At 36.8% G+C, this 115,343-nt stretch carries 103 protein-coding genes, 1 riboswitch and 1 other annotated feature (1 of these 105 cut by a window edge); of the genes, 94 read left to right on the forward strand and 9 right to left on the reverse strand.

Annotated elements, in window-relative coordinates; translation table 11 throughout:
* Window positions 1–63: 63 nt before the first annotated feature.
* Window positions 64–135, forward strand: a riboswitch (Fluoride riboswitch).
* Between the two features lie 327 nt (window positions 136–462).
* From BMY85_RS00730 to BMY85_RS00745, 4 genes are all read left to right on the forward strand, one after another.
* On the forward strand, window positions 463–1,641 hold the full coding sequence (locus BMY85_RS00730) for a cation:proton antiporter domain-containing protein (protein WP_092475011.1): 1,179 nt from the start codon (window positions 463–465) through the stop codon (window positions 1,639–1,641).
* A 177-nt stretch (window positions 1,642–1,818) separates the two neighbouring features.
* Window positions 1,819–3,096, forward strand: a complete 1,278-nt coding sequence (locus tag BMY85_RS00735) for a zinc dependent phospholipase C family protein (RefSeq protein WP_177180561.1) — start codon at window positions 1,819–1,821, stop codon at window positions 3,094–3,096.
* A gap of 360 nt (window positions 3,097–3,456) precedes the next feature.
* Entirely contained in the window at window positions 3,457–6,099 is a 2,643-nt protein-coding gene (adhE, locus tag BMY85_RS00740) for a bifunctional acetaldehyde-CoA/alcohol dehydrogenase (RefSeq protein ID WP_092475016.1), read from the forward strand.
* 291 nt (window positions 6,100–6,390) lie between these two features.
* The gene (locus BMY85_RS00745; RefSeq protein ID WP_092475019.1) at window positions 6,391–8,577 is read left to right on the forward strand and encodes a DNA topoisomerase III; all 2,187 of its coding nucleotides are present in this window, start codon (window positions 6,391–6,393) and stop codon (window positions 8,575–8,577) included.
* 125 nt (window positions 8,578–8,702) lie between these two features.
* On the opposite strand, the gene BMY85_RS00750 is transcribed toward BMY85_RS00745, so the two are convergent.
* Both BMY85_RS00750 and carB read right to left on the reverse strand, forming a co-directional pair.
* Window positions 8,703–9,782 (reverse strand): heparan-alpha-glucosaminide N-acetyltransferase domain-containing protein, encoded by a 1,080-nt coding sequence (locus BMY85_RS00750; RefSeq protein ID WP_092475022.1) that lies wholly within the window; start codon window positions 9,780–9,782, stop codon window positions 8,703–8,705.
* Window positions 9,783–9,936: 154 nt separating this feature from the next.
* On the reverse strand, window positions 9,937–13,152 hold the full coding sequence (gene carB / locus BMY85_RS00755) for a carbamoyl-phosphate synthase large subunit (RefSeq protein ID WP_092475024.1): 3,216 nt from the start codon (window positions 13,150–13,152) through the stop codon (window positions 9,937–9,939).
* Window positions 13,153–13,353: 201 nt separating this feature from the next.
* Between carB and BMY85_RS00760 the strand changes: the two genes are divergently transcribed.
* The 15 genes from BMY85_RS00760 (at window position 13,354) to BMY85_RS00830 (ending at window position 28,322) form a co-directional block, all read left to right on the forward strand.
* The gene (locus tag BMY85_RS00760; protein ID WP_092475027.1) at window positions 13,354–13,629 is read left to right on the forward strand and encodes an acyl carrier protein; all 276 of its coding nucleotides are present in this window, start codon (window positions 13,354–13,356) and stop codon (window positions 13,627–13,629) included.
* Window positions 13,616–14,935 carry a hypothetical protein gene (locus BMY85_RS00765; RefSeq protein ID WP_092475030.1) on the forward strand — a complete coding sequence of 440 codons (1,320 nt, stop codon included), beginning with the start codon at window positions 13,616–13,618 and terminating at the stop codon, window positions 14,933–14,935. The genes BMY85_RS00760 and BMY85_RS00765 overlap by 14 nt, the downstream gene beginning before the upstream one ends.
* A gap of 8 nt (window positions 14,936–14,943) precedes the next feature.
* Entirely contained in the window at window positions 14,944–16,029 is a 1,086-nt protein-coding gene (locus BMY85_RS00770; RefSeq protein ID WP_092475033.1) for a hypothetical protein, read from the forward strand.
* A gap of 20 nt (window positions 16,030–16,049) precedes the next feature.
* Complete coding sequence (locus BMY85_RS00775; protein ID WP_092475036.1) at window positions 16,050–17,228, forward strand: radical SAM protein; 1,179 nt, start codon at window positions 16,050–16,052, stop codon at window positions 17,226–17,228.
* 8 nt (window positions 17,229–17,236) lie between these two features.
* Window positions 17,237–18,223 (forward strand): ABC transporter ATP-binding protein, encoded by a 987-nt coding sequence (locus tag BMY85_RS00780; RefSeq protein ID WP_092475259.1) that lies wholly within the window; start codon window positions 17,237–17,239, stop codon window positions 18,221–18,223.
* Window positions 18,220–19,020: an ABC transporter permease gene (locus tag BMY85_RS00785; RefSeq protein WP_092475039.1), complete on the forward strand. Its 801-nt coding sequence runs from the start codon at window positions 18,220–18,222 to the stop codon at window positions 19,018–19,020. The genes BMY85_RS00780 and BMY85_RS00785 overlap by 4 nt, the downstream gene beginning before the upstream one ends.
* A gap of 18 nt (window positions 19,021–19,038) precedes the next feature.
* Window positions 19,039–19,836 carry an ABC transporter permease gene (locus BMY85_RS00790; protein ID WP_092475042.1) on the forward strand — a complete coding sequence of 266 codons (798 nt, stop codon included), beginning with the start codon at window positions 19,039–19,041 and terminating at the stop codon, window positions 19,834–19,836.
* Window positions 19,837–19,851: 15 nt separating this feature from the next.
* Window positions 19,852–20,940, forward strand: coding sequence for a hypothetical protein (locus tag BMY85_RS00795; RefSeq protein WP_092475045.1), 1,089 nt, complete (start codon window positions 19,852–19,854; stop codon window positions 20,938–20,940).
* A 117-nt stretch (window positions 20,941–21,057) separates the two neighbouring features.
* Entirely contained in the window at window positions 21,058–22,335 is a 1,278-nt protein-coding gene (locus tag BMY85_RS00800; protein ID WP_092475048.1) for an adenylosuccinate synthase, read from the forward strand.
* 11 nt (window positions 22,336–22,346) lie between these two features.
* Entirely contained in the window at window positions 22,347–23,642 is a 1,296-nt protein-coding gene (locus tag BMY85_RS00805) for an HD domain-containing phosphohydrolase (RefSeq protein ID WP_092475051.1), read from the forward strand.
* Window positions 23,643–23,663: 21 nt separating this feature from the next.
* Window positions 23,664–24,356: a hypothetical protein gene (locus BMY85_RS00810; protein ID WP_143066296.1), complete on the forward strand. Its 693-nt coding sequence runs from the start codon at window positions 23,664–23,666 to the stop codon at window positions 24,354–24,356.
* Between the two features lie 30 nt (window positions 24,357–24,386).
* Entirely contained in the window at window positions 24,387–24,800 is a 414-nt protein-coding gene (locus BMY85_RS00815) for a hypothetical protein (RefSeq protein WP_092475058.1), read from the forward strand.
* A 250-nt stretch (window positions 24,801–25,050) separates the two neighbouring features.
* The gene (locus BMY85_RS00820; RefSeq protein WP_177180562.1) at window positions 25,051–25,905 is read left to right on the forward strand and encodes a metallophosphoesterase family protein; all 855 of its coding nucleotides are present in this window, start codon (window positions 25,051–25,053) and stop codon (window positions 25,903–25,905) included.
* A 155-nt stretch (window positions 25,906–26,060) separates the two neighbouring features.
* Entirely contained in the window at window positions 26,061–26,483 is a 423-nt protein-coding gene (locus BMY85_RS00825) for a hypothetical protein (protein ID WP_092475064.1), read from the forward strand.
* Between the two features lie 207 nt (window positions 26,484–26,690).
* On the forward strand, window positions 26,691–28,322 hold the full coding sequence (locus BMY85_RS00830; RefSeq protein WP_092475066.1) for a TM1812 family CRISPR-associated protein: 1,632 nt from the start codon (window positions 26,691–26,693) through the stop codon (window positions 28,320–28,322).
* Window positions 28,323–28,628: 306 nt separating this feature from the next.
* Here BMY85_RS00830 and cobD read toward each other — a convergent pair whose 3' ends face one another.
* Window positions 28,629–29,747 carry a threonine-phosphate decarboxylase CobD gene (gene cobD / locus BMY85_RS00835; RefSeq protein WP_092475068.1) on the reverse strand — a complete coding sequence of 373 codons (1,119 nt, stop codon included), beginning with the start codon at window positions 29,745–29,747 and terminating at the stop codon, window positions 28,629–28,631.
* 93 nt (window positions 29,748–29,840) lie between these two features.
* Here cobD and BMY85_RS00840 point away from each other — a divergent pair, with 93 nt between their 5' ends.
* From BMY85_RS00840 to BMY85_RS00855, 4 genes are read left to right on the forward strand one after another with little or no spacing between them, the layout of a single operon-like run.
* Window positions 29,841–33,398, forward strand: a complete 3,558-nt coding sequence (locus BMY85_RS00840) for a DUF5717 family protein (protein ID WP_092475070.1) — start codon at window positions 29,841–29,843, stop codon at window positions 33,396–33,398.
* Window positions 33,399–33,401: 3 nt separating this feature from the next.
* A complete protein-coding gene (locus tag BMY85_RS00845) occupies window positions 33,402–34,673 on the forward strand; it encodes a DUF5716 family protein (protein ID WP_092475072.1) in 1,272 nt (423 codons plus the stop codon).
* A 12-nt stretch (window positions 34,674–34,685) separates the two neighbouring features.
* The gene (locus BMY85_RS00850; protein ID WP_092475074.1) at window positions 34,686–35,519 is read left to right on the forward strand and encodes a hypothetical protein; all 834 of its coding nucleotides are present in this window, start codon (window positions 34,686–34,688) and stop codon (window positions 35,517–35,519) included.
* A 10-nt stretch (window positions 35,520–35,529) separates the two neighbouring features.
* Window positions 35,530–36,789, forward strand: a complete 1,260-nt coding sequence (locus tag BMY85_RS00855) for a coiled-coil domain-containing protein (RefSeq protein WP_092475076.1) — start codon at window positions 35,530–35,532, stop codon at window positions 36,787–36,789.
* 103 nt (window positions 36,790–36,892) lie between these two features.
* Here BMY85_RS00855 and BMY85_RS00860 read toward each other — a convergent pair whose 3' ends face one another.
* A complete protein-coding gene (locus tag BMY85_RS00860) occupies window positions 36,893–38,590 on the reverse strand; it encodes a methyl-accepting chemotaxis protein (RefSeq protein ID WP_092475078.1) in 1,698 nt (565 codons plus the stop codon).
* A 256-nt stretch (window positions 38,591–38,846) separates the two neighbouring features.
* Window positions 38,847–39,070, forward strand: a binding site (T-box leader).
* Between the two features lie 119 nt (window positions 39,071–39,189).
* On the opposite strand from BMY85_RS00860, the gene BMY85_RS00865 reads away from it, so the two are divergent.
* The 12 genes from BMY85_RS00865 (at window position 39,190) to BMY85_RS00910 (ending at window position 48,635) form a co-directional block, all read left to right on the forward strand.
* Window positions 39,190–41,841: a valine--tRNA ligase gene (locus BMY85_RS00865; protein WP_092475080.1), complete on the forward strand. Its 2,652-nt coding sequence runs from the start codon at window positions 39,190–39,192 to the stop codon at window positions 41,839–41,841.
* Between the two features lie 246 nt (window positions 41,842–42,087).
* Complete coding sequence (locus BMY85_RS15405) at window positions 42,088–42,225, forward strand: hypothetical protein (RefSeq protein ID WP_177180563.1); 138 nt, start codon at window positions 42,088–42,090, stop codon at window positions 42,223–42,225.
* A 27-nt stretch (window positions 42,226–42,252) separates the two neighbouring features.
* The gene (locus BMY85_RS00870; protein ID WP_092475082.1) at window positions 42,253–43,638 is read left to right on the forward strand and encodes a tetratricopeptide repeat protein; all 1,386 of its coding nucleotides are present in this window, start codon (window positions 42,253–42,255) and stop codon (window positions 43,636–43,638) included.
* Between the two features lie 142 nt (window positions 43,639–43,780).
* The gene (spoIIAA, locus tag BMY85_RS00875; RefSeq protein WP_242939645.1) at window positions 43,781–44,164 is read left to right on the forward strand and encodes an anti-sigma F factor antagonist; all 384 of its coding nucleotides are present in this window, start codon (window positions 43,781–43,783) and stop codon (window positions 44,162–44,164) included.
* 21 nt (window positions 44,165–44,185) lie between these two features.
* Window positions 44,186–44,623 carry an anti-sigma F factor gene (gene spoIIAB, locus BMY85_RS00880; protein ID WP_092475084.1) on the forward strand — a complete coding sequence of 146 codons (438 nt, stop codon included), beginning with the start codon at window positions 44,186–44,188 and terminating at the stop codon, window positions 44,621–44,623.
* 14 nt (window positions 44,624–44,637) lie between these two features.
* The gene (sigF, locus tag BMY85_RS00885) at window positions 44,638–45,351 is read left to right on the forward strand and encodes an RNA polymerase sporulation sigma factor SigF (protein WP_092475087.1); all 714 of its coding nucleotides are present in this window, start codon (window positions 44,638–44,640) and stop codon (window positions 45,349–45,351) included.
* A gap of 149 nt (window positions 45,352–45,500) precedes the next feature.
* Entirely contained in the window at window positions 45,501–45,635 is a 135-nt protein-coding gene (locus BMY85_RS15995; RefSeq protein ID WP_278280366.1) for a hypothetical protein, read from the forward strand.
* A complete protein-coding gene (locus tag BMY85_RS00890; RefSeq protein ID WP_092475089.1) occupies window positions 45,632–46,237 on the forward strand; it encodes a stage V sporulation protein AA in 606 nt (201 codons plus the stop codon). The genes BMY85_RS15995 and BMY85_RS00890 overlap by 4 nt, the downstream gene beginning before the upstream one ends.
* Before the next feature lie 79 nt (window positions 46,238–46,316).
* Window positions 46,317–46,652, forward strand: coding sequence for a stage V sporulation protein AB (locus BMY85_RS00895; protein WP_177180564.1), 336 nt, complete (start codon window positions 46,317–46,319; stop codon window positions 46,650–46,652).
* A 35-nt stretch (window positions 46,653–46,687) separates the two neighbouring features.
* A complete protein-coding gene (gene spoVAC / locus BMY85_RS00900; protein ID WP_330387166.1) occupies window positions 46,688–47,188 on the forward strand; it encodes a stage V sporulation protein AC in 501 nt (166 codons plus the stop codon).
* A gap of 13 nt (window positions 47,189–47,201) precedes the next feature.
* Entirely contained in the window at window positions 47,202–48,248 is a 1,047-nt protein-coding gene (locus BMY85_RS00905) for a stage V sporulation protein AD (RefSeq protein WP_092475093.1), read from the forward strand.
* Between the two features lie 33 nt (window positions 48,249–48,281).
* On the forward strand, window positions 48,282–48,635 hold the full coding sequence (locus BMY85_RS00910; RefSeq protein WP_092475095.1) for a SpoVA/SpoVAEb family sporulation membrane protein: 354 nt from the start codon (window positions 48,282–48,284) through the stop codon (window positions 48,633–48,635).
* Window positions 48,636–48,724: 89 nt separating this feature from the next.
* On the opposite strand, the gene BMY85_RS00915 is transcribed toward BMY85_RS00910, so the two are convergent.
* A complete protein-coding gene (locus BMY85_RS00915; protein ID WP_092475097.1) occupies window positions 48,725–51,424 on the reverse strand; it encodes a transglycosylase domain-containing protein in 2,700 nt (899 codons plus the stop codon).
* Between the two features lie 372 nt (window positions 51,425–51,796).
* Here BMY85_RS00915 and BMY85_RS00920 point away from each other — a divergent pair, with 372 nt between their 5' ends.
* Together BMY85_RS00920 and BMY85_RS00925 are read left to right on the forward strand one after the other, a co-directional pair.
* Window positions 51,797–52,090, forward strand: coding sequence for a DUF6514 family protein (locus BMY85_RS00920; RefSeq protein ID WP_143066298.1), 294 nt, complete (start codon window positions 51,797–51,799; stop codon window positions 52,088–52,090).
* Window positions 52,091–52,140: 50 nt separating this feature from the next.
* A complete protein-coding gene (locus BMY85_RS00925) occupies window positions 52,141–52,791 on the forward strand; it encodes a YigZ family protein (RefSeq protein WP_092475103.1) in 651 nt (216 codons plus the stop codon).
* Between the two features lie 70 nt (window positions 52,792–52,861).
* On the opposite strand, the gene BMY85_RS00930 is transcribed toward BMY85_RS00925, so the two are convergent.
* Together BMY85_RS00930 and BMY85_RS00935 are read right to left on the reverse strand one after the other, a co-directional pair.
* Window positions 52,862–54,370 (reverse strand): AAA family ATPase, encoded by a 1,509-nt coding sequence (locus BMY85_RS00930; protein ID WP_092475107.1) that lies wholly within the window; start codon window positions 54,368–54,370, stop codon window positions 52,862–52,864.
* Window positions 54,371–54,401: 31 nt separating this feature from the next.
* Window positions 54,402–54,605 (reverse strand): hypothetical protein, encoded by a 204-nt coding sequence (locus BMY85_RS00935; protein ID WP_092475110.1) that lies wholly within the window; start codon window positions 54,603–54,605, stop codon window positions 54,402–54,404.
* A 206-nt stretch (window positions 54,606–54,811) separates the two neighbouring features.
* Between BMY85_RS00935 and BMY85_RS00940 the strand changes: the two genes are divergently transcribed.
* The 49 genes from BMY85_RS00940 (at window position 54,812) to BMY85_RS16005 (ending at window position 103,797) form a co-directional block, all read left to right on the forward strand.
* Window positions 54,812–55,423, forward strand: coding sequence for a YczE/YyaS/YitT family protein (locus tag BMY85_RS00940; RefSeq protein ID WP_092475113.1), 612 nt, complete (start codon window positions 54,812–54,814; stop codon window positions 55,421–55,423).
* Window positions 55,424–55,707: 284 nt separating this feature from the next.
* The gene (locus tag BMY85_RS16125; protein WP_092475116.1) at window positions 55,708–58,905 is read left to right on the forward strand and encodes a flagellin N-terminal helical domain-containing protein; all 3,198 of its coding nucleotides are present in this window, start codon (window positions 55,708–55,710) and stop codon (window positions 58,903–58,905) included.
* Between the two features lie 810 nt (window positions 58,906–59,715).
* Window positions 59,716–60,519 carry a ParA family protein gene (locus BMY85_RS00950; RefSeq protein ID WP_092475119.1) on the forward strand — a complete coding sequence of 268 codons (804 nt, stop codon included), beginning with the start codon at window positions 59,716–59,718 and terminating at the stop codon, window positions 60,517–60,519.
* Entirely contained in the window at window positions 60,494–61,471 is a 978-nt protein-coding gene (locus tag BMY85_RS00955; protein ID WP_092475122.1) for a ParB N-terminal domain-containing protein, read from the forward strand. Before BMY85_RS00950 ends, BMY85_RS00955 begins: the two co-directional genes overlap by 26 nt.
* Window positions 61,472–61,513: 42 nt before the next feature.
* Entirely contained in the window at window positions 61,514–67,537 is a 6,024-nt protein-coding gene (locus BMY85_RS16405) for a helicase-related protein (protein ID WP_092475125.1), read from the forward strand.
* A gap of 12 nt (window positions 67,538–67,549) precedes the next feature.
* Window positions 67,550–69,916, forward strand: a complete 2,367-nt coding sequence (locus BMY85_RS00965) for a hypothetical protein (protein WP_092475128.1) — start codon at window positions 67,550–67,552, stop codon at window positions 69,914–69,916.
* Between the two features lie 158 nt (window positions 69,917–70,074).
* Window positions 70,075–70,941 carry a DUF3991 domain-containing protein gene (locus BMY85_RS00970; protein ID WP_143066299.1) on the forward strand — a complete coding sequence of 289 codons (867 nt, stop codon included), beginning with the start codon at window positions 70,075–70,077 and terminating at the stop codon, window positions 70,939–70,941.
* A 21-nt stretch (window positions 70,942–70,962) separates the two neighbouring features.
* A complete protein-coding gene (locus tag BMY85_RS00975; protein ID WP_092475135.1) occupies window positions 70,963–71,514 on the forward strand; it encodes a hypothetical protein in 552 nt (183 codons plus the stop codon).
* A 50-nt stretch (window positions 71,515–71,564) separates the two neighbouring features.
* Window positions 71,565–72,185 (forward strand): hypothetical protein, encoded by a 621-nt coding sequence (locus BMY85_RS00980; protein WP_092475138.1) that lies wholly within the window; start codon window positions 71,565–71,567, stop codon window positions 72,183–72,185.
* A gap of 396 nt (window positions 72,186–72,581) precedes the next feature.
* Complete coding sequence (locus tag BMY85_RS00985) at window positions 72,582–73,382, forward strand: DNA adenine methylase (protein WP_092475141.1); 801 nt, start codon at window positions 72,582–72,584, stop codon at window positions 73,380–73,382.
* A gap of 72 nt (window positions 73,383–73,454) precedes the next feature.
* A complete protein-coding gene (locus tag BMY85_RS00990; protein WP_092475144.1) occupies window positions 73,455–73,778 on the forward strand; it encodes a type II toxin-antitoxin system RelB/DinJ family antitoxin in 324 nt (107 codons plus the stop codon).
* 2 nt (window positions 73,779–73,780) lie between these two features.
* Window positions 73,781–74,161, forward strand: coding sequence for a Fic/DOC family protein (locus BMY85_RS00995; protein ID WP_092475147.1), 381 nt, complete (start codon window positions 73,781–73,783; stop codon window positions 74,159–74,161).
* Window positions 74,162–74,209: 48 nt separating this feature from the next.
* Window positions 74,210–74,377, forward strand: a complete 168-nt coding sequence (locus tag BMY85_RS15410; protein ID WP_177180565.1) for a DUF6906 family protein — start codon at window positions 74,210–74,212, stop codon at window positions 74,375–74,377.
* A 12-nt stretch (window positions 74,378–74,389) separates the two neighbouring features.
* Entirely contained in the window at window positions 74,390–74,515 is a 126-nt protein-coding gene (locus BMY85_RS16000) for a hypothetical protein (RefSeq protein ID WP_278280367.1), read from the forward strand.
* Window positions 74,496–75,002 (forward strand): MobC family plasmid mobilization relaxosome protein, encoded by a 507-nt coding sequence (locus BMY85_RS01000; protein WP_092475150.1) that lies wholly within the window; start codon window positions 74,496–74,498, stop codon window positions 75,000–75,002. Before BMY85_RS16000 ends, BMY85_RS01000 begins: the two co-directional genes overlap by 20 nt.
* A 5-nt stretch (window positions 75,003–75,007) precedes the next feature.
* Complete coding sequence (locus BMY85_RS01005; protein ID WP_092475154.1) at window positions 75,008–76,039, forward strand: relaxase/mobilization nuclease domain-containing protein; 1,032 nt, start codon at window positions 75,008–75,010, stop codon at window positions 76,037–76,039.
* 45 nt (window positions 76,040–76,084) lie between these two features.
* A complete protein-coding gene (locus tag BMY85_RS01010) occupies window positions 76,085–76,270 on the forward strand; it encodes a helix-turn-helix domain-containing protein (protein WP_092475157.1) in 186 nt (61 codons plus the stop codon).
* Window positions 76,271–76,290: 20 nt separating this feature from the next.
* Window positions 76,291–76,653, forward strand: coding sequence for a hypothetical protein (locus BMY85_RS01015; RefSeq protein WP_092475160.1), 363 nt, complete (start codon window positions 76,291–76,293; stop codon window positions 76,651–76,653).
* Window positions 76,654–76,677: 24 nt separating this feature from the next.
* Entirely contained in the window at window positions 76,678–78,681 is a 2,004-nt protein-coding gene (locus BMY85_RS01020) for a VirD4-like conjugal transfer protein, CD1115 family (RefSeq protein WP_242939646.1), read from the forward strand.
* 94 nt (window positions 78,682–78,775) lie between these two features.
* Window positions 78,776–79,120 carry a hypothetical protein gene (locus BMY85_RS01025; protein ID WP_092475163.1) on the forward strand — a complete coding sequence of 115 codons (345 nt, stop codon included), beginning with the start codon at window positions 78,776–78,778 and terminating at the stop codon, window positions 79,118–79,120.
* A gap of 38 nt (window positions 79,121–79,158) precedes the next feature.
* Complete coding sequence (locus BMY85_RS01030) at window positions 79,159–79,419, forward strand: DUF6133 family protein (RefSeq protein WP_092475166.1); 261 nt, start codon at window positions 79,159–79,161, stop codon at window positions 79,417–79,419.
* Window positions 79,420–79,431: 12 nt separating this feature from the next.
* A complete protein-coding gene (locus BMY85_RS01035; protein ID WP_092475168.1) occupies window positions 79,432–80,283 on the forward strand; it encodes a conjugal transfer protein TrbL family protein in 852 nt (283 codons plus the stop codon).
* An 8-nt stretch (window positions 80,284–80,291) separates the two neighbouring features.
* Entirely contained in the window at window positions 80,292–80,498 is a 207-nt protein-coding gene (locus BMY85_RS01040) for a hypothetical protein (protein ID WP_092475170.1), read from the forward strand.
* A 14-nt stretch (window positions 80,499–80,512) separates the two neighbouring features.
* Window positions 80,513–80,830: a hypothetical protein gene (locus BMY85_RS01045; protein ID WP_092475173.1), complete on the forward strand. Its 318-nt coding sequence runs from the start codon at window positions 80,513–80,515 to the stop codon at window positions 80,828–80,830.
* A complete protein-coding gene (locus BMY85_RS01050) occupies window positions 80,827–81,204 on the forward strand; it encodes a prepilin peptidase (protein ID WP_092475176.1) in 378 nt (125 codons plus the stop codon). The genes BMY85_RS01045 and BMY85_RS01050 overlap by 4 nt, the downstream gene beginning before the upstream one ends.
* 15 nt (window positions 81,205–81,219) lie before the next feature.
* Window positions 81,220–81,990: a Flp pilus assembly protein CpaB gene (gene cpaB, locus BMY85_RS01055; protein WP_092475179.1), complete on the forward strand. Its 771-nt coding sequence runs from the start codon at window positions 81,220–81,222 to the stop codon at window positions 81,988–81,990.
* Window positions 81,980–82,717: an AAA family ATPase gene (locus tag BMY85_RS01060; protein WP_092475182.1), complete on the forward strand. Its 738-nt coding sequence runs from the start codon at window positions 81,980–81,982 to the stop codon at window positions 82,715–82,717. Before cpaB ends, BMY85_RS01060 begins: the two co-directional genes overlap by 11 nt.
* Entirely contained in the window at window positions 82,718–84,082 is a 1,365-nt protein-coding gene (locus tag BMY85_RS01065) for a CpaF/VirB11 family protein (RefSeq protein WP_092475186.1), read from the forward strand. It abuts the gene before it with no gap.
* Between the two features lie 3 nt (window positions 84,083–84,085).
* A complete protein-coding gene (locus tag BMY85_RS01070) occupies window positions 84,086–85,021 on the forward strand; it encodes a type II secretion system F family protein (protein WP_092475189.1) in 936 nt (311 codons plus the stop codon).
* 17 nt (window positions 85,022–85,038) lie between these two features.
* Window positions 85,039–85,908 carry a hypothetical protein gene (locus BMY85_RS01075; protein WP_092475192.1) on the forward strand — a complete coding sequence of 290 codons (870 nt, stop codon included), beginning with the start codon at window positions 85,039–85,041 and terminating at the stop codon, window positions 85,906–85,908.
* A gap of 13 nt (window positions 85,909–85,921) precedes the next feature.
* The gene (locus BMY85_RS01080) at window positions 85,922–86,344 is read left to right on the forward strand and encodes a DUF4320 family protein (RefSeq protein ID WP_092475194.1); all 423 of its coding nucleotides are present in this window, start codon (window positions 85,922–85,924) and stop codon (window positions 86,342–86,344) included.
* Window positions 86,335–86,880 (forward strand): hypothetical protein, encoded by a 546-nt coding sequence (locus BMY85_RS01085; RefSeq protein ID WP_092475195.1) that lies wholly within the window; start codon window positions 86,335–86,337, stop codon window positions 86,878–86,880. Before BMY85_RS01080 ends, BMY85_RS01085 begins: the two co-directional genes overlap by 10 nt.
* A 154-nt stretch (window positions 86,881–87,034) precedes the next feature.
* Window positions 87,035–87,559, forward strand: coding sequence for a hypothetical protein (locus BMY85_RS01090; protein ID WP_092475196.1), 525 nt, complete (start codon window positions 87,035–87,037; stop codon window positions 87,557–87,559).
* A 15-nt stretch (window positions 87,560–87,574) separates the two neighbouring features.
* On the forward strand, window positions 87,575–88,258 hold the full coding sequence (locus BMY85_RS01095; RefSeq protein ID WP_092475197.1) for an immunoglobulin-like domain-containing protein: 684 nt from the start codon (window positions 87,575–87,577) through the stop codon (window positions 88,256–88,258).
* A 62-nt stretch (window positions 88,259–88,320) separates the two neighbouring features.
* The gene (locus BMY85_RS01100; protein WP_092475198.1) at window positions 88,321–90,147 is read left to right on the forward strand and encodes a hypothetical protein; all 1,827 of its coding nucleotides are present in this window, start codon (window positions 88,321–88,323) and stop codon (window positions 90,145–90,147) included.
* A gap of 26 nt (window positions 90,148–90,173) precedes the next feature.
* Window positions 90,174–90,668, forward strand: coding sequence for a hypothetical protein (locus BMY85_RS01105; RefSeq protein WP_092475199.1), 495 nt, complete (start codon window positions 90,174–90,176; stop codon window positions 90,666–90,668).
* Complete coding sequence (locus BMY85_RS01110; RefSeq protein WP_143066300.1) at window positions 90,640–91,437, forward strand: hypothetical protein; 798 nt, start codon at window positions 90,640–90,642, stop codon at window positions 91,435–91,437. Before BMY85_RS01105 ends, BMY85_RS01110 begins: the two co-directional genes overlap by 29 nt.
* Before the next feature lie 71 nt (window positions 91,438–91,508).
* Window positions 91,509–91,889 carry a single-stranded DNA-binding protein gene (locus BMY85_RS01115; protein ID WP_092475201.1) on the forward strand — a complete coding sequence of 127 codons (381 nt, stop codon included), beginning with the start codon at window positions 91,509–91,511 and terminating at the stop codon, window positions 91,887–91,889.
* 25 nt (window positions 91,890–91,914) lie between these two features.
* Window positions 91,915–92,613: a hypothetical protein gene (locus BMY85_RS01120; RefSeq protein WP_092475203.1), complete on the forward strand. Its 699-nt coding sequence runs from the start codon at window positions 91,915–91,917 to the stop codon at window positions 92,611–92,613.
* Between the two features lie 17 nt (window positions 92,614–92,630).
* Window positions 92,631–94,472 (forward strand): VirB4 family type IV secretion system protein, encoded by a 1,842-nt coding sequence (locus BMY85_RS01125; protein WP_092475204.1) that lies wholly within the window; start codon window positions 92,631–92,633, stop codon window positions 94,470–94,472.
* Window positions 94,472–95,143 carry a phage tail tip lysozyme gene (locus BMY85_RS01130; protein WP_092475205.1) on the forward strand — a complete coding sequence of 224 codons (672 nt, stop codon included), beginning with the start codon at window positions 94,472–94,474 and terminating at the stop codon, window positions 95,141–95,143. Before BMY85_RS01125 ends, BMY85_RS01130 begins: the two co-directional genes overlap by 1 nt.
* A gap of 1 nt (window position 95,144) precedes the next feature.
* Entirely contained in the window at window positions 95,145–96,329 is a 1,185-nt protein-coding gene (locus BMY85_RS01135; protein WP_092475207.1) for a hypothetical protein, read from the forward strand.
* 168 nt (window positions 96,330–96,497) lie between these two features.
* Window positions 96,498–97,199: a helix-turn-helix domain-containing protein gene (locus BMY85_RS01140; protein ID WP_092475209.1), complete on the forward strand. Its 702-nt coding sequence runs from the start codon at window positions 96,498–96,500 to the stop codon at window positions 97,197–97,199.
* A gap of 177 nt (window positions 97,200–97,376) precedes the next feature.
* Complete coding sequence (locus BMY85_RS01145; RefSeq protein WP_092475212.1) at window positions 97,377–97,637, forward strand: type II toxin-antitoxin system prevent-host-death family antitoxin; 261 nt, start codon at window positions 97,377–97,379, stop codon at window positions 97,635–97,637.
* Window positions 97,627–97,944, forward strand: a complete 318-nt coding sequence (locus BMY85_RS01150; RefSeq protein WP_092475215.1) for a type II toxin-antitoxin system RelE/ParE family toxin — start codon at window positions 97,627–97,629, stop codon at window positions 97,942–97,944. The genes BMY85_RS01145 and BMY85_RS01150 overlap by 11 nt, the downstream gene beginning before the upstream one ends.
* A 49-nt stretch (window positions 97,945–97,993) precedes the next feature.
* On the forward strand, window positions 97,994–101,623 hold the full coding sequence (locus BMY85_RS01155; protein WP_092475218.1) for a DEAD/DEAH box helicase: 3,630 nt from the start codon (window positions 97,994–97,996) through the stop codon (window positions 101,621–101,623).
* Window positions 101,613–102,953 carry a sensor histidine kinase gene (locus BMY85_RS01160; RefSeq protein WP_092475220.1) on the forward strand — a complete coding sequence of 447 codons (1,341 nt, stop codon included), beginning with the start codon at window positions 101,613–101,615 and terminating at the stop codon, window positions 102,951–102,953. The genes BMY85_RS01155 and BMY85_RS01160 overlap by 11 nt, the downstream gene beginning before the upstream one ends.
* Complete coding sequence (locus BMY85_RS01165; protein WP_092475223.1) at window positions 102,931–103,647, forward strand: LytR/AlgR family response regulator transcription factor; 717 nt, start codon at window positions 102,931–102,933, stop codon at window positions 103,645–103,647. Before BMY85_RS01160 ends, BMY85_RS01165 begins: the two co-directional genes overlap by 23 nt.
* A gap of 18 nt (window positions 103,648–103,665) precedes the next feature.
* Window positions 103,666–103,797, forward strand: coding sequence for a hypothetical protein (locus BMY85_RS16005; RefSeq protein WP_278280368.1), 132 nt, complete (start codon window positions 103,666–103,668; stop codon window positions 103,795–103,797).
* Window positions 103,798–103,925: 128 nt separating this feature from the next.
* On the opposite strand, the gene BMY85_RS01170 is transcribed toward BMY85_RS16005, so the two are convergent.
* Entirely contained in the window at window positions 103,926–104,246 is a 321-nt protein-coding gene (locus BMY85_RS01170) for a helix-turn-helix domain-containing protein (protein WP_092475224.1), read from the reverse strand.
* A 153-nt stretch (window positions 104,247–104,399) separates the two neighbouring features.
* On the opposite strand from BMY85_RS01170, the gene BMY85_RS01175 reads away from it, so the two are divergent.
* The 4 genes from BMY85_RS01175 (at window position 104,400) to BMY85_RS01190 (ending at window position 107,985) form a co-directional block, all read left to right on the forward strand.
* On the forward strand, window positions 104,400–104,651 hold the full coding sequence (locus BMY85_RS01175) for a helix-turn-helix domain-containing protein (protein ID WP_092475225.1): 252 nt from the start codon (window positions 104,400–104,402) through the stop codon (window positions 104,649–104,651).
* Between the two features lie 605 nt (window positions 104,652–105,256).
* The gene (locus BMY85_RS01180; RefSeq protein ID WP_092475226.1) at window positions 105,257–105,481 is read left to right on the forward strand and encodes a hypothetical protein; all 225 of its coding nucleotides are present in this window, start codon (window positions 105,257–105,259) and stop codon (window positions 105,479–105,481) included.
* A gap of 69 nt (window positions 105,482–105,550) precedes the next feature.
* Entirely contained in the window at window positions 105,551–107,176 is a 1,626-nt protein-coding gene (locus BMY85_RS01185; protein ID WP_092475228.1) for a tyrosine-type recombinase/integrase, read from the forward strand.
* 308 nt (window positions 107,177–107,484) lie between these two features.
* On the forward strand, window positions 107,485–107,985 hold the full coding sequence (locus BMY85_RS01190) for an SEC-C metal-binding domain-containing protein (protein WP_092475230.1): 501 nt from the start codon (window positions 107,485–107,487) through the stop codon (window positions 107,983–107,985).
* 327 nt (window positions 107,986–108,312) lie between these two features.
* On the opposite strand, the gene glmS is transcribed toward BMY85_RS01190, so the two are convergent.
* On the reverse strand, window positions 108,313–110,133 hold the full coding sequence (gene glmS / locus BMY85_RS01195) for a glutamine--fructose-6-phosphate transaminase (isomerizing) (protein ID WP_092475231.1): 1,821 nt from the start codon (window positions 110,131–110,133) through the stop codon (window positions 108,313–108,315).
* A 507-nt stretch (window positions 110,134–110,640) separates the two neighbouring features.
* On the opposite strand from glmS, the gene BMY85_RS01200 reads away from it, so the two are divergent.
* From BMY85_RS01200 to BMY85_RS01215, 4 genes are all read left to right on the forward strand, one after another.
* On the forward strand, window positions 110,641–111,117 hold the full coding sequence (locus tag BMY85_RS01200; RefSeq protein ID WP_092475232.1) for a MarR family winged helix-turn-helix transcriptional regulator: 477 nt from the start codon (window positions 110,641–110,643) through the stop codon (window positions 111,115–111,117).
* Window positions 111,114–113,303, forward strand: a complete 2,190-nt coding sequence (locus BMY85_RS01205) for an ABC transporter ATP-binding protein (RefSeq protein ID WP_092475234.1) — start codon at window positions 111,114–111,116, stop codon at window positions 113,301–113,303. Before BMY85_RS01200 ends, BMY85_RS01205 begins: the two co-directional genes overlap by 4 nt.
* Window positions 113,304–113,321: 18 nt before the next feature.
* Entirely contained in the window at window positions 113,322–115,148 is a 1,827-nt protein-coding gene (locus BMY85_RS01210; protein ID WP_092475236.1) for an ABC transporter ATP-binding protein, read from the forward strand.
* 133 nt (window positions 115,149–115,281) lie between these two features.
* Window positions 115,282–115,343 carry the 5' portion of a hypothetical protein gene (locus tag BMY85_RS01215; RefSeq protein WP_092475241.1) on the forward strand. It continues 811 nt past the right edge of the window, so only the first 62 of its 873 coding nucleotides appear in the window; its start codon is at window positions 115,282–115,284; the stop codon falls past the right edge of the window.

The following is a 115,343-nucleotide window of genomic DNA, read 5'->3' on the forward strand; positions in this document are numbered from 1 at the left end:
TTTTTTACTACTAGCATATATATAGTGCCTATTGACATCATCCTGGCTATCTGCTACAATAAAACCGAATTAGGGAATGAAGTTCTCCCTTGGGAAACCAGAACCGCATATTAAGCTGATGACTTCTGTGAACATTCACAGGATCGTCGGCTTTTTTTATTTGATAAGAAAGTCCTCTGTGAGTCTTTCCCTATCAAATAAAAAGTGCCCTGAAAAAGAAGGGCACAGGATGCACACAGATGGGTAAGGAAGATAGTCGCTAAAAGACAGCGACAGCTAAAAGACAGCGACAGCTAAAAGACAGCGACAGCTAAAAGACAGCGACACCCATCTGGCATGGCAAAGTCTGAGTCCCTTCGAGTACATTCCAGTCACGAGAGTCTGAGGAACTCAGGATTTGTTCCGTTATAAGAAATTCCGTTACGCTTCATTTCCAACAGCCACCAAAAAGGAGGAACCAAAATGCTTACAAGTTTCGCATTCATATTTATTGCTGGACTTTTCTTTAGCCGCATATTTCAAAAACTAAAATTGCCAGGCCTAATTGGCATGATACTGGCAGGAATCCTAATAGGACCAAATTTAGGGAATCTGCTAGACAAAACCATACTAGATATTGCTCCAGTGCTTAGACAATTTGCATTGGTCATTATCCTGACCAGAGCAGGCTTGTCCCTTGATGTTACATCCCTGAAAAAAGTAGGCAGACCCGCACTTCTTATGTGCTTTTTGCCAGCCAGCTTTGAAATTGCAGGAACCATACTGTTAGCACCAATGCTGTTAGGAGTAACCCGCAAAGAAGCTGCCATTATCGGTGCTGTTATTGCCGCCGTTTCCCCAGCCGTTATCGTTCCAAGAATGATTCAGCTTATAGAAGATGGATACGGAACCAAAAAAAGCATTCCTCAGCTCATCTTAGCAGGAGCTTCCGTAGATGATGTATTTGTCATTGTAGTATTTACTGCGTTTATTGCATTAGAACAAAAATCATCGGTCAGTGCCACTCAGTTCAGTGCCATACCAGTTTCCATACTTCTAGGCATAGCAGGAGGAATTATGGTGGCAATCCTGTTAGGCATTTTATTTGACCAATGCAGCCTTACGTCTATACAAAAGCTGTTAGTGGTGTTAAGTGCCTCCTTTCTTATGATCGAGTTAGAAAATCAGTTAAAAGGAAGGGTTCCTGTATCAGGGCTCATTGCTATAATGAGTATTGGACTTGCCTTTTATCAGAAGAAACCAGAGCTGGCAAAGGAACTTTCTGAGAAATACAATGGACTGTGGACTGCTGGAGAAATCCTTTTATTTGTATTAGTGGGAGCAGCAGTGGATTTACAATATGTAAAAACGGCAGGTGTTATGGCAATTATTTTAGTGATAGGGGCACTGGTATTTCGCATGGCAGGAGTATTTTGCTGTATGGCAGGAACGGAACTGGATAAAAAAGAAAGACTGTTCTGTATGATGGCATACACACCAAAAGCTACCGTTCAGGCAGCAATCGGAACGGTACCATTATCCTTAGGGTTAAAATGCGGGAATACTGTTTTGACTGCAGCAATTCTGGCAATTTTAATTACCGCACCGTTTGGTGCTATCTGCATTGACAGAAGCTGCAAAAAGTTATTAGAAAAGGCATAGAATAAAAGTATGAAATAATAAGCATGATTTTTAGAAAAATTTAAGTTTTTTGAAAATCATGTTTTTATATTGCAAAGAATCGACACAATATGGAAAATAAGGTATAATAAAGACAGGCTTTCTTTTAAGACATGCATATTGAAGAAAATATAAATGGGATTTAAAGGAGGAAATTATATGAAGTTAAGAAAAAAGGGATTTTGTATTATGTTAGGATGTGCCATTTTAGGGACTATTTGCGGAAACGGAGGTACCGTCAATGCATTTAAGCCAGCTTCCCATTATGCGCTGGTAGATCGGGTGGCTGATGAACTGCCAGCAAAAAGCCTTATTAAAAAAGCAATAGAAACCTATCCACATGTAGCAGCCTGGGGAGCTGTGGGACCGGACTTAGGATATGGGCAGATTCGTGGAATTGCAGGATATGCACCATGGGCTGACCGTTACCATTATTACAAAGTAGGTACATTTGCAAAAGAACTGATGAAAGAAGCATTAGCTTCTAATGACCTTGTGAATATTGCATTTGCGGCAGGCTGGATATCCCATATCAGTGGAGACTTGGCATGCCACGGTATATTTGTAAATCCAGAATGTGGTGTATATCTGGATAATGAAAAAACAAGAGATTTGCATGGTGAATTAGAAAGCAAAGCAGAACCTTATGTCTGGGCAGTTTTAGGCGGTTATGGAAACAGTACCTATACAGAATCTTATCTTTCTAAGGCTTATGCAGACAAAGATAAGATTCCTTTTGACCTGTTAAACCGTATTTGTGAAAAAGTATATCATACTTCGGAATCGGTAAATACGGAAAAGCTTTGGGCTGATGCTATATCTGTAGGGTTAAGCACAGGTGTAGGCTATACTTATGAAAATGCCAGTGAGTCGTTACAGTTTCTTAATCAAAACGGAAGAAAGAAACGGTTAGAACAGGCATTTTCTTTGGCAAAAGTCCAGTGTGCTTCTTTATTAAAGCAGGCAGAAAAAGGTGATTACAGCAGTTTTACAGACAGATGGAATCTGGATGTGGGAGAAAGCCAGTCACCTATCAGCAGTTTAACCGTTACGGTAAAAACAGGCACTAAATCAGGAGCAGGCACCGATGACGATGTGTATTTTAAGATGGAAACCAGATCCGGTGACCAGAAAAGCTGGTTATTGGACAAAGCAGGATACGATGATTTTGAAAATGGAGACAAGGACGAATATTATCTTTATCTGAATGATGCCCGTTTTACGCCAGATAATGTGAAAAAAGTATGGATAGAAAAAAAGAAAGTAAAGTTTTCTATAGGAGAGGCGTGGTATCTAAGCAGTGTAGACATTAATGTAAATGGAACAGCCATGCCTTCTAAAAAAATTGAGAAATGGCTAAATGGAAATGATTCCATTTCCTATGCAGTGGACTGGTCTTCTGTAGAGAATACATCTGACCCAGTGATAAAAGAATAGAAAAAGATGCTATGGATAAGGACGTTGCTGTAACTGTTAAAAAAATAACGGAACAAAAAATTAGAAATGTATGGAATTAACACGAAATGCAGAATAAAGTACATATAACAAGACAATAATGGGAATGTAAGAAGTTGTTCAGGAAATAAACTAGGGGATTGTACTTGTTTTTGTACAAAATGACGAAGAATAAGTGTTGAACCATGTCGATATTTGTACGAAGGGTTTGTTGACTTTTTAACAAACATTTAATATACTATACCCGTAAAAAACAGACAGTCAGCTGGCTGTTAGTGAATAAACAAAACAAATCGTATATTAGGACATAATATAACAACATCAGAGTAGGAGAATATTACGATGGCAAGGAAAGAAAAAGCAGTAGAAAAAGCAGCAGTGAAAGTACAGGAAACAGACTTAGTTGATAACGTAGAAGCTTTACAACTGAGAATAAATGAAATCAGGGAAGCACAAAGAATTTTTGCTTCCTATACACAAGAACAAGTAGATGAAATTTTCAAAGCTGCAGCTTTAGAAGCAAACAAACACAGAATTGCATTAGCAAAAATGGCAGTTGAAGAAACGGGCATGGGTATCGTTGAAGATAAGGTGATCAAAAACCACTATGCAGCAGAATACATTTATAACACATATAAAACAGTAAAAACTTGTGGTGTTGTAGAAGAAGATAAATCTTTCGGGATTAAGAAAATTGCAGAACCAATTGGAGTTGTGGCAGCAGTTATCCCAACAACAAACCCAACATCAACAGCAATCTTCAAATCTTTATTAGCATTAAAAACACGTAATGCAATCATCATCAGCCCACATCCACGTGCGAAAAAATCTACAATTGCAGCAGCAAAAATCGTATTAGACGCAGCAGTTGCAGCAGGAGCACCAAAGGGAATTATCGGCTGGATTGATGTTCCGTCTATTGAATTAACAAATGAAGTTATGAGAAGTGCAGACATCATTCTTGCAACAGGTGGTCCTGGAATGGTGAAAGCTGCTTATTCTTCAGGAAAACCAGCTTTAGGCGTAGGTGCAGGTAATACACCAGCTATTATTGATAAAAGTGCAGACATTTTATTGGCAGTAAACTCTATTATCCACTCTAAAACATTTGATAATGGCATGATTTGTGCTTCTGAACAGTCCGTAATCGTTCACGAAAGCATTTACGAAGCAGTAAAGAAAGAGTTCATGGAAAGAGGCTGTCACGTATGCAGTAAAGAAGAGACAGACAAATTAAGAAAAACAATTTTAATTGACGGTGCTCTTAATGCAAAAATCGTTGGCCAGAAACCAGTGACAATTGCAAAATTAGCTGGATTTGATGTACCGGAACATACAAAAGTTTTAATTGGTGAAGCAGAAAGTGTTCAGATGGAAGAACCACTTGCACACGAAAAGCTTTCTCCAGTATTGGCAATGTATAAAGCAGCAAGCTTTCAAGAACAGATTGAAAAAGCAGAACAGTTAGTAAAAGATGGTGGATTTGGACATACTTCTTCCTTATACATCAACTTAGGAACTGGACAGGATAAAATCAAAGTATTTGAAGAAGCAATGAAAACTTGCCGTATTCTTATTAATACTCCTGCAGCACAAGGTGGCATCGGTGATATTTACAACTTCGCTTTAGCTCCATCCTTAACATTAGGCTGTGGTTCTTGGGGTGGAAACTCTGTTTCCGAAAACGTAGGTGTAAAACACTTAATGAACATCAAGACAGTAGCTGAGAGGAGAGAAAATATGCTTTGGTTCAGAGCTCCAGAAAAAGTTTATTTCAAGAAAGGCTGCTTGCCAGTTGCACTTGCTGAATTAAAAGAAGAAATGAATAAGAAGAAAGTATTTATCGTAACAGACTCCTTCTTATACAAAAACGGATATACAAAAGTAGTAACCGATCAATTAGATGAAATGGGCATCCAGCACACAACCTTCTATGAAGTGGCTCCAGACCCAACATTAAAATGTGCAAAAGAAGGCACAAAAGCTATGAGAGCATTTGAACCAGATGCAATCATTGCGATCGGTGGTGGTTCTGCAATGGACGCCGCTAAGATTATGTGGGTAATGTACGAACATCCAGAAGCAGATTTCTTAGATATGGCTATGCGTTTCATGGATATCAGAAAACGTATTTACAAATTCCCTAAGATGGGACAGAAAGCATACTTCATTGCTGTTCCAACATCTTCAGGTACAGGTTCTGAGGTAACGCCATTTGCCGTTATCACAGATGAAAAAACAGGCGTAAAATATCCATTAGCTGACTATGAATTACTGCCAAAAATGGCTGTTATTGATGCTGACATGATGATGAACCAGCCAAAAGGCTTGACAAGTGCTTCTGGTATTGATGCTTTAACCCATGCTCTTGAAGCTTACGCTTCCATCATGGCAACAGATTACACAGATGGTTTAGCATTAAAAGCGATGAAAAACATTTTTGCATACTTGCCAAGTGCTTACGAGAATGGTGCGAACGATCCAGCAGCTCGTGAAAAAATGGCGGATGCTTCTACAATGGCTGGTATGGCATTTGCCAATGCATTCTTAGGAGTCTGCCACTCTATGGCTCACAAACTAGGTGCATTCCATCACTTGCCACACGGTATTGCCAATGCATTATTAATTACAGACGTTATGAGATTTAATGCAGCAAGCGTTCCTGCAAAGATGGGTACTTTCTCTCAATATCAATATCCACATTGCAAGGACAGATATGTGGAATGTGCGGATTTCTTAGGAATTCAGGGGAAAGATGCAGATGAAAAATTTGAAAATTTAATTGCTGCAATTGAAGCATTAAAAGAAAAAGTTGGAATTAAGAAAACCATTGCTGAGTATGGTGTAGAGGAAAAAGACTTTTTAGAAACATTAGATGAAATGGTGGAACAGGCATTTGATGATCAATGTACTGGTGCAAACCCAAGATATCCATTAATGAGCGAAATTAAGGAAATGTTCTTAAAGGCTTATTATGGGAAATAAGATTTACTAAGTCTGGATGGATATTAGCTGGAGGCTGTTGCTTTATTTTGTGTAGAGCAACAGTCTCTTTTGGTTATCAGCAGAATTACGGTGAAAAATCGGAGGCGAATCGTAATTCTTTATTACTGGAAAGAGATGCACACCAATGAGTAAGGAAGTCAGCCCCTAGAAAATAACATTTTACAATAAGGGGAGTATTCGAAATGTGTTTTCCTGCCTAAGTTGCCATGAAAGTATGGATATGGTATTATAGAATCCATAATATTGTAAGCAGCAAGGAGATTAAAATAGATGAAGACATTAGTGATTGCAGAAAAACCTTCTGTTGGCCGTGATATTGCCAGAGTTCTGAAATGCAGTAAAAATAGGAATGGTGCAATAGAAGGAAATCAATATATCGTAACTTGGGGACTTGGCCATCTGGTAACCTTATCGGATCCAGAGCAGTATGATCCTAAGTATAAAGAATGGAATATGCAGGATCTTCCCATGATTCCAAAATACCTTCGTTTAGAAGTAATCAGACAGACAGGCAAGCAGTTCCATGCAGTAAAATTCCAGATAAACCGGAAGGATGTAAAGGAAATTGTCATTGCCACAGATGCAGGCCGTGAAGGAGAGTTAGTGGCACGCTGGATTTTAGAAAAGGCAGGAAACCAGAAGCCAGTCAAACGTTTATGGATATCTTCCGTAACAGATAAGGCAATTCGCCAAGGATTTGCCAATCTAAAGCCGGGCAAGGACTATGACAATTTATACCGTGCCGCAGTATCTCGTGCAGAGGCAGACTGGCTTGTTGGGATTAATGCTACTCGTGCATTGACCTGCAAATACAATGCCCAGTTATCCTGCGGGCGTGTGCAGACGCCAACTCTTGCTATGATTGCCAAGAGGGAAGAAGAAATCCGTAACTTTAAGCCTGTACCATACTATGGACTTACTGCATCTGTTACTAGAAAAAATGGATTCAAACAATCTATGAAAATGCAATGGATAGAGAAAAAATCCAGAAGTAACCGCAGTTTTGACAAAGATAAAGTAGAATCTCTTCTCAAGGAGTTAAAAGGGCAGGAAGCGAAAGTTGTACAGGTATCCCGTAGCGAAAAGAAAAAACCAGCACCACAGCTATATGATTTAACGGAACTGCAGAGGGAAGCCAACAAAAAATACGACTTTTCAGCCAAAGAGACATTAAACATTATGCAGCGTTTATATGAAAATCATAAAGTGCTGACTTATCCAAGAACCGATTCCAGATATCTGACTACCGATATTGTGGATACCATAAAAGAACGGTTACAGGCTATTAGCGTAGGTCCTTACAGAAAACTGGCAGCACAGGTAAAGACAGTGAAGCCCACGAAAGCCTTTGTAGATAATAGTAAAGTTTCCGATCATCACGCAATTATTCCGACGGAACAGTATCCACAGCTAGAGCATATGTCATTGGAAGAACGAAAGATTTATGATTTAGTTGTAAAACGTTTCTTAGCGGTATTGTATCCTGCTTACGAATATGAGCAGACATCTGTGGAAATCGAGATTGGTGGACAGACCTTTACAGCCAAAGGAAATCTTGTGAAAAAGGCTGGATGGAAAGAGGTGTATGACAACTGTTATGAAGAGGGAGAAGAAGAAAATACAGATGTCATTGCAGTGAATCAAGGGGAATGGCTTGAAGTATCGAACTTAGTTATGACAGAAGGAAAAACAAAACCGCCAGCCCCATTTAACGAAGCCACTTTATTATCTGCTATGGAAAATCCAGTGAAATACATGGAGAGCAGGGACAAGGAAGATATTAAGACATTAGGTGAGACAGGTGGTTTAGGAACAGTTGCTACAAGAGCCGATATTATCGAAAAATTATTTCACTCCTATCTGTTAGAAAAGAAGGGCAAGGATATTCATATTACAGCAAAAGCAAAACAGCTTTTGGAACTTGTGCCAGCAGACTTGAAAAAGCCGGAATTAACAGCAGACTGGGAGCGGAAATTATCCAGAATCGCCAAAGGATCCTTGCGCCGGGATGCATTTATGGCCGATATTAAAGCCTATACCAATGAGTTAATAGAAGAAATCAAATCAGGAGAGGGAAAATTCCGTCACGACAATCTTACAAATCATAAATGTCCTAATTGCGGAAAATACCTGCTTCTTGTAAAAGGAAAAAACAGTACGAAACGTGTGTGTCAGGATAGAGAATGCGGGTATAAGGAAACCGTTTCCAGAACATCCAATGCAAGATGTCCGAAGTGCCATAAGAGAATGGAATTGTTTGGAACAGGAGATAAGCAGATGTTTACTTGTGTATGTGGACATAAAGAAAAACTGGCTGCCTTTCAGGAGAGACGTAAGAAAGAGGGGGCAGGCGTTTCGAAAAAGGATGTTGCCAAGTATATGAATAAAATGAAGAAAGAGGATGCACCATTGAATACAGGACTGGCAGCTGCGTTAGCGAAGCTGGAACTGGATTAGTTTTTAATCCGTATAAGCGAGAAAACAGCAGAAGAGCAGACAGGTGCAGATACAGCATAAAACAGCATTAGGTATATAATATATCCCTTGTTACTGCCATAGAGGGCATGACAAGGGATATATTTTTATCGACGGACTGAACCAGCTGGCTTAGAAAGTGGCAGGTTTCGTCTTTTAATAAAACAGGCAGTAATCCAGTCACTGGCTGCCAGTGTAAATACAAACAGCAAAAGCACTTCTATTACAGAATGTTTAAAATATCCAAATACAAGATTGCCATAGCCAATGAAAATCCAATGAATAATATAAAATACGTTAAGTTCTTTGCTCCAGCGGACAAGAGTATTTTTTAAGAGAGAAGGGAGGGTTTCGGAAGCAAAATGCCAAAAGCCAGTCCAGAGAAGAATCAGTTCCAAGGTCATAAAGTTTCCAAACCAGTTCATATGAAAATATTCCATATCAAAGTATCCATCAAGAGCACCACAGTCAATGTGCAGTTCATACATGAGGGTAATCAGCGGAAAGAACAAAAGCCCTGTAAAAGTCAGGATTTTTCGGTAGAACTGATCGGTGTCTTTGTATGTAATCAGCTGTTTTCCAAATAAATATCCCGAAATTGGGAAGAAAATCCATGATAGGAAAGGAAACCATGTACAGTCCCAGGTGCCCCATATAAGTCCGGTTATGCTAGCTAAGGTACGGGTTTCAAACTTGAATGGAAGCAGTATTACATTTAAAATGGCACAGAATGCATAGAATACGATAAGCCAGTAATCCTTTAATCTGGTTGATTTAAATACTCCTATAAAAAGGTAAGAAAGTCCGGCAAATGGAAGAATGTCTGTACAGAGCAGATAGTCTTTGGCCGTTTCAAATAAGGAAGTATCGTGCTGTATATAGCTTTGGATTGTGTAAGGAATAAAGTCACGAATGAAATTTAAAACATAACCAAGAAAGAAAAGAAAAATGCCACGTTTTATAAATTGACGACTGGACTGCTTGTGGGTATAGACCATGCCAACTCCCATACAAAACATAAAGACAGGAGGGGTCAAGGGACCGCCTAAAAAAAATACAAGATGGGAAAAGAAGCCTTTTGTTTGTATTGCAGCAGAACCATAATCCTCATAACAATGCACTAGAACCATAAAAAGGATGGCATAGCCTTTTACAATATCAATTTCTAATTGACGTTTTTGGTTCATATAAAACCTCCTAGAATAGTATTGTTAATATTGTTATAGCACAATATTAGAAAAAGTACAAATGTAAATATTATGTGTTTTTTAGAAGAAATATAGCGTGAACGAAAAAATGTCGGGTATATTAAGCTACCCGACATTTTTTGTATCGTTTACATTATTTAATTTCCCTATGGAATTCCTGTAAGGATTTCAGTACCGGTTCATGGTGTTTTCTGGCTTTAATGCCTTCTACAGCGGCTTTTGCAGCAGCCATAGTAGTCATATAACTGATACGTGCCTTAATAGCAGCTTTCCGTACATAACTGTCATCCCATTCATTTTTTGAGCCAGCAGGAGTGTTGATTACGATATTTACTTCACCATTGGTAATGGCATCCAATACATTAGGTCTGCCTTGCTGTAATTTGTAGATGGATTTGCATGCAATGTCATTTTCCTGTAACGAGTCATAGGTACCGCCAGTTGCTAAAATCTTGAATCCAAGATCTGCAAATCCTTTGGCAACTTCAATGGCTTCCGTTTTATCTTTGTCATTTACACTGATAAGAACCGTTCCTTCTAATGGAAGGCTAGTCTTAGTAGCTTCCTGTGCTTTAAAGAATGCCTCTCCAAAGTTGGAAGCCATGCCAAGAACCTCACCAGTAGAACGCATTTCCGGTCCTAATAATGGGTCAACTTCTGGGAACATGTTAAATGGGAATACTGCTTCTTTGACACCATAGTGAGAGAATTCTTTCTCTTTTAAGGTGTTTAAAGAAGATGGTTTCTTTGTAAATTCTTCCGTCATGATTTCCGTAGCAATCTGTACCATCCGGATATCGCAGACTTTGGATACCAAAGGCACAGTACGGGAAGCACGAGGGTTTGCCTCAATAACATAAACTTTTCCATTTTCAATTGCATACTGCATATTCATAAGACCACGGACATTCATTTCTTTCGCAATCTTCATGGTGTATTCTTTAATGGTTTCCAGATTTTCTTTGGAAATGTTCTTGGATGGCAGGATGCAGGCAGAGTCTCCAGAGTGGATGCCTGCAAGCTCAATATGTTCCATAACAGCAGGAACAAATGCTGTTTTGCCATCGCTGATAGCGTCCGCTTCACATTCGGTTGCATGATTTAAGAAACGGTCAATCAGGATTGGCCTGTCAGGTGTTACGCCAACAGCAGCATTCATGTAAACACGAAGTGCTTCGTCATCATGAACCACTTCCATGCCACGTCCGCCAAGTACATAAGAAGGACGAACCATGACCGGATAGCCGATTTTATGTGCGATAGCAAGTGCTTCGTCAACATTTACAGCCATGCCTGCTTCTGGCATTGGGATTCCTAATTTATCCATCATAGCACGGAACAGGTCACGATCTTCTGCTAAGTCAATTGTTTCCGGAGTAGTTCCTAAAATGTTGACACCATGTTTTTTTAACTGGGAAGCTAAGTTAAGCGGAGTCTGGCCGCCGAACTGGGCAATAACCCCAAGCGGTTTTTCTTTTTCATAGATGCTTAATACATCTTCCAGTGTTAAAGGCTCAAAATACAATTTATCAGAAGTATCGTAGTCCGTAGATACTGTTTCAGGGTTACAGTTAATAATAATGGTTTCAAAGCCTAACTTCTTTAATGCTTTTGCGGCATGGACGCAGCAGTAGTCAAATTCGATACCCTGGCCGATTCTGTTAGGACCGCCGCCAAGAATCATGATCTTAGGTTTGTCTTCGTTTGCTTTGCTTAAGTCAGGAGCGTTGTAAGTAGAGTAGTAGTAAGCAGAATCTTTTGTACCGCTTACATGTACCCCTTCCCAGGACTGGCTAAGACCAGCATCTAAACGGGCTTTTCGGATTTCGTCTTCCGGTACTTCTAATAACTGGCTTAAGTATTTATCAGAGAAACCATTTTTCTTAGCAGCGACTAAGACATCAGCAGCAGGAACGGAACCTTTGCTTTGTAATAAAGCTTCTTCTTCCTCTACTAATTCTTTCATCTGCTCTAAGAAATAAGGTTTGATTTTGGTTAAATCATAAAGTTCTTCAACAGTAGCACCTTTACGAAGTGCTTCATATAAAATAAACTGGCGTTCACTTGTTGGAATGTGAAGCATATTGATTAATTCTTCTTTTGATTTGTCGTGGAAGTCTTTTGCAAAACCTAATCCGTAACGTCCTGTTTCAAGGCTTCGGATGGCTTTCTGGAATGCTTCTTTATAAGTTTTGCCGATACTCATCACTTCGCCAACAGCACGCATCTGGGTACCCAGTTTATCTTCTACTCCTTTGAATTTTTCAAAGGCCCAGCGGGCAAATTTGATTACAATGTAATCGCCGTCTGGTTTGTATTTATCAAGAGTTCCATATTTGCCACATGGAATATCGCATAAATCAAGGCCTGCAGCAAGCAGGGAGGAAACAAAAGCAATAGGGAATCCGGTTGCTTTGGATGCAAGTGCGGAAGAACGGGAAGTTCTTGGGTTGATTTCGATAACGATAATACGTCCTGTTTCCGTATTTCTTGCGAACTGGACATTAGTACCACCGATTACTTCAATTGCATCTACGATTTTATATGCCTGGCGCTGTAATTCTGCCTGTACATCTTCAGAAATGGTAAGCATTGGAGCGGAACAGAAGGAATCCCCTGTATGAACTCCAAGTGGGTCGATATTTTCAATGAAGCATACGGTGATTAAATTTCCTTTTGCATCACGTACCACTTCCAATTCTAATTCTTCCCATCCGAGTACGGATTCTTCTACAAGAACCTGGCCAACTAAGCTGGCTTGAAGACCACGGGAACAAACGGTTTTTAATTCTTCTTTATTATATACAAGGCCGCCGCCGGCTCCACCCATTGTATAAGCTGGACGAAGAACAACTGGATAACCTAATTCATCTGCGATTTTCAGAGCTTCTTCAACAGAATATGCCACTTCGCTTCTTGCCATCTCGATTCCTAAAGAATCCATGGTTTTCTTAAATTCGATACGGTCTTCACCACGTTCGATAGCATCTACTTGAACACCAATGACTTTTACGCCGTATTCGTCTAGAACGCCTGCTTTTGCTAATTCAGAACAAAGATTTAATCCGGATTGGCCACCTAAATTAGGAAGTAAACCGTCTGGACGTTCTTTTGCAATAATCCTGGTTAAGGATTCTACGTTGAGAGGCTCAATGTAAGTAACGTCTGCCGTTTCCGGATCTGTCATGATCGTTGCCGGGTTTGAGTTTACTAATACGATTTCATAGCCAAGTGACTTTAAGGCTTTGCAAGCCTGGGTTCCGGAATAGTCAAATTCACAAGCCTGACCAATGATAATAGGACCAGAACCGATTATTAATACCTTATGTATGTCTTCTCTTTTCTTCATGATACCCTCCAATTAATCGTCAACATAAATTGGCATACTGTAATTAAATTTATAAAGACTGATTTTATTCTTATCTATTTTCTTATGAAATGGGAGATTTGTCAAGAAGTGTTGGGGAAAAGTATGGAAATTATAGAATCTGCAGATAAGATGGAATTGAATTCCATTCCACATAATGGTAAAATAAAACGAGAAATTTAATTGAAAGGAAAGGTATTTTGTACTATGATGATGAAAAAAATTATGGAAAGCATTCAGAATGTATTAGGGGAAGAAGGAATTGAGAAAGAGCTGAAAGCGGATATGGATCTAATCAATGAGGTAGGATTGGATTCTTTACAGCTGGTTAACGTGATTCTGGATTTAGAAGAAGAATTTGGTTTATGCATTGATTTTGATGAGTTTGACTTTGACGAAGTAAAGACCATCCAGCTGCTTGCAGATTATCTGGAGGCGTTACAAGATGGAACAAAATAAAACAGGGAACAGGATTTATGCAGCCAAGTTTGATTCGGAGAGATATTGGCAGCCGGAACATATTGTGATGCTGCCAGCTATCCGGAACAATAGCTTGGATAATATTGTGTGTGCAATGGATGAATTAATGTTTGCGTTATGCCAGAATCAAGAAGATGTTGTTTTAACGGGGCTTCCAATGAATCCAGTACATCTTGCCTATTTGCATAAGCTTGGATTTCAATTTACCAATCAGTATTTGGAAGAAGAAATGGAGGGAAAATCCTGTGAGTATCATGCAGAAAATTATAAACTGCATGATGTTTCCCAGAATGCGGTTCTGGAAACCTATGCAATTCTGCCAGAGTATGAAGTACTGGCCAAACAGAACCACATTTGTTATCCACATCCAGAACAGGATGCAGTAGCAAACGTAAATTCTAAAGTTTACTCTACGGAGTTGTCAAAAAAGCTTGGATTTAGCCAATATGCTAAGATTGTAAGGGACGAGGCATCGTTTCTCCGGGAAGGAAAACGCATTCTGCAGGAAAATGGCGGGCTTATCATCAAGGAAGAATATGGGGTTTCTGGAAAGGGGAATCTAAAGATTACCGAAGAAAAAGCATTTCAGACTGTCTGCCGGAATATTGCCATGCAGTGCAAAAAAGGCAAGGAAATCAGGTTTATTTTGGAACCGGCTTTTCAGGTGGCAAAAGACTTTTCTGTTCAGTATTATATCCATAAAGATACTGGAAAGGCAGAAAGGATTTCTGTCCAGCAGATTCTGAATCAGGAAAGAGCCTATCATGGTTCCGTCACAGCAGATGAGGAACTGCTTCTCTTATTAGAACAGAGAGGCTATTTTAAAATCATGGAGCAGGTAATGGAACAGCTTTATAAAGACGGCTATTTTGGTGATGTCTGCGTGGATAGCATGATTGTGGAACCGGATATGCTGGTTCCAGTTGTAGAGATTAATGCAAGAAAATCCATGAGCCTGATAAAAAAGAACCTGGAAAGCAGGCTGGTTCAATTAGGTTATGACAATGAGGAAATATGTACATTTTATATAGATGCCATTGTTCATCCAAAGCTTTGCATGGAAGAAGTTTTGAGACGGATGCAGGAGGCAAAGATTCTTTTTACTGTGGATTCGGGAAAAGGGGTTATTCCACTTACTTCCAATACTCTGTTTATTAATTTAAGAAAAAAAACAGAAAAAAATCAAAAAGGAAGGATGTATTTTCTGCTGGCAGGGACCAGAACAGAAGTAGCACAGTACAGGGAAAAAGTTACAGATCTATGTAAAACATTTGCAGAGGGATAGGAGAAAGCATGAATATTAAATTATTAACTTCCGCTATGGGATTAGGAACCTATGTGCCTGCCCTGCATTTAAGGGAATATTTCAGGCAGCAGGGGTATACGGTAACTATGGATGTGTTTGAAAATTATTTTAGTGAAGAAGTTCTTGCCAAGTATTTAAAGAACAAAAGGGAGTATCATAAAAGCTTTAAGGTGGCAAAGCTTGGACATAAACTTGCACAGAAGAAGCTTGGAACTGCATTAGAGGAAGAAATGATAGATGCAATTTCAAAAAAATGGGAAAAGGAAAAAGTGCAGAAGCTGGTTATTTTATCAGGAAACTGGATACCAGTAGTAGAACAGTATAGAATGCAGATTCATGATGACAGCAGTCTGTGTGCCGTTATTGTACATATGGATATTGGAACTGCTCCATCCTGGAGCAATTTTAGCAATCCAGATCTGTTTTATAAAGAAATTCTTCCTATTGATGAAACGGGAGTCCAGTATATATTTGAAGTACCCGTACCAAAAGAGGACACTAGTGTACCAAAAGAAAAGCCGGTATTTAATATCCACGGCGGGGGTTGGGGAATGGGTGACTATCGTGAGAGAAAACAGGAGATACAAGCTGCAATGGATTGTCACATGTTCGTTTTGGCTCATGAACAGGAGGAAATGATACAGGAGAAGGATGTACAATATATTCTTATGGATACCAGATGGAAACCGTGGATAGCAGATGAATCTGGGGAATATGAGTTTCCTGTTATGCTAGATGGAGAAACGGGAAAGAAACTGGAAAATCAGAGCATGCATGATCTGTACCAGATTTATAAACAATGTGATGCGGTGATAAGTAAGCCTGGAGGTGGTACCATGCTGGATGGAATTGCATGCGAAGTGCCTATTGTATTTCTGGAACCGGTAGCGGAACATGAAAGAAAGAATCAGGAAGCATATGAAAAACTGGGACTGGGCATTTCTTTTTCAAAATGGAAAGAAAGCGGTTATTCACTGGAGATATTATCGGAGCTGAGAGAAAAAATCCGGAAAAACAAGAAAGGAAAACTGGGACTAGGTGCTTATATTGAGACATTATGGATGGAAAAATAGCATAGTGAGGAGGAATCGGCATGAAACAGCCAAAAACAACGAGAAAGCTATCAAAAGAGGAAGCGGTTATTTTAGCGAAGGCTGCTAAAAACATGTCCATTGTATCAAAAGGACTTAGAGAGAGTGCAGAGTTTTCAACAGATATGCCGCTTATATTAGGATTTAAGCTGACCAATAAATGCAATCTCCGGTGTAAGACCTGTTATGAATGGAATGAGCAGGGGTATCATCATAACATGAGTGCAGAGATGAAGAATCAGGAGCTGGATCCAGAATTATTTGACAAAGTAATGAAAGAAACTAGCAGTGTTAAGTCAAATGTTTATCTTTGGGGAGGAGAACCGCTTTTTCATAGTGAGTTTTCAAAATTGTCCTATGTATTGGAACGGGAAAAGAGGATTACTGCTATGTGTACCAATGGAATCCTGATCGATAAGCGTATGGACGATATTTTAAGATTTGACCATAATCTGGAACTGCTAATAGCAGTAGATGGATTTGAAGAAGAAAATGATGAAATCCGGGGAAAGGGAAATTACCAAAAAGTAATGCATCACATAAAAACCTTATTGGATATGCGTAAAAAAGGCCAATTCAAAGGAAAAATATCCGTTCATTGTGTCCTAAGCGGAAATATGGTGGATAAAATGTATGACTTTTTGGAATACATGGAAGAAATAGGGGTAGACTATGTGATTGTCTGTTATCCGTGGTACATAGCACCAGAGACATCTGTCAGGATGGATCATTATTATGAAGAACATTTTGGAACCTGTACCAGTTCAGTAGCAAGCTGGCATGCGTTTAAATTTAAATATCCAGAAGAGGAATATGAGAAAATCTTTGCCATTCATAAACGGATTTCAGAACGTACCTGGAAGAATCAGGTGAAATTCCAGCCAAATCTGGAACTTGACCAGATAGTACCATTTCTGGAAGACCGAAATGTAGTTGAGAACGCATATTGCTGTTATTCTGTGGCAGATCGTATGGAAATATTACCAGATGGAACCGTTACGACCTGCAAGCATTTTCCGGAATTTATTGTTGGTGATTTAAAGAAGAATACGGTAAAGGAAATCTGGAAGAATGAAAAATACAACCAGATCCGGAAAATGGTTCAGACAGGAAATATGCCGGTTTGCACAAAATGCAATAATCTATATCTTCATGGAAGAAAAAAAGAGAAAGGGTGTTAGCTGGTAATATGTCGGGAATACAGGTAAAAGGATTGACAAAGCAGTTTGTTTATACCAAAAAAGAAGTTGGTATGAAAAACTCAATTAAGAAACTGTTTCATTCAGAAAAAATCACGAAGGAGGCTGTAAAAAACCTTTCTTTTGAAGTGGAACAAGGTGAGATTGTGGGCTTCTTGGGACCAAATGGTGCAGGGAAAACAACAACGTTAAAAATGCTTTCTGGAATTTTATTTCCAACTAGTGGAGAAGCATCTGTGCTAGGCTATACTCCATGGGACAGGAAAAATGAATTTAAAAGACAGATATCCATTGTGTTAGGGCAGAAAAACCAGTTGTGGTGGGACTTGCCTGCCAATGAGTCTTTCTATCTGAATAAGTGTATTTATAAAATTGATGACAGAGAGTATCATAAAGTGATTGATGAACTATGTGAAATACTGGATGTAAAGGAATTGTTAAAGGTACAGGTTCGAGATCTTTCCCTTGGGGAACGTATGAAAATGGAATTGATTGCAGCACTGATTCATCAGCCAAAAGTCCTTTTTTTAGATGAACCTACCATTGGACTGGACTTGATTGCACAGAAAAAGATTCGTGAATTTTTAAAACTATATAACGAAAAACAGAAAACAACGGTTTTATTGACGAGCCATTACATGGATGACATAGAGGATTTATGCAGCAGGACGATTATTATTAATCATGGAGTGCTGGTATATGATGCAGACATACATGACATTAATAAGGAATTGAATAACCGGAAGGTGTTATCGTTTCAATTCAGTGAAAAATCAGACTGGACAAGCATGGAAAAATATGGGATTGTCAAGAAAGCGGATGAATTTGAAGTACATCTGGAAGTAGGGAGGGAAGAACTGCAGGAGGTTGCGGCGGAAATCCTGAAAGAGTATAGAGTGAGGGACTTTAATGTAATGGACATTCCACTGGAAGAAAGCATTGAAAAGATTTACCGAATGGAGGGAACAGGTTCATGATGGTATATAAACAGGCGTTTTCTTTGGGAATGCAAAAAGCAATGCGGTACCGGGCAAATTTCTGGATGGATTTGTTAAGCTTTGTTTTTCCGCTTTGCATCCAGTATTTTATGTGGACTGGTATATACGGTTCATCAAGGAATCAGGTGATTTACGGATATACATTAGGACAGATGCTAGTGTATGCGGTATATGCTGCTATTACCTCCAGACTTGTCTCGGTCAGTTTTGTAGGAGAAGTCAATAATGATATAAAGCAGGGAGGATTTGCGAAATATTTAGTCCGTCCAGTGAATTACCTGCCATATCAAGGAGCCTGTTTCTTAGGCGAGAAGATTATGAATCTTATTTTTGCTACCTTGCTGATGATTGGGATTTCCATATTTTTTATTCTGCACTATGGTGTGCAGTTTACACTGGCAACGTTTCTTTTTTACTATTTTTCTTTGATTCTGGCTATGATACTGAATTATTTTATATACATCTGTTTTTGCAGTGCTGGATTCTGGATGAAAGATGGTTCTGGAGCCATCTTTATTATGACATTAGTTGGAAATATTGTCAGTGGAGGAATATTCCCAATTGATATTTTCAGTAAGAATATACAGACTGTACTGAGAATGCTTCCTTTTACTTATACAACGTATTTTCCAGTTTCTATTATTGATGGAAATCTGGACCAGTCAGGAATTATAAGAGGATTTGCTTTGCAGGCAGTCTGGATTGTGGCAATGTGTGTTGTGACGGATGTGGTCTGGAAAAAAGGAGTAAAAAGCTATACCGCAGTCGGAGGCTGAGCAAGAAGGAGATTTGAAATGAATATAAAAGATTATATCCGTCTGTATTTTCATATGGTGAAATACAATATTATGGCACAGATGGAGTACAAAGTGAATTTTCTGCTTTCGGTTTTTACGGAAGTAGGGTTTTTATTAGCAAAAAGCCTTTACATCATTGTTGTGTTTTCTATTGGACTTTCCATTAATGGGGCAACCCCAGACCAGATTTTAATGTTTATTGGTTCCTATACTATAATAACAGGAATTATGGATTCGGTGTATTACCCTAATATTGCGTCCATACCGTCCTATGTCCAAAATGGGGAACTGGATATCTACCTTACAAAACCGGTATCTTGCCAGTTTTTATGTTCGTTCCGGAAATTTGATATTGGATTAGGAATTCCCAATGTTCTTGCTGGTGTCATTATGGTAGTGATTTCATGGGGAAGAACAGGAACCGATGTAAGCATAATCAATATAGTAGGATACATATGCTTTACCCTGGTTGGGTGCATAGTAACGTATCCACTGCTTATAATTCCAACCATATTGGCATTTAGACTGATCCGGGTAGATGCTTTGCAGAATATAATTTTTGCCCTTTGGGATTTTAACAATATGCCGATGGCTATTTATCATAAAAACATGCAGAGAATAGGTGTTTTTCTCATTCCGATTTTTCTGATTACCAATTTTGCACCAATGTTTGTATTTGGAATTCTTCCGAAGGCGTACATGCTATATTCCATTGTGGCAATCCCGCTTTTTGTATGGATTTCCATTCTTTTATGGAATAAGGCGATCAAAAATTATTCAAGTGCAAGCAGTTAAGAAATGGAGAAAACGATGGAAAAGAAATTACCACTTGCCAAACCAGTCATTGATTCCTTTGCTGGTTATGCAGCCATAAATAATATTGTGCTAAACTATGAAAAAGGGCGGGACTGGTTTGTCCAGAATTTTTTTAAGCTGGTTATCCAGTATGAGGAGACATATCATCAGGTATGTTTTGACTACTTGAACATAGATACGCTTTACATGGCTTCTTATAGCTGTTTTCAGCCAGAAAGTTACGTAAAATGGCCAATTGAGAATTATTCTATTCCGGCCAGTCAGGTAAAAGCAGGAAAATTTGTGGAATTCATTAGAAACCAGATAGAAAACGGCTTTTATATTATGGTGTTTTTGAACTGGAGGTATTTAAGAAAATACGGTTATGATAGGAATGGATTCCATGAAATTTTTGTGTATGGCTTTGACGATGAAAAGGAGGAAATATATGCAACTGGGTATCTTGCAGGGAAGCCATATGGGAAGCTTGTTCATTCCTACTGTGATATGGAAGAAGCATATGCCCATATGGATATATTCTGGAATCAGGAGATTGCAGATCATGTAAACCGGAATATTAAGAAAATCAGTTTATTAAAGTATAAACAGGATTTCCAGTTTGCTTTTTCCCTCCGTCAGTTTACGAAGGACTTAAAACGCTATCTTCATCTGGAAGAAACGGACTGGAATGTAGATCTGGCAATTACGTTTGCAAAAGATACAAAGAAACTGGCGTATGGAAACCAGCTTTATGAAGTGTTAGGCAAAATGCTTCGGAAAAATTGTGAGGCTGGTGAGAACGTGGATCTGACGGTGCCGTATGCCATCTACAATCATCTGGAAGGCATGCAGTATAAGATTGAATATCTGCTGGAAAAAGAATACATACGTAATGCTGGTGAAGCACAACAGTATAAAAATGTTGTAAAAGCAGGAAAAGCATTTCTGTTTACTGCAATCAAATATATCCAGCAGGTGACATGGGGCAAAAAAGCAGACAGAAGCTTAGGAGAAAAAATGCAATGCCAGTTATTAGATCTGAAAGAAAAAGAAGCGGTGCTATTGTATCAGATTTATGAGAAACTCAAATGGAATGAACTATAAATAGAAATTATAGTGTTTATAACAAATATTGATTTTACTTATAGTAAAAACTGTTGTATGATAATACTGTTAAATTTGAAAATATATTGATGATAATGAAACATAGGAGGAATTAATATGGTAACAGCTATTGTAGGTGCTAACTGGGGTGACGAAGGAAAAGGCAAAATTACGGACATGTTAGGCGAAAAATCCGACATCATTGTACGTTTCCAGGGAGGAAGCAATGCAGGACATACTATTATTAATGACTATGGCAAATTTGCGTTACACCTGCTTCCATCAGGCGTATTTTACAATCATACAACAAGTGTAATCGGGAATGGTGTTGCATTAAATATTCCATACTTATTCCGTGAAGTAAAAGAGATTGAAGAAAAAGGCGTTCCAGCTCCAAAGATTAAAGTTTCTGAAAGAGCCCAGATTTTGATGCCATATCATATATTATTTGACCAGTATGAAGAAGAAAGATTAGGAAAAGCATCTTTCGGTTCTACAAAATCCGGCATTGCACCATTTTATTCTGATAAATATGCAAAAATCGGTTTTCAGGTTTCGGAGCTATTTGCAGAGGAAGAAACATTACGTGAAAAAATTCATAGAGTAGCAGAACAGAAAAATGTTATTTTGGAACATTTATATCACAAGCCGGCTCTTGATGAAAAGGAATTATACAATACTTTAATGGAATACAAAGAGATGGTTGCACCATATGTCTGTGATGTGGCTGCATTTTTACAGAATGCCATTAAAGAAGGAAAAAATATCCTGCTAGAAGGACAGCTAGGTACATTAAAAGATCCTGATTTCGGCATTTATCCAATGGTAACTTCTTCCTCCACTTTAGCGTCTTATGGTGCTATCGGTGCGGGCATTCCTCCTTATGAAATTAAGAACATTGTATGTGTAGTAAAAGCTTACTCAAGTGCCGTAGGTGCTGGAGAATTCGTAAGTGAGATATTCGGAGATGAGGCGGAAGAATTAAGGAAACGTGGTGGAGATGCAGGAGAATATGGTGCTACAACAGGCCGTCCAAGACGTATGGGATGGTTCGATTGTGTTGCTTCTAAGTATGGCTGCCGTATGCAAGGTGCAACAGAGGTTGCATTTACAGTACTAGATGTGTTAGGATATTTAGATGAAATACCTGTCTGTGTTGGTTACGATATTGACGGAAAGGTAACAAAGGATTTCCCAACTACCGTACAGCTTGCAAAAGCAAAACCAGTATATGAAGTACTTCCAGGCTGGAAGCAGGATATCCGTGGAATTAAAAACTACGAAGACCTTCCAGAAAACTGTAAGAAATACATTGAATTTGTTGAGAAAGAAATTGAAACCCCAATCACAATGGTATCCAATGGTCCAGGCAGAAATGAAATTATAAGAAGATAATAGGATAGCGTATGGGCGTAATAAAAAATCAAGATATTTATCTTGTTATGCACCGTTCTTTAAGCATGGTGGATAAGGAGATAACGGAACATGGCAAGGAAGTAGGTTATATTTTATATAAAATGCTTGTTAGCCAGAATAAATATTTTCTACAGGAGTTAATTGACTATACGACGATCGGTGTCTTACATGACATCGGTCTGTATAAGTCACCTGATCAAGAGACAATTCATAGGGAAGAGACAAAAAATGTATGGAAACATTCCATTTATGGTTTCCTTTTTTTGAAATACTTTTCACCATTAGGGAATAAGGCAGAAATTGTTTTATACCATCACTTAGACTACTCTAAATACCAGTTAATCAATTCAGCACATATAGAGGTTGCCGAGTATTTGGCATTTGCAGACAAGCTGGATACTTTTATGCGTTCCAGTAATGAAGACCGAGATGCAGAGTTTTTTGCAAAGCAGTCAGGAGTGCGGTTTTCCGAGAGGGCAAAGCAGGTTTTTTTAAATGCAGAGAAGAAATATCAGATATTTGAGAATATCCGTACTGGAGCATATGAAGAAGAATTAGCAGCATTACTAAGAAAAAAATTAACGAGCGAAGAACAGAAAAGAAATTTTCTGGAAATGCTTATATATACGATTGATTTCCGCAGTGAACATACGGTAGTACATTCGCTGGCTACTACGACATTTGCAGTGGAAATTGCCAAGTTAATGCATTTGCCGGCAGCAGATATTTATAATATTTATTATGGAGCGTTACTGCATGATATTGGCAAGCTTGTTACGCCAGTTGAAATTCTGGAATCGCCAAGAAGATTAAATGAGGATGAAATGCGCATTATGCAGGAACATGTAGTGAATTCTGAGAAGATTTTAAGAGGTACGATTGATGATACGGTACTGGAAATTGCCATCAGGCATCATGAAAAGTTAGATGGTTCCGGTTATCATCGTGGATTAAAAGGGGAAGATCTGACGATTCCACAACGTATTGTTGCAGTAGCAGATATTATCAGTGCATTATATGGAAAAAGAAGCTATAAAGATTCCTTTGATATAGAACGTATCAAAGAAATCTTAATGGCAGACAGTGATGCAGGGAAACTTTGTCCAGAGGTTGTAGGGTATGCAGTCCGCAATATGAAATGGCTGGTCCGTAATTTTGAGAAGAAGAAAGAGAAAACCATAGGAAATTATATTCTGATAAAAGAGCAGTATGAGGAAATCTATAATAAATTTAAGCAGTTTGAACTGGAAGAGGAAGGCCAGAATGAGGTGCCGATTAAATATTAAATGAAAGGAAGTTACAGGAAGATGAAGAGCAAGATTTTTATGAAAAGAATGATATCCCTTTTTTTGGTGGTAATTATTAGCATTGTATTAATTCCAACGGGTAGAGTTGAAGCAAGTATAAAGAATGAGAGTTATTACAATTCATCAGACATCGGAAAAGATGTATTTGATTACGTGAATTATATATCATCTGAATTAATAAACAATGTAGTTGGAAATGAGCAGATGTATGGGGTCGTTATAAATAATTATGCGAATCTGCATCTAGGAGAGCCGTTCACAATATTTGATTTAGAAAAAATGCAAAAACTAGATGAGGTGTATTATTTTCCAATTATGGAAGGTAAAGAAGTGCGGTTGATAATAAGTGTTTATAAAGTTGGTGAAAATTGGAACGCCACAATAGCAAAAGGTTTTTCAGATGAATTGAATTCATTAGAGTGCGCTAATTTTTTGATGTTTAGAAAAAAGGGAATGATTTATGCTGAATTGGAGACAGGGAGAAAAGTTATTTTTGAGGACAAGTGGTTAAATGAAGAGTCAAGCGAAATGGTTACATTATACGGTTATTCGGATGGTGATAAAAGTAAAACAATTACTTATTGGAATTCAGCAAATGAACAGGTTCAAACGGCAACCTATAATCAAGGACCAGTATTTGCAACAATTTCATACGGAGGATATCCATTTTCTTGGGTAGAAAGTGTATATTAAATGTGAAATTAAGTGGAAGGTCTGTTTAAGATGAATAAAAGAATTGTGGAAATTGTTTGTACTATTTTAGGGCTGGCAATCGTGTTAGCAGGATGTAGCTCGAAGCACGAAGTCATTAGAAATGATAAAATAAGTTATAAAAATAATATTTTTACAGAAGAATTATTAAAGCAAATTAAGGAAATAGATTTTGGTTTTGAGAATGAAATGGTTAAAATTCAAGACGCAGAAAAAATGAGACAGTTTTATGGGGAATTAGCATCCCTTACTTTGACTGAAGTTGATGAAGATATACAGCCGTTATATGGACATTTGATGATAGAATTTATCACCAATGACAGTAAAATATCTGTTGGGATTTTAGCAAAGGAGTTAAATGTTGAACAAAAAAGGTATGAAGTGGATAAAGATATTATTAAAAAATTGAGAAAAATAGCAGATTAGGTGTATTACAATGATAGGAGTACCTTTTAGGCTTTATGTCAAGTGGCGGGGTGTGATTCTTTGAATCATGTTTCATTACAGGATATAAAGCCTTTTTTCAACAGGTGCTTCCCTTGCGTGAGAGCCTATGTTTTGTTAAACTAAAGAGTAAGAATATTAGCAAATGGATAATTTAATAAGTATAATCAGTAAGTCTGGAATACAATTTCAGATGTTATATTTTTATAAAAGGAAGGGCAGGAGTTCGTTTATGAGGATTGCCGTGTTTAGTGATATTCATAGTAATTACATTGCATTGGATGCATGTATGGATTATATACAGCAACATAAAGTAGAAAAGATAATATTTCTGGGAGATAATATAAGTGACTGTCCGGCACCAAGGCTGACATTAGAGCGGATTGCTGCATTAAATAAGGAATATGATACCGTTCATATTCGTGGAAATAGAGAAGAGTATTTTATTGACCATGAGGATGGAAAGAGCAATGACTGGGAGTATTCTTCATACAAAGGGAGCCTTTTGTATACGTTTGAACATATTACAACAGAAGACATTCGGGAATTTCGCCATATGGATCACCAAAAGGTGGTACAGTTTGAAGGAATGGATGGAATCCAGCTGGTTCACGGTTCTCCTAATTCATCCAGAGAACTCCTTCATGCCCATGGAGATAACACGAAACACTATCTTCAGCAGATGTCAGTGGGGCTGATGTTAGGTGGCCATACTCACAGGCAGTTTGCTTATCCATATAAAGATAAATTTCTTGTCAATCCAGGTTCTATTGGGGTAGCCATTGGAAAGCCCAGGACAGCAAATTTCGCTATTCTGGAATGGAAAAAAGATGGATGGGAAGCAGAACTGATTACAGTTCCTTTTGACTATGAGAAATTAAGAACTCATTTTATGAGAAGTTCCCTTATGGAAAAGGCAAAATGGTGGCCTAAGTGCATTTTAAAGTCCATGGAAACGGGAGTGAATGTAGGCCCGCTTTGTGCTAAAAAAGCGTTTGATCTGGCTAGCCAAGACAAGATTGAAATTGTAAATGGAACCATACCAGAGAAGTATTGGGACAGGGCAGCCAAGATTATTGGGGTGTAGAGGTGCTTGCTGTGGGAAAAAATCTAACGGAGGTGATTAAAAAGATTAAGCAAAAAATGAAATAGAGGCAAAAGGATTACCGTTGTCTTATACAATGATTATAGAAGCAGCCCTGATTTATATTATGTAAAAAACAGTAAGAAGGGAGAGTTATTATGCCATTAATTCATCAATTTATGATGATAGAGAAAGAGAGTAATATAGATTTTATAGAGGATTGGATGGATAAAATTGATGTATCAGATAATTTAATATTGTATATAAAGGATTCATTGAAATGGATGAAAGTAAGCTGTAATGATGAAATGTCAAGTAACAATGGATTAAATTATTATGGTTATTCGATTATAAAAGGAGAAAATATAAGGAAATTCAAAACAATTATAAATTGCTGGATAAGATTATTTCAAGAGGCACCAGAAGAATTTACATTAACAGGTGATTTTCTTTCAATTGAAGATCGGTATGAATTTAATTCATATATTAAGCAGGAAGTTCTTAATCAATTAGAGGCTTTAGAAACAATGTGCAAGGGAGCATTGGAAAGAGGAAGTTATATTTTACATAATGGGATATAAGCGAAGATTTTAATTGTATAATAGGTTTAGCAAAGTGAAAAGAGACTGTTTCAGATTAAATAATAATAAGAGATGTATTTGAAAGTTAAGCAAAAGATAAGACAATTAATTGATGAATACAATACGACAGTTAAGTGATTCATGTATATGAAAATACATATATTAAAGAATGAGAGTTTTTTATTGATAAAATGGAGGTTTAGAATATTGAATCATTACATTGTGATTAGTTATTTAAGCAGATTTACAAAGATAAAAGTTCAAGAGTATTGGAATAGAATAAATAACGATAAAAAGATATATGCAATTCTTACTAACGAAGCAGGGATTCAAGGAATATTAGATTCTATTGCTGAGAAACAAGAAAACGAAAAATATACGGTTGATGTGCTTTATTTTTGCTCTAATGAAGTCCGAAGGACTGAGGGAAAAAGGGAAAAACTAGAAAGTTTTTTTAAGGAATATCAACAAGGTGTGGTTAATTTGGATTCTTATGTAAAGGCTTTAGAACAGGAGCTGTATCCGAAGGAAAAAGACGGCAGTGAATCCGCAGAACGGAAAGAAATAAATGAATCTATTTATTATGAATCAAGGGTGAAACATTTTGCAGAAATGAGAAAATTATGTAAAGTTAACGTTAAAAAAATAGACGTAAATGAAGATCTGGGCATGGCTGATGCATACAAAGAACAGCTTCAAAAATTTATTGAAGAATTGGAAAGATTGAAGCAACAGGATAGTGATAAGGAAGAGCATACGTTTTATGTTTATATAGATTCGTCGGGAGGACCAAGAGATTTTAGTTTTTTAAGTCTTATACTAACGAAATTACTAGAGCTTAAGGAGCATAACAAATTTAAAGTTGAGAACATTATTTATAGTAATATAAATAGCAAAAATGGAAATGAAATTGGCTCTATAAAAGATTCATATGGAATGCTTGGTGTAATTAATGGCGTTAATGAATTTGTAAAGTATGGACGAGTAAATACTTTAAAGGAAAGCTTACATAAGGAAAGCGGTCTAATGGAAGGTAAGGACTTAGTGGATGAACTTTTATGTAGTATGCAAAAGTATTCAAATATGATCTCTATTTGTGATTTTAAGAAACTACCTGAAATATATGATGAAATCTATAAGAAGATGAAAGATTTGGAAAATGTAAATTATGATGTCATAGACAGCAGAGTAGAAATATTAAAAGCACTGCTTTCGACTGTTAGAGTGAAAATGGGCATTGGTAAAACAATTCCGCAGTTTGTGAAACTATTTAAGCATTATTGTGATAATGATATGATTCAGCAGGCAGTTACTTTTTATAATGAAAAAATGCCAGAGTATATCATGGAAGAATTAAAATTATTAGAAATAAATAATTTAGTCATTAAGTCTAATAAGAAAAATGCAAGAAGTAAAGTTGAAGCAGTATTGCATGGATTAGAAGGAGGTTATAAAGCTTTTCTTAGTGATTATGAGAAATATGCTAAGGAATATGGTAGTGAGAAATATGCTAAGGCAGTTTGCATTTTATCTAATGTAGATGAGTTTTCAAACATTAAATTAAAAAAAGGCAATAAGGATCAGGTAATAACTGTATTAAAGGATTACCTTGTAATCAGAGAAATACGTAATCACATGAACCATGCCAGCGATGAACCACTAATGAAAAATGAAAAAGCTAGAGATTATTTTGATTTTAGGAAGAAGTCAGAGCAATCCTTATTATGTGAATATGACTCGATAAAAGAATTCTTAGAAAATGCATACGAACATTTGTGCATGTTTGAGTCACAATCCGCACCATCAGACAAGAGCAAATTTCAGGAGGTGACAAATTAAACGAGTTAATTCTGTGTTCCTTTCTGATAGACTTTTAGATATTATATAGAATCTATGAAAGTTTTTATACTGTGGAACTGGGCACAAGTATACGGTGAACTTTGCATTATATGTGAAGGACGGATGCCTGATTAATTGAAAAATGCATGTCATGACAGGTGCCGATTAAGTCACCTGCTCTTGACATACATTTCTTTAGGTATTATATATAATAGCAAGATCTAGATTGAAAAAATATAAATGGAATTCGTTCTAGCTCTTACAATTATCATAAAAGATTTAATTACAGACTTTTATTTGAAATACTTACCTCATCATCCCTAAAATCACATCCATCAGCTCATCATTTTTCTCAGGCTTCATAAAACAGAACCGGAAGAAATTCTCTCCAAGCTCTTCAAAAGTACTGCAGTCCCGGATCATAAGCCCTTTACGAATAGCCGCTTCAAATAAATCAAATGCCGTAATGCCTTTCTTTAAAATCTCCACTAACACAAAATTAGCAGTAGAAGGATATGCTTTTAAGCCTGGACACTGGTTTAATTTTGCACAAAGCCGTTGGCGTTCATTGGAAATCAGTGTTCTGGATGCATTGATATAGGCATCATCCGTAAACATAATCTCACCTGCAATAGAAGCCAAACTGTTAATTGTCCAAGGATTCTTCTTTTCCTTAATCTCATCTAGAATGTGCTGGTTGGAACATACCGCATATCCAAGCCGAAGCCCTGGTGCTGCAAAAAATTTCGAAATGCCACGTAGCACCGTTAAGTTATCAAATTCCCTTACCAGCCCAATAGCTGTAATCTGAGAAATATTTTCTGTAAATTCTATATAGGTTTCATCCACAATGACATAAATATTTTTTTTCTTGCATGCAGTTAGAATTTGCCTTATTTCCTCTCTTGTAAGAGTAGTGGAAGTAGGATTATTAGGATTGCAAAGAATCAGAAGATCCAGATCCTCTGATAACTGTTCTGTAAATTCCTTCACTGGTAATCTGAAATCCAGTTCCTTCTTTAATGCATAGTAGGAAAAATTTCCACCACACAATGTAATCTCACGCTCATATTCTGAATAAGTAGGAGCCAGTAAAAGCGCTTTCTTAGGTGCTGTAACGCTGATAAAACTGGAAATCAGTTCCGTTGAACCGTTTCCAACCATAATATGTTCTTTGCTGGCTTTTATATAAGCAGCAATGCTTTCACGAAGAGAAGCATATTCCCTATCAGGATAAGAAGTAATCGCATCTATGTGATTTGCCAGAGTTTCACGTAATTTTAAGGATACGCCAAGTGGATTTATGTTAGCAGAAAAACTTGTGATTTCTTCTTTTTTGATATGGTAAATGCGTTCTATTTTTTCTAAATCACTGCCATGAAAATGTTCTTTCTGCTGGATAGCCTGTTTTTCCTGTTTTTCCATCGTTCTCGCCCTTTTCCTTTTCTTTTTTTCGCTAAAGTGTTATAATCTATAATAATTATAGCCTTTTTTTATGAAAAAGCAAGGAGACATGCAATGAAAGAAAAATTAACGAAGTTTTCAAGAGGTGTGTTTCAATACGAGAAATACTCCCTTTTCTTTTCTCAGAAAACCATTGAAATAGGGGCAGAGGCGGGAAAAATATACGAGGGAAGCTTCCAGATCTGGACGGATGGCCCTATACCAATGAAAGGGATTCTTACGAAGACAGATCATTTTCTAAAACTTTCAGAGACATCATTTTCTGGGATAAAAGTGACGATACAGTACCAATATGATGCCACAGAACAGGCAGCAGGCGAAACCCGTACTGGTGCCATTGAAATTATCAGCAATTACGGAGAATATAAGATACCAGTTGTGGTAAAAGCAGAAGCTCCTTATTTTCAGACAGAACTAGGAAAGATACGAGATCTGTTTCAGTTTGCCAATCTGGCAAAACAGGACTGGCTTAGTGCGTTAAAAATATTTAAGTCTGGCCAGTTTGCCAGAAAACTGCTTATCCATGACAGAAAAAATGAAGTCTTATATCAGAGCTTACGAAAGAGCATTTCCAAAAGCCATGCAATGGAAGAATTTTTAATATCCATACATAAGAAAGTAAGAATCAGTCTTACAGTAGACAAAACAGCAATTGCCTATACCAATGTAGCGGAAACCTTAGAAGACCGAGTGGTGATTTACAAAGATAACTGGGGATATATAGAGATTCATGGAGAAACAGATGCAGATTTTATTGAATTGGAGCGTAAAATCGTCTGGCCTGAACATTTTATCGGAAACAGCTGTAATCTGAAATTCTTAGTAAAGCCTGAAAAACTTAAGCCAGGCATGAATGTGGGTGTCATTTCCTTAAAGACTCCTTATCAGGTGTTTCGTATTGAAGTTACTGCACGGGGAGAAGAAGCAGAGGGAAAAGAGGGACGGACAAGGAATGTGCAGGCATATGTGAAACAGCAGGCGAATCTGGTAACTTTGGCACAGAATTATTTAAATTTCCGTATGAATCATATTGCTGTAGAAGAATATGTGTCAGAGATGCGTCTTATCGCCAATGAGATCTATGAAACAGGAGACAAAGAAGCGTATTATTTATTAAAAACCCATCTGGCAGTGGCAGCAGGAGACAGTATGGAGATTGAGGAATGCTTTCAGTTTCTGGAATCCTGCAAAGACAAATGGAAGCAGGAAAATGTGGAACGTTATGCAGGGTATCTGTATCTTCTGGCTATGAAAGACCGGGAGCCTGAGAAAATACAGGAAGCCAGTAGCCTTATTGAAGCTTTGTATGAGGAACAGAAGGAAAACTGGAAACTGTTCTGGTTTTTAATGAATGTAAAAACAGAATATATGGAAGAACCAAGAAAACGGTTTGAAGCTTTACAGGAGCTTCTAAGATGTGGTGTAAGGAGCAGCATCATATACTATGAAGCCAGTGTATTATACAGGGATTATAAAGTATTTTTAATGGATGTATCAGAAGAAGCAATTCCTGTCATGACCTGGATGGTTCGGGAAAACTTCATGACAGAGGAGGTAAAGCGGCAGTATCTGATGATGGTGTCTAAACGGAAGCATTTTTATCCTGCCCTTTATCATAGTCTGGAAATGCTATATCAGCAGAAAGAGGATATGGAAGTGCTTCAGGTTATCCTTAGCATGCTGGTAAGGGCACAAAAAGCAGGAAAACAGTATTTTAAGTGGTATGAACTGGGCGTGGAAAAACAGGTAAGGATTCTAAAGCTTTATGAGTACTATATGTATTCTATGGAGGAAGATCTCCATAAAATACTGCCAGAAAGTTTATTAACCTATTTTTCCTTAGAGTGTACGTTGCATGAGAAGAAAAAAGCCTTTTTATATGCCAATGTGATTCAGAACTGGGAGCAGTATGACAAAGCAGTGCTGGAAGGATATGAAGAAGCCATTCATGCGTTTGCTAAGAAGGAACTGGAGAAACACGTAATCAATTCCAATCTGGCGATTTTGTATGAGGATCTCTGTACCTGTGATGCGTTTGATGAGACCGTAAAAGCAAACTTGCCATATGTGATGTTCCTGCAGGAACTGCGGTGTGATATGCCAGACATAACGGGAGCCGTAGTAGTACATGGGGAAACAGAACAGGAAGTTTATACGCCTATTGAGGATGGAATTGCCCAGGTGGCCATCTATACAGACAGTGCCCAGGTCTTTCTTGTAGACAGGAAGAATAACCGTTATGCTGCTACAATGGAATATTATTTATCCAAATATATATCTTTAGATGAATTAGCAAGTGAATGCTTTCCATATGCCCAGGAAAATGGCATGCTTTTGTTATATTTATATGAGCAGCTTGAGACTTATCAGAATCATGCAAGTACAGCGTTAGCGTTAAGAAAGCGTATTTTATTATTAGAAGAATTAAGACCTTCATTTTATTGGAAATGTTTTGGAAAAGTGGCGAAGCAGTATTATGACAATGTACAGTTAGCGGCATTGGATGAACTGTTACAGACTGTGGACTTTACAAAAGTGTGCAGGGAAGAACGGCCACGGCTGATGGAATTATGCATTATAAGGGGACTTCCTATAAATTTTGAAGAACAGTTTGAAAAATATGGTTACGACAATCTGCCACCTAAGAGACTTCTTGCTTACTACAGCAGAAGATTTCACAACAAGGAACAAAAGATTACACCAGTATTTTTAAATATTGCCATGAATGCCTTGAAAAAAGGAAGAGCAGACAAACTGATTACCAAAATGCTTTGTAACCATTATGTAGGAACTTTGGAAGATCTGATCCGCATCTGGAAATCCTGCCGGGAATTTGAAATTCCTTGTGAGGAATTAGAGGAACAGATTGTTTCCCAAAGTCTTTTCAGTGAGACCAAAAGGCCGGAAATTATGGCTGTGTTTATGGATTATCTTACAAGAGAGCAGAAAGATAAAATGGTTGTGCGGGCCTTTTTATCATATCATTCTTATTTGTATCTTTTAAAAGAGGAAGAGTTAGAAAAAACGCTATTGGATATCATGAAAGAGTTTATCCTGCAAAATAGCTGTGACATAGTAAATCTTGCTTATTTAAAGAGATTAAGCAGGAAAGAAATTTTAACAGAAAAAGAGAAAGAATATGCAGAAATTCAAGTACAGCAGTATGTAAAAAAAGGAATTGCTTTATCTTGTTTCATGGGATTTCAAAACCGGATTTCCATGCCGTATGAGATTGCACATAAATATTTTGTCGAGTACCATTGTGAGGAGAATAGAAAAGTTGTGCTGCACTATGCGTTAAACGGCGGACCTATAAGAGAAGAAGTTTTAAAAAACTGCTATCAAGGCATATTTGTGAAGAAATTCGTGCTTTTTCATGGGGATAAACTGTCTTATTATCTGACGGAAGAATATGCAGGAGAGAAAAAGCAGACAGCTAGAGAAGAAATTCAATATGAGGATGACATGTCAGATACCGATAGTGAATATGGACTGTTAAATTCACTGCTTGTAGCCAAACAGATGCAGGACAGCAAAACAGCACTGGATCTGGTAAAACAATATGTTACAAGCAAGACCATTGTAAGTGAACAGTTTAAAATGTTGGAGTAGGAGGTGTTTGTCATAGAAAGACAGAAATTATTTGTTGGGCTAGATTTGGATAATGAGTTTTCGCAGATTACTTACTATGATGAAGCACTATTTGAACCTTGTTCCATTTCTCAGAAAGAGGGGGAAGAAGCTTATCTGATTCCTACCGTTCTGGCAGTAACAAAGGAGAATGGACAGTGGTATTTTGGTGAAGATGCTGTGCGGCTTGCGAAAGAGCAGAAGGCACCTTTGCTTATGGACTTTATTGAATCTATAAAGAAAGAAAGTCCTATTTGGTATTATGAAAAGGAATGGGAGCCTGTTGAGATTTTAAAACGTTTTTTAAGAAAATGTTTAAATCTGCTAATGGTAAGATTTCCAGAAGGAACCATTCAAATGCTTGCTGTGACATTGGAAAATAAGGAAAAAGTTCTTGTAAATATGCTGTTAGAAGCATTACAGCAGCTGGGGTTTGAAAAAGAGAGGGTTGCTGTCTTAAGCCATCAGGAAAGCTATTTGTATTATACCCTTCGTCAGAAGAAAGAACTCTGGCTAAATGATGTTGGCCTGTTTGATTTTTCATCTAAAGGGCTTTTCTTTTACAGGATTTTTATGAACCGGAGGACAAGTCCGGTTACCGTTGGAATAGAGAAAAAGGAATTTACAAAGCTGTTATCTTATGGCATGCTAGAATCCAAAGAAGAAGGAGAGCTTGCATATATGTTTGACAGCGTTACAAAAAATGCACTTCACAAAAAGATCGTTTCCACTATTTATGTGACAGGACAAGGATTCAGGGGAAACTGGTGTCAGTCTGTTTTAGAAGGATTATGTGTTGGAAGAAGAGTATTTTTGGGACAGAATCTATATGCCATTGGTGCGTGTTATGGGGCAAAAGAAGTAGGCGGAGAAAGTAAGCTGTCTAATTATCTGCTATTGAATGATGAAATGGTTCTGGTTGATATTTCTGTAAAAGTATTTTCCAGCAGCCGATTTGAACCGTACCACCTTGTGAGAGCAGGAGCTGCGTGGTTTGATGTAAATCACAAACTGGAAGTGATTCCAGATGAAGAAAATGAATTGGAATTGGAAATTTTTGATGTTATGACACAGCAGAAGAAAACTTTTTTCCTGCACATTGATTTTATAGAAGGGCGGCCAAGAAGAACCACAATATTAGAAATAGGGGTAAAATTCCTAGATCCAAAGACCTGTGTACTGCAGGTGAAAGACAAAGGGTTTGGTAATATGTACCCTTCGACAAACCGGATTTGGGAAAAAGAGATACATCTCTAAGGAGGAGTGCTCATGGGAAAATTTATTTTATGCAGCGGAACAAGAGCCAAAGAACCATTGCGGATAGAAATAACGGATACCATTCTTTATACAATCGAAGAACTGTGCTTTTATCTGTATCAGCATATTTATCTGATTACAGACGAGTTCTTTTCGGAATCTGTTATTGGCTGGATTGAAAAAGAAGTGGAACTGCCAGAACTTGCAAAGAAACTAAGAGAATTAAACCGTTCTGGCAGAACTTTAAAAGATAAGGTTATCTCTATACTATGCAGTACCGATTATTATACAGAGAAAGAAATGAAAGAACTGATTGTGGTAATGGACAAAATAGATGGCCTGCCACTGATTAAGCGCAGAAAAATGAAAGCGGATATTTATGTTCAGTACCAGCGGTACCTGTTTGCTGCAAAAGAATATGAGGCCATATTAGAAAGCAGAGAAGCGTCCATACTGACAGCAGGTGAATATGGAAACCTGCTTCACAATTATGCATTCGTGCTTCTTAATATTGGATCTTTAAAAGATGCGGCACAAAAGATGAAAGAAGCATACCGGTCCAATCAGAATCCCGAATCCTTAAAATCCTATCTGCTGATTTTACGGATGTTAGGCAATGAAAATGCACAGGAACAGCAAAAAGATCTGGCTGTTCCAAGTGAAATGCTGGAAATGATAGAGGCTATTATGAAGGATGCAGAATCTATGGAATCCGCTCATTCCTGTTATCAGGCTTACCAGAAGCTGCTGGATTCAAAAGAAAAGCATGATGCCATTAAGTTTTACAGGGATCTGGAAACTATGCTGGAAAAGTGGATTCGTGAGTATAGAAATAAAGTAAGTTAAGGGAGATATCATGAAGATTTTTAAGAAGAAAAAGGAACTCCATTCAGAACCTGAGTTTGATAAAGAACTGGAAAGAAAACAAAATGAAACAGAACAGCTGGATATTTCCTTAGATAATATGGAACTAGAACTAAAGGATCTGGCCGATTCCAAGAAATCTGCGTATCAGGAGAAAGAAGAAACGTTGAATCAGACAAAGGATTCCATCGCGGATACCTGCAATCAGATTGCAGATGCGAAAAAACAGATTCAGGAAGCTAAGTTAGAATACAAAGCCGTGACGGACTATCTTGCCGATATACAAAAAATAGACGCCATTGAGGGGAAAGAACGTGAGGAGCTAGAAGATGCCGCCCGTAATATCATTACTCTGACCAGAGAGCGTTCCAAATACCAGACAGCAGACATAAAACTTTCCGATGTCCAGTTCCGCAATATAAGCCGTTACGAGAAAAATATGGTTCGGGAAATCAGGCAGATGAGGGAAAATGAGGACTACCAGCGCATGGTAAAAGGCGATCTAAGGCAATTAGCGGCTGAAAAGGCTAAGCTGGAGTTTGAAAGAGACGAAATCATTGGTGGACAGGAAATGTTAAGGAAGCTGTCAATTGCTGCAGGAATATTAGTGGTTCTGATGGATATTATTTTTGTAGTTCTTTCTGAAAAAAAAGAATTGGACCTGAATGTGCCATTTATTCTTTCGATTATATTTGCAGCAGGAATCGCATTCTATATTTTCCATGAATCAAGAAGAAACCGCATGGAGATTTTAAAGAATAATCAGAAAAGAAGCAGATTAGTTGGACTAACCAACACAGTAAAGATTAAGTATGTAAATACTCAGAATGCTTTGGATTATGCTTATGGAAAATTTATGGTAGTCAATTCTATGGAGTTAAGTTCTGTTTATGATAAGTATATGAAGGCAAAAAAAGAAGCGGAACAGTATCGTTCCAATACAGGAATGCTGAATTTCTATAACAATGCTCTTATAAAAGAATTAAGACAACGGAATATAAAAGATTGTGATATATGGATTTACCAGGCCGCAGCACTGATTGACAATAGGGAAATGGTAGAAATCCGGCACCGGCTAAATGAACGCAGGCAAAAATTAAGAGAACGAATTGATTTTAATTACAAAGTGCAGAATAATGGACTTTCCATGTTAAAGAATTCTATGGAGAAAAAACCTGAGTGGAAACAGAAGGTGGAAGAAGAGATGGAAAAGGCCGGCATTGATTTTCAACAGATGGAACTGTCTGAGTAGCTGTTATATGATGAAAATGGAACAAAGGAAATGCTGTTTCGCAATTTTAGAAAAATGCGAAATGGCATTTCCTTTTGGATTTTATAGAAAATGGCGTTGCATTTTAGAATTTGAAGTTATTCATTTGTGATTTCAGGGAATCTGCTAAATGAATCATTTGCTCTGTCTGCTCTTGGCAATTACCAATAATATTATATAATGTAATAGATGCTGCAGATGTTTTCTCTGTATGTGCAGCGTTTTCTTGTGCTATTGTGCTTAGATTCTGGGTGTTTTCATTTAAGGTAGTAGTCAGATTGGAGATAATGGCGGTTTCGGACTGGATTGAGGCAATATCAGCTGTAACATAGGAAACTTCATGGAGCAGGTTTTTAAAGTAGCCAGATGTTTCTTTTAGTTTAGAACTCTGTGAATGTACTTCTTTGGTTACGTTTTCTATGACATGGACACTTTTCGACGAATTATTGGTTAATTGTACGGTAATTTCTTCAATTTGCCTTACCATATTAGCAGACTGTTCTGCAAGATTGCGGATTTCACTTGCTACAACGGCAAACCCTTTTCCAGATTCTCCAGCATGTACTGCTTCTATGCTTGCATTTAGGGAAAGAAGATTTGTCTGGGAGGCAATGCTCGTAATAATTTTTAAAGCTTTTTCAATCTGTTCCACAGAAGAATTGCTGGCATCCGATATTTCTTTTACAGTATCAAAGGAAGAGGTTGTCTTATCGTTTATGGCAATTAGTTCATCCATGGTGTTTTGTGCAGAGGTACTGCAGTTTTTCATAATAGCAGAACGCTTTTCAAGGGAAGAAATATTCTGAGATGCCTGCTGGATGGAATGGTAAAGATTTTCAATACCCTGATTGGATTTCTGGGTTTCTTCAGCCTGCAAAGAAGCACCTTTTGCGATAGAGTCTACAGAAGTTGTACAGTATTCAATGTTTTCTCCAATGTTATGGAAAGAATCTGAAAAATGAGTAGAAAATAAGCTGATTTCATCTGCCGTCTGATTAATGCTTTCTAACATTTTCCGGTAGGAATCTCTTACTTGAATAACGGAACGGCTAATAGCACCGATTTCGTTATTCATTTTCTGTTTTTTTGCGTCAAGGGATATATTCAAATTGCCACTTGCCAGTTCTAAAAGTACTTCCGTTACGGCTGTCAAGGATTTTCCTAATTTATTGATTATAAAATAGGTTCCAAGAAAAATGAGGATTATGGACACTGTTGAGATATATATTGTCTGATGCCGGCTTTTATCGTTGAGTTTCTGTATGTTTTTTTTAGAGGTATTCACACAGACAGCACCAATGATTTCGCCAGTACTAGGCTGTTTTAAAGGCGTATAGTAACAAGTATAATTTTCACCGTTAATTGGCATGTTTTTTTTGTATATAGCCTCAGTACTATTTAATTCTTCTAAGATTGTTTCGTCTATGTATGCGGTTTTAGAAGAGGAACTTGCCATAATCGCATCACCATAAAACAAACTGATATTGACAGTGGATTTCTGGCTGATTGCGAGAATCTCGTTTTGAAAAGAAGATAAGGAAATATCCCCTTTGTAATAGGTATATCCAGTTTTCTGATAGTCGGATGAGCTGATGCTGTTTAACAGGCTTTGCATTAAAGAAGATGTTGCAATCATTTCTTCCTTGTATAGCTGCTCTACTAAAATTTCATGTCTGCTGATGCTTGAACAGTTAATTCCAGCTGACATAAAGATAAGGGATACAAGGATTAAAATAGAGAGTTTTAATGAAATTTTAAATGTTTTTCCTTTTTTCGTTTTCATACATAAATACCACCTTTATTTATAAATTTTTTTGGGGGCAGCATAAAGGATTAGCAGTTTTAAATGCGTCTAAATATGTATGCAAAGAAATGTCCTAAGAAATGTCTGTTATAGTGTAAAAAACGACTGTGAATATTTTACTACAAATCAGTACAAAAAGCAATTATAAATCCAGTTTCGACGTTAAAAAATATAAAGGTTATTTGAAAAAATCTTGACATTTTAATGTAACTTGTCTACTATATTAGATAAACATGAAAATGTAATGAAAGAGAAGAGTAGATTTGTAACCTTTTAAGAGAATTCTGTTCTAGGCTGGGAGACGGAGTAAGAAGTGCAGATTGAAGGTAGCTCTGGAACAGTGTTTCTGAACCGTACTTTTTAATAAGGCTAGTAGGAAATAACGAATTGCCCCGTTATCGGCACGAAAGGTGAACAGATTCACGAATAAAGGTGGTACCACGATTCTTCGTCCTTTGGCGATGGATCTTTTTTTTTGGCTAAAAGCAGCATTTGTAAAGAATTTGTCTGCTTTATAAGGATTTTAATAATAGCTTGTAAAGCAGATAGAATACGGATAAAGAAAGAAGGAGATAGATATGAGGAAAGAATTAGGAAAAACATATAATCCCCATGAGATAGAGGGCAGATTATATGAAAAATGGATTGGGAAGAAATATTTTCATGCACAAGCAGATAGAAGCAGGAAACCATTTACCATTGTGATGCCGCCTCCAAATGTTACTGGCAAGCTTCATATGGGACATGCACTTGATAATGCCTTACAGGATACCCTGATCCGTTATAAGAGAATGCAGGGGTACAATGCATTATGGATTCCAGGTACTGACCATGCAAGTATTTCAACTGAAGTTAAGGTTACGAACAAATTAAAAGATGAAGGAATCGACAAATACGAACTTGGCAGAGAAGGTTTTTTAAAAGCTGCCTGGAAATGGAAAGAAGAATACGGTGGAACAATCACAAGCCAGCTTAGAAAAATCGGTTCTTCCTGTGACTGGGACAGAGAACACTTTACCATGGATGAAGAATGCTCTGCAGCAGTAGAAGAAGTATTTATTAAATTGTATGAAAAAGGATATATTTACAAAGGTTCCCGTATTATCAACTGGTGTCCGGTATGTGGGACTTCCATCTCCGACGCAGAGGTAGAACATGAAGAACAGGCAGGACATTTCTGGCATATTAAGTACCCAATCGCTGGAACAGATGAGTTTGTAGAAATTGCTACAACTAGGCCGGAAACCATGTTAGGTGATACAGCAGTAGCGGTTCATCCAGAGGACGAACGTTACCAGCATCTAATTGGTAAGAAAGTACTTCTTCCTATTGTAAATAAAGAAATTCCAGTAGTAGCAGACAGCTATGTTGACAAAGAGTTTGGAACTGGCGTAGTTAAGATTACACCTGCTCATGACCCTAACGACTTTGAAGTTGGAAAACGTCATAATTTAGAAGAAATCAATGTTATGAATGATGATGCTACAATCAATGAAAAAGGTGGCAAATATGCAGGGCTTGACCGTTATGAAGCAAGAAAACAGATTGTTGCAGAATTAGACCACATGGGTCTTCTGGTAAAGGTTGAACCTCATTCACACAATGTAGGAACCCATGACCGCTGTGGTACTACAGTAGAACCGTTAATCAAACAGCAGTGGTTTGTAAAAATGGAAGAAATGGCGAAACCGGCGATTGCTGCTTTAAAAGAAGGAAGATTAAAATTCGTCCCAGAACGTTTCAACAAAACGTATCTTCACTGGTTAGAAAACATTCGTGACTGGTGTATTTCCAGACAGTTATGGTGGGGACACAGAATACCTGTTTACTACTGTAAAGAATGTGGAGAAGTGATGGCTGCAAAATCTGATAACAAGCCATGCACTTGTGCGAAATGTGGATCTTCCAATATTGTTCAGGATGAAGATGTATTAGATACATGGTTCAGTTCCGCATTATGGCCATTTTCTACACTTGGCTGGCCGGCAAAGAGCGAAGATCTGGATTATTTCTATCCAACAGATGTACTGGTGACTGGTTACGATATCATTTTCTTCTGGGTAATCCGTATGGTATTCAGTGCGTTAGAACAGACTGGAAAAGAACCATTCCATACCGTATTAATCCACGGTTTAGTACGTGACAGCCAGGGACGTAAGATGAGCAAATCCCTTGGAAATGGAATTGATCCATTAGAAGTAATTGATCAGTACGGTGCGGATGCATTACGTTTAACCTTAATGACAGGCAATGCACCAGGAAATGATATGAGATTCTACTTTGAGAGAGTGGAAGCAAGCCGTAACTTTGCAAACAAAGTATGGAATGCATCCCGTTTCATCATGATGAACTTAGACAAAGCCCAGATTCCAGAAGAAATGGATCTTTCAAGACTTACGCAGTCTGATAAATGGATTTTATCAAAAGCAAATTCTCTAGCAAAAGAAGTTACCGATAATATGGACAGCTTTGAATTAGGCATTGCTGTTCAGAAGATATATGACTTTATCTGGGAAGAGTTCTGTGACTGGTATATTGAAATGGTAAAACCTCGTCTATACAATGACGAAGATGAAACAAAGACAGCTGCATTATGGACATTACAGAAAGTACTAATCAGTTCCTTAAAACTTTTACATCCATACATGCCATTCATTACAGAAGAAATTTTCTGTACATTACAGTCGAAAGAAGAATCCATTATGGTTTCCCAGTGGCCTGTATTTGAGGAACAGTATCATTTTGAAGCAGATGAGAATGCAGTAGAAATGATGAAAGCAGCAGTTAAGGGAATCCGTAATGTGCGTGCAGAAATGAATGTTCCGCCAAGCAGGAAAGCAAAAGTAATCGTTGTTTCGGAATCAGAAGAAATCCGCAATGTATTTGAAACAAGCCGCGTATTCTTTGCTACACTTGGTTATGCTAATGAGGTACTTGTTCAGGCAGATAAAGATGGTATTGCGGACGATGCAGTATCTGCCGTTATTCATGGTGCAACTATTTACATTCCATTTGATGAATTAGTTGACCGTGAAAAAGAAAAGGAACGTCTGACAAAAGAAAAACAGAAGCTGGAGGGCGAAATCAAACGTGCAGCTGGCATGTTAAGCAATGAAAAATTCATCAGTAAAGCTCCAGCTGCAAAAGTAGAAGAAGAAAAAGCAAAGCTTCAGAAATATACCGATATGTTAGCACAGGTTGAAGAAAGACTTGCTAACTTAAGCAAATAGACTCTATTGCAGCTGCATTTATAAGACAATGGGCTGGAAGGGAACTGGTTTCGTTCTGGTTCATTGTCTTGAAAAAACGTGGTACAATTTCGTGTAAGCTGTTGATTTCTAAGAGTTTATAGCAATGAAATTTCTAAAAAAAGTATTGATTTTTTAAATAAGAATCGTTATTATGATATTTAGGTATTTCTGACAATTATAAAATATACTGTGAACAGGATTCTGTTCATGTATCTGGAGGTTCCAATGATTAATTTTGACGATGAATTGGCGAAATTTCAGCCAAGCCTAGACGTAGATCAGGCAGAAGAAGCAATTAATAGAAATGATTTAACCGATGTGACTGACATTTTGAAAGAAATTATGAAAGAAATGAAAAAATAGTTTGCATTAGGGTTCAAGGAGGGTATTATGCATTGTCCAAAGTGCAATAGTGATCTATCCTTTAAGCAGAAAAAGTGCGATAGATGTGGTGAAGATTTAACAACATATAGGAAAATCGTAAGCGGCTCTAACCGTTTTTATAATGACGGATTAATGCGGGCCAGAGTCAGGGATTTGTCAGGAGCAGCAGTTTCCTTAAAAAAGAGTCTGGAGCTTGACAAGACGAATACCAATGCGAGAAACTTATTAGGGTTAGTGTATTATGAGATGGGAGAAACCGTTGATGCATTAAGCCAATGGGTCATAAGCAAACATTTTCAGCCGGTGAAAAATGAGGCTGATGTTTATGTGAAGGATTTACAGCAGAATCCAGCTGCGTTGGAGGCTGCCAACCAGATGATAAAGAAATATAATCAGGCCTTAAATGCAGCAAGACAAGGTAATGAGGATTTAGCAATTATTCAGTTAAAGAAAGTAACTAGTTTAAATAGCAAATTTTTACGTGCCCAGCAGCTTCTGGCGTTGCTTTATTTAAAGCAGGGGGATAATGAAAAAGCGTATAAATGTTTGAAGAAGGTTTTGAAGATTGATATCAATAACACTACAAGCATTCGTTACATGAATGAAGTAAAGAGGCTAAAACCAGAAAGAGAAGTAAAGGAATTAAAGGAGGAGCGCACCGTAGAGCGTGTGAATCCAAAATCAGTTGGTTCCTTTAGCTCGGTAGACAAGTTTCAGGATGATAAACCGAATATCTGGCTTTTTATAAATTTAATACTTGGTGCAGTTGTGGGAGTTGCATTTGCATATTTCCTGATTGTGCCGACTGTGAAAAAGAGTGTTGCATCAGAGTACAAGAATCAGATACAGAAGCAGGAGGATTTTGCATCTTCCAAAGATACTGCAATTGATTCTTTAAAGAAAGAAATTGAAGCTCTGAATGGCAAATTAGGTGATAAGGATCAGGACATTCAGAAATTAAAGGATCAGATGGTAGATGAGACAGTGTACGATAACCTGTTTGAAGCAATTACACTATATCAGCAGGGAAAGAGAACAGATGCAGCGGAAGTTCTAGTAACTGTTAATGAGAAGAATCTTACTAGTACAAAAGCCAAAGAGTATTATAATACCATTAAGGAAGCAACATTTGTGAATGCTTCAAGGCAGATATATAACCAGGCCAAAATTAAATACAATTATGGCAATTATACAGAGGCAAAACCTTTATTTGAAAAAGCAATTAAGCTGGACAATGAAAATATTGATGCTTATTATTTTCTGGCACGTGCTTATGAGAAGAGTCAGGATGTTAAGAACGCCAAGAAATATTATAATAAAGTAATCAGCGATTTTGCAGGGTCTAGCCGTGCAAGAGAAGCTCAGGAAAAATTAAAATACATGGGAGAATAATCATACCATACCAAAGAAAATACCTTATTGGCATAATATGCCATAAGGTATTTTTCCGTTTTACAGAACGTTTTTTCTGGTCCTTCCTATAAAGAAACATACGTTCTGAAAGTGAAATTGAGAAAGAAGAAGGGAAATAATTTTGAAAACTGAGAATAAGCTTGAAATGATTTCACCGATGGTTAAAAATAGCGGAGCTACTTACCGCGTAAAGGAACATTGTCTGATTGTAGAACTAAAAAGCGATCTGGATCATCATGTATCCATTCAAGTGAAAGAACATTCAGACAGGATTATCCAGACAGAAAATATACGCCATGTAATTTTTGATTTTTCTAATACCAGTTTTATGGACAGTTCTGGTATAGGGGTAATCATGGGGCGGTACAAGCAAGTAAAATTTACAGGGGGCTCTCTTGCTGTTACAGGAATTACACCGCCAGTTGACCGTATTTTGAAAATATCAGGACTTTATAAAATTATTCAGAAATATGAAACAATAAAAGAAGCACTAAATGCATTTTAAGAAAAGGGGAGGATAGGGAATATGAATACCAACGAAATGAAAATTGAATTTGACAGCAAATCGGAAAACGAAAGTTTTGCTAGAGTTGCCGTTGCGGTGTTTGCTGCACAGCTTGATCCGAATATGGAGGAACTTTCGGATATCAAGACAGCTGTTTCAGAAGCTGTAACCAATTGCATTATTCATGGGTATGAAGGGCGAGAAGGAAAAGTGAAATTATCCTGCAGGCTGGAAGATAAGACCATTACCATCGTCATAACAGACGATGGATGTGGTATTGAAGATGTAGAGAAGGCAATGGAGCCTTTATATACGACCAAACCGGATTTAGAACGCTCAGGCATGGGATTTGCTTTTATGGAAGCGTTTATGGATGATTTATCTGTGGAATCAGAGTTAGGAAAGGGAACTAAAATTACGATGGTACGGACTATTAAAGGCAGTAAGGTGCAGTCGTAAGAAGGAGGGTGGTTATGGAGACGCTCGAGTTAATAAAACGGTGTCAGGACGGAGATAAGGCTGCCAGAGAACAGCTGGTTACTGATAACATTGGATTGGTCTGGTCTATCGTCCGGAGATTTGCAAATCGTGGATATGAAATGGAGGATCTGTTTCAAGTAGGCAGCATCGGTCTGATTAAAGCTATTGATAAGTTTGATACAAGCTTTGAAGTAAAGTTTTCGACCTATGCTGTGCCAATGATTACTGGTGAAATAAAAAGGTTTTTAAGGGACGATGGAATGATAAAAGTCAGCCGTACCTTAAAGGAGGCAGCCTATAAGACCAGAGTTGCAAAAGAAGCGTTAAGTATTGAATTAGGGCGCGAACCAACAATAGAAGAAGTTAGTGAAAGAACAGATATTTCAGTTGAAAATATAGTTATGTCTATGGAAGCAGGGGCAGAAGTAGAATCATTGTATAAGACCATTTACCAAGGAGATGGAAATGCAATTTATTTGATTGATAAATTAGAAGAATCCAGGGATGAAAATCAAAATATGGTGGACAGGCTTGCGTTATATGATATTTTGAATTCTCTGGATGAGAAGGATCGTAATATAATACGGCTTCGTTATTTTCTGAACAGAACACAGACAGATATTGCAAAAGAGTTAGGAATTTCACAAGTACAGGTTTCACGTATTGAAAAGAAAATTTTAAAGGCAATGCGGGAAAAATTAGCCTGATACATGTAAAAGTTTTTTATATGAAAAATGCATAAGAAACTGAAAGTTAATCCAAAATAGTAATAGAAAAGCATTCGTTAAATAACTGATTAGTTAGATAGCTAATTCGTTAGATAACTAATGCTTTTTTCTTTACAGGAGGAATGCATATGAAAAACAAAGTAATAGTGGCAGTACTTTCTATGGCGCTTATTGCATTGGTTTTGGCCTGCTATTTTAATTATGATGGTCCAAGGAATGTTATGTCAGGAGGGACGTTAGTATCGGCACAGATAGATCTATGAGACAGCTCTACATCTCTATTCCTCAAAGAATACAGTTAAATTCAGATGAGGTACGCATAGGGGATATTGCACAGGTAATTACTGGCGATAAAGTATTTACAGAGAAAGTTAATCAAATTGTCCTGCTTCGGTTTCAGGAAAAAACGATGGAGATTAGAGGAATTACAGAGGTTATAGAACTGCTCTCAAAAAAATTTGGGAATCTTAACATAGTAAATCTGGGAGAAACAGAATTTATCATTGAGAAAGTGTCCAATAAAAGACCAAACAAGATATATGAAATAATTAGGGTTTCAGTTGTTTGTGGCATTGTATATCTTGGGTCCGCATTTTCCGTTATGACGTTTAATGAGGATGGCTGTGTCCGGGATTTACTGGATATGCTCTATAAGTCAGTAATGGGAAAATCACATGAAAAGGGTTCCGTTTTGGAAATTGCGTATAGTTTAGGTATTACATTTGGTATTCTGATCTTTTATAACCATGTATTCCGAAAGAAAAAGGAGTCCGACCCAACGCCTATTCAAGTGGAAATGCGTCATTATGAAATGGATGTGAATGAAACTATTATTATCAACAAAGACAGGGAAGGTGGCTCATAATATGTGACTAAAATATATAATTTTAATTATAATCTGTTTTTCATCAGGCTTAACAATTGCTACTGGCATATTTGCTTTTTTGGCAAAATTAGGTGTTATTCCAAGGCTGCTGGCAAGAACCAATACGGCAAAATATACGCCATTATATGAAAAGGGAATTATTATTGGAGGCAGTCTTGGAAATCTCTACTCTCTGTTTCAGTTTAGGATGCCAATTGGAATTGCAGCAATAACGATCATTTGCCTGTTTTTTGGCATTTACATTGGTTGTCTTGCCATGGCTATTGCAGAGACTCTTAATGTAATTCCGTATTTCATAAGTAAATCCAAATTAAAACTGGGAATCAGTGGGATCATAATTGCTTTAGCACTAGGAAAAGGATGTGGAACTTTGCTGCAATTATTTTTTCATTAGAAATAGAATCCGTTTTTTCGAAAGGAGAGAAAAGAATGAGTGGGAAAAATGTAACAGCTCACGATGTCATGCAGGAAAAGAATGACAAGCTTAGAGACCAGAAATACAACGATTATGTTTCGGCAGTAACGCCTAAGCATAGCTGGTTTGCTAATTTGTGCAAGGCATTTTTAGTAGGAGGAATTATATGTGTCATAGGACAGGCTTTGGTTAATTTTTATCAGTCATGTGGATTTGATAAAGAAACAGCTGGACTTTATGAAGTTATTACACTGGTATTGCTTAGTGTACTGCTTACTGGATTTAATATTTATTCACCTCTTGCCAAATGGGCGGGTGCTGGAACTGTTGTACCGATTACAGGCTTTGCGAATTCCGTTGCCTCAGCAGCAATTGAATTTAAAACAGAAGGTCAGGTATTTGGTATTGGATGTAAAATCTTTACCATCTGTGGTCCTGTTATTCTGTATGGCATTACCTTTACATGGTTTCTTGGATTAATATACTGGATTCTAAAAGTTATGGGTGTAGTTTAGAGGAGGTGCCATTATGAGTGATAAGAAAATCGTTGGGAAACAAAGCATAGCCTTTCAAAATCCTCCAGTCATTACGGGATATGCTTCCATAGTCGGAAAAAAAGAAGGAGAAGGTCCTTTAGGTTCCTATTTTGACAGAATAGACGAAGATGCGTTATTTGGTGGTGATAACTGGGAAGATGCAGAAAGCCGTCTGCAGAAAATGACAGCAGAACTGGCTATTCAGAAAGCCATGCTGAAACCAGATGATATCCGTTATATTTTTGCAGGAGATTTACTTGGACAGCTGATTGCCACTTCTTTTGGAATTGTGGACTTGAAAATCCCTTTGTTTGGTGTATATGGAGCCTGTTCCACTATGGGAGAATCTATGTCACTAGGTTCTGTTTTAGTAGACGGAGGTTATGCGGATCACGTTGTAGCAATGACATCAAGTCATAATGCCAGTGCAGAAAAACAGTTCCGTTTTCCTTTGGAATATGGTGCTCAAAGACCTTTAGCTGCTACATGGACAGTTACAGGAAGTGGTGCTGTGGTGATTTCAAGTTGCGATAAAGCAGATGCTGTAAAAAATGATGATGCGATTATTGAAATCAAAGGAATTACAACAGGGAAGATTATGGATTATGGCGTGAAGGACTCTATGAATATGGGGGCTTGCATGGCACCGGCGGCCTGTGAGGTTATTGCACAGAATCTGACAGATTTTAAACTCTCTCCAGCCTATTACGACAAGATTATAACTGGTGACTTGGGGGTTGTAGGGCAGAAAATTTTAATTGATCTGCTTATGGAAAAAGGATTTGATATTTCACATAATCATATGGATTGTGGAATTGAAATCTATAATGCGGATACGCAGGATACTCATGCTGGTGGAAGTGGATGTGGCTGTAGTGCATCGACTTTATGTAGTTACATTATGAAGAAAATGCAGTCTAAAGAGTGGAAGAAAGTACTTTTCGTGCCAACAGGTGCATTGCTTTCTACCGTAAGTTTTAATGAAGGAAATTCTGTTCCAGGCATTGCACATGGGGTTATGTTAGAAGTTCGCAGTTAATACTTTTGATATGCGGTAAAATGGAGGTAAATGATGGATTATGTAAAAGCATTTGTAATCGGTGGTTTAATCTGTGCACTGGTTCAGATTGTAATGGACAATACAAAGTTAATGCCAGGACGTATTATGGTCTTGCTTGTATGTTTCGGTGCACTCTTAGGAGCAATTGGGGTTTATGAACCATTTGCCAAGTGGGCAGGGGCTGGTGCCACAGTACCACTTAGTGGATTTGGAAGTACGTTATTTAAAGGAGTAAAGGAAGCGGTAGATGCCAATGGATTTATTGGTATTTTCAAAGGTGGATTTACCAAAAGTGCAGTGGGGATATCATCAGCACTGGTATTTAGTTATATTGCATCATGGGTATTTAAATCTAAGATGCAGTAAAATGGAAAAAGAAAAACGCATCTGCATTTAAAAGCAGATGTGTTTTTCTTTTTAAATCCTAAAAATCTATGGAAAAATGAGGATTTTTCCTAATCATTTCTAGGTGAAGCATGTTTCTTTCTAGTATTCTCAGGTTTATCTGATGGCTTATTGTCTGGAATCGCAGTGTCAGGTTTGGAAGGTTTTCCATTAGGAGTTACGTTTGGGAGAATTTTTTCTGGATTTTCAGGTGATTTTCCAGAGTTCGTATGAATCGGACATAAATTCGATTCAAAATTGTTTGGTAAAATATATGGTGTATCAGCTGTCTGGGCTTTTTCACCAGATTTTATCAAATAGACTCGGTTGATGATATCAATACTTGGACAGTAAGCACTTGGAGTGTGTCTGGATGCTTCACATATTGGGACTTTCACATGAACGTCACAAGTTTCTGTTGGAACAGTACCTTTGGCAAAAAATTCCGTACGCACGGTGGAACCATTTGGAGCATGGTCACAAACACCATCAATGGCCAGTTTTCCAGACTTTGTACATATTTTTGCTGTGGTGATAGACTCTGGTCTGGTAAATTCTTTGCGTGCTAAAGGTTTATGGATTTTTTCCATAACCGTACGCCATAAATTTTTGTGGTAAGCTGTGTCTTCCTGCTTGCCATTATTGTCGTAGCCGCCCCAGATGCCTGCCGTATAGTAAGGGGTATAGCCAACAAACCATAAATCGTTATCATTGCTTGTAGTACCAGTCTTACCAGCGACAGGCATATTGACGCTGGCCAGTGAAAGCTTTTTGCCAGTACCTGCTTTTACCACATCCTCCATTGCGCTAGTTAGCAGATAAGAAGTAGAGTCTTTCATGACTTGTGTAGAAACAGAGTCTGTATGGTCTAGCATAATTTTTCCAGTCTGATCAAGAATCTTAGTATACAGCTTTGGCTTGGTATAATTGCCTCCATTTGCAATAGTAGCAAAAGCATTTGTTAATTCCAGATTGGTAACACCGTCGGTAATACCGCCAAGTGCAAGGGATAAGTTTAAATCACTTACCGTAGCACCTGTTTTTTCATTAACACGGTTTTCTACAAGTGTAGTAAATCCAAGTTTCTGTAAGTAGGAAAAACCAGTCTGGGTTGTAACCTGCTCTAATGTTTTAACAGCCATTACATTCATGGAATTATAAATGGCCTGACGGATCGTGGTAAAACCGTTATAAGCTTCTCCATTCCAGTTATTAACCTTTTTAGTGGAACCTGGATAATAATATAAATCATCATCAAATACAGTAGCAAGTGTCATGCCTTTCGTATCCAGTGCAGGAAGGTAGGTTGATAAAATTTTAAATGTAGAACCAGGCTGTCTGGCTGTTGCAGTTGCCCTGTTTAAGGAACGGCTGTAATTTTTCAGTCCACGGCCGCCAATTAGTGCTTTTACCTGTCCAGTATACTGGTCCATTAGTACAAAGGATACTTGAGGCTGAGGTACAAAATTAATTACTTCACCGTCAATTCTGTCATTTTTTCCTACAACATGTTTTTTGTATTCCTCAATATATGGATCTGCCTTTTTCCTGTTTTTAAAATACAGATTGAAAGCTGTATTTTTTTTCTGGAAATATTTCTTTAAATTCATTTCACTGTAATTGTGGGCTTCCCCTTTTTCATCAATGACAGTAAGCCTGTAAGTTAATTCAAAGGTTGAGTTGCCAGGATACATGGACTCGTCTGCAAACACATCGTCACATAGTTTCTGCATTTTTGGATCTTGTGTGGCATAAATACTAAGTCCGCTCCGGTAAATTAAATTATAAGCCTGTGTGGAGGTGTATCCTAGTTCTTCCACTAAATCATTGGTTACTTCGTCTACTAATGCATCAACAAAGTAAGAATTTACATTAGATTTGGAAGCATACTGTTCTGTGTTAACCAGCTCAATGCGGGAATATACATCATCAGTCAGTGCTTTCTGGTACTGTTCTTCGGTGATATAATTCTGTTCTTTCATTTTATCTAAAATAATGGTTCGCCGTTTTGCATTGTCTTCTGGATAGGTGATTGGATTGTAAGCGGAAGGATTCTTTGTGATTCCAGCAATAACTGTACATTCAGATAAAGTCAAATCTTTTACATTCTTATTAAAATAACGTTGAGAGGCAGCTTCAACACCTAATGTATTCTGGCCTAAATTGATGATATTCAGATAGTATTCCAAGATGGTCTTCTTGTCCATTTTATTCTCTAATTGGAGAGCTAAATATTGTTCCTGTATTTTACGTTCAAATTTGTCTGAAAAATTAGTTTCCATACCACCTTCAAAAACAGTATTTTTTAGAAGCTGCTGTGTTAAAGTACTGGCGCCTTGATCAAAACCGCCTCCAGTAATGCCTAAAAAGAACGCACGAAAAATGCCACGGACATCAATCCCTTTGTGGCTCCAAAAACGCTCATCCTCAACTGCAATAAAAGCATTAATTAAATCCTTTGGGATATCTTCAATATTTACATAAACACGATTGGCATTGGAACCAACGAGCTGCTGCATTTTATTTCCTTTGGAATCATAAATAGTAGTCGCAAAAGTAGTAGGAGCTACGTTAATGCTGTCAATGTGCGGAGCATTGTCAATGATTCCTCTGACAATTCCAATTCCAGCAAATGTGCCAATGCAGGCACACAAAACTATACAGATTAAAAAAGTTCGAAAAAAGAGGACAGATGCTTTTTTCTTTCTTTTTTTGTTTGGTGAAACGGTTTCTTTATACTTGTCCTTAATCCCGTTGTTACTAAAATTCATATGAGCCTCCTGTTAATATTAACCATATTATACCCGTTTTATGGCAGTATAATCTGGAACAGGTATAATTAGTATTGGCAGTATTTATTATTATAACAAATCTATGTAAGTAAATAAAGTTTTTCTCATGACATTTTATTAAGAAGAATTATAAGAGAGAGGGAACTATTAAAATTTCTTATAAATGTATAGAATGCTGAACTTTTTTTTGCGTGTTCAGGTAAATGCATTCGAAAATAGGCAGGATATGTCACAATAAGTAATAAAATGCGTACGATTTTAGTTGCCTAAACAGATAGAAAACTGTTATTATATAGTAGCAATCCCAATTAATTGTTTCATTAGGGAAAAATAAAGAAAGGACCAATTGTGATGACAGAATCTAAACTAATAGGAAAGCGTATCATTTTAGCTGTTCCAGAGAGGGAGATGTGTTTAGAGTATTTTATTCTAAAAGAACAAAATGAACATGATAATACTGTTACATATGGAGCAAAGATATGCAAGACGGAAAATGGAATTGATGAAGTAGAAGAAGTAAAGGGGATTACGGATTCTAGTAAAGTGATTATCAGCTTAGCTGATATGTTGCTTGAAAATACTGTGACACCTATATCTATGGTAGACGTAATAGATGATTACGTGACAGATAAACTATGTAGCTAAATTTCCTTTAACATGTTATAATGGCTTCAGTAAATAAAGGAGTCGTAAACATGAAAGAACAGGTTAATGTAGTTTACCGAGGTGGACAAGGTGAAATAGCTGAAAAAAAATCAAGATTCATTTGTAGTGTACATGCGGTCAATACAGAAGATGAGGCAATTGCATTTATAGAAAAAATGCGTAAACAGTATTGGGATGCAAAGCATAACTGTTTTGCATACGTAATTGGCGAGAGACAGCAGATTCAAAGGTTTAGTGACGATGGGGAACCATCCGGAACTGCTGGAAAACCAATGCTTGATGTGTTGTTAGGAAAGCAGCTGTGTAATGCGGTTGCGGTTGTAACAAGATATTTTGGAGGCACGTTGCTTGGCACTGGGGGGCTAGTGCGTGCATATTCAAAAAGCGTACAAGCAGGATTAAAAGAAAGTATCATTTTTGAAAAATGTTGCGGAAAACAGGTTTCCATATCCACAGATTATAATGGGATAGGAAAATTACAATATATAGCGGCAACAATGGAACTTCATACTCTTGATACGGAATATACAGATAAAGTAGTCGTAAAATTACTGGTTCCTGACGATAAGTTAAATGAGATGGACAAAAAAGTAACAGAAGCTACTTCAGGAAAAGCGAAAATAGAAATAGAAGCTACTGTCTCTTATGGGATCCATAATGGAGAGATCATATTATTATAACAAGTTATTTATAACAAGTTATTTGTAACAAGGGAAAAGGACATAACGGGGGGTTATGTCCTTTTCTCTGTTATACAAACTGATTGCGTTTTTCATCATACTCATAATTTATTGCTTTTAAAGAATTTATAATTTCTGCCGGATCAGCATCTAAGCTTTTACATAAGTCTTCTAAGGAAGAAAAATTATCCCGTAGCTGGGTATTAATATAGCTTAAACGCATGGCAGGATCTTTTGGAATGTTCATAACAACTGCCTCCTGCTGTTTTTTTATATGTTTAAAATATTCCTTGATTCTGGCTTCATATCCGTTATCGGATAGATGGTAAAATGTGGTGTCTTTATGTTCATCTGGAAGATACTGCTGTTCTACATAATGATTTTCGTAGTCGTGGGCATATTTATAGCCAAGTCCATGTCCAAGTTTTGCGGCACCAGGATAATGGGCATCTTTTAGATAGGATGGTATTGCTGCATGTTTTTCGCGCTTAACAGTTTCCAGTGCTTTATCAATTGCCATATAAGAAGAATTGCTTTTGGGTGCACATGCCACATAAGAAGCTGCCTGTGCCAGTACAATTCTAGCTTCGGGCATTCCAAGACGCTCTGCTGCCTGTGCACAAGCTGTGGCAACTACAATGGCATTCGGATCTGCATTGGATACATCTTCAGAAGCACAGATCATAATACGTCTTGCAATAAATGTAATATCCTCACCAGCATAGAGCATTTTGGCGAGATAATAAATAGCAGCATCGGGGTCAGAACCTCTCATGCTTTTAATAAATGCAGAAATCGTATCATAATGATTATCTCCGGTTTTATCATAGCGTACCACTCGTTTCTGAATGCATTCCTGTGCAACATCCAGAGTAATATGGATTTTTTCATCTTCACTTCGAGGAGTAGTTAAAATGCCAAGTTCAATAGCATTTAGTGCTGAGCGGGCATCTCCGTTAGAGACACTGGAAAGAAATTCTAAAGCATCATTGTCGATTACTGCATGGTACGCACCAAGTCCTTTTTGTTCATCTGTAATGGCTCGTTTGATCAGTGCTTTTATATTGTCCTGACTCAATGGGTGAAGTTCGAATACAATGGAACGGGAAATAAGAGCAGAATTTACTTCGAAGTACGGATTCTCGGTAGTAGCACCAATTAAAATAACGGTGCCATCCTCTACAAAAGGAAGCAGATAGTCCTGCTGGCTCTTATTAAAACGGTGGATTTCGTCTACAAACAATATGGTCTTTTTTCCGTACATGCCATTGTTATTTTTTGCTTCATTAATAATCTGCTCCATATCCTTTTTGCCACTGGCAGTTGCATTGATTTGTGTAAATAAGGCACTAGTGGTGTTGGCGATTACTTTGGCAAGAGTGGTTTTTCCAGTTCCTGGAGGCCCGTAAAAAATAACGGAACTTAATTTATCGGCTTTAATGGCACGGTAAAGCAGTTTATCTTTGCCAAGGATATGTTCCTGTCCAACGATTTCGTCTAAGGCAGCAGGACGAAGTCTCGAAGCGAGAGGGGATTCCGTCTCTTGGTTTTTGCTTCGCATATAGTCAAATAAATCCATTGAGTTCCTCCTTTTTTCTAAGAGTTGGGCATTACTGTTCATCTTGGTTGTTATTTCTGGACTTTAGTATAAGCTGATAGCCATACAATAGAAATGGGAATGCGACGGTAGCAAACAGGCATCCCATAAATAATCCGCCAGATTTTTTATCTGTAAAGCAGGCAACAATAAGTGTTGCTATATAAAGTGCCAGCAGTAATAGGACTAATACTAGGCTGAAAATTCTTTTTTTCATTGTTATCCTCCGTATTGAAGTAATTCTTATCCAATTTCCTTTACGAAAAGTAGATCTCAATTATTATAACGAATTCCATCAGGTATTGCAATGTACAAAGTAACACAATGACAGGGAAACAAAATGCTGAGAAAAAATACATATTTACATTTTTGGCAATTCATATTATGATAGCTAAGTATTTCGGTGAAAGAAAGGAATTATAAATGACAAAAAGCAGATTTGGTAAAATTATGTGGGCATTATTTGGAATTATGTTAGTAAGCTTTGGGGTGGCATTTAATGCGGGAACTTTGTTTGGAAATGATCCGATTGGAATTGTTTATGATGGGGTACGTCATGTGGCTAATCTAAACCCGGAAAAATTAGGATATGTTTCTAATTTTGTAAACTATGGGCTGATTCTTTTTCTTTTAATTGCAGGGCGTAAATATATTCATATCGGAACAATGGTGTATATTCTTCCTTATGGTTTTTTTGTAAGTCTTGGAACGAAGATTTATGAAAACTGTTTTGTACAGGAGGTGTTTGCCTCTCGTCTGTTAGCAGCAGTATTGGGATGTTCCTTTGTTTACATTGGAGTTGGAATCTACATTGCCATGGATATTGGACTGGATCCATTTACAGGTGTTGTAATGGTAATTGCCGATGCAGTCAAATGGGATTTTCAAAAAACAAAAATCTGTTTTGACCTGGCAATGATAGTACTGGGAACAGTATTAGGTGGAAAATTAGGTGTGATTACTATTGTAACTGCATTAACAGCAGGACCTTGTATTCAGGCAGTTTCTAAATTTGTGAAAAATAAGGTAAAATAGAAAAATGTTAAAAAATGGATACCACTGATATCAAAACACATATACAGATTGCGTTCTATATGCTTGGCTTGAAAGCGTCTCCTTAGAGGCGCTTTTGCTGGCGTTTTAAGGAAGTATCTTGATTTTAGTGTGGCAGCCTCTATTTCATTCATAAGAAAATGCCGATATCATATAGATGAGTATATGCTTTCATATAATTATGGGACATTAGACTCAGCATGAAAAGTAATAAGGGTGACTATCTGGCAATTTATCATTTGTATTGTAGCATGGAAGGAGGAAAAATGAGGATTCAACATAATATGACTGCGGCAGCAGCATCTAGGAATTTGAGTATTCTCTTTAACAGACAAGGTGCTTTGGCAGAAAAGCTCTCATCTGGTTATTGTATTAACCGAGCAGCGGATAATGCAGCAGGATTAAAAATCAGTGAAAAAATGCGGGGCCAGATTCGTGGACTTAATCAGGCATCAAGAAATGCACAGGACGGAATATCGTTTTTACAGACAGCGGACGGTGCATTAAACGAAGTACATAGTATTCTTAACAGGGTAAGAGAACTGACAGTTCAGGCCTCCAATGATACCAATGTAGATGCAGATAGAGAAGCTATTCAGCAAGAAGTGGATCAGCTTTTGAAAGAAGTCAATCGTATTTCAGGCCAGACAGAATTCAATACCAGAAAGATTTTTGATGGCTCATTAAGTGGGACAACAACATCTCCATATCTGAAGATGGATGACACCAATCTGGGATTCTTGGAGGTGACTCATGATTTCGCAGCCACACAAACTGCAGCAGGTACCAAGCAGGTTCCAGAAGGGTATGCTGTTCTGGCCAATATATTAGACCAGGAAATTGTGCCACAGGCAGTTAATACGATATTAAGCACATTCTCCAGTGCATTTCACTACTTAAAGGACAGTTCAACAGGAATTGGTCTTACGATTATAAATGATGGAAGTAAAAATGCATTGGCTTCCGTTTCAGTAGGAACTTCTTCCCGTCTTGATTCTGCCACTGGAGAGAAAGAGTATTTGTATTTAACATATAATCTGACCGTAAATGCGTTTTATCTACAGTTTAAAGCGGATGGCACTTTAGAAGATTCTGTAAGATCACAATTGGAAGGTACCATTGCCCATGAAATGATCCATGGATTTATGGATGAACTGTTAACGAAAGGGATGGTTGGAGATGATAGTACAAGATATCCATTGTGGTTTATGGAAGGAATGGCACAGTCAGCAGTTGGAGGATATGCCAACTATAATGACTGGGTAAATGGCGGGCTTAGAATTAATGAAACGAAGTCGGTAGATCAAATCAGCAATATTGTTATGTCTTCTTCTAATAAGCTGTCTGCGAATAGTGGAAACGCAAGTTATGGAACAGGATATTTAGCCTGTATGTATCTAGGACAGCTTGCCAGTGGAAAAGGCCTGTCCTCTTCTGCCATAACGGCAACCAATATAAGTGCAGGGCTTGATACGATACTGAAAAAGCTGGGGGAAGGGAATTCTCTTGATTCTGTCATTAATGAGGTTTCAGAGGGGAAATACACAAGTACTGCACAGTTTGAACAGAAGTTTGGTGATACGGACTCTGCAACATTTGTGAAAGACTTGACTGTCAAAGTAGGCAGTACTGGAAATGGCAGTGTGCTTACTGGTGATTTTACGTCAGTAGATTTAGTGCCAGATGGAGCTGCCCATTCTACAGTATTTGATCTGAATCCAGATGCTTCGAAGGTAAAAAATACATACCCAGAGGGGGTGTATGTGGGTAGTGGTGGCGGAAAGACCACAGCAGGAAAGAAACCGACAGAAGATTATGGAACAAGTGGACCAGAAGAGGTTGACCCGCCATACATAGGGGACAAAAATATGGATATCTCTACCCTGACGGCAGGAAAAGGAGATGGTTATACCTTTGATGGAACTACGTTGCGTATTACAGATGGCGGGGAATATACGATAACTGGCACCAGGACAGGGATACAGATAGAAGTCGATAGCAGCAAAGATGTGGCACTTAAGATGAAAGATTTCACCATCAGTGCAGCATCGGCTTCTGGTATTACAATTGGTGGCAGTTCAAAAGTTACGATAGATGTATCTGGCAAGAATACCATAACAAGTGGCAGTGGAGCTGCGATTAAAGTAGGACCGTCAGCAACCCTTACGATTACTGGAGATGGCCAGCTAACAGCCAATGCAAAGAGTGGCAGTGGTGCAGCAGCAATTGGCGGCAATGCTGGTCAAGGAACGGGAACCATTACTATTAATGGAACTGCTGGAAAGGAACTTGTTGTATATGCCAATGGTGATAATGGCGAAGCTGCGATTGGGGCTGGAAAAAATGGTTCGGGTGGAAGCGTGAACAAAACAAATGGCATTCTATTCGATCAGCCGGATAGAAATGGAACCGTATATGGAAGGGTGACAGTTTCTGGCAAAGTGGATACCAAAGGAGGCAGCCTAACGGTAGATGGTGGTGCAGTTCTTATGGTTTCTTCTAGTGGAAGCATTGTAAATGGAAGCGGTTCGGCCAATATTATCAATAAGGGTGAGATTGGTAACCGTGGTTCCATTGGCTCTAAGGTTACTTCCAGTGGCGGTTCCCTAAAAAATTATGTCACCACTATCAAAATGCAAAAACCAAAAGAAGTTGCAGTCGGAGCTAAATTATTATCCAGGCAAGGTGCAGCGGCAACAATTTTTTATAATGGTTCCAATAAGGAAGAACTTTCTGGAAACTGGACGGTTAAAGATTCTGCTGGAAATATAGTAGATGCCTTAAATACGGTTGCTGAAGAAGGACAAAAGTACCAGTATACAGTCAGTTATACACTGTCACAAAGCCAAATTGATAAGGGGATTACATTTGCAGACGATTCTGTGTTTCAGAATAGTATATCTGCTCAAAGCATGCTTGCATTATATGGGGATGAGGAAGCAGAAGGAAGCTCTTATAGCAGTATTGCGTTAAAAGATAAAAGTGTCAGTGCAGACGGCAGAACCTTAACGGTTACCTATGAGATGGATCCAGTATCTGGTTCTTCTAGTGGAAGTGGTGATATAACAGCAGAAGGATTTATGCTGCAGGTTGGTGCGAATAAAGGACAGGGATTATCCATTACCATAGACAAAATGGATACAGCAGAACTTGGACTGGATGGCTTGTCTGTTATGTCTCACAAGGACGCTTCTGATTCCATAGAAAAGGTGGATGATGCAGTTAGTAAGGTGTCTAGTATTCGTTCCAAGATTGGTGCTTATCAGAACCGGCTGGAATATACTATTGAGAATCTGGATAATACAGCAGAGAACCTGCAGTCAGCCGAATCCAGAATACGAGATCTGGATATTGCCAGTGCAATGGTAGAATATGCAAAGAACTCTATTATTATGCAGGCAGCGCAAGCGGTACTTGCACAAGCCAATCAAAGCCGGGGCGGTATCTTAAAATTGCTTCAATAAGACCTGAAAGCAATACAATCGTAAAACAAAAGCTGATGAATAAAGGTGGAATGGCAAAATGGGAGTTATTATTGAATAATGATGTAATGTGCAAAGAAGTTATTGTAGAGTATTGTGTTAAGTATAAAAGAATGAAAAGTACAGACTAAAACACCAGAAAATGCAAAAACCCCCTGATGCAGTAGGGAGCTACACCAGGGGGCATAAAAGGGGAGGTTATATACACAAATATTTATCTTAGTTTAACTGAGAGCAAAACAGCGTATTTGCTATGATAACGATTTTATGAAATTCGTCTTGAATTGTGTTCAAATAAAAAAGTACAGACTAAAGTACAGACTTAAATATGGAACAATGCAAGTATTAATCTCAAGTAAAGACAATCATGGCAAAATTATTACGTTTATCAGAATACACCTTATGAGTGGTAGGAATAACCGTGTAATATACAGTATTTGCTGAATTGAGCAGTGTAACATGAGAACATGTCCTTAATATAAATTAATATATTTTAGTACTTTTTGTTACCAAGATGGGGACAGAAAGGAGACAAAAAAATTAGTTTTATGGGGACAGATATAATAAACAATTTAATATGAGAAAGACGATAATATAGCTGATATATTGCGGATCTAAGCAACGAAAAAAGGATAATCAAAAAAGACTGGTTATCCTTTTTTTGTTGCTTATTTTAGTAACAGAGCTGACCTATCGGCTACGGGGGTGCACAGATTCCTCATTTGGGGCAGTGTTGCAACGCTGCTCCAAGATATTGAAAAGAGGAATCATAAATGAATAGGAGGAATCATTATGAATGGTAAAGTTATTGCAATTGTAAACCAAAAAGGTGGAGTAGGTAAGACAACAACAACATTAAATCTTGGCTATGCTTTAGCAGAAAAGGGACATAAAGTTTTACTTATTGATCTGGATCCACAGGGAAGTTTAACTATTTCATTAGGCGTAGATGACAATGATAACTTGCAGCATACAATTGCAAGTTTAATGGGAATGGAGATTGAAGAAGAACAGCTTCCAAGTAAAAATGAGTATATTATTACTGTTGAAAAATTGGACTTGATACCATGTAATATTGAATTGTCAGGTATCGAGGTTTCATTAGTGAATGCAATGAGCAGAGAATATGTATTAAAGTGCGTTATTCAGGAAATTAGAAATGACTATGAATATATAATTATAGATTGCTCGCCATCGCTAGGCATGCTTACAATTAATGCATTAGCAGCCTGCGATGGTGTCATTATTCCTGTGACGCCAGAGTATTTGAGTGCAAAAGGCTTAGAAATGTTACTAAAAAATATTGGAAGGACAAAGAAGAAGATTAATCCAGCAATTGATATTGAAGGTATACTACTCACAATGTATGTAGAGCGTATGAATCTATCAAGAGCTGTTAAGCAAATGATAGAGGATGCTTATGGTAAGCAAATACATATTTATAGTAGCTGCATTCCTAAATCTGTACGAGTGGGTGAATCAAGTTTAAATAGTGTACCAATTATTCAATATGATAGGAAAAATCCAGTATCGATTGCATATGAAAATTTTGCAAAGGAAGTGGTGAGGTATGGGAAATCTATTACAGACAAGTAAAAAACTTACAAGTTTAAATGATATATTTGGTGGAACTAACGATGAACAAAATGTTAAATCTGTAACGAAAGTTGATATTAACAAATTAATTGCATTTAGCAAACATCCTTTTAAATTATATGAAGGTGCTAGACTGGATGATATGGTTCGCAGTGTTAAAGAGCTTGGAGTATTGACTCCAATATTAGTTAGAAAATTAGATAATGGAAATTATGAAATACTATCTGGGCATAATAGGTGGAATGCTGCTAAGATGGTAGGATTATCAGAAGTTCCAATCTATCTGTTAGAAGATATTAATGATGAAGAAGCAATGCTAATCGTAACGGAAACGAATCTTATTCAACGTTCGTTCAATGATTTGCTTCCATCAGAGCGAGCGTGCGTAATAGCACAACACCATGAAGCACTAAAATGCCAGGGCAAGAGATTTGATTTATTAGAAGATATAAAAAGGCTGCTAAATGCCGATGAAATAAACAATTCTGATACTTTTGATCTAATAGATCAGAAGCAAAATTCAAGAGAGAAAGTTGGTAGTGTATACGACTTATCATCTGGAGCAGTCGCTAGATATTTAAGAGTAAATGTACTATCTGATAAACTGAAAAATTTTTTGGATGATGCTGTTATTGGTTTATATGTTGCAGTAAGTATTTCTTATCTTAGTAATGATAATCAGGAGTATTTAGCAGGATTCATTGATTCTGGTAAGAAAGTCGACATTGAAAAGGCTAATAAGCTCAAGGAACTTCAGAAAGCTGGAAAATTGAATGAAATTAACATGGCGAAGGTGCTAGACGGAACATACAAGCCTCATAAAAAGAAGTCTATCTTGAAAGGATATAAAATAAAATCAAAAGTAATGAAGAAGTATTTTCAAGAGGAGCAGTCAGAGGATGAGGTGGAGTCAATAATTGAAAAGGCACTAGAACTGTACTTCAAACAATAAGAACACAAAGCTTTATACTGACGTATAAGGAGGTACAAAAAGATGAAGTTGAATGAATTGAAACAGATTTATAGACAGGCAGCTGAAAAAATGCTTCACGAACAGTCATACTGGAAGGAATTTCTGCAATATGCAGGAAAGATGTATATGTATAATTTCCCGACTTTGGTTAGTATGTTTGCACAGAATACAGAGTATACGCAATTAGCAACGTACGAAGCATGGAATAAATTAAATCTGCAAATCAAGCGAGGAGAAAAGAGCATTCCAGCTTTAATGAATAATTATTATGGAATGGTACACATGTTTGATATAACTCAACTCAGTACAACACCCAAAATAGAAAATTGGACAATTGCTCAAAATGAAAGAGAAGAGTTTGAAAAACGTTTTGTTAAAGCAAATTACAAGTATGTCGAACAGGGAATGTTGGAGAAATCTTCGGATATCATATATGCCATGATAATAGATCAAATGAATTCTATCCATATGGAAAATAAGGAACTCGAAGATGTATTAATTAGCAATGGAAAAAGTATTTTTGAAGATGTATATTATATGGTAAGGTACAGATGTAATACAAGCGAAGCAGAAGATTCAGTAAGCAAATTGAATAATAGTTTGAATTTAGACAAGTTTACAGCTTATGGGCAGTACATAATGACTATAGGAAAACCAATATTGTTGAATTGTAAGAATATTGTGTACGAAATGAGGAAGGAGCAGAGTAATGAGAGAGAAAGTAGAAATGGATTATATCGAGAAGGACGGAATCCAGTTCGCAGACGTGAAGGGGGAACTGGACGAGAAGTACACAGCGAAACTCGGCAAATACGGAATTTTGGCAATGAACTATTGGAAAGAGAACAAGGCGATACAGCTTCAAATTCTGGTGACAAAAGGGATAATGATGAAGACCATGCACGAGATCGAGGACAGAGCCAATCTGATGATGGACGAGCTGCAGAAAAAAATGCTGAAACAGGATCCGGTGAAGAATCAACAGAACACAATGGAGAGCTACAGGCACAGACAGAGGATACACGACCAGGCAGAGGAAATCGTGTTGAGAGAAGTAGTGTACAAATAGAACTGAACTTTGAAAGCGATAAGGGAGTTGATTATATTTCAGCTCCTTTTTTCGTAGAAAAAGGACAATATCTTTCGGAAGAATCCAATAATGATGTTTCAAGTGAGAAAGTTGAGCAAGAAACGAAATCAGTAGAAAAGCATAACTACCATTATTTAGAATCTCATAACCTATATACTGGAGGGATTAAGACAAAGTTCAATAATAACATTGCAGCCATTAAACTGCTAAAGGATATTGAAAAAGAAAACAGGGTTGCAACCTTGGATGAACAGATTGTCCTGGCAAGATACGTTGGCTGGGGAGGCATGGCAAGTGCATTTGATGAAAAGTCAAATGCTTGGTCAAAAGAATACATTGAATTAAAAGAGCTGTTTAATGAAGATGAATACAGAAGTGCTAGAGCCTCTACAAACACCGCATTCTATACAGAACCAGGAATCATCAAAGGCATTTATCAAGCATTAGAGAACTTTGGCTTCAAAGGTGGAAACATCCTGGAACCTTCTATGGGAATCGGCAATTTCTTTTCAGTAATACCAGAAGAAATGCAAAAAGCTTCTAAGCTATATGGTGTAGAGATAGACGATTTATCGGGAAGAATAGCTAAACAACTCTATCAGACAGCAGATATTCAAATTAGTGGGTATGAGAAATCAAACTTGCCGTACAATTTCTTCGATGTAGCAATCGGAAACATTCCGTTTGGAGACTACAAAGTATTCGATGAACATTATAAGAAACAGAATTTTAAAATACATGATTATTTCCTAGCAAAAACTGTTGATAAGCTTCGACCATATGGAATTATGGCAATCATTACAAGCACAGGAACATTAGATAAGGCGAATCCAGTGGCAAGAAAGTATCTGGCAGAACGAGCAGAGCTGCTTGGAGCAATAAGACTTCCAAATATAGCGTTCAAACAGATTGCAAATACTGATGTAAGCAGCGACATTCTCTTCTTTCAAAAAAGGGAGCGTATGCAGGTTGTAGAACCAGAATGGGTATTTACAGGGGTGACAGAAGATGGAATTACAGTGAATCAGTATTTCATAAAGAATCCAGATATGATTCTTGGGAAGATGACTTATGACACTAGGATGTTTGGTGGGAACAGCAAATATACTACGGTAGTGAATGAGAATCCAGAAAACTTTCAAGCAGATTATCAGAAGGCAATTGAAAGTCTGACAGGACAGATTGGCATCCAGATAGAAGATTCAAATGAACAAGCAGTAGACAGTATTCCTGCTGATCCATCGATTAAGAATTTTACTTATGCTCTTGTGAATGACAAGGTTTACTATCGAATGAATTCTGTTATGACATTGGCAGGATTTTCAGCAAAAAATGAAGTCAAGGCAAAGAAACTAATTGAAATACGTTCCAGTGCAAGAAAAGTAATTGATGCGCAGATGGCTAATTGTTCCGACCAGGAACTTATTGATTTACAGGAGAATTTATCAAAAACTTATGATGATTACGTTAAGCAATATGGTCATTTAAGTGCAAAAGGAACTAGGTTCTTTAGAAATGATGCAGATTATCCACTGCTAATCTCATTGGAAAATATCAATTCAGACATGTCAGTTGAAAAAGTAGACTTATTTACGAAGAGGACAATTCGACCATACAGTGAGATTAACCATGTGGAGAGCCCACAGGAAGGATTGATTGTATCACTGAATGAGAAGGGTGAAGTAGATATTCCGTATATTGCGCAGTTGGCAGGTATGACCAAGGAACAAGTTGTAACGGAACTGAATGAACAGATATACTTAAATCCTGAAAAATATGATGAAGCTAATCCATATACAGGATACGAAAGCTCAGAAGAATACCTTTGTGGGAATGTAAGAGCTAAGTTGAAGGTTGCAAAGTTATATGCTGAAAAGAATCCAGTCTTTAAAAAAAATGTTCTAGAGCTGCAGAAAGTACAACCAAGGGATCTTGATGCAAGTGAAATAACGGTTCGTTTGGGAACTACCTGGATTGATGAAACAGATTATAACCAGTTTATGTATGAACTTCTAGATACACCACGCTATAGCAGAGCTTACGGAAATGGGGGAGATGATGGAACAGAGGTTGCTGTACATTATAACAAAATGGATGCTTCTTTTTCCGTATCAAATAAAGTTTATTCAGTTACCAGTACTGCTCGTGCCAGCCAGACATATGGTACGGAAAGAAAAAATGCGTATCAGATTATTGAAGATACGCTTAATATGAAAACTGTTGTGGTTAAGGATAAAGTGGAGAATGAAAACGGTGGATATTCATACGTAGTAAATAAACAACAGACAATCCTGGCAAGAGAGAAGCAAACACTAATTAAGGAGAAGTTTCAGGAATGGTTCTGGGGTGATATTGAGAGACGTGAAAAGTATGAGAGAAGATACAACGAGCGTTTCAATAATACTCGTTTAAGGGAATATAACGGTTCATACCTTACTTTTCCAGGCATGAATCCGGACATTGAGTTAAGACCTCACCAGAAAAATGCAATTGCCAGAGTAATTTATGGAGGAAATGCGTTGCTGGCACATTGTGTTGGTGCCGGAAAAACGTATGAAATGATAGCAAGTGCGATGGAGTTAAAACGAATCGGGCTTGCAAACAAAGTAATGATATGTGTTCCAAATCATTTGACGGAACAGGTAGGAAGTGATTTTTTAAAGCTTTATCCTGGAGCCAACATCTTAGTGTCAACTAAGAAAGACTTTGAGCCAGGCAACAGAAAAGCATTTGTAAGCCGTATTGCTACAGGCGAATATGATGCTGTAATAATTGGGAACACACAATTTGAAAAAATTCCAATATCAAAAGAACGAGAAGAAAGGATGATAAAAGAGCAAATTGACCAGGCTGAAAGTGCTATAGCGTCAATAAAAAATGAAAATGGTGAACAGTGGTCAGTTAAACAGATGGAAAGATTTAAGAAAGGGCTAGAAGCTGAATTGAGTAAACTTAGGGACAGTAAGAGAGATAACGTCATTGAGTTTGAACAATTGGGTGTCGATGCCCTTTTTGTTGATGAAGCACATTATTATAAAAATTGCGCTGTTTTTTCTAAAATGAGAAATGTCGCTGGGGTATCAACAAGTAAGGCAAAGAAATCAACTGATATGCTGATGAAGTGTCAGTATATTCAAGAAATAAACAATGGAAGGGGCGTTGTTTTTGCAACAGGGACACCAGTTTCCAATAGCATGACAGAACTGTTTGTTATGCAAAGGTATCTACAGAACGACGAGTTAAAGCAAAAGGGTGTTGAAAATTTTGATGCTTGGGCAGCAAACTTTGGAGAAGTTGTTTCCTCCCTAGAACTTGCACCAGAGGGGACAGGTTATAGATTCAAAAATCGTTTTGCAAAGTTTAACAATCTCCCTGAACTAATGACAATGTTTAGGAAAATAGCAGATGTTCAAACGCCGGACATGCTTAACCTTCCAGTACCTAAACTGAAAGGTAATCAATACCAAATTGTTGTGTCAGAGCCGTGTGAGTTTACTAAATTGGTTATGGCAGAGTTTGCTGATAGAGCTGAGAGAATACGAAATGGTTCGGTCGATCCACGTATTGATAACATGCTAAAAATTACGAATGAAGCTAGGCTACTTGGAACGGACCCAAGACTCTTAGATGAATTTGCTCCAAATGAGCCGAATAGCAAGGCGAATAAATGCGTTGAGAATGTGTACCAAGAATATGTAAACAGTAGTGAATTTAAAGGTACGCAGATTATATTTTGTGATGTTGGAACACCGAACGGAACAAGATGGTCCATATATGACTATCTAAAAGAAGAACTAATCCGTTACGGTATTCCAGAGGAAGAGATTTGTTATATCCATGATGCCAAGACAGAGATACAAAGAGAGAAACTGTTTGAGGACTTGAGGAATGGAACAAAAAGAATAATTATAGGAAGTACATCAAAAATGGGAACTGGAGTGAATATCCAAGACCGTCTGATAGCAATGCACGAATTAGATTGTCCTTGGCGTCCGGCGGATATAGAGCAGCGTGAAGGACGCATTTTGCGTCAAGGTAATATGAACAATGAGGTTTCCATTTATAGATATGTTACAAAGGATACATTTGACTCGTATAATTGGCAGCTTGTAGAACAGAAACAGAAGTTTATAGCTCAGATTATGACAAGTAAGGATATACAGCGAAACTGTGAAGACATTGATGATACAGTGTTGAGTTTCGCAGAGGTCAAAGCTCTTGCAACAGGGAATCCACTTATCAAAGAAAAGATGGATATTGATACAGAAGTGACAAGGCTAAAACTTCTGAAAAGCAATTTTCTTAATCAGAAGTACAAAAGTGAAAATGCATACAAGAGAGTGTATCCAAATAAGATTGCTGACCTGGAAAGAAAAATAAATGATTTACAGAACGACATCGTGAATAGAAACAAAAATAAGAGTGATGTATTTTCTATGCAAATCATGGGAGTGCATTTTACGGAACGTTCTGATGCAGGAGAAGCTTTAGCAGGAGTACTTGCTATGAACTATTCGTCAGAGGCAGTTGGTGAATATGCTGGATTGCAACTGTTTAGAAAGGAAGGCAATGCAAAGTGCCTATTATTAATGGGAACAGGTTCAGCGTATAGTGTAGAAATTGGAGACAGTCAAATTGGTAACATAGCTAGAATAGAAAATACAGTTTCCAACCTGGACAAGTATTTAGTTGATTGCAACATGCGCTTAGAGAGGTATCGCAATGATATGGAGGAATCTAGGATAAACAGTGAAAAGATATTTGAGCATGAAAATGAGTTGCAAGAGAAAATGAAACGTCAAGCAGAATTAAATGAGCTTCTGGAGGTAGATAAGAACGAGGAAGTGCTAATGGACGAGGAGGGGGGAATTAGTAAAGAAGAAGCAGTGAAAATGGTGAAAGAAGTAATGAACATGCAGGAACTTGAAAATGAAGAATATGAATTGGAAATGTAGGAAGTATTTTAGATGAAAATAAAGGAATTAACAAAATATAAACAAGGAATTCTAAATTATTGCGTGGTACAAAGTAAATTGTACGATTTGAATCGTGAGATGTCTCTTTTGAGTGAAAGGGAACCGTTTGTCCAGTATTTAGAAACAGAGGATAATTGGGAATCGTACAAACAAGATGTTGCTTTTTTACAAAAGGAACAAGAAGAAATACATAAAGAAGAAATTGCCATAGAAGATATTTTTCATAAATCGTTTGAAGACAAGGAGGAAGAAAAACAGATTCTTTATGCTTTTTTAACGAGTATTGCAAAAGTATATGATGTAAGTCATCAGTTTAATATGTTTAATTCGGACTTTATAGAAATTTTGTGTAATGATAAATTGTATGAAGATTTAGAAATAGCACAAGAAACTCTTATTTTATTTCGAAAAAATAACTTTAAATACATTAAGGAAGAGGCTGAAAAAAATGAGAAACTAGCAAACATAGAGGAATACATAGTAGATCCAGAAATAGAATTCTTAGCAGAAAAGGAAGCTCAAGTATGGTGGGAGAAGATGAAAGAGGAAGGCATTGTCAATCAGGAAGAAGAGACAATGCTGAAAGATGAAGGAGGTAATGCTATGGCAGAAATAAGTAGGGAGGATGTTTCATTAGAGGAATATCAGGCATGGGAAGAAAGTAAAGACAAGTATCTAACAAGTGATGCTTACAACAAACAATATGCCGAAGCACAAAGCAATGCAAAAGAACCAAAGCAAATAGAAGCGGATGAGAAAAGAGAGAAGCATCCAGAGACACTGCTGGCGAATCAAGTCAGCATCATGGATTTTGCAAAGAAGAATCACTTTGTGATTCGTTATGAAGATGAAAAGATTGCAAAAGTACAGGATATAATTTCAGAAGGAGAAATAACAGTATTTAAAGAAAACAACACATGGTCGATTCCAGAGAATGGGACAACCACTGGCGGGCGAACGATACGCTTCGTTGCCAGAATGCTAGAAATGAATAACTATGCTGCAAGTGATATGTTAGTCGAGAATAGGGCAAAGTACAGTTCATCAAAGGAATACAACGAAGAATATGCAAAACAGCATAGCAAACAGAAGGAATCAAAAGCCCAATTAACGGTACAGGAAGAAGAAACAATGCCGAAAGAGGAAGGAGGTAATGCATATGTTGAAACACAAAGCAATGTAAAAGAACCAGAAAAACAGGAAATTCCCCAAGCAGAAGTGCAGGAGCAGAAAGAAATCCCATTGTCGTCTGTTTTTTCCAAAATCCAGATAGCAGAAATTCTTGCAGGTGCAAAGAGGGGACTGGATATAAAGGTTTACAACAAAATAGAACTTTCAGCAGAGCAGATGCACGAGCTTAGACTGGGACTTGAAAAGGACATCAATTTAAGTGAGTTTGCATACAAACAAGTACCAGCTAATTACTTAAAAGAAGTACGATTGGCAAAACAGGATGGACTGGATATAAAAGTGTTTGCATTGAAGGATGGAAAATGTACCTATACTGCAGAGCAGGCAAGAGAGATCCGTCTAGGTCTTAAAGCAGGACTTAGCCAAGAACAAATGAATGTGTTTTCCAAAAAAGATTTAAAACCAGATGTAATGAAAGAACTTAGATTAGGGTTACAGAATAGCTTAAATGTCATGGCAGATTTTAATAATGGCTTGTATACAGCAAAAGATATCCATACAGTTCGTATGCACTTAATGGTTAAACAATTCTTAGAGTCGCTGAAGCAGAAAATGGCCATGTTATTTGAGCAGGTGAAAGAAGCTATTAGAACTAGTATTGAGAAGCAAAAACCAGAGTCGACAGCACAGGAAGTCATGGAAGAAACGGATTTGCAGGTGAAAGATACCGTAAAGGCTTTGTATGAAGCAATTGAGGAATCTATTTCCGAAAAGGATATAGAAACCAAAAAAGAGATTCTTGCAGGAGTTTTTGAAAAAGTTGTAGCAATTGGAAATGCAATCGAAGAATTGTATCCAGATAAGGAAAAGGGAGAAGTTTTCCAAGAAGTAGCTTCCCGGGTAGAAGAAACAATCTATGAAAATACATTGAAAGACAAAGCCCTAAATGCTTTGAAAATTGATTATGCGGAAAAGTTTGCAGAGAGCGAACAGCAGCATAATATGAAAATTGTTGAAATTACGGAACAGTTGATGAAAGAGCCAATTACAAAGGAACAGAAGAAAGAAGTGCTATTAGATAACTTAAACTATGAAATAAGCGAATCGGCAATTGAAAGTTTGATGGAGTATATGCCGCAAACAGCAGATACAAATATGATGAATCAGTTATTACAGAATCAACAGAATATAATAGAACATTCGGAAGAATTTGAATTAGAGCAGTAGTCAGCAGGCTATTGCTTTTTTAGTTGAAGGGAGGTGATTATATAGAAAAGCAATCTTATAAGAGATTCTCGGAAGAACAAGTTAATCGAGCTAATTCAATAGATATTGTGCAGTTGGCAAAACAGCATGGCTATAAAGTTATTAAAAAAAGAAATGAGATGCGCATACCGGATATGGGAGGTCTGATTATTGATACAAGAAGAAATAGATGGTACCAGTTTAGTGCTAGTACAGGCGGAGGACCAATACAGTTTCTCATGGAACTAGAGAATATGAGCTGGAAAGATGCGGTAGAAACACTTCTTAATGAAGAAGGTGAGGTTAATATTGTTTTTAAACCTTCCAATAGCATTAAAGAGGAAAAGAAAGACTTTAGATTGCCAGAGAAAAACGATACATATAAACATCTATTTGCTTACCTGGTTAAGACTAGAATGATTCATCCCAAAGTAGTTCAGCAATTTGTTGCAAAAAAGCTTTTATACGAGAATAAGCAGCACAGTTGTGTTTTTGTGGGATGTGATTTGGAAGGGACACCACGATATGCAAGTATTCGAGGAACATTTACCATGCAAGGCAAGGAGGCATTTAAAGGAGAAGCTGCTGGCTCTGATAAGAGGTTTGGGTTTTGTCGTGTTGGTAAGGGTGATACCTTATTTGTTTGTGAGGCTCCGATCGATGTCTTAAGCTATATGTCTATATATAAGTATCGTGGACTTGATAGTCTTATTGAGCAGGAGCACTTATTGAGCTTGGGATGCACAGCAGATAATGCATTAGAAAATTATCTGCAGGAGCATCAGAAAGTTACTAAGATTAAACTTGGTCTTGATAATGATAAAGCGGGTAATGAGGGATGCAAGGCTATCTTTAAGAAGTATTCCGGTCAGTATCAGATTCAGAGAATTCACATGAGAGAAAAAGATATGAATGAAGTTCTTGTTACTGATATGAAAAGGATTGCAGCTAGACAGAAAGAATTAGTTATGGAAAAAGCTTCATATGAACTGGAGCAAGAGCTTTAAAAGCAGAAAGAGGTGATTTATATGGAATTGAAAGAATTGGTAGAATCATATAGTGCAGAGCAAAAAGATGAAATTAAAGATAAACTGCAAAATCGTTTTCCATACAACTATTCAAGATTTCTCCAAAGAAAAGAGGATGAAATTCAGGGTTTTAAAGATTTTGCAAATTATATAATTAGAAAAACGAGCACATCAGGTGAATTAGAGTCACATGATGTGATTGCGATTGAAGACGTATTAAAAGATCTGGATCATTATCTACGTGAAATGGGAAATCAACAGTATAAAATTAGTGATTACATGTGGCATAAAAAACTTTACAATGATATGGCACAGATTTTAAATGAGCCTTCGGATGAGCAGAAGGATAGCTTAGACTTCTTCATGAAAAATAAAATTGAAGAAGAACAAAAAATGAATGAATTGAAAAACGAAATTCAGAATTTTGATTGGAGCAAAGAGGAAGAATGCTATTCTTCCTGGTTAAAAGATTATAGCAAATGCTTAGAAAGGATAAGAGAAAAGCAGATGCAGAAGCTGCATGAGCATGATACCTTAGAACTTGAGATTTAGCGAAGGCCATGCAAAGAGCTGTGAGGTGAAAATGAGAAGGGAGAGACAATATGTGTGGACATAGTGAAAAATGTATTTACAAAGGAAAAAATATGTTATATGCATTATTGGAGATAGAAGACAACCATATTCTTTTAGCAGCATCAGAAATGCCATTATTTTATACATACCTCAAGTATGCTTCAGAGGACAAATCTTTAAAGATTAATTATGATGAAGCGGATAACGAACAATATCAACTTGTATATGGTTCCGTTTTGGTAAATCCTCTCTATGAGTTTGATTATAAAGAGCTTGTTGAAGTGGTAGACAAAATGAAAGGAAATGCATTGCTAGAACTTATAGATGAAAATGAGATAAGAGTATCAGCGTATGATGATATCTTCATGCTGCAAAATGGAAAAACAGAAGGAAATTATCCTTTCGTTGCTTTGATGAAAACCAAAAGTACATTTGTACCAAATTATTCATGCACAATGTTTCCCTCCATAAAAGGTTATCAGGTTTGGGAATCACTTGTAAATAGAAAGTTCTTGCTGGCATGTCGTTATGCTACAAAACCAGTAGGATTGACAATAGAGAAATGGAAAAATTATATTTCTCAAGAAACGATGCTCTCAATTAATGAGATTGCAGATATATATACTGGAGAGGTATTGGGAGATACTTAATTTCTTTTTCCGTATCCACTCAGACATAACTCAGTAACCTATATTTATACTGGCAAGCTTCCCCCGTGTGCGACTAATGTCGGACACGGAGCTTGTCGGGAGACCCGAACCCCTCAGATGTGGGAAGTATCCCACGCCCTCTTTAAATTGAGGAAGCAATTGAAAAATATGAAATGAAAGAATGGTGAATATGAATTGTGAAAGATGTACTGAAATATTTGGAGCAAAGGAGGAAAATACTTTTTGTGGATTTGAGCCAGTCAGGTTTGTTGAAAAAATGAAATGAATGTAACAGGAGGTAGTTTTTACAAATAAGGACTAATTAAGAAAAGAGTATACATATGGCTAAGAAAAGAGCAGTACGCAAGGAACAAAGGGGAACGAAGAGGTGATGAAGTGAAAGCTATTATGAAGTATCCAGGCAGCAAATGGTCATTAGCAAACTGGATTATTGGAATGTTTCCTGAACACCATAGTTATTTAGAGCCGTTCTTTGGTTCTGGAGCTGTATTATTCAATAAAACTAGATCTCGGATAGAAACAGTTAATGACTTAGACGGTAATGTCATTAATTTATTTTACTGGATTAGACATGATCCTGAGAGATTAGCAAGAGAATTATATTATACTCCATATTCCAGAAAGGTATATGAAGAAGCATACAGTAAAGTACCAGATAATGATTTTGATAGAGCAGTTCAATTTTATGTAAAACTTAATATGGGACATGGATTTCGCACAAATGGAGGAAAAGTAGGATGGAAAAATGATGTGCAAGGAAGAGAAAAAGCATATGCAGCACAGGATTGGGTTAATCTTCCAGATAAGATAATACAAGCAGCGGAGAGACTCCGAGGTGTTCAAATAGAGAATAAACCTGCTATAGAGCTTATTAAGAGATTTAACTTTAAGAATGTACTTATTTATGCCGATCCACCATATGAGTTATCTACACGACATGGAAAACAATATCGTTTCGAAATGGAGTATGATGAGCAAGAGGAATTGCTTGATATATTGATTCAACACAAGGGATCCGTAATGATTAGTGGATATGAATCTGAGTTGTACAATAAAAAATTAAAAGACTGGTACCGCGAAGAAACAACATGTTACACACAAGTTTGCAGTAAGAAAAGAGAAATAGTGTGGATGAATTATGAATGTCCAGTACATCAAATGACTTTATTTGATTAGACTAAGATTTATTGACAGTGTAATGACAATGTAATATAATTGCATTAATAAGAAGAAAAGAAGGGTTAATGCATGGAAAAAATGACATTAGTTCAGGCACGCACACCAGAGAAAGTAAAAGCGGATGCAGCGGATATATTAAGCAGACTGGGACTTAATTTATCTACTTATATCAATATGTCCCTAAACCAGCTGGTTATACAGGAAGGAATTCCGTTTGAAGTAAAATTAAAGCATTCTCCATATACAGCAAAAGAGGCAGTCAGTGAGGTAGAAGCTACAATGAAAATGGAAGGAATGCAGCTGACCCCAGATGACATTAAGCTTTTAGAGGAATACAGGAGCGGCATGATATCAGGAGAAGTTGCCAGAAAGCAGATTTTAAGAGAGGTTTGAGTATGGCAGATACAATTTACTGTTATCCCGGAACAGATATACTGGTGAATAAACTTGGAATACAGGAGTATGAAAAACTGCAGGCAATCGAAAGAAAACTGACAATGCTTAGGATATTGGAACTGATTGATAAGCCGATCAGGGGGGATTTTGATTTTAAGCATCTTTGTTCCATTTCTGAAATCAACGCCCTGCATCCATTTCGGGAAGGAAATGGAAGATGCCAGAGGGAGTTTATCCGTTCCCTTGCCCTGAAAAATGGATATGTACTTAGCTTTTCCAATGTACCAGCAGGAGAAATGTTAAAAGCAAGCCAGGAGTCGTTTTTATGCGATTACAAGGCAATGGAAAAAATATTTGAACAATGTATCAGAAAGCAGTAAGTCTTAGGATTTGCTGCTTTTTCTGTAATAAGAAAAAGGAGTGTGAATATGGCGAAGAAAAGAGCAATACGGCCAACACGAAAGCAGAAAGAACTGTTAAAATTAAACCGGCTAGTGCCAGAAAACTGGCTGGTAGTAAATGAACAAGACGGTATGCTAAACATTATAAATAAGACAACACAAAAGGTACGGAGCGTAAAAACCATGCTAAAGTAAGGAGGCGAACGGATGGATGAAAGCAGTAGACAGCTGATGAACAGAATCATTCTTTCAGAAGAAGTTGTAATAGAAGTGGAATCATTAAAACTATTTAGCTGGCTTAAAGCAAGGAGGAATGCAAATAGAAAAGAATAAAAGAGTAACGTTTAGAACATCTGAAGAACAGAAAGAATTACTAGCGTCATGTGCAGAGTCAGAAGGGTTTGAAAATGTAAGTGAATTCCTGACTGCTAAATTATTTGCATCAGATGGGATATGCAACAAAAATAATGTACAACATAAAAGACTGAGTATAAATGAAAACGACAGTTTTGATGAAAGGCTATATGTGAAAGTTACCAGGGCTGAGAAAGAACATATATTAGAGATGGCAGAAAAGACAGGAATGAAGCTTACCAGATATGCTAGAAACTGCTGTTTAAGTGAAAAAATATATGTGATCGAAGATTTGAAAAGATTTGCCCAGGAACTTAACAGGGTGGGCGTAAATCTAAATCAGATTGCCCGTCTTTGCAATGAAGGACTTATACAGTGTCCTGATATAGAAGAGACAAAAGATGAATTGCAGAAGATTTATAAGGAACTAACAAAATTGAATAAGAGAGTAAGGACGTACAGGTAGTATGTATGGCTATTATAGAATTTATAAATGGAAAACCAAACAAGAATGGCAGAAAGATTACATATAAGTCTCTTGCAAGCGTTAAGAGACTTATTAACTATATTTATAGAGAGGATAAAACATTAGAACATCTGAAAGGAGGAGTATATTGTAATCCTTACACTGCTTATGATGAATTTGTACTTACTAAATCTATTTTCAATAAATGTCCTGCCAGCGAAGGAGAAATAACAGAAAACAGACAGGCAATACACCTTACACAAAGTTTTGCTCCAGGGGAAGGAACACCTGAACTTGCAAAGCAGATAGCAGATGAATTTGTCAAACATGCTGAGTTTGCAGGTTTTCAGATTGCATATGCAGTACATATTGACAAGGCACATTTACATACACATTTTGTTGTAAATACCGTTAATTATGAAGATGGTTACATGTGGCATAAACCAGATGATATTATTCCTGCTCTACAAAGATGGAATGATGAGTTGTGCAAAAAGTATGGATTATCCATTACGCAGAAAAAGAACAAAGAACGTGTTAAGTCTGGAGAATACAGGGCAAGGAAGGAGGGACGTAGTTGGAAAGCGGAAACGCTGCACTGTGGGATGGAGTGTGCTAAGGTGGCAAAAAGCAAAGAAGAATACATTGGACTTATGGAGAAGTTCGGTTATAAAGTACGCTGGGTAGATACTCGAAAAGATATTACCTACACTACTCCTCAAGGCAAGAAAATTAATTCTGACAAACTTGGTATTAAGGAAAAGAACTTTTACCCTCTTACAAAGGAGGCATTGGAAAAGCAGTTTTCTCTAAATAGGCAAGTAAAAAGAAATAAGTATATAAGTACTGTACAGAATCAGGAACAATTAAAACAGAATTTGCTAAAGTTCGCTGAAAAGGTAGCAAAAGACCAGGCTTACAAAAACTATCCGTTCCAGCAACAGTGGCATTCGGGGAAACTCGAAGGAGAGGCACTAAAGGAACGAATAAATGAACTTAAAAAAGGGCAGGGACTTGACTGGGAGCAGGACAGATAAACGTTAGATTGGTAACAGGAGTAAAGAAAGAAGGAGGTTATTGATATGGGGAGAAAACGAGAATTAACACCATATGGAAAAGAAGTAAAACATAGATTGATTGAGCTGAACATGACCCAGGTAGAACTTGCTGAACAGGTAGGGACAAGCAAACAGTATCTAGGAAAAATATTGTTTGGAGAACGTTCAGGTGAAACATATCTGGAAAAGATAAACCAGATAATTGGATGAAAAGAAGGAGATTGTCCTGCATGCAAAAAAAGAGAAATAAGATAATAGACGGAATGTCATACCCTATATTCTGTTTAGAAACAATGGGCCTTGGAACTTATTTTTTAATAAGAATTTTACAGGAATTTGGGGATTATACAATAGGAGCTAAAATAGGTTCCAGTTACGTTCTTGGAATCCTGTTTAGCTTTAGCAAAATGGCAGATAGAGATCCAGTTGCAGGTCAAATGTCCGTTTGTGCTATATGGGTAATTGTAATAGGAACATGTCTATTTGCTTTTTGGGTATTAGGCTGGATTCTTTTTGGGATTACAAGTGTTTTGGAAGGGATTATAAGTTACGTAAAAAAAACAATGATAAGGAGGCAAAGTGATGAGATGTAAAAAGTGTCAAGAGGTATTAATTGTATGATAAGAAAGAAAATACCACTTGCAATTTTAGTATTTATTATATCTGAAATTGTCTTAACATATTATTTTGCTCAGATGGATAGTATGCTTAGACAGGAGCATTTATCCTCAATAAATTTAATAACCATAATAAAATGCATAAGTAAGAGTCCAAAAAGTTTACAGCTGTTTGGGCTTATTTTTATGTTAAGCATAGTTGCAAGTCTGATCGCCTTGACATGGAACAATGAGACTTATAAGAGCAAACAGTATAAAGTAACAGACAATATAAGCATTCCGATCCCAGCAGGCCAGGGGCAGTGTGGTACAGCATGGTGGCTGCAAAAAGCAGATTTTAACACTGCATTTGACCACTTTGAACTTGATATCAATCATTTTAAAGAGTGGTTCAATCACAACCTGGATGATATTAAAAGAAAAGATTCGGGACAGTCTTATTTAGATTTAGACAAAATTTCAATTAGCAATGGGGGAATTGTGCTTGGTAAGTTAGATGGGAAAAAAGGCAAAGAGACAATATTTTTTAATGGACAGGATTCTCACGTGCTGACCATAGGTGCAACACGTTGTGGTAAAGGAAGGACCGTTGTATTGGAGTCCATCTGCACGATCGGCTTGGCAGGCAAAAGCATGATTTTAACAGATCCAAAAGCAGAGTTATTCTGCTATACAAGCTATTTTTTGAAGAAGTTAGGATATAAGATTTACACGTTTGATTTCAAAAATCCCAAAAAAAGTAGTCATTACAACTATCTACAATTAATAATTGACAGTGTAGACCAGGCTGATATTGCAGCTGCAATTGATTATACCTGGGATCTGACATCACAACTCGTCGGGGAAGCAAAAGGCGAGAAAATCTGGAGCAATGGAGAAGCATCCATTATTGCAGCATCCATTATGGCGGTTGTATATGATAACAGAGATCCAGAAAATAAAAAATACCAGAACTTAACAAACGTGTTCTATTTTATTTCCTACATGTGTACTCCCATTACTGTTGGAAAGAATCAGGTCGTTCCATTAAATCATTATATGAAAGATCTTCCCGAAGATCATCCGTCAAAGGGTCTGCTTGCAGTAAGTGAAATTGCCCCATCCCGGACAAGAGGCAGTTTTTACACGTCAGCTTTGATGACTTTGAGATTATTCACTAGCCCCTATATTGCAGAAATGACATCAATGTCAGATTATGCAATTAAAGATATTGGACGAGATAAAACAGCAGTGTTCATTATATTACCAGATGATAAGGAAACATACTATGAGTTAGCAGCATTGTATGTTTCGCAAATATATTCACTTTTAAGCAAAGAAGCAGATGAAAGGGGTGGACGGTTAAAACGAGATATAGAATTTGTCCTGGACGAATTTGGAAATTATGCTAAAATACAAAATTTCATGAGTATGATGACTGTAGGAGCTGGTAAGGGTATGAAAATCAATCCATTTTTGCAGGACAATGCTCAGTTAGATGCAAAGTATGAGAAAGATCATGCAAAAACAATAAGAGGAAATTGTGACACATGGCTGTATCTTAAAGCAAACGATACAGACACAAATGAGTTAATTTCCAAAAAACTAGGTCCATATACTATATCAACTTACTCGCTTGGACAGTCCAATCAGAAATATACAAATACATCTGTAAGCAGCAATGTAAGTCTGATGTCTAGAAATCTGCTTACAGCAGAAGAGGTTGGAAGGATAAGAAGACCATATACATTAGTGCTGAGTAATAATGCACCAGCAATTCATTATGCACCAGATTTATGTTCTTGGAATTTTAACAGAATACTTGGAATGGGAAGCAAGAAACATAACCGCAAGATTATGGAAGCCAGGCAAAAACTCAGGCCAGAAAGGGAGGTAAGTGAAAAACTGGAACTTTGGGGCATCTGGAATGTATACAAGTCAGCAATCGTAAAGAGAGGAAGGGAGGAGGAAGAAAAGCAGGAGCAGGAGTTGTTTAAAAATATAATGGCTAATATGAATTTTTAGAAATGTATGATGTGAAAGGAATGGGAATGCATATGAAAGGTGTACGGGCTCCGCCACAGCACTTTTTAAATATCAATGAAAAAAGGAGAATTAAATGAAAAGGAATGTAAAGAGAATCGTAAAGAGAACAGCAGTAAGCATATATAGCGCTGTTCTTTTCTTTATGATAAATACGAAACAGATAGATGCATCTTCGTTTGCAAGCAGTAAACTGGCAACAGGAACAACGAAACTGATTGCAGATGTAACAACATGGGCAATGGGGACTTCAATAGCAGCAATTATACTGATTGCCATCTATTTCTGGCTCAGAAAAAGTGGAGCAAATGATCAGGAACAGGCAAGATGGGATAAGGCATTGAAGCGTATTTTAATCTGCGTGGTCGGAATAGGCACAACTTCAGCAGTCATCAATTTACTATTGTCATATTATAAATAAAAATTATATTATAAATAGAAATTTTGGAGGAAAAAGAAATGAGAGAAAATTTAAGAAAAGCAAATCTGGTAACAATGGAAATGGGACAGAGAGCAAGAAACTTTGCATGGAACACAGCAGAAAGAGTAGCAGCAAAACTGAAAGAGGACGAAGGAAACTGGGTGGAAGAAGGACTGAAATATGTAGTGGCTATTGTCGTTGGTGCTCTTATGCTTCAGGGACTTTGCAGCATATTCAAAGTGGATCTGCTTGCCAATATTAAAAAAGGCATTGACGATTTATTTAATTATAAGTTTTAAAGGATAACGAAAATGCCTAATTTTAAAGATATCTTTTTAGAAGGGTTAGAAGGGGTATTGTCATCTCTGATAAATCAGGCTCTTGGAGCATATGACAAGTTTCTTTGCAATATTGTACAGGTCGCATTACATGCAGACCGGTATATGAAAAGCAGCATTGGAATGAACTTCGATAAATTTTATGCCGTTATTTATTCTTATGCTATATGTTTAATTGTACTGAAATACCTGAAAAAAGGATTCAGTACGTACATTTTATGGACAGATGGAGATCCGGATTTAGATCCAGTTACGATGTGCATTGGATTTATCAAAGCACTTATTATTGCAATATCTTACTCTACTATATACAATACCTGTGCAGACATAACCAATGACATGATTAATGAGTCATTATCCAGTCTGAATACTGCCAATATCTCGTTAGATACTGCCAATGTCATAAAACTTGCCGTTGCAGGACTGCTAAACAGAGGGCTCTTATGGGTAATGATTGCATTGGTGTATATGATTCTGTTTATTGTATTATGGATTCAGTTTATAAAAAGAGGAATGGAGCTGTTTATTCTGAAAGCTGGAATCCCTCTGGCGTGTGTAGGGCTTATAGACACAGACCAGGGAGTATTTAAAGTCTTTAGCAAAAAAATAATACAGGAACTGCTAACCGTATTAGTGCAAATAGTAATGCTGAAATTATCACTAGTACTTATGATAAACAGTCATTACATGTTCGGAATAGCAGTCATTCATTTTGCAATCAAAACACCGCAATTTTTAAGCGAATTCATAATGATGTCCAGTGGCGGAAGCGCATTAACGAAAGTATCGCAGACATCCATGCTCATTAGGAATATTTCAAAATAGGAGGAAGAGTGGAAACATTAAAAACTGTTATTATTGTAATAATTGGATTTATAAATGCAGCTTCCATCACAAGAATGATATACTGCATTGTGAAATGTACAAATGAAAATGAAGCAAATGTACAGATAAAAAGAATAAAACATATAGTAATATTTCTTGTACTAGCCAATTGTGCCTGGATAATTAAATCAGTAGTGGAACATTATTACAAATAAAGAAGGTGATTTTTTTGGAAAAGCAAAAGGATACATTATATATTCCACAGGGAATAAAAAAGGAACGGGAGTATTTTAACGGAATTGGTCTTAAGGAGATTAAAATAATAGCGGTATCTTTTGTAATTGCAGCGGGAATTGCAGCGGTTATGTATGTACTGACGAAAATACAGGTCATTGCTTTTTTTATAGCCTTATTTATCCCATCTGGCACTTACATGGGGGTAATAAAAGACGATTCCAATGTTTCCGCAATCGATCTGATACGTTTTTATGTTAAAGATTCCAGGACACAGAAACATTACCCATACGTTGCAAAGGCTGAATTATGAAACGGTTATACATAATGGTTCTTATTTACGCCGCTTACAAGGATATAAAGACACTGCAGGTTAAGAATTGGGTTCATGTTTCTATTGTTATCTTGGCATTAATGGGAAGGTTCCATATACTAGAAGCATTTCTGATTACGTTGCCTTTCTTGGTTCTTGCAGTAAAGACAAATTCCATAGGAGGAGGTGATATCAAATTTATATTTGCAAATACATGCTTATTAGGAATCGAAAAGATGTACGAAGCACTATTGATTGGCTTTGGCATGCTTTCTTTTCAATATCTGATCATGAAAAGGAATAAAAAGAAAATGAATAAGAAAGTCCCGTTGCTTCCATATCTGGTAACGGGACTTTTATATGAAATATTTTAGAAAGGTGGAACAGGAATGAAGTTAAAAGGTGAAAAATCACTTAGCTGGTTAAAAAATAAAACGGTTATTGGAGTTGCCTGCATTGTCCTGGCACTTCTTGTATGCTTTCTCATAACTCCGTTGTATAACCGCAGATTAGACAGCAAGACAGATGTAGTTGTTCTGGCTGAAGATGTCAGGAAAGGAGAACAGATTACCAATAAGATGGTAAAGGAAATAGAAGCCGGAAGTTATCATCTAAAAGATGGATATGTTACAACAGTATCCGAAGCAGTAGGGAAGTACGCAAATACAGACCTGTACAAAGATGAGTATATCCTGAAAAACAGGATTCAGGATATACCGCTTTCAAAGGATACCTATCTGGATAATTTAAATGGAGAAAAAGGAGCAATCAGTATTACCATGCAGTCCCTTGCTGCAGGCCTGTCTGGAAAACTGGTAGAGGGAGACATTATATCTGTAATCACAACGAATGATGAAAATACAAGCATTCCGGATGAATTGAAGTATGTAAAGGTATTAGCCTGTACGCTTTCTGATGGAGAAGATGTGGATGTGAATGCAAAAGATGAAAAAGAAAAGGAAGATAAGGAAAGTACCACAGCAGAAACCATTACGCTTCTTGCAGACAAGTACCAGGCTAAGAAATTAGCAAGCCTGGAGGCAAACGAGAAAATACACGTTGAGCTTGTGTACCGGGGGGATCAGAAGAACAGTGATAAGTTCCTGAAACAGCAGGATAAAATTATAAAAGAAATGAAGGAGGATACAGATGAGCAGTAAAAATGGAAAACTGGTAGCTGTGTGGGGAAGTTCAGGTGCAGGAAAAACTACGTTTGCGATTAATCTGGCACTTGCACTTGCTAAGAAACAGCTGGAATCGCTCGTAATCTTAACAGATATCAATGCTCCTGATTTGAAAGTGCTCTTGCCATTTGAAAAAGATTTGAAGTCCATGGGGTATCTATGGACAAGACAGGATGCAGATAAAACAGACATTTACAATGCCTGCGTGGTAACAAAATCGGAATATATCTGCTTAATGGGATATACAAAAGGGGAGAATGCGTTTTCTTATTCTGACTATACAAAAGACAATGTATTTCGTATATATGAGGAGATGAGGACAATGGCAGATTATGTGATAGTGGATTGTGTGCCGAATCTGGCATACAACATGCTGACAACCGTTGCACTTGAAACAGCAGACTGTGTTGTGAGAATGGGCGAAGCAAAGAAGAAGTCTTTCAGCTTTTTTGATTCCAGTCTGCCATTATTAGCAGATAGCAGATATGAAAGGGAGAAACATATTCGTCTTTTATCCAAAGTAAAAAGTGATATGCCTATAGAAATAGCAAAAAAATACCTTGGGTGTGACTTGGAACTGCCATATATAGAAGAAGCCCAAAAACAGATGATGGAAGGAATGCTTTTATCAGGAATAAAAGACCCTTGTTATGTTGCAGTGATTAAAGAGATTGCAGAACGGATTGAAAAGGAGGAATCATAATTGGCAGATGAGATTAAAGTTAAGGCTCCCATAAGCAGTTCGGAATATAAACAGATGGATTTTCAGAAGCTTTTTACAAGAGTACAGAAACACATGTCAAAAAAGTGTGCGTATCTGATTGATACATTAGAAAAAGATAAACATAATTTAAATGCTACAGAACAGATGGAAAACTATATCAGAAATTATCTTTTGGATAGAAAGATCATTGCAAAAGGCCTTTCACTGGATGAAACAGTCAGGAAGCTCATTGCAGAGCTGACACAGTTTTCCATTCTAAATGAATATCTGGACCCGAAACGTAATGATATTGAAGAAATCAATATTAATTCATGGCAGGATGTAAAAGTGCATTTCAGCGATGGCACGATAAAAAGCGTGCAGCATTTTAATTCTCCAAAACACTGTGATGATATCATCCGAAGGCTGCTTAGACAGGAATCTCATGTTACGTTTGACAATGCCAGGCCTATTGTAAGAAGCCACCTTAATGAAAGGATTAGGATAACAGTAATTGGAGGAGCTTGCGTAGATAAAAGTTCTGGACTGGCAGCATCAATCAGAATAGTAAATCCCAAAAACCTGAAAAGGGAAGACTTTATTGAAAAGGGGACTTTGAGTGGGGAAATGCTGGATCTCCTTATTGCGCTGTTCCAAAATGGAATAAGCATGTGCATCACTGGGGAAACAGGCTCCGGAAAAACAACATTAATGAGCTATCTGCTTTCACAAGTGCAATATCATAAGCGGCTGTTTACCATCGAAGAAGACGTAAGGGAGTTTAATCTTATTGTACAAAATGAGGAAGGAAAAACACTTAACAATGTAATCCATACGGTTACAAAGAAATCAGAAGATCCATCACAGGCAGTGGACCAGGAGAAGCTCCTGGAAACGGCAATGACTATGGATCCGGATTATATTTGCGTTGCGGAAATGAAAGGGGAGGAAGCACTTGCAGCACAGGAAGCTGCAAACACCGGGCATACGGTTATCACAACAACACATGCCCGGTCCTGTCGGATGACGTATGACAGAATGGCGTCCCTTTGCAAGAACGCCAATGACAGCAATGAAGCTCTGATTAAGAATGCGAAAAAGGCGTTTCCCATAGTCGTTTATATCAAAAAATATGAAGACAATGTGAGAAGGATTGAAGAGATTACAGAATGCGTAATAGATGAGGATGGAAAGAGCCAGATAAATACTCTCTATGAGTTTTCTGTTACTAAGAAGTATATCGAAAATGGAAAAGTAAGGATTCAGGGAGAGTTTAAAAAAGGCAATAAAATTAGCAGGTATCTGTTAAAGCTTTTACAGGAAGGAACCGCATCGGAAGCTTTTTTAAAGGAATTGGAGGAATAGAAGATGAAAGTGTTTTTGGAACTTTTGGCATTCATTCTTTTGTCAGCAGGATTTATTCTGCTTCTAAAATTGAATTTGAAGGAATTTCTTCACGATGTTTCTAAAGCATTTCTCTGGAACCCCCAAAAAACATTGAAGACAAGGGTTCTTGAAGTTACTGGAAAGAAAAAGGGAAGCCGCTTCTTGAAGCTGATTCAGGAAGCGGTCACAACACTGGAAGTGAATAAAAAGGAATCATTATTTCCACTGATTTGTGGTGCAGCTCTTGTAATGTCGCTTTTGGGAATTTTATTAGGCTTCCTGATGCAGAATTATTTTATTGCTCCTGTACTTGGTGCTGGATTCCTGATATGTCCATTCTTATATGTTAAGTTACTAGGATTTAGGCTTAAAAAGCTATTAAATCAGGAACTGGAGAGTACATTGTCTATTGTCACAACTAGTTACTGTAGAAGTGAGAATATTGTAGAAGCTGTAGAAGAGAACATTAGTTACATTAATGCTCCAATAAAAGAAGTGTTTCAGCAGTTTCTCTTTGAAGCAAAAATGGTTAATCCGGATATCAAGAAGCTTATCCGCAGGATGAGGGATAAGATAAATAATAATGTTTTTAAAGAGTGGTGTGATGCTCTTGCATCTTGCCAGGACAACAGTAAGCTAAAAAGTACGTTGTTGCCAATTACAAAAAAGCTATCTACAGTAAGGACTGTATCGGCCAGACTGGATGCAATGTTATATGAACCTGTGAAGGAGTTTATATCACTGATAGTAATGGTGGTACTGAATATTCCTCTTATGTATTTTATAAACAAGGAGTGGTACAGGATTCTTGTTTATTCACAATACGGGAAAATTACACTTAGTGTATGTGCAGCAATAATTTTTGTGTCTGTTTTTGCTGTTATCAAGATTACGCGGCCGATCGAATATAAAAGATAAGAAAGGGGGAACAGAATATGTTATTTTTGCTTGAAATAATTACATTTGCAGGGGTGGCATATGGAAGCTATACAGCACTTGCAGGTATTTTGAAATTGCCTACTTTTGCAGCCGAAAAGGCAGCGCAGGCATATGGGAAAGAAGATACGTTGTCTATGCAGTTTGAGCTGTTTGTACAGAGGCTGGCTATTAGACTTGCCCGGCACATCAAAATGGATGAATACAAGTATGGTAAACTGGAACAGGAGTTGAAAAACCTGGGGATGGAACAGACACCAGAAATGTACAAGGCAACTGCACTTGTAAAATCGTTTTTAACGCTGCTTTTGGTAATTCCGTGTTTGTTTATCTGGCCGATTATTTCAATTGGAATAGTAATAATGGCATTTCTGGTATACTTTCAAGCTGAAAATAAGCTTCAGGAAGAAATAAAGAAAAAACGGGAAGCAATTGAACTGGAGCTTCCCCGTTTCTGCTGTACGATAAAACAAGAACTTGCAGAAACAAGGGATGTGCTTGCAATCTTGGAAAACTACAGAAGGAATGCGACAGGAGCAATAAGGAAGGAACTTGATATAACATGTGCAGACATGAGGAGCGGCAATTATGAAGCTGCCCTAACAAGATTTGAAGCACGAATTACATCCGCACCATTAAGTGACATTATAAGAGGCCTTCTTGGTACGCTGCGTGGAGATGATAATACAGCGTACTTCGAGATCCTGGCACATGATATGGATGAAATGGAAATACGCCGTCTGGAGGCGGAAGCAGCAAAACAGCCAGGAAAAATTAAAAAGTACCTGGCTGCGTTATTAGGATGCATGCTGCTTATGTATGCAGTAATCTTAATTGTATATGCACTTGGCAATATGAATTTCAGGTAGGGCAGGTGAGTTCATGAAAGAAATAATAAGGAAATTAAAAGAGAAGGATGGATCTGCTTTTATTGAAATATGCATCGGAGTATTGGTTTTTGCAATGATTCTGACTATAATTTTACAGACCATTTCGGTTCTTGTTTATAAATACCGGCTAGGTACCGTTGCAGACAAAATTTCAGAAGTCGTTGCAGCAGAGGGGGCTTATGATTCCACTGTCCAAAGTGTCATTGGCAAGTACATGGAAGCAAATAATGTAAAAGATGCTTCCGTTTCCCTTGCTGGTACAGAATTTATGCCAGGAAAGAATAGAATCCAGCTGAATGACAAGATTGTTGTGACAGTCACAACAAAATACAGCATTGGATTCAGTGCAAATGTAAAAGTAACGATAAACCTGAAAAATGTGTCCCAGACAAGGAGTGGTGTCTATTGGAAGTAGTAAAAATGAGACAGATACTGAAAAAGAATGATGGAAGTACCGTGATTGACGTTGCGGTATGGGTGCTTGTCATGCTTATTATCTTTTCCGTAGCGTTTGAATATATAAGGGTTCAGATAATCTGTTATAACCTGAAGGATACATTTGAAAATGAAATCCAGACAGTCCTTTCCGAGAATTACGATGAGGTATATGCAGGTTTTCGGGAAAGCAGGGCAGTTGGAGGACAGTTTGAGGGCGGACCGGAAGGAGCAGCGGAGGACAATGAAGAGCCAGAATGGATCGATCTGAATGATTCCGGGGATGTAGAGCAGGAGATAGAAGATTTACTTGCAATGGATTCTCTGGAAGATCCGAATGGATCTTTTGAAATTAGAGATATAAAAGTAAAGGTACGGAATGGAAGTGATACTGATACTGGCAAATATGAAGTAAATGGAAGCATGAAGGTTCTGGTTCCTATAAAAATCGTTGGTATTACTGTAAAAACATCTGTACCAGTAAAAACTAAAATAGTATACAATGAAATGTATTAAAAACTGAATAAGAAAATAAAAGCGAAAAAAGCTAGAAACATTGAAAGAACGGTGGTTTTGAGCTTTTCTGAGTTGAAAAAACAGATGGAATATGGTATAATATGTTTATGAATAACTTGTAATTATACTTTCCATTTGGGAAAGAGAGGTTACATTGAAGAAAAACAAAATTATAATTGTAGCATTTATTATAACAGTGGGCTTTATTTGGGTATTCCTTTTTAACAGTAACAGTGTAAGAACTGGAAAAGACCATTCTGGAAATGGAATACAGGTTGAGGTTGCAAAAAATGAGAGCATTAATGCAGATATCAAAGAACAAGATAAACAAGAACAGCATGATGGCTCATCCTCTAAGAGCGATTTACACATTGATACATATGAAGAACTGAAGAAAGAAAAAGATGTGGTAAATCAGAAAAGCAGGAAAGTAAGTGGAAAAAGCGGTTCAGATACAATTGAAAAAGCAAAAACAAAAGTCAATAAAACGAAAAAAATAGTGATAGATGAGTCAAGTACGACTATGAAAGATGAAACAATAGGTACTGAAAAAGAATATACAGCTGGAGAAGAGCCACAGAAAAAAATTGAATTGCATGAACCAATTGTAACCGAAGGTAAAGAGGTGACAATTGATACAAAACCTGGAGGCAAAAGAAATATTGGTACATGGGGATAGATAGGAGGTATTAGGATGAAAAGGAGAGATTTAGTTTTTAGTGTAGCAGTTGCTTTTAGCGTAGCAATGAATCCAGTTGCTTTAAAAGCTGAGACGGATGAAGTCGTTATAGAGCAGGAATTAGATGTGATCGATACGACAAAGCCTGTTTTAGAAGGGATAAAAAATCAGTCTGTATTCGTGGGTGATAAGATTAATTATCTAAAAGGAGTAACAGCATGGGATGATAAAGATGGCAATTTAACGAAAGAGATAAAAGTGGACAGTGCTAAGGTAAATTTGAAGAAGGCAGGAAAATATGTAGTTACTTATACGGTAAAGGACAGTGAAGGAAATACAGCTATAAAAAAAGCTGCTATACAAGTTAAGAAAGACAAAGCTCCGGTTATAAAGGGAGCAAGAAACCAAACCATTTATTTGAATAATCCGATTTCCTATAGAAAAGGAGTAACGGCAAAAGATGATAAAGATGGTAACTTGACAAAGAAAATTAAGATTGATAGTTCGAGAGTTAAGAAAGCCAAGGTGGGAAAATATCCAGTTACTTATACGGTAAAAGACAGCGCAGGGCACAAGACGATTAAAAAGGTATTTGTAACAGTAAAGAAGTTTAAGTTGTTTACTCCAACAGTGACAGAAGGTAAAGAGGTGACGGTTGATACAAAACCTGGAGGTAAAAAAAATATTGGTACATGGTGATAAAAAGCTGGAAAGTGTAGTCAAATAGGGACTGCACTTTTTTTATGTCAGGAGGCAATATTGTGAAGAAAATTTATAGAATAACATTAATGTTAGTTTGTTGTATGTTGTTGCGAAGTTATGCTATTAATGCTGATCCTAACATGGATGGTGGAGGTTCAGGGGGTGGCACACAAGCAGGTACGAGTCAAAACTATTATTCATCAGGGGATGATGGTGTCAGGATTACAATAATTGATGTAAAAACTAAATGTAGGGCAGAAGGAACTCATACAATTGATTATTATAGAAAAGAAGGTAAAAATGAAAAAAAAATTTTGCATTTTGGAAAGGTATGCAAAATTGAATACATGGGTACAGGGGGATATACGATAGGGCGGAATTTGGTGCAATCTGATGAAAAATATTTGACTAATACTTTTCATACCTTGGATTTACCAACTATAGTTAGTAATTCGAACAGTACATCAAACATAGAGACAATAAAAGACTATTTCAATAATGAAAAACAATTAAGAGGTATTGCATCGAGAACAGGTTTATCCTATGGAGAACTGATTAGTGGTAAATACAAAGTAATGATTGAACCAATGCTCTACTTGACTTTCCAGGGAAATTACATGGCAATGACAGCCCATGAAGCGGCAAAACTGGACATGGCATTAGGAGGAACACTGACATCTGGAGGGGGATTGAGGGCAAAGTTTGTATCCTTTACACATAAGAACTTGCCACTTTCGATTTTCTTGAAGAAAAAAGATCTGGGGATAAGACCTTGGACTGGTTCTAAGAATAGCCGTGTGCAGAATGGAAGTATTCTCTCGTATCTTGGAGTTGGAATACTTAATTTTGCTCCAGAAGGCAATGAGGTAGACTTGGATACATCCAAATATGTTTACAGGCCAGATACCGATGTAATAACAGCTATTGATGTCAGTGTCACAGGGGGCAATGAGGATGGGGCAACCTGCGATAATCCACTGACGGTGCAATTTTCTAATCCATACTTTGGCACAAGAGTAGTGACTGGCATTACAGTACCACAGGGAGGGAGCAGACCTGTCTGGATAAAATGGCATACACCAAATGTTACTAATAAGGTTGTTACATCCATTGAGGTAACTATGATGGGGGGAGCTGCTTCATCAACACATGCTTCTATCCCAGTAACCATTAGCCCGCTGGTTAGAAAGGAGCCTATAAATCCGGCAGCGGATGATACGAAACCGAAGAGTTTTGTTCAAAACAGTAGTCCGTCATTTCCTACAACATCGGTATTAAGTAAATTTAGTAGTCATGTGACAAGTACATCCTGGCATACATACACATGCACAAAGAGGAGGGTTATTGATTACTATGATACGTATTATGTAGAGGATGAATGGTTTGAAGTGCCAGTGTATAAAACGGTTTATGAGTATTCCGTCAATACATATAGTAGCAGACTGATTAGCACAACTGTAAAAGTTAAGCCGGATAGCAGTACAAAAGGAGCACGTCAAAAGAGTAACAGCATAAAAAGTGGCTATGGAATCGAAGTTGAAATAACATCAAACGTATCAGGAAGCAGTGCAAATTGTACGGGAGTGCAGAGTGCATGTGTGTATTTTCCGGAATTTAATTATAAAAGATATCGTAGAGATGCAAAACTGTCAAGTGCATCTCTGTTATCTACTCTGACGTTGCCAGTGAATCAGTATTCTCTAAATGGGAGCAGAGTGCATTTTACACCGATCTGGTATCCAGACGGAAACTATAAGGTCTATGCAGAAGTGTTTGATGCATGGACACCAGGAGGGATGCTTTGCAGTTCTGGAACAGGAAACATAAATATAGCAGGAAATATGTGGGATGACTGGTACATAAGGAAAATGATTGAGATGAAGTAAATAAATCGTAATAAGAGGTGAGTGTATTGCATGAATCGGATTATATTTTTTTAATAGCTAGTGTTTTGATTTTTATAGATGGTGTTAGGTTTGTTTTGAAGATAGCAGGCAAAACAGTTAATGAAAATGTATTTTTAGGAATCATGTTGTCAGTGAATCCCATTATTACATTTGTATTATTTCTGCTAAGTCAGTATACAAATTTTTCTCCTGGCAATTGGTTTGTGTTTGATGAATCAAAATCAATAGAGACATTTGTCATTATTTTTGAAATAAAGATTTTGTATCAAAGGATGGATGATCTTTTTTATGAAGAACTTATCACAAGGCTTTTGGAACCATGCATCATTCTTGTTTTTATTCCTATATTTATTTATAAATCCATATGTCGATTAAATGCTGGAATATATGCAGCATTTGCTGGTATAAACATTGTCTATATCATTCTGATATGCTATTATATGAATAAAAAAAGGCAGGATGATATAAGGAATGTCAAAAATGAGAAAATGGATATGTGAAATAGAAGAATTACAGCGTAAAACCTATGATGGAACAAATCACATAACGGTAAAAAGTGTTGAATTTTATGAGCGTTGGATCGTGTTAATCATGGCAATTTATATAATTGTTTATTTGGGGAAATATGCAATTGGAATAGGCATTTGCATTGATTGGGCTGTTTATATGGTAACAAAACAAACAGAGTCATGGTGCACTTCATTAATAAGATGTATTATAATGCTATTAAGTTTATTCTTGGGATATTCTTTATGCGTTATCGGTTTTGTTTTAAACAGAAAGCATATGAATATATTTGTTCTTGTAGTTGTAATTATTTATTTAACAAAAAAATTTTTGGCAGATTGGTATAAGATTTCTATAATATCGCAATCAACCGTAGCCAAAATGGCGAATGAATTGATATCAGTATTTGTTACAATAATGTTTACTGCTGGAACGTATGTAGAGAGTCTAGTTTTCAATGATGTTCCATCTTTAAGCATGATAAAGAAATCATATCATAGTATCGAGCAATTGAAAATAGTATTAGCTTCAAGTACAGTGTTACAAAAGAAAATATTCCTAGCATATGGCAAGCTATCTATGGAAGTCATTTTTTTAATGCTTTTGCCAACGCTATGTATTTCTTTGTTCATTACAGGGATTATTGATTTGAAAGAATACTGGATGAAAAAATATGGACAGGAAGATTTTTGGACGAGAGTAGAAATGAAACGGAAACAAAGGAGTTTAGCTAAAAGTAAAGATATAAAAACAGCTGAATAAAGTACATACAGAAACACCTTGGCATCAGGGTGTTTTTTGTATGGGAAAAATTTTAGGAGGAAGTGGTTGGAATGAATAAAGTAATAGTAATGGGACGTCTAACAAGAAATCCAGAAGTTAGATATTCGCAAGACCTTGCCATTGCCAGATATACACTGGCAGTAAACAGAAAATACAAGAATAACGGACAAGAAGAAGCTGACTTTATCAGTTGTGTTTCTTTTGGAAAGACAGCTGAATTTGCAGAAAAATACTTGCATCAGGGAACAAAAGTTGTTGTGTGTGGAAGAATCCAGACAGGCAGCTATAAAAACAAGGATGGCAAAAAAGTCTATACAACAGATGTTGTTGTAGAAGAAATTGAATTTGCCGAGAGCAAGAATAGCCAAGGAAAATCTGATGAATTTGTAACTGTTCCGGATGATGTAAATGAGGACTTGCCATTTAATTAGTTAGAAGGAAGGAGAACGGAATGAAATGAATGGAATAGTTTTGCCTGTGGCTGTTTTGGTGTTATCGATAGGCAGCATTATTGGAGCATTTTTTATGCAGAATAGGATACAGAAAAAGAATGTAAGGATAACAGATGAGCAGCGAAAAGAGCAGGAAAAAAGAACAGCACAGGACTTTGTCAATGTAAAAGAGATTAAAGACATTTTTCTCTATACAAATGATAATTTTATTTGCACCTACATAAAAGTACAGCCGTTTTCCTATGATTTATTGACTTTGAGGGAAAAGAAGGTAGTAACAAAAAATTTGACTGCTGAACTCTCCCAAGTAAATCGGCCGTTTAAATTTATTGCGGTAAGCCGTCCGGTCGATATTAGTGCAATCGTAAATCAGTATAATGAATTATTAATGGAAACAACAGATCAGGTGCAGAAGCAGCTTTTAAGAAATGGCATATATCAGTTAAATGAATTTGCTATGTCCGGAGAGGTTATGCAGCGTGAGTTTTATTACATGCTGTGGGACCATGCAGAGGATCCTTATGACATAAGAAAAGTTACAAAAGAATTTTTAGAACATTTAGAAAATGCAGGATTAAAGGGGGAGATTTTACGAGGAAATGAGATAGTAAAACTATGCAATCTCGTTAATAATCCTGCATATGCAGATAAAGATACATGGAATACAAATTGTGTGCCATATATGGATTTAGCGGAAGAATAGTAATGGGAGAATAAGATATGAGAAAAAAGAAAGAAGAAATTAAACCAAACAATGCATTGATTAATCTGATTGCCCCGATGGGGCTGGATAAAACACGTAATGAACTATCGGTTGGAGAGAATATAGGGAAAGTATTCGGGGTAATACGTTATCCCGGGTCCCCAGACTATGGATGGCTATCTAAATTGACTACACTTTCCGGAACAATTTGCAGTTACATGTTTACTCCAATTGACAATAGTGAATTTATAATGGCACTAAACAAAAACATAACACATCAGAAGAGCATTATGGCGAATGCACAAGATGAGCTGACACATCAGAGAGCAGACAAAAGTGCAAGGGATGGGGCTGATTTGCTTATGCAAATCGATCAGCACCATGAAGCAATTGGAACAATCAGTACACTGATAATGCCCATGTCTAATGTGGATGATTCCGAGCTGTTAAATAGAACATGCAGGGAAGTAAGCAGTAAATGCATTTCAGCAGGACTGCAGGTTAGGCTGTTATCGAATAACCAGTTGAATGCATTTCAGCAGATAAGTCCTTTTTATGTAAGTGATAAGGACATACGGCAGATAACAGAAAGAATTGCACCTTTGTCAGCAGTTTGCGGCGGGTTTGCGAATGCAAATGCAGGATTAAATGATGGAGCCGGCTTTTATTTTGCGAAGGATGATACAGGTGGAATGTTAATGCTGGACATGTGGCTGCGTAGCGGGGACAGAACCAATTCCGATATTGTAATTAAAGGAATAAAGGGACAAGGGAAAAGTACAGCATGTAAACACATCATCTTAAATGAGTACGCTCTTGGAACCAAAATAATTATTATAGATCCGCAGGGCGAATATAAAGAGATGACACAAAAACTTGGCGGCACATGGATAAATGCTGCCGGAACTGATGGCAGACTGAATCCGTTACAGATTATGCCAGTACCTAGATCCCTTAGCAGTAAACAGGAAGAAATGCTATATAAGGATGAGGGGAATGGCATGGGAGACATGGCGTTGTACATTCAGCATCTGGAATTCTTTTTTTCGCTATATATGAAAGGAATAACAAAGGTGCAAATATCTCTTTTGAAAAAATGCGTTATTGAACTATATAATAATTTTGGAATTACCTGGTCCACAGATATCACAAGGCTGGGTCCAGAAGATTTTCCAATCATAAAAGATTTACATGAACTAATTGGCCAAAAGGCAAAAGAGGCAAAAGAAAATGAAGAAAGTGAAAACTATAGCTATTATAATGACTTGTATATTCTGTTAGAAGATGCTGCTAAAGGAGCGGATTCGATTTTGTGGAATGGTTATTCCACTCTCAGTGCAGATGCAAAATGTGTCTGTATTGATACTAGCATCTTGAAAGATGCCAGTCCGGATGTGAAAAGAGCACAGTATTTCCTTATTAACAGCTGGACCTGGCAACAGATGACTAGAGATAGAAATGAAAAGATAAGAGTGTTTTATGATGAAGCAGAAACCATGATAGATCCAGATGTTCCACAATCACTGGCATTCTTAAAGAACTGTATGGATCAGGACAGGAAATATGAGGCATCCATGGTAATTATTGCACATCGAATAGCGGATTTTCTATCCAATCAGGTTAAAATGTTTGGCCAGGCATTATTGGATGATCCATGTTATAAGATAATATTTGGATGTGATGGACAGGATTTGCTGGATACAAAAGAATTGTACAAACTTACAGATGCGGAAGAAGAACTTCTGACCAGCAAAAAAAGGAGCCATGCACTTATGTTAATTGGAAATAAGAGAATGCATGTGAAGTTTGAAATTCCTGATTATGAGTTTTCGTACTTTGGAACAGGTGGTGGCCGTTAATGGATCCAGTTACAGTAGCAAAAGTAGCTATGCTTGTAAAAGAACAGCTTAAATCAGAAGAAAAGCGCAGAAGACTACTGATTGCAGTGATTTCAATTGTAATGTCAGTAGTTTTTGTCTTTTCTGCTGTCACTTATATAATTACACATCCTGTTGATATCATTTTTGGTGATGGTGATGGTATCAAGATAGGTGAAAACATTAAGATTGATGCATCCCATGTAGAAAAATCCGTATGGGATTCTCTGAAGAAGAAGGGGTTTTCTGATGCAGGAGCAGCCGGGACCATGGGAAATATGTGTGCAGAAAGCCATTTCAACCCGTCAGCAGGCTACTGTGGACATTATGGCATCTGTCAATGGGGCGGCGGACGTTATACAGGTCTGGTTAATTATGCAGGTGAAGCACCATGGAACAACCTGGAAACGCAACTTGATTATTTTTTTATGGAATGCCAAAAAAACTATAATGGTGTCTGGAATGAGATGATAAATGCGACAGATGTAATCCGGGCAACGGATTATTTCTGTGCTTATTATGAAATTTGCCCAGGAACTTTAGGCAACTGGGCATACAGTACAATAGATGGAAAAGCGTATCAGGGACTGGCAGACAGGAGGGCATACGCAAAAGCATATATGCAAAAATTCGCACAAGGAGGAAAAGAATGAAATGATATTTTACATGGCGACAGAACAGAACAAAGAACGGTTGGAATTCCTTGCAGAAACGTACATTTTAAACGTAAATACATATGCATATTTAGGGGCAGATGACATGCTGTCCTTAGTAAAAAATGAACTGCGAAATACAGAAATGGAAGCTTTGATAATGGATGCAGGAATTCTTGAAGATAGTACTTTGGTAAACAGCGAAGAATTGTTAGAAGTATTTAAGGCATTTAAGCTGTTGTATCCGGAAAGCAAGATTGTTGTTCTTACAGAAAAAGATATGGAAAGAGAAACAAACGAGATTTTCTTTTCCATATCTTTTTCATCTGTTTCTAAAGAACTAGTGGATATCTTAAGTGCAAATGCTGAAGAAGATTCTGAAAAGGAAACATTAGATATGGAACAAGAGATAGAAAAAGAAAGGGAGGCGGAGCAAGAATCAGTCGGAACTGATAGAGAAATAATTACTAAAGATAGAATAAAGGTATCTGGAGGAACACCGTTATTAAAAATGCGTGTTCAGCAGAATAATCAGGAACACAAGCCGAAGAACATTGTTAAGTTGTCGTCTGCATGTGGAGATAGGAATGAGCTGAACATATTGAAACAGCAGTGGTCTTGTAACAATCTAATGGTTGCAGTCATAGGCAGTGAAAGAAGAACTGGTACTACAACAGTGGCCTTTAAGCTTTCCGAGTGGCTTAGCCAGTCTGGGGCGAAGGTTTCCTATACAGAGGCAAATGCTCATTTCCATTTAAAGCTGATTGCACAAAAATTTAGATTTAGAAAAGAAAATCAGTATTATGTAAGAAAAAATATTAATTATTACGAAAACACAGAATTTGACAAGTATAATGGAAGAAATTTCATTCTGCTTGATTTGGGAAGCATTCAGGAAAATACAGATTGGGTAATCCGCATTTTAAAAGAAGTTGCAGACATGATAATCTTGACAGCAGGAGGAAAGATATATGAGCAGAATGCATTGGATAAGGCAGTGGATATATTGCTTTTCATGGAAAAGCCTTGTGCAGTAATTTTTAATTTCCTTTCAGAGCAGGATTTTCTTGAACAGGAGGAAAGATTTCATGGAAATGATATCATAATGTTAAATGGGGAATACGAGCCGGATTTGCTAAAACCAATTGATGTAAGTGAAATATTTGAGTGTTATAAAAGTAGTTAAATAGGAGAACACAAATTGTAAATAATATAGCAGACAAGCTAATGGAAAATGCAGATGGCTTCTTTTCGGAAACTGGGAAAAAGTGCATATCCATTGAGAAAGCGGTAGAAGTCTTAAAAATTTATGTAGAAAAGAACAAATAACTGATAAAACAGGGGAGAATGTTAAATGAGAAAATTTGAGATGTTAAATGTTATCTGTAAGGATTGCGAGCTTACAGCAAAAGAAAAACTTGTTGCACAGTATTTTGTGTACAAGTCTAATAAGTCTGGAGCATGTTATCCTTGTGTAAATAAGATCGCAGAAGACTGTAGTGTGAGCAGAAGAACTGTACAGAGAGCTACCAAGAAGTTGGCCGAGAAAGAGTATATTATAAAAGAAGAACGTTTCAAATTTGGAAAACAGACATCTAATCTTTACACATTTAATACTCTCCTGTTTGAGAATATTATGCAGCGTGAGAAGGAAATTGAACTGGAGAGCAGACAAGAAAAAGCAAATTCTACTGTTGTGGCCATGGAAGTAATAGAACTTGAGGAACTGCTTAACATTGAGAATACAGATACAATTATAGAAGCAGACCAGGAAAGTATAGACTTAGATGATTTAATTATGTCTGGAACCCAGGAAGAGGATTCTATAGAATGTGCACAGGAAGAAGTACCATTTAAGGAACCGAATCAAGAGCAGATAAACAAAGAAGAAATTTTCTTTTCCGTATCTTTGTTGGCTTGGTTTATATGCATTTTAGACGGACGAGACATACAGCCAGGGAAAGGGGGGCAGGACAATTTAATAACAATTGGAAATCATAATAGCATTAGTAGCATAGCATCAAGAAAGATCATGGGTGCTTTTTTTCCGCCTTAATTTCTGTTAGGGGCGTCACTATGACACCCAAATTATACGATGAGTATAGATATTGAAAAAGAAAATATAAATATAATATATATACTAAAATAACAGATAAGGTGCGAAATTTAACATTGAATTTCACGTCTTTTTTGCATATACTAAAAGTAAGTAAACAGAAAGGAAAGGTGAATTATGCCAAATATTAAACCAATATCGGATCTAAGAAATTATAGTGAAGTGCTTCGCGATGTGAGTGTTGGAGCACCAGTATTCCTTACCAAGAATGGCCGTGGAAAGTATGCGATTGTTGCTATACAGGATTACGAAAAGAGCCAGGCAACACTTGCACTTATGGATGAGCTTGCAAAAGGGAAAAAAACAGGAGAGGAAAAGGGATGGCTTTCATCCAGTGATGTGAGAGCACATTTTATGGAAAGACGAAATGAAGAATAAGATTTGTTACTCACCTAGAGCATTAGAGGATCTGGATGAAATTTGGAACTATATTGTTTTGGAACTGTGTAATCAGGATGCAGCGGAGCAGACGGTAGGAAGAATTATGGATGCTGCAGATAACCTGAAAGAGTTTCCACATATGGGGACTTGCTTATCTGCTTTGATAGAAGTAAACAATGATTATAGATTTTTGGTATGCGGAAATTATTTGATTTTCTATAGGGTGGATCAACAAAAAGTATATATTGACCGAATTTTGTATGGGAAGAGAGACTTTATTCATATTCTCTTTCCAGATATGTAATAGATTGACGTATTAATAACATTATTTCATTACATAGGGGAGAACATTAATGGATAAGACACAACTTGCAAGTAAAATAATATCATTCTGGAATATGGTTGAATTTTTGGATCAGAAAGAATTTCCAAAGGAAAAACCAGAAAATAAGAAAATTGTACGGGATGAACAGAAGTTTTCACGAGGGGAAATACAAGTAAAACGGAGACGTGTAATAAATCTGTTTCATGAGATAACACCTAATACGGATTTAGAACAGATATTTAAGGAAGATAAGAGAGTATTTTTAAGAAATCAGTGGTTAAGCCAAAAGAAGCATGTATGTATTGCCAGAATCAAAAGAAACATGTGTGAAAGTAAAATTGACGAGCTATTACATATTCAAGAATATGAAGGAAATAAGGATCAAAGTGATATTGCACTGATTGGATTTAGAGTGAGTTCCCAAGGGCAGTATGAAGAAAAAACATTTAGCTTATCTCCACTTATATGGGGAATCATGATGATTTATAAGTATGGGAGTGAGGCAAGAAGTAAGATAACTCAAGAAGAATATGTTAAGTGTATAGAAATCTATGAGCAGTATTTAATGAGCAAAGGGATTGTATCAGCTGAGGTAATGAATGAGTTAGTTGATAAAATTAATCAGGATTATATGTTGCCATTATTTAACCAAAAAGCAGAATGTAAAGGGGTACTGATTTATCATCTATATGCGACAAAAGAGGATATGGAAAAGAGAGATGGTAATAGCGATGATTATAGTGCATTGGCAAGAAGCTATTATACCAATGACTTATTGCTTGTTAAAGGGAAAATAGAGTCAGGAGCATTTGGAAACTACAACAAAATGCAGAAAAATGTGATAGACTATATAGTTTCACAAGTAGAGGGAATTCCAGATCGTGAAGATAAAGTAGATATAAGGATGGAAAGGAAAGTATTGGAGCAAGTGTTGGCACCAGATAAAATGCCAATAGGAAAATGGCCATCAGAGTATACAGCATCATTCATGCAACAAGTGGCAATTAATCTTGCACTATCATCAAGGAATTCCACATATCCTATATTTTCAGTAAATGGACCTCCAGGGACAGGGAAAACGACATTATTGAAAGAAATTATTGTGAGTAATATTATTGAACGTGCGAAGCTTTTAGCTGAATATAAGAATCCTGATGATGCCTTTTATGAATGTTATTTTCATTGTGGTACATTAAAGAATCATGGCTATGATAATAATGACTGTTGTTACTATAGGTTTAAGAATGAGAAAATAAATGATTATGGAATGCTTGTGGCATCTAATAATAATGCTGCAGTAGAGAATATAACAAGGGAATTACCTAACGGCGAAAACTTATGCAAGGGACTAAGAAATTCTAAAGATAATCCAGGACTAGAAGAAATTGAAAAAATGTTTGATCTATCAAAAGTTACAAATACAGAGATATATAGCGTTAAGGTGGATCAGAAAAAGAGTGAGAAGATTTCAATAGAAAAACCAGATATTTATTTTTCCTGGCTTGCACATCGGTTATTGACGAAGAGTGAAGTAGATACAGAAGTATTTCGTGAATGGGGAATGCTCTCTGCACCTTTGGGAAAGGCATTAAATATTGAATGGTTTGGCTATTATGTTCTGAATCCACTGATAAATGAGTTTATGAATGGCAGGGAGAGAGCAAAGCACCAGATGAAATATAAAGCTGCGGTGGATGAGTTTAGGAAACAATTGCATTTGGTTCAGGGTTTGCAAGAGCAGATGGAGCAGGACTCTTGTTTGGAGGAAAGATATAATCATGAGATAAAGCAGTTGAATGAACAAATAAATCTTTTAACACATAAGATTAGTATTGCTGAACAGAACATTGATGCGTATAGACATGAGACTCTACTAAATGTACAGCAATTAGAGCAGGTAGATACGGAAATTGCAAGGATAAGGGCCGTTTATAATGAGTATACAGAGAAAGAAAACGTTGAGAAACAGCATCTTGATTCTTATAATGTAAGGATTCAGAGCATTGAACAGTGTGTAATAGATTTGGAAAAGAAGATGAATTTGAAAGATAATTTCCTGCATTTGATTGGAAAAAAGACAGAAAGAGTAAAAAATCTTGAGGCAGCTAAAAGTTATCGAGAGCAGCAACAACTAGAGATGTTACCGATTCAAAAAAGGCTTGCTGAAATCGAAGTTATAAAGAATAGGCTTAATTCTGAATGGCAAAATCAACGTGAAAAGCGCAATTGGATTACAAACAATCAATCTGTGATTGAACAAAAGGTACGTAACAGTAAAGTTTCTATAGTAAGATTTTGGGAAGAACTTGAAGAATGCAGAAGGAAGGTTGCTTTGAAGAATCAGAAATATGAGAAAGATAAACAAAGCATAAAGGAAAAGTGGAATGCACCAGATGAAGAATTTTGGGACGATTATTACAGTGATGATAATAAGCGAAATATCCGGGCACAGATTAAGAATATTTGGCACAGTAATGAATTGGATCGTGCTAGGGAAAAATTATTTTACTATGCGTTACAGGTACATAAAGAATTTATATTAGCATCCAAAGCTGTTCGCTCTAATTTTGTAAATTTAGCTTATATGTGGAATCAGCGATGTAATTCAAAAGGGGATAGTGTAAGAATTATAGGAAAAGACAGAAACGATGCGTTTTCACATCTGTTTAATACACTATTTCTATTTGTTCCAGTTATTTCTACAACATTTGCTTCTGTACAGACTTTTTTTAGGGATATTATTGAACCAGGGAAGCTTGGAATGCTTATTGTGGATGAAGCAGGCCAGGCATTACCACATATTGCATTAGGTGCTTTGTATCGATGCCGTCAGGCTGTCATTGTTGGAGATCCAAAGCAAGTTGAGCCAGTTGTTACAACAAGTATTAAACATATGAGAAAAATATTCGAGGATGAAATTTTACATCCTTATATTGTTTCTGATATGCTTTCAGTACAGAATTTTGCAGATAAAATTAATCCTTTCGGTTCGTATATTGTTGATGATGAAGATACAGGAAAGAAAGAGTGGGTTGGGTGTCCGTTAGTAGTGCATAGACGCTGCATTGAGCCGATGTTCTCTATTTCAAATCAGCTATCTTATGGAAATACAATGAAAAATCAAACAAAAAAACCAGATGAGAATAGTGAAATATCCAAGTGCTTTATACTGCAGTATTCGTACTGGAGTTCTGTAACTGGAAACGAAATAAGTACCTCTAGTAAAAATCATTATGTTCCGGAGCAGGGAGAAAAAGCTTTAAAGATTATTAGTGCTGGTTTTGAAAAGTATAATGGGATTCCAGACCTCTATGTGATATCGCCGTTTACTTCTGTAGTGAATGAATTGAAGTCATTAGTTATGGATAGGATGGAAAATACAAAGTATAAGCAGGAAGCAGAGAAATGGTGCAGGGATAATTGTGGTACTGTACATAAATTTCAAGGAAAAGAGGCAGCGGAGGTTATCTTTCTTCTTGGATGTGACAAAAATTCTAAAGGGGCTGTTGATTGGGTTAAGAGTAATATTGTAAATGTGGCGGTAACAAGGGCGAAGTATCGTCTGTATGTCATAGGGGATTATGAAGTATGGGAAAAGAATAAATGCTTAAAGTTGGTTTATGAGAGGGTATTAGAATGCAAGAAAGATGAAAGGTGATGCGATGAACTGTGTAACGTTTTTGCTATTATGTGCAGTATTTGTTGAAGCGTTTATTTGGCTAAATGCTTTTGACAGATTTCTTGTGAGAAAGTTTAACAAACTATATATGTACTGTTTATACATATTCGGTGATTGGCTGATTGCTTTTATAAGGGCAATTGCAGTAAGAAAAATGTCTGAATTAGATACTGTATTTACAGTTGTCTTGCTTTTGTATGTGTTTATATTTGTTTATAAATTTTATGTAGATTCGTTAATGAGGAAACTTTTCTTGGTTGGCACGATGTTTATTTTGTCCTTATGTTCTGATTTTATCGTTGTTGGAGTCCTTATGTTGTGTAAACAAAGTGTTGAAGCAATATCTTCAGAAGGAATGTTGAATTCAGTGGCAACATTATTCTCCAAACTAGTTTTGTATTTATTAGTGATATTATTCTTCAGAAAAAGGCATAAAATTGAGACAGGAGAATTTATACCAATAATATTTGGGACAATACTCTATGAGCTGCCAAGTGTCATTCTCTTTAATAAAATTTATCTGTTAGGTGATAATGAATTTTTGCTACTATTGTTTGTATTTGGGCAAATTGTAGTTTTGTGTTTGATTACATATGCTATAATTATAATTAATGGACGAAAGAAAGCAGAGCAGGAGCTTAGGGGCAGGATACATGACATTGAAATAGAAATGAACTCAAATAGCATATGGGAAGCTACAATGGCAGAATTGCAACATTTTAGGCATGATGTAGTTTCACATCTGAGGTTGATGAAAGTTTTGTTGGATGAGCAAAAAACAGAAAATGCAAAACAGTATTTAAATGAAATTTTATCTGAAAGAATTAATGTAGCTGCTTTAGAGAATTTTCCAGGCTTACATAATCGAAATGTTGCAATAGTACTAAGTCAGAGAAAAAGTTATGCGAAAGACAAAGGGGTTGCTTTTTGGCCTGAAATAATGATAGATGACTTTATACTTAAAGACAAAGATATATGCACTATTTTATGTAACATATTAGATAATGCCGTTGAAGCAGCCAGCAAATGTGAAGATGGATATGTTAATATAATTATAAAACCAGATCTGGATACGAAAGGTTATTTTATTATTTGTAACAATAACTATAAGGAGATTAAGTTAAGAAAAGGAAAATACGTTACGACAAAAGTGGATAAGGAGAAGCATGGCTTAGGAATTGACATTGTTAAAAAAGTTGTGAGATGCTATTCGGGTAAATGCTTTTTTAGCTCAAAGAACGATGAATTTTCTGTTGAAATTTATATTCCTGGGAGGGATGTAATAGATGATAAGGATAATAGTTTGTGATGATGAGCAGTCGGTGTTACAAAGCAATCAAAATAAATTAAATACATTGTTGAGTAAGTTAGGGATTAAGAGGAACATACAGTGTTATACAAACGTAAAAAATATTAGCTACGGTGCAATTAAAACTGCTGATATTGCAATTTTAGATATAGATTTTAACGATAACGATGTAACGGGAATACAATTGGCAAAGAGGTTTCAAAGTATTAATAAGTGGATTGCTATTATTTTTATTACAGGACATAGTGAATATGCATTAGATGCATTTCGTCTGCAAGTGTTTGGATATTTGGAGAAACCAGTTAATGAATTGCACTTAGAACGTATAATTAAAAAAGTGCTTGTCTATTTAAAGGGAATCAAATATGAAACATCAACATTTGAATTCTTATATGAACGAAAGAAAGTGACGCTTAGACAAAATAACATTATTTACGTTGAAAGAGTAAATAGAAAAATTCGTATAGTTACGAAACAGTGCGATTATTCCATTAATGGGAAAGTAAGTGATGTAGAAAATAGCTTGATGGAAAATTTTTTAAAAATCAATTCAGGTACATTAGTTAATTTGCATTATGTAACAAAGATTGAGGATTGTAATATGTATTTAACAGATGAACTTAGTTTTCGCATAGCAAGAAGTCGTTTAAATGATGTGAAGGAGAAGTATTTTTCGTTTCTTGATACTATATAGGAAAGGAGGTGCAGGAATATGGATATTGAAAAGAAAGTGGCGGATTTAGGAAGAAAGTGGGCGGAGTTAGGAGTCAATAACTTTTGTCCCTGGGTGCTATTTGTTCAGAAGGATCCTAAAAACGCAGAGAAGTTAAAGAAAAAGTTATAAGGAAGTGTTCGAGCTTACATTACATTGTGTAGTGCAAGCTCTTTTTTTTACAAAAAAGACAAGTAACTCAACAAAAAAGACAAGATTTATTGAAGAAAATTATATTTAAAAATATAATCAGGTTATGTCTAGTGTTTGTTTTGGATATCAAGAAGTTGATCAATCTGGTTTTCAACTAATTTTTTGTAGTTGCTATTAAGTTTGTTGTATTTTTCATTGATTTGATGAGGTCTTGGAGTAACTTCTCCAAAAGCTTCATAAACATTTGTAACATCGTATAATTTGAGTAATTTTAGAAGTGTATATCCATCAGGTTCGGATTTACCAACTTCCCAGGAGCTAACTGTACTTTTATTTTTTAATCCTAATAATTCAGCTACATTTTTTTGAGTATATCCTTTTTTTAGTCTTAATTCTTGTAATGTTTCGCCGAATTTTTTATTTGCCATGTATGGTTTCACCTCCTAAGAAAATAATACAGAAAAGCATAAAACTAGTCAATAGAATAAGTGCGAATAATTCTGACTATAAATAGTTGACATACGAATAAATCGTATATATAATATAGATAGATACGAATTATTCGCTTTTAAGGAGAAAAAATGAGTAACAGGAATAAAGATATGAATAGTAAAATTATTGAATTAATAAAAGGTGTTATTGATTCAAAAGGAATTAAATATACATATGTATCTAATTGTACAGACATAAATTATCAAAGATTAATGAGATTATTTAATCAAAATGCAATTATTAGTGGAAGTGAATTAATATGTATATGTAAAAACTTGCCTGTTGAATTGGATGAATTAATGGATATTGTAGAAGGGTTTAGCGACAAGCAAAAAAACTAAATGCTGTATGATAGATTAATATTATGAGAAATGCATGGGTTTAGTAGCAAATAAAAAAGCTATATGCTACATGTTTCAAGCTTTCCCGTTCGTTTTATCCCTATTTTGAGCAATACCGAGACTCCCCAAAATATTTTGGTATTGCTCTTTTTATCAGATATTCCAAGCACATAAATGTTGTGTGTTTGGCACAGTTGATAACGAAGTAAATTAAGAAATAATCAACAATCAACACATAGAACCTTGAAAAGTTAATACCCGATGAGGCAGGAAGTTTGGAGCATTGTTTTATTGTTGTAGTTTGTCATGTTTTTCTTCCTGGCAGAGTTGACATTCTAGCGAATATTGAATGTCTATGTAGAAGAGAATGTTATAACTTTGTAAAAATAAAAAGATGGTGCTGCTCATAGAGAGACACCGCCAATAACTTGCAAGGTTAATTCCATTTCCTAAATGGAATAAAATATTGAAAAAGAAAAGATAAAGTGTTTGTAAGCATTTTATCTTTTTAATTTAATTGGATTAATGCTACTTAGGTAAGCTAACCTGTCACAAGTCAGGATAAAAGCAGAGTGAACAATTATTCAAGTGAAGGATGGTGAAAGATGAATAAAACAAATACAGTTAAGATAAATGAAAACAGGTTGTGTGTAACTAGAACAGAATTAGCAGAAATGTTAGGCTGTGGATTAGCAACAGCTGACATAGTAGCTAAAAATTCTGGAGCAAGAATACAGATCGGAAAAAGGGTACTTATATCAGTAGAAAAGGTAAGAAGCTACATAGACGAAGAATGTAATAAGAACGAATGTAATGCAAACGACTATTAATCTCTTAACTATTTAGTTATAATATTTAAGAGATTAATATTATGCATTGTTCTTCTTGGAGGAATATGCATGGCTGTAGATTTAAACGGTAAGAAATTACCACAAGGAATTACACAGAAGAAGAATGGGGTTTATGAAGGAGCATTTAAGTATAATGGAGAAAGATATACTGTGTCTAGTAAGAAATTGTCTATCTGTAAGAAGAAGCTAGAGGATAAGAAGTATGAAGTTAAGCATGGTAAGAATTCAGACAATTCAAGTATGAAGGTGAATGATTGGTTTGAGTTCTGGTTTGAGCATTATAAAAAACCACAAGTAAAACTAGGTTCTGCAACTTTATACTTAAATACGTATAACACACATATTAAAAAGGAAATAGGAAAACTATCAATTAGTAAAGTAAAAGGTACTACAATTCAGTCAATTTACAATAAAATGGATAAAGCTGGATATGCTAGAAATACTTTAGAAGTTGTAAGAGCAATTCTGAACGGAATGTTTGAACAAGCATTTAAGGATGATTTGATATCTTCTAATCCATTGGCTAAAACAATAATGCCCAAGGCGAAAAAGACGAAGAAGAAAAAAGTCCCAACAAGAGAGCAACAACAAGTATTTATAACGTGTGCACAGAAAAGTGAACTATATAATTTAATAGTTGTTGCACTTTATACAGGAATGCGTTCCGGAGAAATCAGAGCATTGAGATGGTCAGATATAGACTTTAATAACAAAATGATATGCGTGAATCATACTTTATGTTATAAGAAAGGCGGAGAATATTATCTAGGAGAGCCAAAAACAGAGACATCTGAAAGAATGATACCGCTTCTTGATGGTGCAGCAGAAGCTTTTGAAAATGCTCGAAAAAAACAGCTGGAGCAAAAAGAGTTATTAGGATCATACTGGAAGCCTTATCCTGGATTGGAAGACTTAATTTTTACATCACCTTCAGGGTATCCAATTAATAATTCCATGGTCTGCAATAAGATGAAAACAATTGTACGGCAAATCAGAAAGAAATATCCAGATTTCCCTAATATAACTTTTCATACGTTGCGCCATATTTTTGCTACACGTAACATTGAAAGCAAAATGCAGCCTCAAATATTAAAAACAATATTAGGGCATCGTAAGCTTGCAACGACAATGGACTTATACGCACATGTTTTAGATGAAGAGAAAACAAATGCAATGCAGGAAGTAGAATCAAAGTTAGATAGCGTTTCAAAACCACTTGAGTATATTCCTGATAAAGTTAGAAAATGGAATCGAAATGATTTACGGCAGATAAATGTATCAGCAGATACATTTGAATTGTCAGATGAAAGTAAAAGATTACTAGATAGTCCAATCGCTTTTACACGTAAAAATCGGCTTAAAGAATTTGGCATAGATTATGATATTAATATTTTTGGATATCCATTAAGAAAATATTTATGTTATCAGTATGCTTCAGATGTTGAAGACCTGATAATTGTGTTCTTCCGCAAATATAAAAAAGATGTTGGAATAGACAAGTATATCATAAGTATGATAAGAGAAGGAATTATGAGAGCTGATTCTTGCAGGAACATATGGGCTTTTAATGATGTAATGAAAGATGTTATTGTTGAGTATTGTGTTAAGTATAAAAGAATGAAAAGTACAGACCAAGTACAGACTAAAACATCAGAAAATGCTAGAACCCCCTAATGCAGTAGGGAGCTACACTAGGGGGCATAAAAGGGGAGGATAAGTATTTAACTTTTCTTTTGTAATATGCTTTCTTTTGGAGGGGGATCCAAATGGAAAGCTTAGCATTTTACTATCAGGTACACCATTTCGCTCGGTGATGTATCTGATAGTACTATTATTACCGAGAAAAAAAAGAATATACAAATTATTAAAAAAAAAATATCTTTTTTTTGTGTTTCCTTGAAAGTTAATTTACAGATGTGATATACTGTATCTTGGGTTTTATACGAAAAATACAATGAAGATATTAAAGGTGGTAATTTGAAATGAGTTTATTAACAGAATGGCGTGAGTATGCTTACAGTCTTGATACCAATAAAAGAGAAGGACAATTATTTTGGGCAAACTATTTTAATGTAGAGAAAGCTGTATACGAACAAATCCTTGCAGATCCTGAAAATGTAGTAACAGGAACAGTAGAAGAATTAGCTGCAAAATATGATATGAAATTAAGCTTAATGGTTGGTTTCTTAGATGGAATCAATGACAGCTTGGTAAATCCGAATCCAATTGATGAGATGGACAAGGATACCGTTGTTAATTTAGGATTCGATAAAGAATTATTATATAAAAACATGGTAGATGCCAAAGCAGAATGGTTATATACATTACCTCAGTGGGATGCTTTATTAACAGAAGAAAGAAGAAAAGAATTATACCGTGAACAGAAAAAATCCGGTACAGTTGTAAAAGAGAAAAAAGTAGGCCGTAACGATCCATGTCCATGCGGATCGGGCAAAAAATATAAATTCTGCTGTGGCAGATAATGAAAGCCGGCAGAGTGAATGAAGCCAAAAAGGCTTGAACCAGTATGAGCAATATCTGGTTCAAGCCTTTTTTATTTGATAAGAAAGTCCTCTGTGAGTCCTTCCTTATCAAATAAAAAGTGCCCTGAAAAAGAAGGGCACAGGATGCACACAGATGGGTAAGGAAGATAGTCGCTAAAAAACAGCGACAGCTAAAAAACAGCGACAGCTAAAAAACAGCGACACCCATCTGGCACGGCAAAGTCGGAGTTCCTCCGAGTACATTCCAGTTGCGAGAGCCTGAGGAACTCAGACTTTGTTCTTTAGGAAAGTTTCGTTTTTTAATCCTTATTCTACCGTAACGGATTTTGCTAAGTTTCTAGGCTGATCAACATTTAACCCACGAGAAATAGCAGTATAGTATGCGATATACTGTAATACAACTGCGGCAGCAAATGGTGCAAACTCATCTGCAATGGCAGGAAGTTTAATTAAGTGGTCACATAGAGAAGCATCTACCGTAACTTCTGCGTTTGTAACCAGAATAACCATAGCTCCACGAGAACGGACTTCGCGGATGTTAGAAATCATTTTAGGCAATACATTTTCCTGAGTAGCTAAAGCAATAACAGGAATATTATCTGTAATCAGGGAAATAGTACCATGTTTTAATTCACCAGCGGCATAAGCTTCAGAGTGAATGTAGCTGATTTCTTTTAATTTAATGGAACCTTCGCAGGATAATCCATAATCAAGTCCACGGCCAATAAAGAATAAGTCTTCTGCTGTTTTCAGGCGTTGGCAAATGGTTTCGATCTGTTTATCATAGCTTAGCACTTCTTCTACAATGGAAATAGCATGCTCTAATTTTCCAATATAGTCACGGGCAGCTTCTTCTGTTAATTTGCCTGTAACAAGTGCAAAACGGAATGCAAATAAGTAAAGAGCTGATAATTGTACTGTATAAGCTTTTGTACTGGCAACCGCAATTTCAGGACCTGCATGTGTATATAATACATAATCACTTTCCCTTGCAATAGAAGATCCTTTTACATTTACAATAGACAAGGTCTTAGAACCATTTTCACGGGCAAGGCGAAGTGCAGCAAGTGTATCTGCTGTTTCACCAGACTGGGAAATGGTGATTACTAATGTATGTTCATCAATGATTGGGCTGGCATAACGGAATTCTGATGCGATTTCAACGCTTACAGGAACTCGTGTCAGTTTTTCAATCATGTTTTTTCCAATAAGGCCTGCATGCATAGCAGTACCACAGGCAGTAATTACAATTTTGTGGATACCATCAAACATAGAATCTGGAATCTGATCCGCTGTAAAATCAGGTAAACCGTCTACCACACGTGGAGCAATCGTATTACGAAGAGAATCAGGCTGTTCGTGGATTTCTTTTAACATAAAGTAATCGTAGCCGCCTTTTCTGGCAGCAGCAACATCCCAGTTTACATGAAGCATCTTTGGCATAATAACACGGTGTTCCATATCAGTGACCACAATTTCATTTTTAGTTAATCTTGCAATATGACGTTCTGGTAAAACAAAATAATCTTTCGAATATTTGATTAAGGCAACCATATCGGATGCAATTACAGAACCTTCTTCGCAAGATGCAGCAACAAGGGGACTGCCGTTACGGATTGCATAGATTACATCAGGATGATCTTCAAACATGATACAGAAAGCATATGCACCATCTAGTTTTTTGACAGCATCCTTAATTGCCTGGACTGGATTGCCATTGTAACAGCTGTTGATTACCATTGCAGCAATTTCTGAATCAGTCTGGGATACAGGAAATTGGCCGTCTTTTGCCAGCTCTTCCTGTAATTCTTTGTAGTTTTCAATGATTCCGTTATGAATTAAAGTAACTTTGCCTGCTTTATGAGGGTGGCAGTTTACATCAGAAACCCCGCCATGAGTTGCCCAGCGGGTATGGCCAATTCCACAGGCAGCTGTTTCCTTCGATTCTTCTTTTACTTTGTCACAGAGATTCGAAACTTTTCCTGTTGCCTTGACAGTACGAATTCCATTATCTGTAAAGAATGAAATTCCAGCACTGTCATAGCCACGATACTCTAACTCCTTTAATCCTTCCGTTAATACAGTTTTGGCATCTAAAATACCAGTAAATCCAATAATTCCACACATAATAAACTCTCCTTTATTAATTGAATTACCGGTTATGCTGTATTTGTTTTCCAGTTACCCGAAGCTTTTACAGCAAGTTACACGTCCGGTTCCGCGAGAAAGCATCCGCCGAATTTTCGATCACTTTCCTCCTCGTCAGCCTTGCTAAGACCCAAAAGGCTCTGGCGCTAATTTTATTGTTCCGCAAAAGGCACTGAGTCTGGAACAAAGACATTTCTGTCGGTTACCTGCAAACAATTTGTTTATAAGTGATAAAAACCTGGGCTGGTTTTGTGAATGAATTTGTCGTAATACTACAATAATAATATGTAATGTTACAAGTTCAGTGCATAATGATGTTATCATTAAAATGCTGTTCTGTCAAATTGAAGATAATGAGGCCGATGATAAGAAAAATTTAAGAAAAATTTCATTGACTTTTTTTCTCAAAAGTATAAAATATAGTTTACCAGTTCAATAGTTTACATGGTCAACTAATTTGGAATTGCGAAACAGGAAGGATGGTATATGGAAAAAAAATATGACGAGTTTTTAGAACTGATTCATTCATTTAAGCGGACGACTTGTAAAATACGTTCTTCTTCATTAGCACCAGCAGTTTTTATGACCCTTATTGCTATTCAGCATTTAAGCCTGCGAAATCAGGAAAAAGAGAGAGGGGAAGGCGTAAAAGTCAGTGACATTAGCCAGTATTTAGAAACTTCTAAGTCTGACGTATCAAAAAAAATAAGACTTCTTGAAGAAAAGGATCTTATTACACGTTTTGAGAACAGACAGGATAAAAGAATAACATTCGTGCAGATTACGGCTAATGGAATAGAAGCACTTAGACAGAATAAGGAACAGGCAGACCGTTTCCTTACTAATGTATTTGACAGAATGGGTGAAGAGGATATGAATCAGTTTATGCTGCTCTGCAGTAAAATGCGGGAGGCTATGGAAGAAGAAATTAAAAATAATGAAGAAAGGAAAAAACAAGTATGAAGAAAATATTTAGTTATATCATGCAGCAGAAAACTGCAGTTTTGCTAATATTCCTTCTATTGATTGTTCAGGCATTCTGCGAGCTTGCCCTGCCGCAATATACATCCAATATTGTCAATGTTGGAATTGGGGCAAATGGTATTGAAACTTCCATGCCAGAGTGCATTCGTGAATCACAGCTTATGGTATTGGAAAATTTTATTTTTGATGAAGACTTAAAATCGGTTCAGGAAAATTATAAGAAAATCGATATGGAAAGCCTGACAGAGAAAGAACGAAAAAATTACAAAAAGAAATACCCTAGTGCAGAAACAGAGATTTTATATGAATGGAAAGGGAATAAAGAGATTACAAAAGAGGTTGAACCGGCTTTTGTAAAATCTGTCATGCTTGTTTCTGCACTTGCACAAAAAAATAAAGATCTTGCAGCTGTTATGTCAGCTCCTGCAGAAAGCCGAAAAGCTATGCTAGAGGAAATGAATAAGCAGCTAAAAGATGTAAACGAAAGCATGCTGTCCAAAATTGGTACAAAGTATGCTGTTACAGAATACAAAGCAATTGGAGCAGATTTGGAAGCCAGACAGAATAAATATATTCTGACAGCAGGTGGGAAAATGCTTGGATTATCACTTCTGGCAATGTTAGTTACCGTAATTGTGTCCTGCTTAGCTTCTAAGGCAGCAGGTAAAATAGGCCGTAATTTAAGAAGCATGGTATTTGAAAAAGTAGTATCCTTCACAAGTGCAGAATTTGATAAATTCTCCACAGCATCTTTAATTACAAGAAGTACCAATGATATTCAGCAGCTGCAGATGGTAATCGTGCTGCTTCTCCGAATGGTTTTATATGCCCCTATTCTTGGAATTGGTGGAGTTTTAAAAGTATTAGACACCAATACCTCTATGTCCTGGATTATTGTAATTGCTGTGGCAGCGATTGTAGTAGTGGTAGTTCTTTTGTTTGCGGTTGTTATGCCGAAATTTAAAATGATGCAGACCTTAATGGACCGTTTAAACCTGGTTACGAGAGAAATTCTTACAGGCATGCCAGTTATTAGGGCATTTAGTACAGAGCGATATGAAGAAAAACGCTTTGACAAAGCTAATACAGATTTAACTAAGACTATGCTGTTTACAACTAGAATGATGAGTATTATGTTTCCAACCATGATGGTAATTATCAATTTTACTAGCGTTGCAATTATCTGGTTTGGTTCTCATGCTGTAGAGAATAGTACCTTGCAGATTGGAGATATGATTGCATTTATTACTTATTCAATGCAGATTGTAATGTCTTTCCTGATGATTACTATGATATCCATTTTTCTTCCAAGAGCTGGGGTATCAGCAAATCGTGTGGATGAAATATTACAGGCTAAGAGCAGCATTTTTGATCCCGAAAACCCAGTAGAGCCTATGTCAGAGAAGAAAGGATTTGTAGAATTCAAGAACGTATCCTTTAAGTACCCGGGAGCAGACGGGTATACTTTGAAAAATATTTCCTTTACTGCAAAACCAGGCCAGACAACAGCTTTCATAGGCAGTACGGGGAGTGGAAAGTCTACATTGGTTAATTTAGTACCAAGATTTTATGATGTTACAGAAGGAGCCGTTCTGATAGATGGAGTGGATGTCCGCCAGATGAAACAGGCAGTATTACGAGATAAATTAGGATTTGTACCTCAGAAAGCAGTATTATTTTCAGGTACCATAGAGTCCAATATTAAATACGGTAAAGAAGATGCAGATATGGAAGCTGTAAAACGAGCAGCTCGCATTGCACAGTCAGCAGATTTTATTGAAGGAAAAGAAAACCAGTATGAAAGTGTAATTGCGCAAGGAGGAACGAATGTTTCTGGTGGGCAGAAGCAGAGGCTTTCTATTGCTAGAGCTATTGCAAAAGAACCTGAAATTTTTGTATTTGATGATAGTTTTTCAGCATTAGACTTTAAGACAGACGCTGCTCTTAGAAAAGCTCTTCATGAAGAATTAAGGGATAGCACCATTTTGCTTGTTGCCCAAAGAATCAGTACTATTGTGAATGCAGACCAGATTATTGTATTAGATGAGGGCGAAATAGCAGGCAAGGGAACACATGAGGAACTTCTTAAGAACTGTGATGTATATTATGAAATTGCATCTTCCCAGTTATCAGCAAGTGAGTTAGCTGGTTATGCCAGAAATTAATAGAAGGGAGTGAAAGATATGGCTGAAAACAGAGCACAGCGAAGAGGACGTGGCCATGGTGTTCCAGTTGAGAAAGCAAAAGATTTTAAAGGGTCCGTATCCAAATTGATGCAATATATGAGACCTTATCGTATCAGCATTTTTATTGTATTTTTATTTGCTGTAGGCAGTACCGTGTTTAATATTATAGGACCAAAAGTATTAGGAAAAGCCACGGATATTTTGGCGGAAGGCATGGAGGCAAAATTCGGTGGGACTGGGGCGATTGAGTTTGACAGGATTGGCCGTGTTATTCTTATCTGCCTTGCTTTATATGTAGTAAGTGCATTTTTTGGATGGATTCAAGGATATATAATGGCAGGAATCGCACAGAAAACCTGTTATCGGTTAAGAAAAGATCTTTCAGAGAAAATGAGCCGTCTGCCAATGAATTATTACGATACGAAGACACATGGAGAGATTTTATCTCGTGTAACCAATGATATTGATATGCTTGGACAGAGTTTCAACCAGAGTGTTACACAGTTAATCACTTCCGTCATTTCCGTAATTGGTATTTTTATCATGATGCTGACATTAAGTCCATTGCTGACATTGGTGTCTGTATTGATTGTTCCATTATCTGGTGTTTTGGTTGCATTTACTGTGAAAAAATCACAAAAGTATTTTATGGCACAGCAGGAATACCTTGGCCATATCAATGGCCAGGTGGAAGAAGTGTATGGCGGCCAGAATGTAGTGCGTGTTTTTAATCATGAGGATCAGGTAATTAAAGAATTTAATGAGACCAATGAGGTGCTTTTTGAATCTGCCTGGAAATCTCAGTTTTTCTCTGGCATGATGATGCCAATTACCAATTTTATCGGTAACATTGGATACGTTGCGGTAGCAATTATCGGTGGCATTTTAACAGTGCGTGGTAAAATGTCAATTGGCGGGATTCAATCTTTTATACAATATGTAAGAAGTTTTACACAGCCGATTGGACAGCTGGCACAAGTATCTAATATGTTACAGTCTACTGCAGCGGCAGCAGAGCGAGTATTTGAATTTTTAGGTGAAACAGAAGAAGATCAGACAGCAGAAAATCCGGCAGATGTTTCTAAAGCAGAAGGAAATGTAACGTTTGAAAATGTTTCCTTTGGCTATAAACCAGATCATGCAATTATTAATAATTTTAATGCGGACATTAAAGAAGGCCAGAAAATTGCTATTGTTGGACCAACTGGTGCAGGAAAAACTACGATGGTAAAACTTTTAATGCGTTTCTACGATGTGAATTCCGGTTCTATCAAGATAGATGGCCATGACATTCGTAATTTTAATCGTAGTGAATTACGTGAACTGTTTGGCATGGTTTTACAGGATACGTGGTTATTTAAAGGAAGTATTATGGAAAATATCCGTTATGGAAAACTGGATGCCACAGATGAAGAAGTTATCGCAGCAGCGAAAGCGGCCCATGCTGACTATTTTATTCAGGCGCTTCCTGGTGGATATCAAATGGAATTAAATGAAGAAACCTCAAATGTATCTCAAGGGCAGAAACAGCTTTTAACCATAGCTAGAGCAATTCTTGCTAATAATAAGATTTTGATTTTGGATGAGGCTACAAGTTCTGTTGACACAAGAACAGAAATCTTAATACAGAAGGCAATGGATAATTTGATGAAGGGCAGAACCAGTTTTGTCATTGCCCACCGTTTATCCACGATTCGAGATGCTGATTTGATTCTGGTAATGAAAGATGGAGATGTCATTGAACAGGGAAATCACGATGAGTTAATGATGCAGGATGGTTTTTATGCACAGCTTTATAACAGCCAGTTTGATCAGACAGCTTAAAAGATATATAAGATAGAAAATATGAACAAACTATTCAGTAATTGAATATTATTGGATAGTTTGTTTTTTCTTGTCTCTTTTTCCAGTTTGTATTATAATGGGAACAACGGACACAGATAAAGGAGAGTGTGGAGTGAAAAAAAGGATTTACTTAGTTATGTTTCTGGCAGTCTGTGTATCTTCTGCTGTTTTGAA

The organism is [Clostridium] polysaccharolyticum, assembly GCF_900111595.1.
Lineage (GTDB): Bacteria > Bacillota > Clostridia > Lachnospirales > Lachnospiraceae > Clostridium_AI > Clostridium_AI polysaccharolyticum.

What these genes read in the sequence shown, in the direction of transcription:
- BMY85_RS01035 (WP_092475168.1), top strand. Translation starts at nt 79,432, where the DNA reads ATGCCTAATTTTAAAGATATCTTTTTAGAAGGGTTAGAAGGGGTATTG.
- BMY85_RS01020 (WP_242939646.1), top strand. Translation starts at nt 76,678, where the DNA reads ATGATAAGAAAGAAAATACCACTTGCAATTTTAGTATTTATTATATCT.
- BMY85_RS00820 (WP_177180562.1), top strand. Translation starts at nt 25,051, where the DNA reads ATGAGGATTGCCGTGTTTAGTGATATTCATAGTAATTACATTGCATTG.
- BMY85_RS16000 (WP_278280367.1), top strand. Translation starts at nt 74,390, where the DNA reads ATGGATGAAAGCAGTAGACAGCTGATGAACAGAATCATTCTTTCAGAA.
- BMY85_RS01180 (WP_092475226.1), top strand. Translation starts at nt 105,257, where the DNA reads ATGAATAAAACAAATACAGTTAAGATAAATGAAAACAGGTTGTGTGTA.
- BMY85_RS00855 (WP_092475076.1), top strand. Translation starts at nt 35,530, where the DNA reads ATGAAGATTTTTAAGAAGAAAAAGGAACTCCATTCAGAACCTGAGTTT.
- BMY85_RS00890 (WP_092475089.1), top strand. Translation starts at nt 45,632, where the DNA reads ATGAGACAGCTCTACATCTCTATTCCTCAAAGAATACAGTTAAATTCA.
- sigF (WP_092475087.1), top strand. Translation starts at nt 44,638, where the DNA reads ATGGAGACGCTCGAGTTAATAAAACGGTGTCAGGACGGAGATAAGGCT.
- BMY85_RS01185 (WP_092475228.1), top strand. Translation starts at nt 105,551, where the DNA reads ATGGCTGTAGATTTAAACGGTAAGAAATTACCACAAGGAATTACACAG.
- BMY85_RS01200 (WP_092475232.1), top strand. Translation starts at nt 110,641, where the DNA reads ATGGAAAAAAAATATGACGAGTTTTTAGAACTGATTCATTCATTTAAG.
- BMY85_RS01075 (WP_092475192.1), top strand. Translation starts at nt 85,039, where the DNA reads ATGTTATTTTTGCTTGAAATAATTACATTTGCAGGGGTGGCATATGGA.
- BMY85_RS00815 (WP_092475058.1), top strand. Translation starts at nt 24,387, where the DNA reads ATGAATAAAAGAATTGTGGAAATTGTTTGTACTATTTTAGGGCTGGCA.
- BMY85_RS00925 (WP_092475103.1), top strand. Translation starts at nt 52,141, where the DNA reads ATGAAAGAACAGGTTAATGTAGTTTACCGAGGTGGACAAGGTGAAATA.
- BMY85_RS00795 (WP_092475045.1), top strand. Translation starts at nt 19,852, where the DNA reads ATGGAAAAGAAATTACCACTTGCCAAACCAGTCATTGATTCCTTTGCT.
- adhE (WP_092475016.1), top strand. Translation starts at nt 3,457, where the DNA reads ATGGCAAGGAAAGAAAAAGCAGTAGAAAAAGCAGCAGTGAAAGTACAG.
- BMY85_RS00735 (WP_177180561.1), top strand. Translation starts at nt 1,819, where the DNA reads ATGAAGTTAAGAAAAAAGGGATTTTGTATTATGTTAGGATGTGCCATT.
- BMY85_RS01160 (WP_092475220.1), top strand. Translation starts at nt 101,613, where the DNA reads ATGAAAGGTGATGCGATGAACTGTGTAACGTTTTTGCTATTATGTGCA.
- cpaB (WP_092475179.1), top strand. Translation starts at nt 81,220, where the DNA reads ATGAAGTTAAAAGGTGAAAAATCACTTAGCTGGTTAAAAAATAAAACG.
- BMY85_RS01070 (WP_092475189.1), top strand. Translation starts at nt 84,086, where the DNA reads ATGAAAGTGTTTTTGGAACTTTTGGCATTCATTCTTTTGTCAGCAGGA.
- BMY85_RS00940 (WP_092475113.1), top strand. Translation starts at nt 54,812, where the DNA reads ATGACAAAAAGCAGATTTGGTAAAATTATGTGGGCATTATTTGGAATT.
- BMY85_RS01155 (WP_092475218.1), top strand. Translation starts at nt 97,994, where the DNA reads ATGGATAAGACACAACTTGCAAGTAAAATAATATCATTCTGGAATATG.
- BMY85_RS00775 (WP_092475036.1), top strand. Translation starts at nt 16,050, where the DNA reads ATGAAACAGCCAAAAACAACGAGAAAGCTATCAAAAGAGGAAGCGGTT.
- BMY85_RS00785 (WP_092475039.1), top strand. Translation starts at nt 18,220, where the DNA reads ATGATGGTATATAAACAGGCGTTTTCTTTGGGAATGCAAAAAGCAATG.
- cobD (WP_092475068.1), bottom strand. Translation starts at nt 29,747, where the DNA reads ATGGAAAAACAGGAAAAACAGGCTATCCAGCAGAAAGAACATTTTCAT.
- BMY85_RS00805 (WP_092475051.1), top strand. Translation starts at nt 22,347, where the DNA reads ATGGGCGTAATAAAAAATCAAGATATTTATCTTGTTATGCACCGTTCT.
- BMY85_RS00965 (WP_092475128.1), top strand. Translation starts at nt 67,550, where the DNA reads ATGAAAATAAAGGAATTAACAAAATATAAACAAGGAATTCTAAATTAT.
- BMY85_RS01120 (WP_092475203.1), top strand. Translation starts at nt 91,915, where the DNA reads ATGAATGGAATAGTTTTGCCTGTGGCTGTTTTGGTGTTATCGATAGGC.
- BMY85_RS00865 (WP_092475080.1), top strand. Translation starts at nt 39,190, where the DNA reads ATGAGGAAAGAATTAGGAAAAACATATAATCCCCATGAGATAGAGGGC.
- BMY85_RS00730 (WP_092475011.1), top strand. Translation starts at nt 463, where the DNA reads ATGCTTACAAGTTTCGCATTCATATTTATTGCTGGACTTTTCTTTAGC.
- BMY85_RS00935 (WP_092475110.1), bottom strand. Translation starts at nt 54,605, where the DNA reads ATGAAAAAAAGAATTTTCAGCCTAGTATTAGTCCTATTACTGCTGGCA.
- BMY85_RS00980 (WP_092475138.1), top strand. Translation starts at nt 71,565, where the DNA reads ATGTGTGGACATAGTGAAAAATGTATTTACAAAGGAAAAAATATGTTA.
- BMY85_RS00870 (WP_092475082.1), top strand. Translation starts at nt 42,253, where the DNA reads ATGCATTGTCCAAAGTGCAATAGTGATCTATCCTTTAAGCAGAAAAAG.
- BMY85_RS00770 (WP_092475033.1), top strand. Translation starts at nt 14,944, where the DNA reads ATGAATATTAAATTATTAACTTCCGCTATGGGATTAGGAACCTATGTG.
- BMY85_RS00950 (WP_092475119.1), top strand. Translation starts at nt 59,716, where the DNA reads ATGAATGGTAAAGTTATTGCAATTGTAAACCAAAAAGGTGGAGTAGGT.
- spoVAC (WP_330387166.1), top strand. Translation starts at nt 46,688, where the DNA reads ATGAGTGGGAAAAATGTAACAGCTCACGATGTCATGCAGGAAAAGAAT.
- BMY85_RS01130 (WP_092475205.1), top strand. Translation starts at nt 94,472, where the DNA reads ATGGATCCAGTTACAGTAGCAAAAGTAGCTATGCTTGTAAAAGAACAG.
- BMY85_RS00850 (WP_092475074.1), top strand. Translation starts at nt 34,686, where the DNA reads ATGGGAAAATTTATTTTATGCAGCGGAACAAGAGCCAAAGAACCATTG.
- BMY85_RS00995 (WP_092475147.1), top strand. Translation starts at nt 73,781, where the DNA reads ATGGCAGATACAATTTACTGTTATCCCGGAACAGATATACTGGTGAAT.
- BMY85_RS15405 (WP_177180563.1), top strand. Translation starts at nt 42,088, where the DNA reads ATGATTAATTTTGACGATGAATTGGCGAAATTTCAGCCAAGCCTAGAC.
- BMY85_RS01170 (WP_092475224.1), bottom strand. Translation starts at nt 104,246, where the DNA reads ATGGCAAATAAAAAATTCGGCGAAACATTACAAGAATTAAGACTAAAA.
- BMY85_RS01210 (WP_092475236.1), top strand. Translation starts at nt 113,322, where the DNA reads ATGGCTGAAAACAGAGCACAGCGAAGAGGACGTGGCCATGGTGTTCCA.
- BMY85_RS01025 (WP_092475163.1), top strand. Translation starts at nt 78,776, where the DNA reads ATGAAAAGGAATGTAAAGAGAATCGTAAAGAGAACAGCAGTAAGCATA.
- BMY85_RS01110 (WP_143066300.1), top strand. Translation starts at nt 90,640, where the DNA reads ATGTCAAAAATGAGAAAATGGATATGTGAAATAGAAGAATTACAGCGT.
- BMY85_RS01005 (WP_092475154.1), top strand. Translation starts at nt 75,008, where the DNA reads ATGGCTATTATAGAATTTATAAATGGAAAACCAAACAAGAATGGCAGA.
- BMY85_RS01060 (WP_092475182.1), top strand. Translation starts at nt 81,980, where the DNA reads ATGAGCAGTAAAAATGGAAAACTGGTAGCTGTGTGGGGAAGTTCAGGT.
- BMY85_RS01175 (WP_092475225.1), top strand. Translation starts at nt 104,400, where the DNA reads ATGAGTAACAGGAATAAAGATATGAATAGTAAAATTATTGAATTAATA.
- BMY85_RS00990 (WP_092475144.1), top strand. Translation starts at nt 73,455, where the DNA reads ATGGAAAAAATGACATTAGTTCAGGCACGCACACCAGAGAAAGTAAAA.
- BMY85_RS00800 (WP_092475048.1), top strand. Translation starts at nt 21,058, where the DNA reads ATGGTAACAGCTATTGTAGGTGCTAACTGGGGTGACGAAGGAAAAGGC.
- BMY85_RS01030 (WP_092475166.1), top strand. Translation starts at nt 79,159, where the DNA reads ATGAGAGAAAATTTAAGAAAAGCAAATCTGGTAACAATGGAAATGGGA.
- BMY85_RS00920 (WP_143066298.1), top strand. Translation starts at nt 51,797, where the DNA reads ATGACAGAATCTAAACTAATAGGAAAGCGTATCATTTTAGCTGTTCCA.
- BMY85_RS15995 (WP_278280366.1), top strand. Translation starts at nt 45,501, where the DNA reads ATGAAAAACAAAGTAATAGTGGCAGTACTTTCTATGGCGCTTATTGCA.
- BMY85_RS01115 (WP_092475201.1), top strand. Translation starts at nt 91,509, where the DNA reads ATGAATAAAGTAATAGTAATGGGACGTCTAACAAGAAATCCAGAAGTT.
- BMY85_RS00860 (WP_092475078.1), bottom strand. Translation starts at nt 38,590, where the DNA reads ATGAAAACGAAAAAAGGAAAAACATTTAAAATTTCATTAAAACTCTCT.
- BMY85_RS01050 (WP_092475176.1), top strand. Translation starts at nt 80,827, where the DNA reads ATGAAACGGTTATACATAATGGTTCTTATTTACGCCGCTTACAAGGAT.
- BMY85_RS16125 (WP_092475116.1), top strand. Translation starts at nt 55,708, where the DNA reads ATGAGGATTCAACATAATATGACTGCGGCAGCAGCATCTAGGAATTTG.
- BMY85_RS00750 (WP_092475022.1), bottom strand. Translation starts at nt 9,782, where the DNA reads ATGAACCAAAAACGTCAATTAGAAATTGATATTGTAAAAGGCTATGCC.
- BMY85_RS00810 (WP_143066296.1), top strand. Translation starts at nt 23,664, where the DNA reads ATGAAGAGCAAGATTTTTATGAAAAGAATGATATCCCTTTTTTTGGTG.
- BMY85_RS00955 (WP_092475122.1), top strand. Translation starts at nt 60,494, where the DNA reads ATGGGAAATCTATTACAGACAAGTAAAAAACTTACAAGTTTAAATGAT.
- BMY85_RS01145 (WP_092475212.1), top strand. Translation starts at nt 97,377, where the DNA reads ATGCCAAATATTAAACCAATATCGGATCTAAGAAATTATAGTGAAGTG.
- BMY85_RS00905 (WP_092475093.1), top strand. Translation starts at nt 47,202, where the DNA reads ATGAGTGATAAGAAAATCGTTGGGAAACAAAGCATAGCCTTTCAAAAT.
- BMY85_RS00780 (WP_092475259.1), top strand. Translation starts at nt 17,237, where the DNA reads ATGTCGGGAATACAGGTAAAAGGATTGACAAAGCAGTTTGTTTATACC.
- BMY85_RS15410 (WP_177180565.1), top strand. Translation starts at nt 74,210, where the DNA reads ATGGCGAAGAAAAGAGCAATACGGCCAACACGAAAGCAGAAAGAACTG.
- carB (WP_092475024.1), bottom strand. Translation starts at nt 13,152, where the DNA reads ATGAAGAAAAGAGAAGACATACATAAGGTATTAATAATCGGTTCTGGT.
- BMY85_RS00840 (WP_092475070.1), top strand. Translation starts at nt 29,841, where the DNA reads ATGAAAGAAAAATTAACGAAGTTTTCAAGAGGTGTGTTTCAATACGAG.
- BMY85_RS00970 (WP_143066299.1), top strand. Translation starts at nt 70,075, where the DNA reads ATGCGCATACCGGATATGGGAGGTCTGATTATTGATACAAGAAGAAAT.
- BMY85_RS01165 (WP_092475223.1), top strand. Translation starts at nt 102,931, where the DNA reads ATGATAAGGATAATAGTTTGTGATGATGAGCAGTCGGTGTTACAAAGC.
- BMY85_RS16005 (WP_278280368.1), top strand. Translation starts at nt 103,666, where the DNA reads ATGGATATTGAAAAGAAAGTGGCGGATTTAGGAAGAAAGTGGGCGGAG.
- BMY85_RS01140 (WP_092475209.1), top strand. Translation starts at nt 96,498, where the DNA reads ATGAGAAAATTTGAGATGTTAAATGTTATCTGTAAGGATTGCGAGCTT.
- BMY85_RS00825 (WP_092475064.1), top strand. Translation starts at nt 26,061, where the DNA reads ATGCCATTAATTCATCAATTTATGATGATAGAGAAAGAGAGTAATATA.
- spoIIAB (WP_092475084.1), top strand. Translation starts at nt 44,186, where the DNA reads ATGAATACCAACGAAATGAAAATTGAATTTGACAGCAAATCGGAAAAC.
- BMY85_RS00790 (WP_092475042.1), top strand. Translation starts at nt 19,039, where the DNA reads ATGAATATAAAAGATTATATCCGTCTGTATTTTCATATGGTGAAATAC.
- BMY85_RS01010 (WP_092475157.1), top strand. Translation starts at nt 76,085, where the DNA reads ATGGGGAGAAAACGAGAATTAACACCATATGGAAAAGAAGTAAAACAT.
- BMY85_RS00765 (WP_092475030.1), top strand. Translation starts at nt 13,616, where the DNA reads ATGGAACAAAATAAAACAGGGAACAGGATTTATGCAGCCAAGTTTGAT.
- BMY85_RS00915 (WP_092475097.1), bottom strand. Translation starts at nt 51,424, where the DNA reads ATGAATTTTAGTAACAACGGGATTAAGGACAAGTATAAAGAAACCGTT.
- BMY85_RS01015 (WP_092475160.1), top strand. Translation starts at nt 76,291, where the DNA reads ATGCAAAAAAAGAGAAATAAGATAATAGACGGAATGTCATACCCTATA.
- BMY85_RS01150 (WP_092475215.1), top strand. Translation starts at nt 97,627, where the DNA reads ATGAAGAATAAGATTTGTTACTCACCTAGAGCATTAGAGGATCTGGAT.
- BMY85_RS01080 (WP_092475194.1), top strand. Translation starts at nt 85,922, where the DNA reads ATGAAAGAAATAATAAGGAAATTAAAAGAGAAGGATGGATCTGCTTTT.
- BMY85_RS01135 (WP_092475207.1), top strand. Translation starts at nt 95,145, where the DNA reads ATGATATTTTACATGGCGACAGAACAGAACAAAGAACGGTTGGAATTC.
- BMY85_RS01190 (WP_092475230.1), top strand. Translation starts at nt 107,485, where the DNA reads ATGAGTTTATTAACAGAATGGCGTGAGTATGCTTACAGTCTTGATACC.
- BMY85_RS01095 (WP_092475197.1), top strand. Translation starts at nt 87,575, where the DNA reads ATGAAAAGGAGAGATTTAGTTTTTAGTGTAGCAGTTGCTTTTAGCGTA.
- BMY85_RS00930 (WP_092475107.1), bottom strand. Translation starts at nt 54,370, where the DNA reads ATGGATTTATTTGACTATATGCGAAGCAAAAACCAAGAGACGGAATCC.
- BMY85_RS00745 (WP_092475019.1), top strand. Translation starts at nt 6,391, where the DNA reads ATGAAGACATTAGTGATTGCAGAAAAACCTTCTGTTGGCCGTGATATT.
- BMY85_RS00975 (WP_092475135.1), top strand. Translation starts at nt 70,963, where the DNA reads ATGGAATTGAAAGAATTGGTAGAATCATATAGTGCAGAGCAAAAAGAT.
- BMY85_RS00910 (WP_092475095.1), top strand. Translation starts at nt 48,282, where the DNA reads ATGGATTATGTAAAAGCATTTGTAATCGGTGGTTTAATCTGTGCACTG.
- BMY85_RS01205 (WP_092475234.1), top strand. Translation starts at nt 111,114, where the DNA reads ATGAAGAAAATATTTAGTTATATCATGCAGCAGAAAACTGCAGTTTTG.
- glmS (WP_092475231.1), bottom strand. Translation starts at nt 110,133, where the DNA reads ATGTGTGGAATTATTGGATTTACTGGTATTTTAGATGCCAAAACTGTA.
- BMY85_RS01125 (WP_092475204.1), top strand. Translation starts at nt 92,631, where the DNA reads ATGAGAAAAAAGAAAGAAGAAATTAAACCAAACAATGCATTGATTAAT.
- BMY85_RS16405 (WP_092475125.1), top strand. Translation starts at nt 61,514, where the DNA reads ATGAAGTTGAATGAATTGAAACAGATTTATAGACAGGCAGCTGAAAAA.
- BMY85_RS01000 (WP_092475150.1), top strand. Translation starts at nt 74,496, where the DNA reads ATGCAAATAGAAAAGAATAAAAGAGTAACGTTTAGAACATCTGAAGAA.